The sequence below is a fragment of the Acidovorax sp. DW039 genome (assembly GCF_037101375.1).
Taxonomy (GTDB): domain Bacteria; phylum Pseudomonadota; class Gammaproteobacteria; order Burkholderiales; family Burkholderiaceae_C; genus Acidovorax.
In genome coordinates this window covers 2585478-2697335 of record NZ_AP029019.1, presented here as the reverse complement: position 1 = coordinate 2697335, position 111858 = coordinate 2585478, and the positions used below count along the sequence as shown (strand labels likewise).

The 111858-nt window shown below is 61.0% G+C and carries 113 protein-coding genes and 2 pseudogenes (2 of these 115 running past the window's edge); 55 read left to right on the top strand and 60 right to left on the bottom strand.

Going from position 1 to position 111858, the window contains the following annotated elements; all coding sequences use genetic code 11:
- The 3 genes from AACH87_RS12070 to AACH87_RS12060 form a co-directional block, all read left to right on the top strand.
- On the top strand, positions 1–611 hold the 3' portion of the coding sequence (locus AACH87_RS12070; RefSeq protein ID WP_338794692.1) for a tripartite tricarboxylate transporter substrate binding protein. It extends 403 nt beyond the left edge of the window; only the last 611 of its 1014 coding nucleotides appear in the window; its start codon lies beyond the left edge, outside the window; the stop codon is at positions 609–611.
- A gap of 34 nt (positions 612–645) precedes the next feature.
- Positions 646–2334, top strand: coding sequence for a DUF6351 family protein (locus AACH87_RS12065; RefSeq protein WP_338794691.1), 1689 nt, complete (start codon positions 646–648; stop codon positions 2332–2334).
- Between the two features lie 231 nt (positions 2335–2565).
- On the top strand, positions 2566–2952 hold the full coding sequence (locus AACH87_RS12060; protein ID WP_338794690.1) for a hypothetical protein: 387 nt from the start codon (positions 2566–2568) through the stop codon (positions 2950–2952).
- A gap of 32 nt (positions 2953–2984) precedes the next feature.
- Here the strand turns inward: AACH87_RS12060 and AACH87_RS12055 are convergent, their stop codons facing one another.
- Complete coding sequence (locus AACH87_RS12055) at positions 2985–3569, bottom strand: C40 family peptidase (RefSeq protein ID WP_338794689.1); 585 nt, start codon at positions 3567–3569, stop codon at positions 2985–2987.
- Between the two features lie 238 nt (positions 3570–3807).
- Here AACH87_RS12055 and AACH87_RS12050 point away from each other — a divergent pair, with 238 nt between their 5' ends.
- Entirely contained in the window at positions 3808–4413 is a 606-nt protein-coding gene (locus tag AACH87_RS12050; protein WP_338798937.1) for an isochorismatase family protein, read from the top strand.
- A gap of 121 nt (positions 4414–4534) precedes the next feature.
- Here the strand turns inward: AACH87_RS12050 and gloA are convergent, their stop codons facing one another.
- Together gloA and AACH87_RS12040 are read right to left on the bottom strand one after the other, a co-directional pair.
- Positions 4535–4948, bottom strand: a complete 414-nt coding sequence (gene gloA, locus AACH87_RS12045) for a lactoylglutathione lyase (protein ID WP_338794688.1) — start codon at positions 4946–4948, stop codon at positions 4535–4537.
- A complete protein-coding gene (locus tag AACH87_RS12040; protein ID WP_338794686.1) occupies positions 4945–5496 on the bottom strand; it encodes a PaaI family thioesterase in 552 nt (183 codons plus the stop codon). Before AACH87_RS12040 ends, gloA begins: the two co-directional genes overlap by 4 nt.
- Positions 5497–5575: 79 nt before the next feature.
- Here AACH87_RS12040 and AACH87_RS12035 point away from each other — a divergent pair, with 79 nt between their 5' ends.
- From AACH87_RS12035 to AACH87_RS12020, 4 genes are all read left to right on the top strand, one after another.
- Positions 5576–6061 carry a MarR family winged helix-turn-helix transcriptional regulator gene (locus tag AACH87_RS12035; protein WP_338794685.1) on the top strand — a complete coding sequence of 162 codons (486 nt, stop codon included), beginning with the start codon at positions 5576–5578 and terminating at the stop codon, positions 6059–6061.
- Positions 6058–7485, top strand: coding sequence for an MATE family efflux transporter (locus AACH87_RS12030; protein ID WP_338794684.1), 1428 nt, complete (start codon positions 6058–6060; stop codon positions 7483–7485). The genes AACH87_RS12035 and AACH87_RS12030 overlap by 4 nt, the downstream gene beginning before the upstream one ends.
- 272 nt (positions 7486–7757) lie before the next feature.
- Entirely contained in the window at positions 7758–9494 is a 1737-nt protein-coding gene (locus AACH87_RS12025; protein WP_338794682.1) for an ABC transporter permease subunit, read from the top strand.
- 26 nt (positions 9495–9520) lie between these two features.
- Entirely contained in the window at positions 9521–10846 is a 1326-nt protein-coding gene (locus tag AACH87_RS12020; protein ID WP_338794680.1) for a nitrate/sulfonate/bicarbonate ABC transporter ATP-binding protein, read from the top strand.
- 58 nt (positions 10847–10904) lie between these two features.
- Here the strand turns inward: AACH87_RS12020 and AACH87_RS12015 are convergent, their stop codons facing one another.
- Complete coding sequence (locus AACH87_RS12015; RefSeq protein WP_338798936.1) at positions 10905–11876, bottom strand: DNA-binding protein; 972 nt, start codon at positions 11874–11876, stop codon at positions 10905–10907.
- 186 nt (positions 11877–12062) lie between these two features.
- Between AACH87_RS12015 and AACH87_RS12010 the strand changes: the two genes are divergently transcribed.
- Positions 12063–13118, top strand: coding sequence for a tyrosine-type recombinase/integrase (locus AACH87_RS12010; protein ID WP_338794679.1), 1056 nt, complete (start codon positions 12063–12065; stop codon positions 13116–13118).
- 115 nt (positions 13119–13233) lie between these two features.
- Here AACH87_RS12010 and AACH87_RS12005 read toward each other — a convergent pair whose 3' ends face one another.
- The 4 genes from AACH87_RS12005 to AACH87_RS11990 are packed head-to-tail and all read right to left on the bottom strand — an operon-like array spanning position 13234 to position 14899.
- Positions 13234–13617 (bottom strand): TIGR01244 family sulfur transferase, encoded by a 384-nt coding sequence (locus AACH87_RS12005; protein WP_338794678.1) that lies wholly within the window; start codon positions 13615–13617, stop codon positions 13234–13236.
- Positions 13618–14070 (bottom strand): YeeE/YedE family protein, encoded by a 453-nt coding sequence (locus AACH87_RS12000; RefSeq protein WP_338794677.1) that lies wholly within the window; start codon positions 14068–14070, stop codon positions 13618–13620.
- A gap of 32 nt (positions 14071–14102) precedes the next feature.
- Positions 14103–14531, bottom strand: coding sequence for a YeeE/YedE family protein (locus AACH87_RS11995; protein WP_338794676.1), 429 nt, complete (start codon positions 14529–14531; stop codon positions 14103–14105).
- Positions 14528–14899: a metalloregulator ArsR/SmtB family transcription factor gene (locus AACH87_RS11990; protein ID WP_338794675.1), complete on the bottom strand. Its 372-nt coding sequence runs from the start codon at positions 14897–14899 to the stop codon at positions 14528–14530. Before AACH87_RS11990 ends, AACH87_RS11995 begins: the two co-directional genes overlap by 4 nt.
- Before the next feature lie 99 nt (positions 14900–14998).
- Here AACH87_RS11990 and AACH87_RS11985 point away from each other — a divergent pair, with 99 nt between their 5' ends.
- The 6 genes from AACH87_RS11985 (at position 14999) to AACH87_RS11960 (ending at position 21613) form a co-directional block, all read left to right on the top strand.
- Positions 14999–15859 (top strand): MBL fold metallo-hydrolase, encoded by an 861-nt coding sequence (locus AACH87_RS11985; RefSeq protein WP_338794674.1) that lies wholly within the window; start codon positions 14999–15001, stop codon positions 15857–15859.
- 65 nt (positions 15860–15924) lie between these two features.
- On the top strand, positions 15925–16110 hold the full coding sequence (locus tag AACH87_RS11980; protein WP_338794673.1) for a DUF2892 domain-containing protein: 186 nt from the start codon (positions 15925–15927) through the stop codon (positions 16108–16110).
- 26 nt (positions 16111–16136) lie between these two features.
- Positions 16137–16490, top strand: a complete 354-nt coding sequence (locus AACH87_RS11975) for a carboxymuconolactone decarboxylase family protein (protein ID WP_338794672.1) — start codon at positions 16137–16139, stop codon at positions 16488–16490.
- 263 nt (positions 16491–16753) lie between these two features.
- Positions 16754–17290, top strand: coding sequence for a molybdopterin-dependent oxidoreductase (locus AACH87_RS11970; protein WP_338794671.1), 537 nt, complete (start codon positions 16754–16756; stop codon positions 17288–17290).
- 19 nt (positions 17291–17309) lie between these two features.
- Complete coding sequence (locus AACH87_RS11965; RefSeq protein ID WP_338794670.1) at positions 17310–20348, top strand: response regulator; 3039 nt, start codon at positions 17310–17312, stop codon at positions 20346–20348.
- Positions 20349–20440: 92 nt separating this feature from the next.
- A complete protein-coding gene (locus tag AACH87_RS11960; protein WP_338794668.1) occupies positions 20441–21613 on the top strand; it encodes a two-component system response regulator in 1173 nt (390 codons plus the stop codon).
- Positions 21614–21621: 8 nt separating this feature from the next.
- On the opposite strand, the gene bioB is transcribed toward AACH87_RS11960, so the two are convergent.
- The 9 genes from bioB to scpA form a co-directional block, all read right to left on the bottom strand.
- Positions 21622–22689 carry a biotin synthase BioB gene (gene bioB, locus AACH87_RS11955; RefSeq protein ID WP_338794666.1) on the bottom strand — a complete coding sequence of 356 codons (1068 nt, stop codon included), beginning with the start codon at positions 22687–22689 and terminating at the stop codon, positions 21622–21624.
- 427 nt (positions 22690–23116) lie between these two features.
- Positions 23117–23509: a hypothetical protein gene (locus AACH87_RS11950; protein ID WP_338794665.1), complete on the bottom strand. Its 393-nt coding sequence runs from the start codon at positions 23507–23509 to the stop codon at positions 23117–23119.
- 23 nt (positions 23510–23532) lie between these two features.
- Positions 23533–24003, bottom strand: a complete 471-nt coding sequence (locus AACH87_RS11945; RefSeq protein ID WP_338794664.1) for a VOC family protein — start codon at positions 24001–24003, stop codon at positions 23533–23535.
- 84 nt (positions 24004–24087) lie between these two features.
- Positions 24088–24930: a YdcF family protein gene (locus AACH87_RS11940; protein ID WP_338794663.1), complete on the bottom strand. Its 843-nt coding sequence runs from the start codon at positions 24928–24930 to the stop codon at positions 24088–24090.
- Positions 24927–26975 carry an acetyl/propionyl/methylcrotonyl-CoA carboxylase subunit alpha gene (locus AACH87_RS11935; protein ID WP_338794662.1) on the bottom strand — a complete coding sequence of 683 codons (2049 nt, stop codon included), beginning with the start codon at positions 26973–26975 and terminating at the stop codon, positions 24927–24929. The genes AACH87_RS11940 and AACH87_RS11935 overlap by 4 nt, the downstream gene beginning before the upstream one ends.
- 22 nt (positions 26976–26997) lie before the next feature.
- Positions 26998–27450, bottom strand: a complete 453-nt coding sequence (locus AACH87_RS11930; RefSeq protein ID WP_338794660.1) for a PH domain-containing protein — start codon at positions 27448–27450, stop codon at positions 26998–27000.
- Between the two features lie 19 nt (positions 27451–27469).
- Positions 27470–29002, bottom strand: coding sequence for an acyl-CoA carboxylase subunit beta (locus AACH87_RS11925; RefSeq protein WP_338794659.1), 1533 nt, complete (start codon positions 29000–29002; stop codon positions 27470–27472).
- A 46-nt stretch (positions 29003–29048) separates the two neighbouring features.
- Complete coding sequence (gene meaB / locus AACH87_RS11920) at positions 29049–30077, bottom strand: methylmalonyl Co-A mutase-associated GTPase MeaB (protein ID WP_338794658.1); 1029 nt, start codon at positions 30075–30077, stop codon at positions 29049–29051.
- Positions 30074–32245: a methylmalonyl-CoA mutase gene (gene scpA / locus AACH87_RS11915; RefSeq protein WP_338794657.1), complete on the bottom strand. Its 2172-nt coding sequence runs from the start codon at positions 32243–32245 to the stop codon at positions 30074–30076. The genes meaB and scpA overlap by 4 nt, the downstream gene beginning before the upstream one ends.
- A gap of 131 nt (positions 32246–32376) precedes the next feature.
- On the opposite strand from scpA, the gene AACH87_RS11910 reads away from it, so the two are divergent.
- Entirely contained in the window at positions 32377–33012 is a 636-nt protein-coding gene (locus AACH87_RS11910; protein WP_338794656.1) for a GntR family transcriptional regulator, read from the top strand.
- Between the two features lie 144 nt (positions 33013–33156).
- Positions 33157–35022 (top strand): long-chain fatty acid--CoA ligase, encoded by a 1866-nt coding sequence (locus tag AACH87_RS11905; RefSeq protein WP_338794655.1) that lies wholly within the window; start codon positions 33157–33159, stop codon positions 35020–35022.
- 6 nt (positions 35023–35028) lie between these two features.
- Here the strand turns inward: AACH87_RS11905 and AACH87_RS11900 are convergent, their stop codons facing one another.
- Positions 35029–36195, bottom strand: coding sequence for a saccharopine dehydrogenase C-terminal domain-containing protein (locus tag AACH87_RS11900; protein ID WP_338798935.1), 1167 nt, complete (start codon positions 36193–36195; stop codon positions 35029–35031).
- Between the two features lie 220 nt (positions 36196–36415).
- Here AACH87_RS11900 and AACH87_RS11895 point away from each other — a divergent pair, with 220 nt between their 5' ends.
- Entirely contained in the window at positions 36416–36868 is a 453-nt protein-coding gene (locus AACH87_RS11895; protein ID WP_338794654.1) for an Lrp/AsnC family transcriptional regulator, read from the top strand.
- An 81-nt stretch (positions 36869–36949) separates the two neighbouring features.
- Here the strand turns inward: AACH87_RS11895 and AACH87_RS11890 are convergent, their stop codons facing one another.
- Entirely contained in the window at positions 36950–37537 is a 588-nt protein-coding gene (locus AACH87_RS11890; protein WP_338794653.1) for a lysophospholipid acyltransferase family protein, read from the bottom strand.
- A gap of 379 nt (positions 37538–37916) precedes the next feature.
- On the opposite strand from AACH87_RS11890, the gene dusA reads away from it, so the two are divergent.
- Positions 37917–38879 carry a tRNA dihydrouridine(20/20a) synthase DusA gene (gene dusA / locus AACH87_RS11885; protein WP_338798934.1) on the top strand — a complete coding sequence of 321 codons (963 nt, stop codon included), beginning with the start codon at positions 37917–37919 and terminating at the stop codon, positions 38877–38879.
- Between the two features lie 24 nt (positions 38880–38903).
- Here dusA and AACH87_RS11880 read toward each other — a convergent pair whose 3' ends face one another.
- Positions 38904–41663 carry an EAL domain-containing protein gene (locus AACH87_RS11880; protein ID WP_338794652.1) on the bottom strand — a complete coding sequence of 920 codons (2760 nt, stop codon included), beginning with the start codon at positions 41661–41663 and terminating at the stop codon, positions 38904–38906.
- A gap of 211 nt (positions 41664–41874) precedes the next feature.
- On the opposite strand from AACH87_RS11880, the gene AACH87_RS11875 reads away from it, so the two are divergent.
- The 3 genes from AACH87_RS11875 (at position 41875) to AACH87_RS11865 (ending at position 45300) form a co-directional block, all read left to right on the top strand.
- On the top strand, positions 41875–42951 hold the full coding sequence (locus AACH87_RS11875) for a (p)ppGpp synthetase (RefSeq protein ID WP_338794651.1): 1077 nt from the start codon (positions 41875–41877) through the stop codon (positions 42949–42951).
- 235 nt (positions 42952–43186) lie between these two features.
- Positions 43187–44599: a polyhydroxyalkanoate depolymerase gene (phaZ, locus tag AACH87_RS11870; RefSeq protein ID WP_338794650.1), complete on the top strand. Its 1413-nt coding sequence runs from the start codon at positions 43187–43189 to the stop codon at positions 44597–44599.
- A gap of 38 nt (positions 44600–44637) precedes the next feature.
- Positions 44638–45300, top strand: a complete 663-nt coding sequence (locus tag AACH87_RS11865) for an RnfABCDGE type electron transport complex subunit B (protein WP_338794649.1) — start codon at positions 44638–44640, stop codon at positions 45298–45300.
- Between the two features lie 114 nt (positions 45301–45414).
- Here AACH87_RS11865 and AACH87_RS11860 read toward each other — a convergent pair whose 3' ends face one another.
- Both AACH87_RS11860 and AACH87_RS11855 read right to left on the bottom strand, forming a co-directional pair.
- Positions 45415–47436, bottom strand: coding sequence for a propionate--CoA ligase (locus tag AACH87_RS11860; RefSeq protein ID WP_338794648.1), 2022 nt, complete (start codon positions 47434–47436; stop codon positions 45415–45417).
- 104 nt (positions 47437–47540) lie between these two features.
- Complete coding sequence (locus AACH87_RS11855; protein WP_338794647.1) at positions 47541–50684, bottom strand: EAL domain-containing protein; 3144 nt, start codon at positions 50682–50684, stop codon at positions 47541–47543.
- A 400-nt stretch (positions 50685–51084) separates the two neighbouring features.
- Here AACH87_RS11855 and AACH87_RS11850 point away from each other — a divergent pair, with 400 nt between their 5' ends.
- The 3 genes from AACH87_RS11850 (at position 51085) to AACH87_RS11840 (ending at position 54852) form a co-directional block, all read left to right on the top strand.
- Complete coding sequence (locus AACH87_RS11850) at positions 51085–52431, top strand: diguanylate cyclase (RefSeq protein WP_338794646.1); 1347 nt, start codon at positions 51085–51087, stop codon at positions 52429–52431.
- 70 nt (positions 52432–52501) lie between these two features.
- On the top strand, positions 52502–52897 hold the full coding sequence (locus tag AACH87_RS11845) for a VOC family protein (RefSeq protein WP_338794644.1): 396 nt from the start codon (positions 52502–52504) through the stop codon (positions 52895–52897).
- A 131-nt stretch (positions 52898–53028) separates the two neighbouring features.
- The gene (locus AACH87_RS11840; protein ID WP_338794643.1) at positions 53029–54852 is read left to right on the top strand and encodes an ATP-binding protein; all 1824 of its coding nucleotides are present in this window, start codon (positions 53029–53031) and stop codon (positions 54850–54852) included.
- Between the two features lie 184 nt (positions 54853–55036).
- On the opposite strand, the gene AACH87_RS11835 is transcribed toward AACH87_RS11840, so the two are convergent.
- The 4 genes and pseudogenes from AACH87_RS11835 to imuA form a co-directional block, all read right to left on the bottom strand.
- Positions 55037–55633 carry an OmpW family outer membrane protein gene (locus tag AACH87_RS11835; RefSeq protein ID WP_338794642.1) on the bottom strand — a complete coding sequence of 199 codons (597 nt, stop codon included), beginning with the start codon at positions 55631–55633 and terminating at the stop codon, positions 55037–55039.
- A gap of 223 nt (positions 55634–55856) precedes the next feature.
- A pseudogene (locus AACH87_RS11830) lies at positions 55857–57947 on the bottom strand (error-prone DNA polymerase); the annotation flags it as partial.
- A gap of 3 nt (positions 57948–57950) precedes the next feature.
- Positions 57951–59408 (bottom strand): DNA polymerase Y family protein, encoded by a 1458-nt coding sequence (locus tag AACH87_RS11825; RefSeq protein WP_338794641.1) that lies wholly within the window; start codon positions 59406–59408, stop codon positions 57951–57953.
- Between the two features lie 130 nt (positions 59409–59538).
- On the bottom strand, positions 59539–60438 hold the full coding sequence (gene imuA, locus AACH87_RS11820; RefSeq protein WP_338794640.1) for a translesion DNA synthesis-associated protein ImuA: 900 nt from the start codon (positions 60436–60438) through the stop codon (positions 59539–59541).
- 206 nt (positions 60439–60644) lie between these two features.
- Here imuA and AACH87_RS11815 point away from each other — a divergent pair, with 206 nt between their 5' ends.
- The 3 genes from AACH87_RS11815 (at position 60645) to AACH87_RS11805 (ending at position 62806) form a co-directional block, all read left to right on the top strand.
- On the top strand, positions 60645–61163 hold the full coding sequence (locus AACH87_RS11815) for a superoxide dismutase family protein (protein ID WP_338794639.1): 519 nt from the start codon (positions 60645–60647) through the stop codon (positions 61161–61163).
- A gap of 232 nt (positions 61164–61395) precedes the next feature.
- Positions 61396–62025 carry a DUF2268 domain-containing putative Zn-dependent protease gene (locus AACH87_RS11810; RefSeq protein ID WP_338794637.1) on the top strand — a complete coding sequence of 210 codons (630 nt, stop codon included), beginning with the start codon at positions 61396–61398 and terminating at the stop codon, positions 62023–62025.
- A 145-nt stretch (positions 62026–62170) separates the two neighbouring features.
- The gene (locus AACH87_RS11805) at positions 62171–62806 is read left to right on the top strand and encodes a DUF4124 domain-containing protein (protein ID WP_338794636.1); all 636 of its coding nucleotides are present in this window, start codon (positions 62171–62173) and stop codon (positions 62804–62806) included.
- Positions 62807–62928: 122 nt separating this feature from the next.
- Here the strand turns inward: AACH87_RS11805 and AACH87_RS11800 are convergent, their stop codons facing one another.
- Positions 62929–63501 carry a nucleotidyltransferase family protein gene (locus tag AACH87_RS11800; protein WP_338794634.1) on the bottom strand — a complete coding sequence of 191 codons (573 nt, stop codon included), beginning with the start codon at positions 63499–63501 and terminating at the stop codon, positions 62929–62931.
- Positions 63502–63967: 466 nt separating this feature from the next.
- Between AACH87_RS11800 and AACH87_RS11795 the strand changes: the two genes are divergently transcribed.
- Together AACH87_RS11795 and AACH87_RS11790 are read left to right on the top strand one after the other, a co-directional pair.
- The gene (locus tag AACH87_RS11795) at positions 63968–64387 is read left to right on the top strand and encodes a hypothetical protein (protein WP_338794633.1); all 420 of its coding nucleotides are present in this window, start codon (positions 63968–63970) and stop codon (positions 64385–64387) included.
- Complete coding sequence (locus tag AACH87_RS11790) at positions 64384–64623, top strand: hypothetical protein (protein WP_338794632.1); 240 nt, start codon at positions 64384–64386, stop codon at positions 64621–64623. The genes AACH87_RS11795 and AACH87_RS11790 overlap by 4 nt, the downstream gene beginning before the upstream one ends.
- 143 nt (positions 64624–64766) lie before the next feature.
- Here AACH87_RS11790 and AACH87_RS11785 read toward each other — a convergent pair.
- Positions 64767–65617: pseudogene (locus tag AACH87_RS11785) on the bottom strand (IS5 family transposase).
- Positions 65618–65906: 289 nt separating this feature from the next.
- On the opposite strand from AACH87_RS11785, the gene AACH87_RS11780 reads away from it, so the two are divergent.
- Together AACH87_RS11780 and AACH87_RS11775 are read left to right on the top strand one after the other, a co-directional pair.
- On the top strand, positions 65907–66893 hold the full coding sequence (locus AACH87_RS11780) for a hemolysin E (protein ID WP_338794631.1): 987 nt from the start codon (positions 65907–65909) through the stop codon (positions 66891–66893).
- A 107-nt stretch (positions 66894–67000) separates the two neighbouring features.
- A complete protein-coding gene (locus AACH87_RS11775) occupies positions 67001–67375 on the top strand; it encodes a hypothetical protein (protein WP_338794630.1) in 375 nt (124 codons plus the stop codon).
- 194 nt (positions 67376–67569) lie between these two features.
- On the opposite strand, the gene AACH87_RS11770 is transcribed toward AACH87_RS11775, so the two are convergent.
- The 3 genes from AACH87_RS11770 to AACH87_RS11760 form a co-directional block, all read right to left on the bottom strand.
- Positions 67570–69843, bottom strand: a complete 2274-nt coding sequence (locus AACH87_RS11770) for a xanthine dehydrogenase family protein molybdopterin-binding subunit (RefSeq protein ID WP_338794629.1) — start codon at positions 69841–69843, stop codon at positions 67570–67572.
- 22 nt (positions 69844–69865) lie between these two features.
- On the bottom strand, positions 69866–70327 hold the full coding sequence (locus AACH87_RS11765) for a (2Fe-2S)-binding protein (protein ID WP_338794628.1): 462 nt from the start codon (positions 70325–70327) through the stop codon (positions 69866–69868).
- A 174-nt stretch (positions 70328–70501) separates the two neighbouring features.
- Positions 70502–71074, bottom strand: coding sequence for a TetR/AcrR family transcriptional regulator (locus tag AACH87_RS11760; protein ID WP_338794627.1), 573 nt, complete (start codon positions 71072–71074; stop codon positions 70502–70504).
- A 108-nt stretch (positions 71075–71182) separates the two neighbouring features.
- Here AACH87_RS11760 and pdxH point away from each other — a divergent pair, with 108 nt between their 5' ends.
- The 3 genes from pdxH to AACH87_RS11745 all read left to right on the top strand — a co-directional run bounded on the left by pdxH (position 71183) and on the right by AACH87_RS11745 (position 73053).
- The gene (gene pdxH / locus AACH87_RS11755) at positions 71183–71821 is read left to right on the top strand and encodes a pyridoxamine 5'-phosphate oxidase (protein WP_338794626.1); all 639 of its coding nucleotides are present in this window, start codon (positions 71183–71185) and stop codon (positions 71819–71821) included.
- Positions 71822–71847: 26 nt separating this feature from the next.
- A complete protein-coding gene (locus tag AACH87_RS11750) occupies positions 71848–72516 on the top strand; it encodes a hypothetical protein (protein WP_338794625.1) in 669 nt (222 codons plus the stop codon).
- Positions 72517–72696: 180 nt separating this feature from the next.
- A complete protein-coding gene (locus AACH87_RS11745) occupies positions 72697–73053 on the top strand; it encodes a hypothetical protein (RefSeq protein ID WP_338794624.1) in 357 nt (118 codons plus the stop codon).
- Between the two features lie 87 nt (positions 73054–73140).
- Here the strand turns inward: AACH87_RS11745 and AACH87_RS11740 are convergent, their stop codons facing one another.
- The 11 genes from AACH87_RS11740 to AACH87_RS11690 all read right to left on the bottom strand — a co-directional run bounded on the left by AACH87_RS11740 (position 73141) and on the right by AACH87_RS11690 (position 82409).
- On the bottom strand, positions 73141–74334 hold the full coding sequence (locus AACH87_RS11740) for a glycoside hydrolase 100 family protein (RefSeq protein ID WP_338794622.1): 1194 nt from the start codon (positions 74332–74334) through the stop codon (positions 73141–73143).
- 312 nt (positions 74335–74646) lie between these two features.
- Positions 74647–74862 carry a molybdopterin-binding protein gene (locus tag AACH87_RS11735; protein ID WP_015013774.1) on the bottom strand — a complete coding sequence of 72 codons (216 nt, stop codon included), beginning with the start codon at positions 74860–74862 and terminating at the stop codon, positions 74647–74649.
- A 54-nt stretch (positions 74863–74916) separates the two neighbouring features.
- Positions 74917–75738 carry an ATP-binding cassette domain-containing protein gene (locus AACH87_RS11730; protein WP_338794619.1) on the bottom strand — a complete coding sequence of 274 codons (822 nt, stop codon included), beginning with the start codon at positions 75736–75738 and terminating at the stop codon, positions 74917–74919.
- A 3-nt stretch (positions 75739–75741) separates the two neighbouring features.
- Positions 75742–76773 carry an aliphatic sulfonate ABC transporter substrate-binding protein gene (locus tag AACH87_RS11725; RefSeq protein ID WP_338794618.1) on the bottom strand — a complete coding sequence of 344 codons (1032 nt, stop codon included), beginning with the start codon at positions 76771–76773 and terminating at the stop codon, positions 75742–75744.
- A gap of 16 nt (positions 76774–76789) precedes the next feature.
- Positions 76790–77662, bottom strand: a complete 873-nt coding sequence (gene ssuC / locus AACH87_RS11720) for an aliphatic sulfonate ABC transporter permease SsuC (protein WP_338794616.1) — start codon at positions 77660–77662, stop codon at positions 76790–76792.
- Complete coding sequence (locus AACH87_RS11715) at positions 77659–78024, bottom strand: VOC family protein (protein ID WP_338794615.1); 366 nt, start codon at positions 78022–78024, stop codon at positions 77659–77661. The genes ssuC and AACH87_RS11715 overlap by 4 nt, the downstream gene beginning before the upstream one ends.
- Positions 78025–78037: 13 nt before the next feature.
- A complete protein-coding gene (gene ssuD, locus AACH87_RS11710) occupies positions 78038–79201 on the bottom strand; it encodes an FMNH2-dependent alkanesulfonate monooxygenase (protein ID WP_338794614.1) in 1164 nt (387 codons plus the stop codon).
- A 76-nt stretch (positions 79202–79277) separates the two neighbouring features.
- The gene (locus tag AACH87_RS11705; RefSeq protein WP_338794613.1) at positions 79278–79430 is read right to left on the bottom strand and encodes a hypothetical protein; all 153 of its coding nucleotides are present in this window, start codon (positions 79428–79430) and stop codon (positions 79278–79280) included.
- Between the two features lie 43 nt (positions 79431–79473).
- Positions 79474–80448: a sulfonate ABC transporter substrate-binding protein gene (locus tag AACH87_RS11700; RefSeq protein ID WP_338794612.1), complete on the bottom strand. Its 975-nt coding sequence runs from the start codon at positions 80446–80448 to the stop codon at positions 79474–79476.
- 157 nt (positions 80449–80605) lie between these two features.
- A complete protein-coding gene (gene ssuE, locus AACH87_RS11695) occupies positions 80606–81196 on the bottom strand; it encodes an NADPH-dependent FMN reductase (RefSeq protein ID WP_338794611.1) in 591 nt (196 codons plus the stop codon).
- A gap of 190 nt (positions 81197–81386) precedes the next feature.
- Positions 81387–82409 carry a sulfate ABC transporter substrate-binding protein gene (locus AACH87_RS11690; protein WP_338794610.1) on the bottom strand — a complete coding sequence of 341 codons (1023 nt, stop codon included), beginning with the start codon at positions 82407–82409 and terminating at the stop codon, positions 81387–81389.
- A 195-nt stretch (positions 82410–82604) separates the two neighbouring features.
- Here AACH87_RS11690 and AACH87_RS11685 point away from each other — a divergent pair, with 195 nt between their 5' ends.
- The 10 genes from AACH87_RS11685 to AACH87_RS11640 all read left to right on the top strand — a co-directional run bounded on the left by AACH87_RS11685 (position 82605) and on the right by AACH87_RS11640 (position 92871).
- Complete coding sequence (locus tag AACH87_RS11685; protein ID WP_044400580.1) at positions 82605–82877, top strand: oxidative damage protection protein; 273 nt, start codon at positions 82605–82607, stop codon at positions 82875–82877.
- A gap of 110 nt (positions 82878–82987) precedes the next feature.
- A complete protein-coding gene (gene mnmD, locus AACH87_RS11680) occupies positions 82988–85012 on the top strand; it encodes a tRNA (5-methylaminomethyl-2-thiouridine)(34)-methyltransferase MnmD (RefSeq protein WP_338794608.1) in 2025 nt (674 codons plus the stop codon).
- A 130-nt stretch (positions 85013–85142) separates the two neighbouring features.
- Entirely contained in the window at positions 85143–85946 is an 804-nt protein-coding gene (locus tag AACH87_RS11675; protein WP_338794606.1) for a sulfite exporter TauE/SafE family protein, read from the top strand.
- 11 nt (positions 85947–85957) lie between these two features.
- Positions 85958–87742 (top strand): nitrite/sulfite reductase, encoded by a 1785-nt coding sequence (locus tag AACH87_RS11670; RefSeq protein ID WP_338794605.1) that lies wholly within the window; start codon positions 85958–85960, stop codon positions 87740–87742.
- Between the two features lie 49 nt (positions 87743–87791).
- Entirely contained in the window at positions 87792–88181 is a 390-nt protein-coding gene (locus AACH87_RS11665; RefSeq protein ID WP_338798933.1) for a DUF934 domain-containing protein, read from the top strand.
- Between the two features lie 48 nt (positions 88182–88229).
- Positions 88230–88853: a phosphoadenosine phosphosulfate reductase family protein gene (locus tag AACH87_RS11660; RefSeq protein WP_338794604.1), complete on the top strand. Its 624-nt coding sequence runs from the start codon at positions 88230–88232 to the stop codon at positions 88851–88853.
- A 26-nt stretch (positions 88854–88879) separates the two neighbouring features.
- Positions 88880–89842 (top strand): sulfate adenylyltransferase subunit CysD, encoded by a 963-nt coding sequence (cysD, locus tag AACH87_RS11655; RefSeq protein ID WP_338794603.1) that lies wholly within the window; start codon positions 88880–88882, stop codon positions 89840–89842.
- A 14-nt stretch (positions 89843–89856) separates the two neighbouring features.
- A complete protein-coding gene (locus AACH87_RS11650) occupies positions 89857–91227 on the top strand; it encodes a GTP-binding protein (RefSeq protein WP_338794602.1) in 1371 nt (456 codons plus the stop codon).
- Between the two features lie 131 nt (positions 91228–91358).
- Positions 91359–91688 (top strand): ferredoxin FdxA, encoded by a 330-nt coding sequence (gene fdxA / locus AACH87_RS11645; RefSeq protein WP_338794601.1) that lies wholly within the window; start codon positions 91359–91361, stop codon positions 91686–91688.
- Positions 91689–91815: 127 nt separating this feature from the next.
- A complete protein-coding gene (locus AACH87_RS11640) occupies positions 91816–92871 on the top strand; it encodes an NAD(P)/FAD-dependent oxidoreductase (RefSeq protein ID WP_338794600.1) in 1056 nt (351 codons plus the stop codon).
- Between the two features lie 127 nt (positions 92872–92998).
- On the opposite strand, the gene AACH87_RS11635 is transcribed toward AACH87_RS11640, so the two are convergent.
- The 17 genes from AACH87_RS11635 to AACH87_RS11555 all read right to left on the bottom strand — a co-directional run bounded on the left by AACH87_RS11635 (position 92999) and on the right by AACH87_RS11555 (position 105331).
- On the bottom strand, positions 92999–93397 hold the full coding sequence (locus tag AACH87_RS11635) for a hypothetical protein (protein ID WP_338794599.1): 399 nt from the start codon (positions 93395–93397) through the stop codon (positions 92999–93001).
- A gap of 38 nt (positions 93398–93435) precedes the next feature.
- Positions 93436–94107 carry a hypothetical protein gene (locus tag AACH87_RS11630; protein ID WP_338794598.1) on the bottom strand — a complete coding sequence of 224 codons (672 nt, stop codon included), beginning with the start codon at positions 94105–94107 and terminating at the stop codon, positions 93436–93438.
- 180 nt (positions 94108–94287) lie between these two features.
- On the bottom strand, positions 94288–95241 hold the full coding sequence (locus AACH87_RS11625; protein ID WP_338794597.1) for an AEC family transporter: 954 nt from the start codon (positions 95239–95241) through the stop codon (positions 94288–94290).
- 189 nt (positions 95242–95430) lie between these two features.
- Positions 95431–95919 (bottom strand): hypothetical protein, encoded by a 489-nt coding sequence (locus tag AACH87_RS11620; protein WP_338794596.1) that lies wholly within the window; start codon positions 95917–95919, stop codon positions 95431–95433.
- Positions 95920–95992: 73 nt separating this feature from the next.
- Positions 95993–96538 carry a phage virion morphogenesis protein gene (locus tag AACH87_RS11615; RefSeq protein WP_338794595.1) on the bottom strand — a complete coding sequence of 182 codons (546 nt, stop codon included), beginning with the start codon at positions 96536–96538 and terminating at the stop codon, positions 95993–95995.
- Positions 96539–96644: 106 nt separating this feature from the next.
- Positions 96645–97898: a phage minor head protein gene (locus AACH87_RS11610; RefSeq protein WP_338794594.1), complete on the bottom strand. Its 1254-nt coding sequence runs from the start codon at positions 97896–97898 to the stop codon at positions 96645–96647.
- Positions 97840–99339, bottom strand: a complete 1500-nt coding sequence (locus AACH87_RS11605; RefSeq protein ID WP_338794593.1) for a DUF935 family protein — start codon at positions 99337–99339, stop codon at positions 97840–97842. The genes AACH87_RS11610 and AACH87_RS11605 overlap by 59 nt, the downstream gene beginning before the upstream one ends.
- Positions 99340–99341: 2 nt before the next feature.
- On the bottom strand, positions 99342–100805 hold the full coding sequence (locus AACH87_RS11600; RefSeq protein WP_338794592.1) for a terminase family protein: 1464 nt from the start codon (positions 100803–100805) through the stop codon (positions 99342–99344).
- Positions 100805–101332 (bottom strand): phage protein Gp27 family protein, encoded by a 528-nt coding sequence (locus AACH87_RS11595; RefSeq protein WP_338794591.1) that lies wholly within the window; start codon positions 101330–101332, stop codon positions 100805–100807. The genes AACH87_RS11600 and AACH87_RS11595 overlap by 1 nt, the downstream gene beginning before the upstream one ends.
- 21 nt (positions 101333–101353) lie before the next feature.
- Complete coding sequence (locus AACH87_RS11590; RefSeq protein ID WP_338794590.1) at positions 101354–101680, bottom strand: hypothetical protein; 327 nt, start codon at positions 101678–101680, stop codon at positions 101354–101356.
- The gene (locus AACH87_RS11585; protein WP_338794589.1) at positions 101677–102024 is read right to left on the bottom strand and encodes a hypothetical protein; all 348 of its coding nucleotides are present in this window, start codon (positions 102022–102024) and stop codon (positions 101677–101679) included. Before AACH87_RS11585 ends, AACH87_RS11590 begins: the two co-directional genes overlap by 4 nt.
- The gene (locus AACH87_RS11580) at positions 102021–102533 is read right to left on the bottom strand and encodes a hypothetical protein (RefSeq protein ID WP_338794588.1); all 513 of its coding nucleotides are present in this window, start codon (positions 102531–102533) and stop codon (positions 102021–102023) included. Before AACH87_RS11580 ends, AACH87_RS11585 begins: the two co-directional genes overlap by 4 nt.
- Complete coding sequence (locus AACH87_RS11575) at positions 102530–103072, bottom strand: glycoside hydrolase family protein (protein ID WP_338794587.1); 543 nt, start codon at positions 103070–103072, stop codon at positions 102530–102532. The genes AACH87_RS11580 and AACH87_RS11575 overlap by 4 nt, the downstream gene beginning before the upstream one ends.
- Before the next feature lie 84 nt (positions 103073–103156).
- A complete protein-coding gene (locus tag AACH87_RS11570) occupies positions 103157–103687 on the bottom strand; it encodes a hypothetical protein (RefSeq protein WP_338794586.1) in 531 nt (176 codons plus the stop codon).
- A gap of 237 nt (positions 103688–103924) precedes the next feature.
- Entirely contained in the window at positions 103925–104449 is a 525-nt protein-coding gene (locus AACH87_RS11565) for a hypothetical protein (protein ID WP_338794585.1), read from the bottom strand.
- Positions 104450–104474: 25 nt separating this feature from the next.
- Positions 104475–104876, bottom strand: coding sequence for a hypothetical protein (locus tag AACH87_RS11560; RefSeq protein WP_338794584.1), 402 nt, complete (start codon positions 104874–104876; stop codon positions 104475–104477).
- A 32-nt stretch (positions 104877–104908) separates the two neighbouring features.
- Positions 104909–105331 carry a helix-turn-helix transcriptional regulator gene (locus AACH87_RS11555; RefSeq protein ID WP_338794583.1) on the bottom strand — a complete coding sequence of 141 codons (423 nt, stop codon included), beginning with the start codon at positions 105329–105331 and terminating at the stop codon, positions 104909–104911.
- Positions 105332–105447: 116 nt separating this feature from the next.
- On the opposite strand from AACH87_RS11555, the gene AACH87_RS11550 reads away from it, so the two are divergent.
- Complete coding sequence (locus tag AACH87_RS11550) at positions 105448–105684, top strand: DNA-binding protein (protein ID WP_338794581.1); 237 nt, start codon at positions 105448–105450, stop codon at positions 105682–105684.
- A 63-nt stretch (positions 105685–105747) separates the two neighbouring features.
- Here AACH87_RS11550 and AACH87_RS11545 read toward each other — a convergent pair whose 3' ends face one another.
- Positions 105748–105984, bottom strand: a complete 237-nt coding sequence (locus tag AACH87_RS11545; RefSeq protein ID WP_338794580.1) for a hypothetical protein — start codon at positions 105982–105984, stop codon at positions 105748–105750.
- A gap of 153 nt (positions 105985–106137) precedes the next feature.
- Between AACH87_RS11545 and AACH87_RS11540 the strand changes: the two genes are divergently transcribed.
- The 9 genes in view from AACH87_RS11540 to AACH87_RS11500 are tightly spaced (at most 21 nt apart) and all read left to right on the top strand, a layout consistent with a single transcriptional unit that may run on beyond the window.
- Positions 106138–106566, top strand: coding sequence for a hypothetical protein (locus tag AACH87_RS11540; protein ID WP_338794579.1), 429 nt, complete (start codon positions 106138–106140; stop codon positions 106564–106566).
- A 2-nt stretch (positions 106567–106568) separates the two neighbouring features.
- Positions 106569–106880, top strand: a complete 312-nt coding sequence (locus tag AACH87_RS11535) for a transcriptional regulator (RefSeq protein WP_338794578.1) — start codon at positions 106569–106571, stop codon at positions 106878–106880.
- 21 nt (positions 106881–106901) lie between these two features.
- Entirely contained in the window at positions 106902–107810 is a 909-nt protein-coding gene (locus AACH87_RS11530) for a hypothetical protein (RefSeq protein WP_338794577.1), read from the top strand.
- A gap of 20 nt (positions 107811–107830) precedes the next feature.
- Positions 107831–109609 carry an integrase gene (locus tag AACH87_RS11525; RefSeq protein ID WP_338794576.1) on the top strand — a complete coding sequence of 593 codons (1779 nt, stop codon included), beginning with the start codon at positions 107831–107833 and terminating at the stop codon, positions 109607–109609.
- Positions 109606–110799, top strand: coding sequence for an AAA family ATPase (locus tag AACH87_RS11520; protein ID WP_338794574.1), 1194 nt, complete (start codon positions 109606–109608; stop codon positions 110797–110799). Before AACH87_RS11525 ends, AACH87_RS11520 begins: the two co-directional genes overlap by 4 nt.
- 3 nt (positions 110800–110802) lie before the next feature.
- On the top strand, positions 110803–110958 hold the full coding sequence (locus AACH87_RS11515; protein WP_338794573.1) for a hypothetical protein: 156 nt from the start codon (positions 110803–110805) through the stop codon (positions 110956–110958).
- Positions 110955–111203 carry a hypothetical protein gene (locus AACH87_RS11510; protein WP_338794571.1) on the top strand — a complete coding sequence of 83 codons (249 nt, stop codon included), beginning with the start codon at positions 110955–110957 and terminating at the stop codon, positions 111201–111203. The genes AACH87_RS11515 and AACH87_RS11510 overlap by 4 nt, the downstream gene beginning before the upstream one ends.
- Complete coding sequence (locus AACH87_RS11505; protein ID WP_338794570.1) at positions 111200–111808, top strand: hypothetical protein; 609 nt, start codon at positions 111200–111202, stop codon at positions 111806–111808. Before AACH87_RS11510 ends, AACH87_RS11505 begins: the two co-directional genes overlap by 4 nt.
- A protein-coding gene (locus AACH87_RS11500; RefSeq protein ID WP_338794569.1) for a hypothetical protein crosses the window boundary here: on the top strand, positions 111805–111858 show its 5' end (the start). The gene runs 159 nt beyond the window's last position; 54 of the gene's 213 nt are visible here — the first part of the coding sequence; it begins with the start codon at positions 111805–111807; its stop codon lies off the right edge, out of view. Before AACH87_RS11505 ends, AACH87_RS11500 begins: the two co-directional genes overlap by 4 nt.

The following is a 111858-nucleotide window of genomic DNA, read 5'->3' as shown; positions in this document are numbered from 1 at the left end:
TCGTCACTGCAGATTTCGCTTTGCTGGTGAACCCGCAAAAGGTGCCAGCGCGCAATGTGAAGGATTTTGTGACCTGGACACAGCAGCAAAAAGGGCTGTTCCTTGCCACCTTTGGGGCAGGAACCCCAGGGCATTTCGGGGCCTTCATGTTTGGCGATGCCGTCAAGCTCAAACCCGAGCCGGTGCATTACAAAAACACTGCAGACGCGCTTGGGGGCTTGTTCAGTGGCGATGTGCAAGGTGTCTTTGCCAGCGTGGGGCTGGCTGCGCCGAACGTCAAGTCTGGCAAGCTGGTGGCATTGGGCACTACAGGCGGAACTCGTACCAACGTCTTGCCCGATGTGCCGACCATCAAGGAGCAAGGCTATCCCTCGCTGGAGTTCAACTCGTGGTTTGGCATTGTGGCTCCGGGCAAGACCCCGCCCGAGGTTCTGAGCCGCTTGCAGGCAGACATCATCAAGGCTGTGCAGTCGCCCGAAGGCAAGGCCAAGCTGGAGGACGCAGGGTTTCGCGTCACAGGCACCACCCGGGAAGAGTTCGCACGGATCATTGCCGCCGACACGGTGACTTGGGGCAAAGCGGTTGCGGCGACGGGATTCAAGGCTGACTGATCAGCCCAGCGCATAAAAAGGAGGAGACAGCACCATGAGAACACGCCGATTGACGCACCCCCACAGCTTGAAAGCCACAGTCATCAAGACGCTGCCAGTCGCACTGCTCCCGGTAGCCATCGCTGCCTGTGGTGGTGGCACTGCCGTGTTGGTGAATGACGCCACGGCGCCCGCCACGGCCTGCGCCGAGCTGCCCGCAAAGGCACTGCTGACCAACACCACGCTGAGCACCAGTTACGTGCCGCCTGACACGAAGCGCCCAGGCGGGGCCACTTCGGGGAACTATCTGCCGGGTCATTGCGTGATCACAGGCAGCATCAATCCACGGGTAGGGGTGGATGGGAAGAACTACGCCATTGGTTTCCAGTTGAGTCTGCCTGACCAATGGAACGGCCGCTTTCTGTTCATTGGCGGTGGGGGTAACGATGGGATCTTGCGCGACACATCGCTCAGCTCCAGCATATCGGGAGGCACTCCGTCGCCTTTGGGGCAAGGCTTCGCCGTGGTCTCAACGGACGCAGGACACTCGGGCACCACGGCCAGCTTTGGTGCCGACCCACAGGCGCGTATCGACCATGCTTACAACTCTTATGACAAGACGGTCGTCGCCGCAAAATCACTGATCAGCACCCGCTACGGTCGCAAGCCTGATTACTCCTATTTTTCGGGCTGCTCTGGCGGTGGGCGCCAGGGGATGATGTTCTCGCAACGTTTCCCGGACTACTTTGACGGAATCACTGCAGGTGCGCCTGCCATGCGTGTCTCCAGTGGGGCCACCATTGCGGCCATGTGGAACACCATTCAATTCAATGCCATCGCGCCCCAGGATCCCGCCGGCAACCGCATCCTGTCCCAGGCTTTCAGCAATGCTGATCTGAAACTGGTAGCCAATGCCGTCAACGCCACGTGTGATGCAGCCGATGGCGTGGTGGATGGGCTTGCGCAGAACATTAACGCTTGCAAGGCGTTTGATCCCAAGGTTCTGCAGTGTGCAGGATCGAAGTCGGAAAGCTGCCTGTCCTCAGGCCAGGTCAATGCGCTGAAGCAGGTTTTTGCTGGGCCCAAAAACTCTGCAGGCAAGGCGCTGTACACAGGGCAACCGTGGGATGCCGGGCTTGCAGCCCCTGGCTGGCGCAGCTGGACGCTGGGCAGCTCCACCACGGCAACGCCGGATGCTCGCTACATCACCTTGATGGTCGATGCGCTGATCAACGAGTTTTTCACGCCGCCTGACCTGGGCTTCAATCCGCTGAATTTCAACTTTGACTCAGACCCTGCCCGGATGGCGGCCTATTCGGCGATTTATGACACCTACGCAGACGACAAGCTGACTGCCTACAAGCAGCGCGGCGGCAAGCTGCTCTTCATCCATGGCATGTCAGACCCGATCTTTTCAGCATTTGACACCATCGACTATTACGAACGCCTCGCCGCCAACCATGGGGGCATGGACGCCGTGCAGAGCTTTGCCAGAACCTTCCTCGTGCCGGGCATGAACCATTGCTCTGGTGGCCCAGCCACTGACAACTTTGACTCGATCCAGACCATGGTGGATTGGGTGGAGAGGGGCGTTGCCCCACAAACTATTCCAGCAAAGGCTCTGCCAAGCAGCACCGACTTTCCCAACCGCACCCGGCCGCTGTGTCCCTATCCGCTCTTCGCCAAATACAAGGGAACAGGCAGTGTAGAAGACGCCGCTAACTTTGCCTGTACCGCACAGTGATGGAACGGGGGCATGCATGGAGACGCACAGACACGTGCATGCCCCCAATCACGAACAAAGCGCTTGATCCCTTTCTGCTTGATGAAACTGCGAAGGCGGAGTAGGGCATTTCTGGCAGCGCTGTAGGGTGCTCTCCTGCATTGAATGGATGGCGTGTGTGCCACCATAGCTCTACAGCAAGGCTTTCCTCCTTTCTTGAGGAAAGCTTCAGCTCATCAAGCAGGAGTGTTCATGTCTATGCGAACCCGAACCATTTTTTCTCGAGCTATTTCTGGCTCTGTAGTTGTGCCATTGCTGGCAAGCTTGTGCGTAATGGCGGCGCCCGCCTGGGCCGACGACGAGGCTTCTCTGGCAAGAGGGGCGCAGGAAGACACAACGCCCCAGCAGCGTTACCAGACCGCCATTCGTGAAGCAGGAGGAGGTCTCAAATTGAACCTGGCCGCCTGTAAGGAAATGCCCTCGAACGAGCGCTCTGCATGCAATCAGCAAGCCAGGGCGCGATATCAAGAAGAAATGGCTGCAGCCAAAGAGTTGCTGAAGAACCCACAGGCTCGACCACTCAATGTGACCGGCAGCCCTATCCGTTCGACAGTAACGGCCATTGAAAGCAAGCCATAAATAAAAACAGGCCCGGGGTTCCGGGCCTGTTTTTATTTGACGTCTTCGTTCTGCGCTGCAACGAGTGCCGCAGAGGGTGTGACCCGTCTGGCGCCGTCAAACCTGCGTTGCCAGTAGCTCTGGCGCATGTCTTCCACGCGCACTTCAGAGCCGCTACGGGGTGAATGGATAAATTTGTTGTCACCCACATAGATACCTACGTGGCTGAATGTGCGACGCATGGTGTTGAAGAACACCAGATCTCCAGGTTGCAGCTCTTTTTTGTCGATCACTTCGGTGGAAGCCGCCTGCTGGTCAGCACGGCGCGGGAGCATCAGGCCGACCGTTTGCTGGTAGATGGCGCGTACAAAACCGCTGCAATCGAACCCGGTTTCGGCGCTGTTTCCACCGCGCTTGTATGGAACCCCCAGGAAGCCCATGGCATTCACCACCAAGTCAGATGCCCGGTCAGCCACGGTATGGGCCTTGTCAGCCATGCTCAGGCGGACATGTTCCAGTTGGGTGAAGAAACCTTTGTCAGACAAAAGGCGGTCGATTTCGTCGGAGTTTGCATCTACCGGCGCCGCATGGGCGGATGCTGCAAAAGCGATGAGAAGGGAACAGAGCCATTTGGACATGGGGGCGAAGGGTACCACGGTTGTGTGAAAAAATTCCTTGCTTGCAACACGTTACATGACGTGTATCAGGAGCCGCTCTGTAAGAGCGCTGTCCCGGCTGAGACAGTTGTGAGGTACAAGCAATATTCAGGCCTGATGTGCTTGCGAGGCGCTGGAGCTGCCTGTAATAGCTGCATTTGTGCTCACTGCTGCGACAATCCCTTTTTTGCTTTTGATGCCCTTCTTGGGGCTTATTGCCATGTTGCTTGATGCAGAAGAATCTCAGTTGGTGCTGGTGGATTACCAGGAGCGCCTGATGCCCGCCATTTTTGAAGGGCAAGCTGTCCTGACCAATGCACGGCTGCTTGCCAAGGCCGCCAAGCTGATGGAGTTGCCGCTCTGGGGCACGGAGCAGAATCCCTCACGGCTGGGGGCTAACGATGCCGAATTGCGGTCCTTGTGTCATCGCACTTTGGCCAAAATGCATTTCAGTGCCGCAGAGGAGGGCTTGGGCGAATGGCTTCGTCCGCCTGCCAAGCCGCAGCAGGGCGGTAATGCTCGCAGTCTGCCGAAGCATCTCCAAAAACCACCGCAGCAGGCGCCTGAGCGCGGCAGCATCGTGATTGCGGGTTGCGAGGCGCATATCTGCCTCTTGCAGACGGCTCTGGACCTGATTGAAGATGAATTTGACGTATGGGTGGTGACAGACGCCTGCAGCTCCCGTACCGAGCGCAACCGGGATGCCGCCTTCGACCGACTGGCCGGGGCGGGCGCGGAGTTGGTGACTACAGAAATGGTGGTCTATGAATGGTTGAGAACCTGTGAGCACCCTGATTTCAAGGAAGTGCTTGCGCTGGTGAAATAGCCTGCTATTTCCAAGTCTGCCAATTTGGAATCTGCCCGATGCAAGCGCAGGTGCTATAAAAAAATATAGCTGCCTGCGCTTGTTCCTGTTGCGTTGCAGGCCTATAGTCTGCATATCCAGATCAGCGCAGACCAGCACCTTCCGCGCCATAGGCGCGTTGAATGAGTTCAATCTTGTAGCCATCAGGATCGGTCACAAAGGCAATCACCGTCGTGCCGCCCTTGACGGGGCCGGGTTCGCGGGTCACGTTGCCGCCTGCGGCTTTGATCTTTTCGCAAGCAGCGTATGCGTCTGGCACGCCCAGCGCGATGTGGCCATAGGCTGTACCCAGCTCGTAGCTTTCCACGCCCCAGTTGTAGGTCAGCTCAATTTCCGCCTGACCAGGGTTGCCACCGTCAAAACCCAAAAACGCCAGGGAGTACTTGTACTCGGGGTTTTCGGACTGACGCAGCAGTTGCATGCCCAGCACGTTGGTGTAGAAGTCAATCGAGCGTTGAAGGTTGCCAACGCGAAGCATCGTGTGGAGGAATCTCATGGCCTCGATTGTGCCGGCAAGTCAAAAACCAGGCATGTGGTGGTGGCGTGGGCATACAGCGTGCCATCAGGGCCTGTCAGGCGTGCCTCTGCGGTGGCCAGTTGCCGCCCGCAGTGGATTACACGGCCTACCGCACGCACCCGCTGCACCTTGGGTGTGATGGCTTTGACCAGATTGATTCCTAACTCTGCAGTGGTGTAGCCCCGGCCTGGGAGCATGCAGGTGTGAACAGCGCAGCCCAGCGCGGAGTCGAGCAGGGTGGCGAACCAGCCTCCGTGGACTGTGCCCATGGGGTTCATGTGGTGCGCTCCAGGGGTCCCCTGAAACGTGGCTTCGCCTTCAGCCACTTCCACGATCAGGAAGTCCAGCGTTTTTGCCATGGGTGCATAGGGCAGTTCACCTCGGAGCATGGCTTGCATCTGTTGCAAACCTGTCATGGTGGCAATTTGCTCTCTGCTGGCGACGCCGGGTCCGGGTCCTTTTTCAAGGCGCGCCAAAACTTCTTGCTCCTGTGCAAGCCATTGCTCAAGTTGGTGATGTCGGGTCATGGTTTTCCTTGGGTGAGTGAGAGCGCGAGGTTGAAAATTTAATATTGCATATGCAATTATTGCAGATACAATAATTTGCATGCAAGAAGACGCTCCCGCTCCCCGTTCCGTCATGCCGCAAGGTTGCACCAACCTCAAATTGCGTCAGTTGATGCGCCGCGTGGCCAGCCACTACGACGCCCAAATGGCTTTGTGTGGATTGAAGACGACGCAGTACTCATTGCTGTCGCACGTGCTCAAGCTGGGGCCATTGCGTCCTGGCGAGTTGGCTCAGGCCATGAAGATGGACGCCTCGACATTGACCCGCAATTTGCGACCGCTCATCGATGCAGGTTGGGTGGAGCTGAGGGCGGGGGCAGACGCCCGCAGCCGACTGGTGCACATCACCGACGCTGGCCGCAGCAAGCGGACCGAGGCGCAGCGTCACTGGAAAGCGGCACAGCTCGCACTCAACGACGCCCTGGGTGCAGAAAGGGTGGTGGCGCTGCATGCGTTGATTGATGCGTCACTGGATTTGCTGGCGGAATTGCCCTCCCAAGATGACCACCGTGAGACCGCGTCATGAGTGCCGCGACTTTAGCACTGAACCCGAGAACCCGCCTGCTGCTGGAGGCACCGATCGCGCCCACATTGCTGGGACTCGCATTGCCGAATGTGCTGGTCATGCTGGCCCAGGCAGGCGTGGGGCTGATAGAAACCTACTTTGTCGGCCAGCTGGGTACGGATGCTCTGGCGGGCATGGCTCTGGTCTTCCCGGTGGTCATGCTGATGCAGATGACATCGGCTGGGGCCATGGGAGGAGGCATCGCTTCCGCCATTGCCCGTGCACTTGGCGGCCAGCGGCGTCAAGACGCCGATGCCCTGGTGCTGCATGCGCTGGTGATTGCCGCCGTGTTCTCGCTCATGTTTTCGATAGCTGTGGTGGGAGGAGGGCGCTGGCTCTACTCTCGCATGGGGGGAACCGGTGCAGCGCTGGAGTCTGCGCTGATCTATTCCAACTGGGTGTTTGCGGGTGCCTTTCTGGTCTGGCTGTTCAACACCTTGTCGGCCGTGATACGTGGCACCGGCAATATGGCGATACCCGCTTACGTGACTGTGGTAGGAGCCCTGCTGCTGTTGCCGCTATCACCCATGCTGATCTTCGGCTGGGGGCCGTTGCCTCGCCTTGGCATTGCGGGCGGTGCACTGGCGCTGATGACCTATTACCTGATCGGCAGCGTGGTGCTTGCGGCGTACCTCTGGTCGCCCCGCAGCCTGCTGCGCCCTTCGTTGGCCCACATCCGGTTTCGCTGGCTTTTGTTCTGGGACATTCTTCGGGTTGGATTGGTGGGCACGGTGTCCACGGTGGCGACCAATCTGGCCATTGGCGTCACTACAGGGTTGGTGGGTGGCTTCGGTACGGCTGCGATTGCGGGCTATGGAACCGCGTCCCGCCTGGAGTACCTGCTGGTGCCTCTTGTGTTTGGATTGGGTGCCCCCTTGCTTGCCATGGTGGGTACATGCATTGGTGCGGGTCAGCGTGAACGCGCTCTGCAGGCTACCTGGATCGGCGCCGCCATGGCGTTCACGCTGACGGAAGCCATCGGTCTTTGGGCTGCATTTTTCCCGCACACCTGGTTGTCCTTCTTCAATAACGATCCAGCCATGCTGGCAGCAGGAGCGACGTATCTGCGTGCCGTAGGCCCGGTATACGGCTTTTTCGGTCTTGGCCTGGTTTTGTACTTTGCCTCTCAGGGGGCGGGCCGCTTGCTCTGGCCTGTGCTGGGTAACCTGTTGCGGCTGCTGGTGGCCGTGGCTGGTGGATGGATTGCGTTGCACTGGGGCGGTACTCTGGTCGAGGTTTTCATCGCCCAGGGTGTGGCGCTGGTTTTGTATGGCGTCGTTAACGCATGGGCGATTGCTGGCGGCGCATGGTTTGGCCCGGTTGGCTGGCCCCGCAGCATTGCAACGCTGTCGCAGCGCATACAAGCCTCAGCAGGTAAGGCCTAATGTGCTGCCAGCGCTTTTGATGAAAGCGCTGGCAGCTATCGAATCTGTAGCGAAGGAATGCGAACGCAGGCTTCGCGAAGCGAGACATATCGCTACTCTGCAAAACTAGTATAACTAGATACGATGTATATTATGTTAAGTAAAAACTGAAGTTGCTCTCCACAAATCTGGCAATTGGTCTTCACAAGTGCTTCACCAAAAGCGCGTATTCTTTGCCAATTACCAATGGGTGGCGACATCCGCCTCACCTGCCCAGAGCTGTTGGCTTTCCGATGACCCAGACCCAGCGCCGCGAGTTTTTGCCTCGTCAGATTGTTGACGCATCGATGAACCGCTGGGACTGGGCGCTGCTGCCTTTGGTGCTCGCCGCGCTGGTTCTCGTCGCTTACGGTGCGGCGCAGATGGCAAAGCCGTTTCATGTGGGAGACGCGCTTGCGTTGTCTCTCGACCCCTGGCAACTCCCGTATTACCTGCTGCGAACCACTTTGCGCATGTTCGCAGCCATGGTGGCCGCCTTGTTGTTCAGCGCAGGGTTTGCCGTCTTGGCAGCCAAATACCGCTTGGCCGAGCGCATTCTCATTCCCTTGCTCGACATCCTCCAGTCCATTCCGATCCTGGGGTTCTTGTCGATCACGGTCACTGGCTTTATTGCTCTGTTTCCGGGGAGCCTGCTGGGCGTTGAGTGCGCTGCCATCTTTGCGATATTCACCTCTCAGGCCTGGAACATGGCCTTCAGCCTGTACCAGTCTCTGCGAACGGTGCCTGCCGAACTGCAAGAGGCCGCGCGCGTGTTTCAGCTGTCGGGCTGGCAGCGGTTTTGGCGGCTAGAGTTGCCTTTTGCCATGCCCGGGCTACTCTGGAACATGATGATGTCCATGTCCGGTGGCTGGTTCTTTGTGGTGGCATCTGAGGCGATTTCCGTCTCGCACCAAGACATCAAGCTGCCCGGTGTGGGGTCCTACATCGCAATGGCCATCGAAGCGCGCGACTTGGCCGCCATAGGCTGGGCCATTGCGTGCATGCTGATTGCCATATTGTTGTACGACCAGTTGCTGTTCCGGCCGTTGGTGGCGTGGGCGGACAAGTTCAGATTTGAGGAAAGCGGATCGGATGCAGCACCCCAGTCGTGGCTTCTGGATTGGCTGCGTCGCGCGCGTGGCGTTCAGGGGGCTGCAAGCTGGTGCCAACGGCAGCTGGCGCGTACCCTGACACTGTTTCGCCGCACATACGACGGCACCTCCGTACGGTCGCGGCCTGCTGCGCGTTCAGCCATCACCGAAAGGATCTGGGACGCGGTGCTGGCGGCTGCGGTCCTGTTTGCGGTGGCTCGTCTGGTGCAATTTGTGCACAGCGAAGTCGGCTGGGGCGAGGTGGCACATGTGTTTGTATTGGGCGGGTACACCCTGATCAGAGTGTTGGTGCTGATTGCTCTGGCAGCCCTGGTCTGGGTGCCTGTGGGGGTGTGGATTGGCATGAACCCGCGCTGGTCGGGGCGGCTGCAGGCCGTGGCCCAGTTTTTGGCGGCATTCCCGGCCAACCTGTTTTTCCCGGTGGCCGTGGTTTTGATCGTGCACTGGAAGCTCGATCCGAACGTGTGGCTTTCACCCCTCATGATTCTGGGCACCCAGTGGTACATCCTGTTCAACGTGATTGCTGGAGCCTCCAGCATTCCCAATGAACTGCGGCTTGCCTCGCAGAACCTCGGTCTTACGGGCTGGCTGCGCTGGAAGCGATACCTTTTGCCTGCTGTGTTTCCCAGCTTTGTGACCGGTGCCATCACTGCAAGCGGCGGCTCCTGGAATGCAAGCATCGTGGCCGAGTATGTGACCTGGGGCGACACCACGTTGCAGGCCCAAGGCCTGGGTAGCTACATCGCCCAGATGACGGCTGCAGGTGACTTTCCGCGCATTGCGCTGGGTATTGGAGCCATGGTGGTGTTTGTCATGGGGCTGAACCATTTTGTTTGGCGCCGCCTTTACCAGTTGGCTGAAGAGCGTATGCATTTCTGAATGCCAGGCTCTGAGAAAGATTCCGCATGACCCAGTCCATCATTGAGCTGCACGGCGTTGGCAAGACTTTCAAGTCTTCGGATGGCCGCGAGCGCCCTGTCCTTCAGCAGGTTGATTTCACTTTGCGTGAGGGGGAAATCGTTGCCCTTCTCGGTCAGTCGGGTTCTGGCAAGAGCACCTTGCTGCGCATCATGGCGGGCCTGGTGCAGGCCGACCATGGGGAGGTCCGCTACCGCGGACAGCCTTTGCATGGCCCTGCCCGAGCTATCAGCATGGTGTTCCAGTCCTTCGCCCTGTTTCCGTGGCTGACCGTACAGCAGAACGTTGAACTGGGGCTGGAGGCGCGGGGCGTCCCGCAGGCTGAGCGCGCGGCGCGCGCCAGTGCCGCCATCGACTTGATTGGCTTGGCGGGTTTTGAAGGTGCCCTGCCCCGCGAGCTTTCTGGGGGGATGCGTCAGCGCGTGGGTATTGCGCGTGCGCTGGTCACGCAACCGGATGTGCTGTTGATGGACGAGGCGTTTTCGGCATTGGATGTACTGACTGGAGAGAGGCTGCGCGAAGACATCCTCCAGCTCTGGCAGTCGGGTTCCATGCCGACGAAGGCCATGCTCGTGGTCTCCCACAATATTGAAGAGGCCGTGATGATGGCTGACAGGGTGCTTATTTTTGCCAGTGACCCAGGGCGCATCCGCAGCCAGTTGGCCATCCAGCTGCCCCGTCCCCGGGATGCCGATAGCGCACAGGTGCGCACCCTGATTGATGAGGTGTACGCCTTGATGACTGCCGGAGCGGGCCGCCATTCGAGCGCCGCAGGTGGGTTGTCTGCAGAGGAGTCCCCTGCCCCTGCAGCGCTGACGGATCGCTTGCCTGCTGCAGACGTCGCCCGCATGGATGGGCTGCTGGACTTGCTGGTGGAGGCGCCCTTCAATGGACGCGCCGATTTGCCTCAGTTGGCTGAAGAAACCAGCCTCACCGATGCGGAGTTGCTGCCTGCTGCCCATGCCGTGGCTCAACTGGGACTTGCCGCTTTGGCTGGTGGTGATTTGCAGATTACCCCCTTAGGGCGGAGCTATGTGGAAGGCGCCCATGCTTTGCGGCAGGACATCTTCGGACAGCAACTGCTTGCCCATGTACCGCTGGTTGCGCACATTCGGCACAGCCTGGAGCAGGAGCCCTCAGGGGCGTTGCCCGAAGAGCCGTTTCTTCAGCTGTTAAGTGAGCAGCTGGGTGACTATGAAGCCAAAAGTGTGCTGCGCACCGCCATCACATGGGCCCGTCATGGAGAGGTGTTTGAGTACGATTTCCGCACGGGTGTGATGCGCCTGCCGACTGGCGCGGAAAGCGCTGACTGAGCCACCGGTGAATTGCCTCGAATCTGGGCTGCATAGCTGCGTGCCCTTGAACAGGTTCTTAGCCAGTCCTGCGCTTGCGCCTTCTGCTCAGGCGTGCGTTAGGTGCCGCCAAAGCCTGGTCCTGCTCCAGCTTGTGTCTGAGCTCCTGCATCAGCGTGGTCAAGCTGGCGTTCAGTTGCAGAGCTTGGTTTTTTGACGCGACAGCTTCATCTTTCGCTGCACTCATTTCGACTCGCAGCACCTGATTTTCAGCCTGTACTCCGAGCAGTTGGTGTTCCAGTGATTGCGCCCTCTCCTGCTCTTTGGCCAATGCGGCGGCTGTTTTTGCAGCTTCTTCTGCATGCAGGGCTGTAATGCGCTTGAGGTCTTGACGAGCACGGTCTGCCTCTTCCAGCCAACGCCGTTCCTGGGCTACGGCGCGCTGCTCCATGCGTTCGCGCTCTTTGCGACTTTCTTCCTCGTGGGCATGCACGCGTTGTCTCTCCTGATCGATCGCTGCAGCCTGTCTGATGCATTGCTCGCGCAGGGACTCCATCTCAGAGGCTTGAGTGCTGATTCTTTGGTGCTGGGATTCCAGTTGTTGGCCCAGTGCTGCGATCTGCTCATCTTTTGCCCGCATGGCCGCGGTCAGCGCCTCTGCACGCTCATCAAGTCTTGCCCGCTCTGCTGCCAAGGCTTCTTGTGCCTTTGACAGCACCTGTGCCTGCATTTCAAGTTCATGGCGCTCAGACCGAAGCTCCTGCCCTGCCAGTTCGCGGGATTGCTGAAGCGCCCTGCCCCACAGCACCTGTGCAGCACGCGTCACGGGGGCGGGAACGGGTGATTCGCCCGTCTTGCCTGGCACTGGGGCGTCTGCTGCCGCATCTGCAGAGATCAGCCGCTTGGCGAGCGAGGCATACCAGCCGTCCAGCATCGGCCCCACGGTATTGGGTGATCCGCGCCCCAAAAACTGACGTACTCGCTCAATCGTCGGTCTTTCGCCTTTGGTCAGCACTGCATCAGCCGCCGCCCAAACCTCCTCTTGCTGCACTCCCCGATGACCTCGCACGATGCCGGATTCCGTAGCCCTCTCCCGTTTAAAATTACCCACGATAAGTGATTGTTATCGTAGCTAAAAATAAGAAAAATAAATAAACACTACATAGTATGTAATATTTAATACGATATGACATCTAATAGTCAAGTTGTGCTCTCTCAAATCGGCCCCTTGGATCCAATGGGCTTGTCCACGGTGACCGTCCGCGCCGTGGATGAGCTGCTGCGGGAAGGCGACTCGGCCAACACGCTCGCAAGCTACCGATCGGCCCTACGCTACTGGGCTGCATGGTTCAGGCTCAGATATGGGCAGGACTTGAGGCTGCCTGTAGCGCCGGGCGTTGTCCTGCAATTTGTGGTGGACCACGCGCAGCGCAGCTCGGCTTCTGGCTTGGCGCATGAATTGCCCCCGGCCATGGATGAGGCGCTGGTGAAAGCCCGATTCAAAGGGAAGCCGGGGCCCATGGCTCTGAACACGTTGGTTCACCGGATAGCTGTGCTGTCCAAGGCACACCGGCTCAAAGGTGTAGAAAACCCGTGCGAGTCTCCGCAAGTGCGTGAATTGCTCAGCAAGACCCGTCGGGCCTATGGAAAGCGTGGTGCTCTGACCCAAAAGAAAGATGCGCTGACCCGCGAGCCCCTGCTCGCCATGCTTCAGACCTGCGATGACAGCCTGAAAGGCTTGCGTGACCGGGCACTGCTCCTGTTTGCCTGGTCCACAGGGGGGCGTCGTCGCTCAGAAGTCGCTTCGGCGCAGATGCATCAACTGCGGCGCAATGGTCCCGGTTCATACACCTTTGTTCTGGCTTACTCCAAAACCAATCAGGCGGGCCTGGACAGGCCGGAAAACTACAAACCCGTGGAAGGCTCGGCGGGTGCGGCGCTTCAGGCTTGGCTGGCCGCAGCGGCTATTGAGGCGGGGCCCATCTTCCGCCAGGTCAAAAAAGGTGGCAGCGTGGGGGGAGGGCTGTCCCCTTCTGCCGTTCGCGATATCGTGCGCGCCAGGGCTCGCCTGGCTGGATTGCCAGATGTGTTCTCGGCCCACTCGCTGCGTTCAGGCTTTGTGACAGAGGCTGCACAGCAAAAAATTCCTTTGCCCGAAACCATGGCGATGACCGGGCATCGCAGCGTGGCCAGTGTGCTGGGCTATTTCCGGGCGTCAGGCTCCAGCAGGGCTGCGACCCTGCTCGATGGCGCGGAAGCGGAGCAGCCGCTGCAGCCTCCTAAGAGCGGCTAACACAGCCCCTGGCGTCGTTGTTCCGTCTTGTCGTACCACCTGTACTGCCTGCAACGGAACGCCTGGCCAGGGCCGCTTCGCTGGGTCGTGTTGGCCGCTCTAAAGCTCAGCCCCCTCATTCTTCTTGAGCGTTTTCGCGCGCCAGTCCAAAGAGCTGTGCTGAACGTGCACCTGATCGGCAGAAGGCCAGCACGGGGCTGGGCAGTTTGTTGAGCAACTCTCTCATTTCTGCCGCCTGTGCGGAAGTGATGGCACCGCCCACCACTGGCAGATGGGCGTATGCCAATCCGGCAGCTCGCGCGGCGTTTTCCATTTGCTGACTGGTCGGCTGGGTGTTGCCTCCCTCTCCGTCCGGGCGGTTATTGACGACAGCCTTGAAACCATGCGCAGCCACAGTCCCCATGTCCTCGGGGCGGAGCTGAGGCGAGACGGAGAAATAAGGTGTCACTGCAATCCATGGGTTGGAAGTGACCAAATTCGCGGGGGCATGTGCAGGCATTCAATGTGCTCCTGTCTTGGGTTGCAGCCCAGTGTTGTTGCGCATGCGCTCCAGCACTTCAAATACAGCCATCCCTGCAAGCATTGCCAGCACGAACAGCACTGCTTTGGGCTGCCCCGTAGCAGCAGACACCAGTGCGGGGCCTGGGCAGAAGCCCGCCATGCCCCAGCCCACTCCAAAGACCAGACTGCCCAGCACCAGGCGGCGATCCAGCGCGCGCGATGTGGGTAACTGCATGGCAGCACCCAACAAGCTGCGAGAACGCCTTTTGGCAACGGCAAAGGCCAGCAACCCCACGAGCACGGCACCGCCCATCACAAAGGCAAGCGACGGATCCCACACGCCTGCCACATCCAGAAACCCCAGCACCTTGGAGGGATCGGTCATGCCTGACAACAACAAGCCCATACCAAAAAGCAGGCCTGCCACAAATTCAAAAATGCGTTGTTTCATTTCGGATGGCTCCAATTTCTGCGTGCAGGTTTTCACAGGATGTGCCGCAACACCCATACGCTGACAAATCCAGCGCCCATGAATGCTGCTGTTGCGGTCAGTGATCGCGGAGACAGGCGCGACAAACCGCAAACACCGTGCCCACTGGTGCATCCCGAGCCATACCGTGTGCCGATGCCAACGAGCAGCCCGGCCAGCACCACCATGACGCCGCTCGCGTCCACCTGCGTGGTGATGTGCCCCCCCAGCAGTGAATAGGCCAGAGGTGCCGTCCACATGCCTGCAATGAAGGCGAGCCGCCAGCCAATATCGGATCGTTGGGGGCGCAAAAGTCCGCCCACGATTCCGCTGACACCCAGGATGCGCCCGTTGAACAGCACCAGCAAGGCCGCAGCCAAGCCAAGCACCAGCCCACCCGCCAGTGACATCCAGGGAGTGAAGTGCTCCCAATCAATGGTCATGCTGTCTCTCCTTGGTCATTCGTTTCCTGATGGCCGGCGCCGGTTGCGCCAGGAGCACAGAACTGCTCAAACAGCACACCCATCACAGCAAGGGCCTGTGGACTGGCGATCTGGTAGTAGATGTTCTTGCCTTCGCGACGGGTGTTGACCAAACCCTCTTCCCGCAGCACGCCCAGCTGCTGCGACAACGTGGGCTGGCCAATCCCTACCAGCTCCTCCAGCTCTCCCACCCTCTTCTCCCCTTCAGTCAGTTGGCACAGCAGCAAGAGGCGGTCGGGGTTGGAGAGGACTTTCATCAGCCTGCAGGCGGCATCTGCCGATTGGCGAAGGCGTTCAAGGTCCAGCAGTGCGTGGTTTTGTGAGTCCATGAAGTTGCGTCCATCACTTTAATTTCATTGACGATAGTCTATTGACAAACAATATATATGTCAACATACTATAAGTAACTTAATTGTTTGAGGCCTGCCATGACTGCCAGCATCCGCGCTTTTTTTGACGAAGCCACCTGGACGGTGAGCTACGTGGTTTATGACCAGCCAGGCGGTCATTGCGCGCTGGTTGACCCTGTGCTCAATTACGACGCCAAGTCGGGGCGCACCAGCACGCGGTCGGCCGATGAGATGCTTGCTTTCGTCGCCTCTGAACGGCTGACGGTGCAGTGGATTCTGGAAACCCATGCTCACGCTGACCATCTCTCTGCGGCGCACTATTTGCGCTCCAAAGTTGGTGGGCTCATTGCTGTTGGCGGGGCTATCACCCAAGTGCAGGGGGTTTTCAAAGCGCTGTTCCACCTGGAGGCCGAATTCGCTACCGATGGCAGCCAGTTTGATCACCTCTTCCGCGATGAGGAAACCTTTGCCATCGGCACCCTGCAGGCCAAGGCATTGGCTGTGCCTGGGCACACCCCGGCCTGCATGGCCTATCAGGTGGCCGATGCCGTGTTTGTGGGAGACACGCTTTTCATGCCCGATGTGGGAACCGCTCGCTGCGACTTTCCCGGCGGCAATGCCCACACCCTGTACCAATCCGTGCGCAAGCTGCTGTCACTGCCCGAGGAAACTCGCCTTTACATGTGCCATGACTATCCCCCTGCTGGGCGGCAACCCCAATGGCGGAGCACGGTGGCCGAGCAGCGTGCACACAACATCCACATCCATGACGGCGTGAGCGAGGCCGACTTTGTGGCGCTGCGCACGCGGCGGGATGCATCGCTGGAGATGCCTGCGCTCATCCTGCCTTCGGTGCAAGTCAACATCCGCGCCGGACAGCTTCCGCCACCCGATGCCAATGGGGTGAGCTATCTCAAGATTCCGCTCAACGCCTTGTAGGCCAAGGCTTTCATCACCGCTTTCGTTTCCCGCCCCTCGGGGCTGTTGCACTACAGGAGGACATCATGAAACTCAATATTGGTTCGGTAGATCGTGCTTTGCGCATCGTTGCGGGCCTTGTACTGATCGCTCTGGCGGCCACAGGCACGGTGGGCTTGTGGGGCTGGCTGGGGGTGGTGCCTTTGCTCACAGGGGTTTTCCGGTTCTGCCCGCTTTACACCCTGCTGGGTATCAACACCTGCCCGCGTTAATTGAATATCTTGTTCAGGAGAACCCCATGAGCACTTTTGACCATGCCGGTCTGATGCAAAGCATCAACGAAAACCTCTCTTCCTTCCGCAAGGCGCAGCCCGATGCGATGCGCGGCTTCTCCCAGCTTGCGCAGGCCTCGATGGCTGAGGGCGTGCTGTCCACCAAGCAAAAGGAACTGATCGCCCTGGCCATCGGGGTCACGCAGAGATGCTCCGGCTGCATCGGTTTTCACACAAAAGCCTTGCACAAGCTGGGTGCCACGCGGGCTGAGCTGGAAGAAATGCTGAGCGTGTGCGTGTACATGGGCGGTGGCCCAGCGCTCATGTATGCCTCTGAGGTGCTTGCGGCTTGGGACCAGTTGGCGCCCGCTACAGCCTAGGCAAAAAATGCATGCTTGCGCTCGTGGATAAAGCGCAGGCAGCTATCAATTTAGTAGCTGGATGATGCTGAATGGATGACGGAGGCTGGCTCAGCCTTTGGCCGCGACAAACCCCGTTTTCAATCAGCACAGGCCTTGCAATCCGCTGACGCTCCTTGTGCGCAAATTCCCCTTACATAGTTAACAATTGGCTGATATAACTTACATATCGCCAAGACCTCTGCGTTTCCACCGTTCTTGGCATGCGATTACAAGGGGGAAGCATGGCGGTTATCAGGGCATCGCGCGTCGTGGGGCAGAGAGCCAACCTGCAGGCAGTTCTTCTTGCCGCGTGCCTTCTTGCGCTCAGCCCTGCGGGCCATGCACTGGACAAACCCTCCGGCCCCGTGGTGCTCACCATCGAAGGCAACATCTCCCAGCCCAACCAGGGAGCCAAGGCCCAGTTCGACATGCGCATGCTGGAGCAGTTGCCCCAGCACACCTTCACCACCCGAACCCCCTGGTACCCCGATGCAGTAACGTTCACCGGCCCCCTGTTGCGTGATGTGGTGGCGGCTGCGGGCGGCAAGGGCAGCACCATGACGGCTGTTGCCCTGAACGACTACAAGACGGAAATCCCTCTGGACGACATCCACCGCCATGATGTGATCGTGGCGCGGCTCATGAACAACCGGCCCATGCCCGTGCGGGAGAAGGGGCCCCTGTTCATCGTCTACCCCTTTGATAGCAAGGCAGAGTTGCGCACCGAGCTGTACTACAACCGTGCAGCCTGGCAGCTGAACGCGTTGCGCATTCGCTGACTGCCAAGGAGGTGCCTTCATGCTGCGCAGCAAGCACTTCCTGAAACTCATCATTGCCGGGCTGGTGCTGGCCTACGTCGCGATTGCCGCGGTGCAGTACCAGCAATACCGCAGCGTAGAGGCCGTGATGAGGCGCGGCGATGTGAATTCGCTCTGGTCTTTTTTGCAGCTCAACGTCGAGTACGAGCGTTTTGACCACGCGCTCAACCAGTACCTGATGGCCCCGGACAGCACCACGCTGGACGCGGTAGCGCTGCGCTATGACCTGTTTCTGAGCCGCTTCAGCGCACTCGAAAGCGGCAGCGCCCGCACGTTGATGCAGTCCGAGCCCATCTACGCCCAGGCTCTGCGTGCCTTGCAGCAGTTTGTGGCCGCCGGGGACAGTTATTTTGGCCAGAGCGTGGACCGCCCCACCAGCCTGCAAAACATGCAGTTGCTGCGAACTCAATTGGCAGACCTGCGTGAAACGGTGCAGGACGTGGCGCTGAATGCGGCCCGTCTCTCGGCCTTGCTGGGCGACCAGCGCAACGAAGAAGTGCAGCACCAAACCCTGCTCACCACCGCTTTGACGGGCTTCCAGGCCCTGCTCACCTTTCTTTTGGCGGCTGCCATGGCGCGCCAGTTTGTGGCGCGGGAGCGCGCCAAGTCCCAGGCCATGCAGGCACAGGCAGAGCTGGTGGAAACCTTGCGACGCAATGAAGAGGTGCTGGAAGCCCGCGTGGCCCAGCGCACCGCAGAGTTGCAGCAAGCCAATGTGGCCCTGCGCGAGCACGAGGAAGAGCTGGTGGTGGCGCGGGCCAAGGCAGAAGACGCCTCGCAGATGAAGTCAGACTTTCTGGCCAACATGAGCCATGAAATCCGCACACCCATGAACGCAGTCATCGGCATGAGCCACCTGGTGCTTGGCACAGAGCTGACGCACCGCCAGCGTGACTATGTTCAGAAGATCCAGCGCTCGGGCCAGCACTTGCTGGGCTTGATCAACGACATCCTGGACTTCAGCAAGATCGAAGCGGGCAAGCTGGAGGTCGAGACGCTGGATTTTGACCTGCGCGGCGTGCTGGACAACGTGGCCAACCTCATCAGCGACAAGTGCACAGCCAAAGGGCTGGAGTTGATGTTTGATGTGGACCCTGACCTGCCCGATGACCTGCGGGGCGACCCCCTGCGCCTGGGGCAGATACTGGTCAACTACGCCAACAACGCCGTGAAGTTCACAGACCAGGGCGAGATTGTGGTGCGCGTGCGGCAAGACCGGCGTGACGGCAGCACCCTGCTGCTGCGCTTTGAAGTGCAGGACACGGGCATTGGCCTGAGCGAGGAGCAGCAATCCCGCCTGTTCCGTTCTTTTGAGCAGGCTGATTCCTCCACCACCCGCAAATATGGCGGCACGGGGTTGGGGCTGGCCATCTCCAAAAGCCTGGCACAGCTCATGGGGGGCGAGGTGGGCGTGATCAGCGCCCCCGGCCAGGGCAGCACCTTCTGGTTCACCGCCAAGCTGGGGCTGGGCGAGCCGCGCCAGCGGGCCCTGCTGCCGTCACCGGACCTGCGGGGCCGCCGCGTGCTGGTGGTGGACGACAGTGACCAGGCGCGGTACATCATTTCCGTGCTGCTGGGGCGCATGAGCTTTGTGGTGACCACAGCCCGCAGTGGCGAAGAGGCCATTGCCCTGGCCCGCAGCGCGGCGGCCGCGCAGACCCCGTTCGAAATCGCTTTTCTCGACTGGAAAATGCCGGGCCTGGACGGCTTTGCCACGCACGAGCAACTGGCGCAGCTCCCCTCCCCTCCCGTTCCGGTCATCGTGACGGCCCATGGCCGTGAAGAGGTGCGCCCCGAACTGCAGCGGCATGGCGTGGCCCTCATGCTGACCAAGCCAGTCAGCCCCTCGCAGTTGCTGGACATCGCCATGCAAGCCCTGTGCGGTGTGCAGGAAGAGGTGCGGCAGGCACCTGCTCCTTCCGGCACCACCATGGCCTTGCATGCCATTCGTGGTGCCCGGGTGCTGCTGGTGGACGACAACGACCTGAACCAGCAGGTGGGCGCAGACCTGCTGACCGAAGCCGGGCTGGTGGTGGATATTGCCGAGCACGGGCAAATGGCTTTGGACATGCTGGGCAAAGCGGCTTACGACGCCGTGCTTATGGACATGCAGATGCCCGTGATGGATGGACTCACCGCCACGCGCCTGCTGCGCCAGAACCCAGCCTGGGCCCAACTGCCGGTGCTGGCCATGACGGCCAACGCCATGAGCACCGACCGGGACAAATGCATGCAGGCAGGCATGAATGGGCACATTGCCAAACCCATCGACCCCGAGGAGCTGTTTGCTACGCTGCTGCGCTGGATTCCCCACCGCAGCGGCCCTGTCCCTGCGGGCGTGGTACCCGATGCGAGGCAGGCAGGCACCACGCCAGAGGGTGAGCCGCCCATCCCCATCGAAGAAGACCTGTTGCTTCACATCGATGGGCTGGACTGTGCCGCAGGCCTGCGCAGGGTATTGAACAAGCGCACCGCCTACGAGGGCTTGCTGCGCAAGTTTGCAGCGGGCCAGGCCACAGCCGTGGCCTCCGCCCGCATGCACCTGCAGGCAGAACACCGGCGCGATGCCCAAAGGGCGATGCACACCTTGAAAGGCACGGCCGCCACCATTGGTGCCGCGGCACTGGCTGAGGCTGCCGCCGCGGCAGAGCAGGCACTGGCCCAGGGACTGCCAGCAGATGCCGTGGAAGCCACGCTGCAAAAGGTCGATGCCTTGTGCCAGCCTCTCATCGCCAGTCTGCGCAAGGCCCTGCCGTCAGAAACGGGCGAGTCACAAGCCGGGCAAGGCACGGCCTCCGCAGCGTTGCCTGCAGACGCTGCCCGCGAGCTGCTGGAAAGACTGGATGCGCTGCTGGCGGATGACGATTCGGACGCTGTGGAGCTTTTCAGGGAATCTGCCCCGCAACTGCGCGCTGCGCTGGGCCCCGTGTATGCCGACATGCAGAGGGCACTGGAGGGCTACGACCTGGTGGGCGCGCTGGCGGCCCTGCGTTCGTCACAGACCGAAACCGCAGGCTGAGGGCGGGCAGTACAGGTGGTACGACCAGACGGGACAACGACGTCAGGGGGTGGTGTTAGCCGCTTTAAATCAACGATGAGGAGGAACCAGCCATGAGCAGCCCTTTGGACCTGAGCGGTAAATGCACCGTGCTGGTGGTGGATGACACCCCGGACAATCTTTCCCTGATGAGCGGGCTGCTGCGTGCGGACTACAAGGTCAAGCTTGCGCCCAGTGGCGAGCGGGCTTTGCAGATTGTGGCGGGCGAGAGCAAGCCGGACCTCATCCTGCTGGACATCATGATGCCCGACATGGATGGCTACGAGGTGCTGCGCCGCCTGCAGTTCAACCCTGAGACGGAGGACATTCCCGTCATCTTCCTCACGGCCATGAGCGCCTCTGAGGATGAAACCGTGGGCCTGGAGCTCGGGGCGGTGGACTACATCACCAAGCCCATCAACCCGGCCATTACCCTGGCGCGGGTGCGCAACCACCTGCTCCTCAAGCGGGCGCGGGATGTGCTGGCGCACCACAACCACTTTCTGGAGCAGGAAGTGGCACGCCGCACCCGCGAGGTGGCCGAGTTGCAGGATGTGACTATCCGCGCCATGGCCTCGCTGGCCGAAACGCGGGACAACGAAACGGGCAACCACATCCGCCGCACCCAGCACTATGTGGAAGCCCTCGCCCGCAAGCTGCAGACGCACCCCCGCTTTCGCGATGAGCTGACGGAAGCCGCCATCGAGATGATTTTCAAATCGGCCCCGCTGCATGACATCGGCAAGGTGGGCATTCCGGACCGCATCCTGCTCAAGCCCGGCAAGCTCACGCCGGAAGAGTTCGAGATCATGAAAACCCACACCAATCTGGGTCTGGAGGCCATTCTGGCGGCAGAGAAGGACACATCGCACAGCAACCCCTTCTTCCGCTACGCCAAGGAAATCACCTACAGCCACCAGGAGAAGTGGGATGGCTCGGGCTACCCCGAGGGGTTGGTGGGCAACACCATTCCCCTGTCGGCGCGGCTGATGGCGGTGGCCGATGTGTACGACGCACTCATTTCAGAGCGCGTGTACAAGCCCGCCTATTCGCACGAGGCAGCCGTACAGATCATTCTGGACGGCCGCGGCAGCCACTTTGACCCTGACATGGTGGACGCGTTCATGGCCCTGTCCGAGGACTTTCGGGCCATTGCCCTGCGCTTTGCCGACGGGCAGCCTGCGCTGAACCATGAAATGGACCGCATGTCGGCAGACCTGCCTGCCGAAAAGATCCAGCTTGGATAACCAGCGACTCAGCAGCAAGCGCTGGATGTCGCCATATCCGCCGCTGCCTCATGTGGGCTCGCAGTGGCCGTGGTGCGGTGGCCTTGCAGCCCCAGCTTGGCCAGCAGCTGCACATCGGCTTCCACATCGGGGTTACCCGTCACCAGCAGCTTGTCGCCGTAAAAGATGGAGTTGGCCCCGGCCATGAAGCACAGCGCCTGCACCGCATCGCCCAGTTGCTGGCGCCCCGCCGACAGGCGCACCCGGGCCTTGGGCATGGTGATGCGGGCCACGGCAATCACACGCACAAAGTCAAAGGGGTCGATGGGGTCGCTGTCTGCCAGCGGCGTGCCCGGTACCCGCACCAGGCTGTTGATGGGCACCGACTCCGGATAGGGGTTGAGGTTGGCCAGCTGCGCAATCAGCCCGGCGCGGTGCACCGGCGCTTCTCCCATGCCCACAATGCCACCGCAGCACACGCTGATGCCTGCAGCGCGCACGGCCTGCAAGGTGTCCAGCCGGTCCTGGTACTGCCGGGTGCTGACCACATCGGTGTAGTACTCGGGGGCGGTGTCCAGGTTGTGGTTGTAGTAGTCCAGTCCCGCTCCGCGCAGGGCCTGTGCCTGGTGCGGCTCCAGCATGCCCAGCGTGGCGCAGGTCTGCATGCCCAGGCCTTTCACGGCAGCAATCAGCTCGCTCACTTTCTCAATGTCGCGGTCCTTGGGGGCACGCCAGGCGGCACCCATGCAAAAGCGGGTCGCCCCTGCATCCTTGGCCGCCTGCGCGGCAGTCGTCACTTCCTCCACGGACATCAGCTTCTGGGCTTTGACGCCGGTGTCGAACTCCGCCGACTGGGGGCAGTAGCCACAGTTCTCCGGGCAACCCCCTGTTTTGACCGACAGCAGCGTCGCCAGTTCGATATCGCCCGCAGGCCAGTGCTGGCGGTGCACCGTCTGTGCTTCGTACAGCAAGTCCATCAAAGGCTTGTCGAGCAAGGCCTGGATGCCTTCTACCGACCATGGGCCTTGCGCCAGCGGCGCAGCAGCGGGACGGTGGAGCTGGATGGGTTGCTCGGCAGTGGAGGCACTGTTCGCCATGGGATGGGTCCTTTCAATGGATCGGTGTGGGTAACACCGTGTGGGGGCCGGGGGTACACAAAACGCCAGGCCATGGGTTTCAGCAAGACGCTGCGTTTCATCTATCGCCATGATTTTGAAGGACTTTTTGGTACGTTGGGCCTCCAAAGGGTCACAAAAACTGCCACTCAATAGGTGCCTTTAACTGCTTGGATTCAGCGCGGCAAGAAGGCGAAAGAAGCCTGCAGTTGGGTGCTTTAGCGTGCACGTTCATGCCGCGCAAAAATCGGTGGGCAGATTGAGCGGCAACACTCCTGCTTTTGCTGTCATCTCGCCGGGTTGGTGGCGGAAAGCAATCTGGAGTTCGTGCGAGTTAGCGAGTCGAAAGGACGCGTGTGGAGTCTTTTGCTGCGCAAAAAGGCCCGGTAGCCGCTTGTGCCACCGGCTTTCAACGCCCCAGCAGTTGCTCCAGTGCCTCGCGGATCGCTCGCGGCTTGTTGTCGGATTCATTCACGGCTGCGCAGCTAGGGGCCTGCTCTGCTTCGGGCGTGCTGGGCCCTACCCCTTGGCCTGGCCGCGCTGGGACCCGTGCCAGCAGCCGGGTGCAGTCGCAACGCAAGATGGCCAGGGTTTGGTGGGTGCGCTGGTTTTTCACTTCAGCCACCCAGCAGCTGTCTGCGCAGCCGCACGATCGGTACTGCAAGGTTTCGCCCTTGCGGTGCCAATCCAGCGCGTAGGTACCCGTGCCGCCAGCAGCCTGGGCGGGTGCCCCGGCCAGCGCCATGACCGACACCGCCCCAGCGCAGGCAATGCGGATGAACGTGCGCCAGCGCAGGCGCATGGCCGATGGGATGTGCAAGCGCTTCAGCCCAGCGCAGCGATCACATCCGCCGGGGCTTGCACCAGTTCAATCAGCACGCCCTCGCCTGCAATAGGAAACTCATCGTTGCTCTTGGGGTGCAAAAACGTGATGTCGTAGCCCGCAGCGCCTTTGCGGATACCGCCAGGGGCAAAGCGCACGCCTTGGGCCGTGAGCCACTCCACCGCCTTGGGCAGGTCGTCAATCCACAGGCCGATATGGTTGAGCGGCGTGGTGTGCACGGCGGGTTTTTTGTCGATGTCCAGCGGTTGCATGATGTCGACCTCCACCTTGAAGGCACCTTTGCCCATGGCCAGGATGTCCTCGTCCACGTTCTCGCGCTCGCTCTGGAAGGTGCCCGTCTGTTCCAGGCCCAGCATGTCCACCCACAGGGTTTTCATGCGCTGCTTGTCGGTGCCTCCGATGGCAACTTGCTGGATGCCGAGGACTTTGAAGGGACGGGGGCTGGTACTCATGGTTTGCTCCTGAATTAGTAGCTGCCTGCGCTTTATGAATAAGCGCTAGAGGCTAATTTGGCTCTCAAATTTTTTAACTGAAAATCACAACTCCCGCAGCAACCAGCTGCTCGCCATGGCGAAATACTCGCGCAGCCAGGCGTTGTAGCGGATGTAAAGCGGTGTGGGGGCTGCCACCGGCAGCGTGCGGGTGTAGCCCACCTTGCGGGCAATGCGTTGCGCGCGCACGGTGTGGAAGTCGCTGGTAACCACTGCCACGGCAGCTTCTGGCCCCAGCCCTTGGGCTTGCAGCAGGGGCAGGCTGTAGCGCAGGTTCAGCTCGGTGCTGGTGCTGCGCTCTTCCTGCAAGATACGACGCGCATCCAGGCCCTGTGCCCGCAGGTAGTTGCCCATCACCTGGCCTTCGCTCAAGGTCTCCCCAAAGTCCACCCCGCCAGACACCACCACCCACGTTTCGGGGTGCGCCTGGGCCAGCTCATGGGCCTTGTCCAGCCGGGCACGCAGTGCGGGTGAAGGCTGCCCTTGCGGCGTGCCGCTGCCCAGCACCAAGATGACCTGGGGCACCATGCCTATGGTGGCGTTGTCAGCTTGATCGATCTGGCGGGTCAGCACCCACCAGAAGGCCGCCACGCTGAGGGCCCAGAGCAACAACAACGCCCAGCCCATGCGCCACAACCCGCGCCGCAGCGCCGTGCGCCCGCGCCACGCTTGCACGCGGTGCCAGCGCCACGCCAGCCAGGTGCCCGCGGCACCCAGCGCAGCAGGCACCGTCACGCCCATGGAGAAGTAGCCCAGGGCCATCAAGACCAAGCCATCCGCCAGCAGCACCGCACCAGCGATGGCGCACACCCACCGCAGCGCAGGCCACTGCGCACCGGGCGTGGGCGAGCTGCCAGCCAGCGGCGCAGTGCCCAAACCAGAGGTCACTGGAATTCCAGAATCACCTGGTCTACCGCCAGCGATTCGCCCTTGCCAGCCACGATCTTGCCCACCACGCCGTCTTGCGCGGCAAAGAGGATGTTCTCCATCTTCATGGCTTCAATCACCGCCAGCTTCTCACCCGCCTGCACCTTCTGGCCGGGCTGTACGGCCACATCCACCAGCAGGCCGGGCATGGGCGAGAGCAGGAACTTGGACAGATCTGGCGGTGCCTTGTAAGGCATCAGCTGGTGCAGCCGTGCACCCAGCGGCGAGAGCACCATGGCTTCGATCTGCGTGCCGTTGTGCGCAATGCGCAGCGCCAGCGGGTTCTTGCCCGCGCCGCGCTCCACCTGGGCCGTGAAGCCCTGGCCGTTGCAAGCGCCCTGCACGCGGATCTGGCCCAGTGTGGCATTGCTACTGATTTGATAGCTTTTACCGCCCACCAATACTGCGCTGGAGCCCGATTTGTCTTCAAAGTCGGACACCGTCACCTCGTGGTGCTGGTTCTGCCCTTCGGCGCCCAGCGTGACCACCACAAACTGCTCGCCCACCTTCACCTCATGCCCGGCCAGTTGCCCGCTGATGCCCGAGGCGCGGGCGCGGTAACGGCGGTTCATGAATGCGGCCAGAGCCACCAGGAAGAGCGGGTCGTCGTGCGGCACGTCTTCGGCATGGAAACCCTTGCCGTAGTGCTCGGCAATGAAGCCGGTGTTGAACTGGCACGACACAAACTTGGGATGCGCCAGCAGTGCCGCCTGGAACGGGATGTTGCTGCTGATGCCGCGAATCACAAACCCGTTGAGCGCCGCACGCATTTTGGCAATCGCATCATTGCGGTCCGAGCCGTGCACGATGAGCTTGGCGATCATCGAGTCGTAGTACATGGGGATCTCGCCGCCCTCGTACACGCCCGTGTCCACCCGCACGCCCAGCTTCTTGCTGGTGTCGGACTGGAACATGGATTCCTCTGGTGGCTGAAAGCGCACCAGGCGGCCCGTGGACGGCAGGAAGTTGCGGAACGGGTCTTCGGCGTTGATGCGGCACTCGATCGCCCAGCCGTCGCGCTTCACATCGGCTTGCGTGAGCGGCAGCTTTTCGCCCGCCGCCACGCGGATCATCAACTCCACCAGGTCCAGGCCAGTGATGCATTCCGTCACCGGGTGCTCCACTTGCAGGCGGGTGTTCATCTCCAGGAAGTAGAAGTCCTGGTCCTTGCCCACGACAAACTCCACCGTGCCCGCGCTTTGGTACTTCACTGCCTTGGCCAGCGCCACGGCCTGCTCGCCCATGGCCTTGCGGGTGGCGTCGCTGATGAAGGGCGATGGTGCCTCTTCAATCACCTTCTGGTGGCGGCGCTGGATGGAGCATTCGCGCTCGTTCAGGTAGATCACGTTGCCGTGGCTGTCGCCCAGGATCTGGATCTCGATGTGGCGCGGCTCCTGCACAAACTTCTCGATGAAGATGCGGTCGTCGCCGAAGCTATTGCGGGCCTCGTTCTGGCAACTGGCAAAGCCTTCGAACGCTTCCTTGTCGTTGTAGGCCACGCGCAGGCCCTTGCCGCCGCCGCCCGCGCTGGCCTTGATCATCACGGGGTAGCCGATGCCCTTGGCAATTTCCACCGCCTGCTCGGGGCCTGCAATCGCGTCGTTGTAGCCAGGAATGGTGTTGACCTTGGCTTCGTTGGCCAGCTTCTTCGAGGCGATCTTGTCGCCCATGGCAGCAATCGAGTGCGCCTTGGGGCCGATGAAGGCAATGCCTTCGTCTTCGCAGCGCTGGGCAAAAGCTTCGTTTTCAGAGAGGAAGCCGTAGCCGGGGTGGATGGCCTGTGCGCCCGTCTGCTTGCAGGCGGCAATGATTTTCTCGGCCTGCAGGTAGCTTTCGCGGCTGGGTGCGGGGCCGATGTTGACGGCCTCGTCGGCCAGCTTGACGTGGCGGGCTTCCTTGTCGGCGTCGGAGTAGACGGCGACGGTGGCGATACCCATTTTCTTGGCCGTTGCAATCACTCGGCAGGCGATTTCGCCACGGTTGGCGATCAGGATTTTGGTGAACATGACAAGTTCCTCAAACGAAATTTCAAAAACCGGTAACCAGAACAGAGGGGCAGCGCTGGCGTAGGCAGTCCACAAACTGCTGCTTCTCACGCGGCGACACGAGCACACTGCGCGCGGCACCAAACTGCACCCGCACGCGGTCCAGCGACAGTGCGGGTGATGACAACCAGCTGCGGGAGGGCGATATCTGCCGCACCTCGCTCAGCTTGATTTGCCAGCGAAGCGGGCCGCTTCGAATCTGCAATTCATCAGCGGTGACCGTGTAACGGGTATCAAGCAGCAGCCAGACGGGCAGTCCGAGCGTCAACAGAACCACACTGCCCAGCACAGCAGCCTCTGCCGCAGATGCTGAGGACCAGGCCATAGGGCCTGCAGTGGCCAAGCAAGCACCGCCCGCACCCAAGGCAGTGGCTGCAATCCAGCCGTCCACCTTGGATGAAAAAGTGACGTCGGGCGAGCGTGCAGTGGCAGTCATGGCGCTTTGTGCTGTGCGATCAGAGCGGAATATTCCCGTGCTTGCGCCAGGGGTTCTCGATCTTCTTGTTTTGCAGCATCACCAGACTCCGGCAAATGCGCTTGCGCGTCTCGTGCGGCAGGATCACATCGTCGATAAAGCCGCGCGCGCCCGCCACAAACGGGTTGGCAAAGCGCTGCTTGTATTCGGCCTCGCGGGCAGCGAGCTTGGCGGGGTCGTTCTTGTCTTCGCGGAAGATGATTTCCACCGCGCCCTTGGCACCCATCACCGCAATCTCGGCGTTGGGCCAGGCCAGGTTCACGTCGCCGCGCAGGTGCTTGGAAGCCATCACGTCGTACGCGCCGCCGTAGGCCTTGCGGGTGATGACGGTGATCTTGGGCACGGTGCACTCGGCATAGGCGTACAGCAGCTTGGCGCCGTGCTTGATGATGCCGCCGTACTCCTGGCTGGTGCCGGGCATGAAACCGGGCACGTCCACAAACGTGACCACGGGGATGTTGAACGCATCGCAGAACCGCACAAAGCGCGCGGCCTTGATGCTCGACTTGATGTCCAGACAACCGGCCAGCACCAGCGGCTGGTTGGCCACGATGCCGACCACCTGCCCTTCCATGCGGGCAAAGCCGATCAGGATGTTCTTGGCGTATTCGGGCTGCAGCTCAAAGAAGTCCCCGTCGTCGACGGTCTTGAGGATCAGCTCCTTCATGTCGTACGGCTTGTTGGGGTTCTCGGGCACCAGCGTGTCCAGGCTCAGGTCCATGCGGTCGGCCGGGTCGTTGCTCTTGCGCACGGGGGCCTTCTCGCGGTTGTTGAGCGGCAGGTAGTTGTACAGCCGCCGCAGCATCATGATGGCTTCGACATCGTTCTCGAACGCCATGTCGGCCACGCCGCTCTTGGTGGTGTGGGTGATGGCGCCGCCCAGCTCTTCGGCCGTCACTTCTTCGTGCGTCACGGTCTTCACCACTTCGGGGCCGGTCACGAACATGTAGCTGCTGTCCTTGACCATGAAGATGAAGTCCGTCATGGCCGGGCTGTACACCGCGCCGCCCGCGCAGGGGCCCATGATCATGCTGATCTGCGGCACCACCCCGGATGCCAGCACGTTCTTCTGGAAGACGTCGGCATAGCCGCCGAGGGACGCCACGCCTTCCTGGATGCGGGCGCCGCCCGAGTCGTTGAGGCCAATGACAGGCGCGCCGACCTTCATGGCCTGGTCCATCACCTTGCAGATCTTCTCGGCATGGGTTTCGGAGAGCGCACCGCCGAACACGGTGAAGTCCTGGCTGAAGACGAACACCAGGCGGCCGTTGATCATGCCGTAGCCGGTGACCACGCCGTCGCCCGGCACCTTGTTGTCCTGCATGCCGAAGTCCGTGCAGCGGTGCTCCACGAACATGTCCCATTCTTCAAAAGTGCCGTCGTCCAGCAGCAGCTCGATACGCTCGCGTGCCGTGAGCTTGCCCTTCTTGTGCTGGGCGTCGATGCGCTTCTGGCCCCCGCCCAGGCGGGCAAGTTCGCGCTTTTTCTCCAGTTGGTCCAGGATGTCTTGCATGGTCGTCCTTCGGTGAAATGCTGTCTCGTTGGAATGGGGTTGCTATTTATTCAATAGCTGCTTGCGCTTGTCCTGATTGCGCTAGCAGCAGATTTCTTGCTGCAGTGGACGCTGCGATGCGCCCCGCCACCACGTCCTGCTGCAACTGCGGCAGCAGCGCGCGCACCTGCGGGTGCTGACGGAAGGCGAGCTTGAGGCCAGCCTCAATGCGTTCCCACATCCAGGCCAGGGCTTGTTTTTCGCGGCGCTGGGCGAGGCGGCCGTTGGCGGTTTGCAGTCGGCGGAATTCGCTGACGGCGGCCCAGAAGCCATCAACCCCCTGCCCCAGCAGCGCACTGATCTGCACCACCTTGGGGTGCCACAGCGCAGCGTCATGGTGGGCGGTTTCGGGGTTGCCATGCTGGCCGAGCAGGCGCAGGCTGGATGTGATCTGCGCCTCGGCTCGCGTGGCGGCGTTCTTGTCGATATCGGCCTTGTTGATCACCACCAGGTCGGCAATCTCCATCACCCCCTTCTTGATGGCCTGCAGGTCATCGCCCGCGTTGGGCAGCTGCATGAGCACGAACATGTCCGTCATGCCCGCCACGGCGGTCTCTGACTGGCCCACGCCCACGGTCTCGATGATGACCACGTCATAGCCCGCGGCTTCGCACACCAGCAATGCCTCGCGCGTTTTCTCGGCCACACCGCCCAGCGTGCCGCTGCTGGGGCTGGGGCGGATGTAGGCTTTCTCATGCACGGAGAGGTGCTCCATGCGTGTCTTGTCGCCCAGGATGGAGCCGCCCGAGACTGTGCTGGAAGGGTCCACCGCCAGCACCGCCACGCGATGACCTTGGCCGATCAGGTACAGGCCCAGCGCTTCAATGAAAGTGGACTTGCCCACGCCCGGCACGCCGCTGATGCCCAGGCGGAACGACTTGCCGGTGTGGGGCAGCAGCGCCGTGAGCAGCTCGTCCGCCTGCGCGCGGTGGTCGGCGCGGGTGGATTCGAGCAGGGTGATGGCTTTGGCCATGGCGCGGCGCTGCAGGGGGCCATCGCCCCCGACAATGCCGCGCTGAATCGCTTCAGGGGTCACGCTGCCACAGCCTTGCGAATCTGCTCCAGCACATCCTTGGCGCTGGCCGGGATGGGGGTGCCGGGGCCGTAGACGCCCTTCACGCCCGCTTCGTACAAGAAGTCGTAGTCCTGCGCCGGGATCACGCCGCCGACGAAAACGATGATGTCGTCCGCGCCCTGCTTCTTCAGCTCGGCAATGATCGCGGGCACCAGCGTCTTGTGGCCAGCGGCCAGGGTGCTCACGCCCACGGCGTGCACGTCGTTTTCAATCGCCTGGCGGGCGCATTCCTCGGGGGTCTGGAACAGCGGGCCCATGTCCACGTCAAAGCCCAGGTCGGCAAAGGCGGTGGCCACCACTTTGGCGCCGCGGTCGTGGCCGTCCTGGCCCAGCTTGGCGATCATGACGCGGGGACGGCGGCCCTGGTCTTCCGCAAAGGCGTTGATTTCGGTCTTGAGTTTTTCCCAGCCTTCGGCCGAGTCATAGGCAGCTGCGTACACACCGGTCACCTTTTGCGTGTCGGCGCGGTGGCGCCCAAAAACCTTTTCCAGCGCATCGCTGACCTCGCCTACTGTGGCGCGCAGGCGGATGGCCTGAATGGACAGATCCAGCAGGTTGCCCTCGCCCGACTCTGCTGCAGAAGTGAGAGCATCCAGCGCTTGCTGCACCTTGGCTGCGTCGCGTTTTGCCTTGATTTCCTGCAGGCGGGCAATCTGGCCGTCGCGCACCTTCATGTTGTCGATCTCAAGGATGTCGACTTTGTCTTCCTTAGGCAATCTGTACTTGTTGACGCCGACGATCACGTCACGGCCAGAGTCGATGCGCGCCTGCTTCTCGGCGGCGGCGGCTTCGATCTTGAGCTTGGCCCAGCCGCTGTCCACGGCCTGGGTCATGCCGCCCATGGCTTCGACCTCTTCGATGATCTTCCAGGCAGCGTCCATCATGTCCTGCGTCAGCTTTTCCATCATGTAGCTGCCAGCCCAGGGGTCGATCACGTTGGTGATGTGGGTTTCTTCCTGGATGATGAGCTGCGTGTTGCGCGCAATGCGGGCGCTGAACTCGGTTGGCAGGGCAATGGCTTCATCGAGCGCATTGGTGTGCAGCGATTGCGTGCCGCCAAACACGGCCGCCATGGCTTCGATGGTGGTGCGCACCACGTTGTTGTAGGGGTCTTGCTCGGTCAAGCTCCAGCCCGAGGTCTGGCAGTGCGTGCGCAGCATCAGGCTCTTGGGGTTCTTGGCGTTGAAGCCCTTCATGATGCGGCACCACAAGAGGCGTGCGGCGCGCATCTTGGCGACTTCCAGGTAGAAGTTCATGCCGATAGCCCAGAAGAAGCTGAGGCGGCCGGCAAAGTCGTCCACGTCCATGCCCTTGGCAATGGCGGTCTTCACATATTCCTTGCCGTCGGCCAGGGTAAAGGCCAGTTCCAGCGCCTGGTTGGCCCCGGCTTCCTGCATGTGGTAGCCCGAGATCGAGATCGAGTTGAACTTGGGCATGTTCTTGCTCGTGTACTCGATGATGTCGCCGATGATGCGCATGCTCGGCTTGGGCGGGTAGATGTAGGTGTTGCGCACCATGAACTCTTTCAGAATGTCGTTCTGAATGGTTCCGCTGAGCTTGTCTTGCGACACGCCCTGCTCTTCCGCCGCCACCACGTAGCCTGCCAGCACGGGCAGCACCGCGCCGTTCATGGTCATGGATACGCTCACCTTGTCGAGCGGGATCTCGTTGAAGAGGATCTTCATGTCCTCCACGCTGTCAATCGCCACACCGGCCTTGCCCACATCACCTGTCACGCGGGGGTGGTCGCTGTCGTAGCCGCGGTGCGTGGCCAGGTCAAACGCCACACTCACGCCCTGCCCGCCTGCGGCCAGGGCCTTACGGTAGAAGGCGTTGGATTCTTCGGCGGTGGAGAAGCCTGCATATTGGCGAATGGTCCAGGGGCGCACTGCATACATGGTGGCCTGGGGGCCACGCAGGAAGGGCTCGAAGCCGGGCAGCGTATCGGCGTAAGGCAGGTCTTGGGTGTCTGCTGCGGTGTAAAGCGGCTTGACGGTGATGCCATCGGGAGTGACCCAGTTCAGCGCATTGACATCGCCACCGGGGGCCGATTTGGCCGCTGCCTTGGCCCAGGCCTCTAGCGAGGCAGGTGCGAACTCGGGGGCGTTGTTCTGGGGGGTGTCACTCATGGCGAAAGCTTCTCCGAAGATGGCGTTGGGGGTCGTCGCACGCGACGCTCGGTGGGCACCGATGTGGCGGGCAGTTTACATCATTCATAATTATTCATTCAAAATATTCCGCCCAGCTTACAATCCGGCCCATGTCAGCCATCACCCTCACGCCCAAAGCCTTGTACGAAGAAGTTGCCGAGCAATTGCGCCAGCGCATCTTCCGGCGCGAGCTGGAGCCCGGCAGCTGGATTGACGAGCTGAAGATTGCAGAAGAATTTGGCATCAGTCGCACCCCGCTGCGCGAAGCGCTGAAGGTGCTGGCGGCAGAAGGCCTCGTCACGATGAAGGTGCGTCGTGGCGCCTATGTGACGGAGATGAGCGAAAAGGACCTGCGCGACGTGTACCACCTGCTCAGCCTGCTGGAGAGCGACGCCGCAGGCGTAGTGGCCGAGCGCGCTACCGACGCACAGATCGAGAGCCTGCAGGACCTGCATGCCGAGCTGGAGGCCGCGATGGCCGACCGTGAAAAGTTCTTTGCCGTGAACGAGCGGTTTCACATGCAGGTGCTGGAGATGGCCGACAACCGCTGGCGCAGCCAGATGGTGGCTGACCTGCGCAAGGTGATGAAGCTGAACCGGCACAACTCTCTGTTCAAGCAGGGCCGGATTGCGGATTCGCTTGCAGAGCACCGCGCCATCCTCGCAGCCCTGACAGCACGCGACCCAGAGGGCACACGCAAAGCCATGCAGGAGCACTTTGCGCAGGGTCTGCAAGCGGCCACCTGATCGGGCTGTTGCGCCGCAAGGCGAGGCCTGATGCATCGCAAGGCCTGGGGCAGTTGCTACAGCTTCTTACAAAACCCGAGCGGGTCAGTGGCTATGATCCAGCGGCTTTGATAAAGACTAGGGTTAGTACCTAGCCTGCCGCACATGACCACCCCACCACCCGACCTCGCCAGCGTACAAACGCTTCCCCAACTTCTTGCGTACCGGGTGGCCAGCACCCCGGAGGGCGAGGCTTACCGGGCTTTCGATCCCGCCACCCACGCCTGGCAAAGCCTGAGCTGGCGCGATGCAGCCCAGCGCATCGGCCGCTGGGCCCAGGCCCTGGCCGCCATGCAGTTGCCGCACGGCGCGCGCATTGCCATCTTGCTGCCCAACGGGCTCAATGCCCTGTGCGCCGACCAAGCCACCCTGGCCACGGGCTGCGTGCCCGTGCCGCTGCACGCCATCGACAACCCCGGCAGCATTGCCTACATCCTGGCGGACTGCGAGGCTTCGATGCTGATCCTGGGACAGCGCGAGCAGTGGGAGAAGGTGCGGGCCACGGGGGTGGAGTTTCCAGCGCTGCGCGCTGTGGTGTTTACAGACCCGGACGAGAGCGAATCCCTGGATGTGGGCGAGCTGCCCGCCGATGGCCCTGCACTGGGCTCGCTGCAACAGTGGCTGGAGGGGGCAGATCACGCAGGCACTACAACGCCTGCGCAGGCACCCCGCGGCCCGGCGGCAGATGATCTGGCCGCCATCGTCTACACCTCGGGCACCACCGGCAAGCCCAAGGGGGTGATGCTGACCCACCACAACGTGCTCAGCGATGTGAAGGCCGTGATGCAGCGCATCTCGCCCACCACGGCAGACGTTTTCCTCTCGTTCCTGCCCCTGTCGCACACGTTTGAGCGCACGGGGGGGTATTACCTGCCGATTGCTGCAGGCAGTTGCGTGGTGTATGCCCGCTCGGTGCCCCTGCTGGCCGAAGACCTCAAATCGGTTCGCCCCACGGTGCTGGTGTCGGTGCCACGCATTTACGAGCGTATCCATGCCAAGTTGCTGGAAAAGCTGGCCCGCTCGCCCTGGAAGATGCGGCTGCTGGAAGCGGCGCAGGCCAAAGGCTGGGCGCTGTTTTGCAGACACCAAAAGCTGCTGCCCGACACCGTGCAGACGGGCAATGACTGGCTGCACGCCCTGCCCTGGCCCTTGCTGCAGTGGCTGGTGGCCAAACCGCTGCTGGCGCAGTTTGGGGGGCGGGTGCGGGTGGCGGTGAGTGGCGGCGCACCGCTGTCGCCCACCATCGCCCGTTGCTTCCTGGGCCTGGGGTTACCGCTGATTCAGGGCTACGGCATGACGGAAACATCGCCCGTGGTGTCCGTCAACTCGCTGGAAGACAACGACCCCGCCTGCGTGGGCCGCGCCCTGCCCGGCGTGGAAGTGCGCATTGGCGACAACCGCGAGCTGCAGGTGCGTGGCCCCATTGTGATGAAAGGCTACTGGAAGCGGCCTGAGGACACGGCCCGCATCCTGTCTGCCGACGGGTGGCTGGGCACGGGGGACCAGGCAGACATCGTGAACGGGCGCATCTACATCCGGGGGCGCATCAAGGAGATCATCGTCACCTCCACTGGCGAGAAAGTGCCGCCCGGTGACCTGGAACTGGCCATGCTGGCAGACCCGCTGCTGGAGCAGGCGTTTGTCGTGGGCGAGAATCGTCCCTTCATCGCCTGCGTGGCTGTGCTGCGCCGCCAGGAGTGGTTGCGCCTGGCGGCAGACCTGGGGCTGAACCCGCAGGAGGCGGCCAGCCTGAACCAGCCTGCGGTGCACCGCGCTGTGCTGGCGCGCATTGAACGCTGTACTGCCAGCTTTGCACGCTACGCCGTGCCCCGTGCAGTGCATTTGACGCTGGAGCCGTGGACGATTGAAAACACCTTCATGACCCCGACGCTCAAGCTCAAGCGCACCAACCTGATGGCCCACTTTGAGCAGGCGATTGAGGACATGTACCAGCGGCCGCAGGGGCGTTGAGGCCCATCACACCATTGCTGCATTAAGCAACGGCACCTCATCCACTGCATACACCGCGCCAAAGCGGTTGCCCAGAAAGTCCGGCAGGCTCACCGCCTCTTGCCCGACAAAGCCCTGCGCAGGCAAACGTCCCTGGGCTACCAGATCAAGCGCGGTGCAAATCCCGGCCGCCGTGGTGCGCTGGATGGCGCTCAGGCGGTGTCCCCCTACTTCCGCCCCCAGGATGCGAGCGGAGTACGAGTGCTGCACCAGCTTGCCGCCCTGCAGGCCCGTGGCCGTGGCAAAGATGACGATCACGTCCTGATCGGTGGTGGGCACCGCGTTTTCCAGAATGTCCTTGAGCAGATCGCGCCGTTCGCGCAGGCGCAAGTCGTTGAGCAGCAGCTTGAGGATGGCGCAGTGGCCGGGATAGCGAATGGACTGGTAATCCACCTGCCGCGCGCGGCCCATGAGCGTGTGGGTGAGCATGCCCAGCCCGCCCGAGGTGTTGAACGCCTCGTACTCCACACCGTCGAGTGAAAAGGTCTCCAGCCCTTCCAGTGCAGGCACAGTGGTGCGCACGCCATCCACAATCGCTTCGCAAGGGTTGCAGTATTCGTTGATGAGGCCTTCGGTGCTCCAGGTCAGGTTGTAGCGCAGAGCTCCCTGGGGGTAGCGCGGCAGCGCCCCCACCCGCATGCGCAGCGTATGCAGCTGCTCAAACCGCCGGGCCAGATCGTGCCCCACGATGCCAATGAAGCCCGGGGCCAGCCCGCATTGCGGCATGAGCACGCTGGTGGCGGCCGCCCCACCCTGCCCCGTGGCGGCCAGCGCCTGAATCGCGTGGGTGCTCTGCACATCCTCCGTCAGGTCAAAGTAATGCACATCCTCCGCTGCACACAGCGTGGCCACCGTCACGGCCTGGTGGTAGGGCAAGGCATTGAGCACGGCGTACTGACCCGCCACGGCAGCTTTCAGGTCGTCGGCATGCTGAATATGCCGGGTTGCAATGCCCAGGGCCGTCACGGCGCGGAGCCTGTCGGCATCACGATCAGCCACGGTGAGCTGGTAGCCGCCGCCCTGCTGCAGCATCAAGGCCATGGCAAAGCCAATGTGGCCTGCGCCCAGAATGCAAACGCTGCGCAAGCCGGGGGCGGGATTCAGATTAGCCACAGAAACAGGCAGGGTGGGCATGGTGGTCATGGCTGTGCTCCTCGGTCAAAGGGATGGGCTGCAGGCCCTGCTGGGTAGCGCCTGCAGGCATGAGGAGATGCTAGGCTGGGTGGGTGTCAATGTGTAGCTTCAAAATCACCGCTATGCGCCATTACTTACGTCAGTCCGACGAAAATTGGAGGCAAAGCGTCAAAATGCGCTTCACCTTGGGTTTGAATACGTGTTTGTGTGGAGCGACTTGATGACCCCTTCTCTGGACGACACCGACCGGCAATTGCTGAGCCTGCTGCAGGCCAATGCCCGTGAGGGCACCGCGCAACTGGCCCGCCGCCTGGGGCTGGCGCGCACCACAGTGGTGGCGCGCATAGCCCGGCTGGAGCGTGCGGGCGTGGTGGCGGGTTACGGCGTACGCCTGGGCCCGGCGATGGATGCAGGCAGTGTGCGTGCCTGGTGCAGCATCAGCGTGCTGCCGCGCACTGCACCTGCCGTGCTGCAGGCGCTGGAGCGCATGCCCGAGGTGGAGGAAGTCTCGGCCGTGAGCGGGCCGTTTGATTACCTGGTGTTTCTGCGTTGCCCCAGCCATGAGCGGCTGGATGCCTTGCTGGACACGCTGGGCCAGCTCGACGGCGTGCGCCAGACCCAGACCAGCATTGTGCTGAGCCGCAAGCTGGACCGGCGCAGCGCGGGCGCATGACCGTCGCCCGGCTCAGAATGCTATCTAAAGCATAGCTGCCTGCGCTTGACTGACGTGCGCTAGCAGCGATTTTGATGCCTTTCAAGCTTCAAACTGAGTGGGGTTTTTGCCGCGAATGGGGGCATAGAACGCCTTGATGGCCGCCATGTCGCGGTCAATGTCTCCCGTGGGCTCGAACACGGGGCCCAGTCCCCCCACCTTGCGCCCATAGTCCACAAAGGCCAGAACAATCGGCACGCCCGCCTGCTGGGCAATGTAGTAGAAGCCGGTTTTCCAGTGCCGCGTCTTGCCCCGGGTGCCCTCGGGCGGCACGATGAGCTGCATGGGGCCCTTGGCGTCGCGCATGGCCTGGGCGGACGATGCCACGAGGTTATTGGCCTGCTGCCGGTTCACCGGCACCCCGCCAAGCCAGCGCATGACGGGGCCGAAGGGCCCTTTGAACAGGCTGTGCTTGCCCATCCAGTACACCCGCAGCCGCAGCGAAAAAGCCAGCATCAGCGTGTAGGGCAGATCCCAGTTGCTGGTGTGCGGGGCGGCAATCAGCACGCTTTTGTGGGCGTTGGCAGGCAGGCTGCCCTCGACCTTCCACCCCGTCAGGCGCAGTGTGGCCATGGAAAAGGCGCGCAGCAAAGTGTTGACCACCGGCGTGTCAAAAATGGTGTGATGCATGGGAAAAGGCAGACCAGACAGTGTGCAGACGCCGCAGGCGCGGCGACGCCGAGTATCGCCGAAACGTTTGGCAACACCTTGCGTTATTGCAAGTTCGCCGTCCTGGCTTGTGCAGCGGGGAGCCAGTTCAACGAAGGTGGAGAAGGTCTTATGACTATCAAAATGCTAGCTGCCTGCGCTCAATTCATGGGCGCAAAAGCCACTTTTTATCCATTGCTCAATAAACGCCGCCCAATGCACTTTCACAGCACGATGGGATAATCCCGCCCTTTCGCTGCGCGCCATGCCCATGTGCATGCCTTGTCGCCGCCCCACCTCCCCCTTCTGACCGTATCCCGTGCAAACCGCCTACAGCCCCTGGCGCATGTCCGTCGCCCCCATGATGGACTGGACTGACCGCCACTGCCGCTACTTTCATCGCCTGCTGACACGCCACACCCTGCTCTACACCGAGATGGTGAACGCGGGCGGCATCCTGTTTGGGGGGACCGAGCGGCACCTGCGCCACAACGCGGAAGAGCACCCCGTGGCCCTGCAGTTGGGGGGCAACGAGCCCGACAAGCTGGCGCAGGCCGCCAAGCTGGGTGAGCAATGGGGCTATGACGAAATCAACCTCAACTGCGGCTGCCCCAGCGACCGCGTGCAGCGTGGTGCCTTTGGTGCCAGTCTGATGAAAGCCCCGCAGGTGGTGGCCGACTGCGTGAAAGCCATGAAGGACGTGGTGCAGGTGCCTGTCACCGTCAAACACCGCATTGGTATCGACAAGGACGAGAGCTATAGCTTTGTGCGCGACTTCATCGGCACGGTGGCGGATGCTGGTTGCACGGTATTCATCGTGCATGCCCGCAATGCCTGGCTGCAGGGCCTGAGCCCGAAGGAAAACCGCGACATTCCGCCCCTGCGCTACGAGGTGGTGCACCAGCTCAAAGCGGACTTTCCGCAGTTCACCATCGCCATCAATGGCGGCATCACCACCGATGCGGTGGTGCAAGAGCAATTGCAGCACCTGGATGGCGTGATGATTGGGCGCGAGGCCTACCACAACCCCTGGTGGCTGGCGCAGTGGGATGCGCTGTACTACGGCGGGCAGCCCTGCGCCCTGAGCCGGGAGGACGTGGAACTGGCCATGGTGGAGTACATGGAGCGCGAGGCTGCCCAGCACGGCACGCCGTGGGCGCACATCGCCCGCCACATGCTGGGCCTGCGCCATGGTTTGCCGGGTGCCCGCATCTGGCGGCAGGTGTGGAGCAACCACCTGCTCAAGGATCGCCCCGCGCGGGAGGTGTACCAGCACGCCCAGCAGGCGGTGGCCGAATCGCTGGCGCACCACCGCGAACACTGACCACGGAAGGCCGTTAGCGCCTGTTTACCCGCCAGCCACCTGGCTTTCGATCCAGGTATCCAAGGGCTGCGGGCGGCCGAACAGGTAGCCTTGCAGGCACTCGCACTGGTTCTCGATCAGGAAGTCGGCCTGGGCCCGGGTTTCCACACCTTCTGCCACCACCCGCAGCTGCAGGTGTCCGGCCACCGCCAGAATTGACTGCACGATGGCTGTATCACTCGGATCATCGGGGGCGTCCTGCACAAAGCTCTTGTCGATCTTCAGCTCAAAGAGCGGCAGGCGTTTGAGGTAGGCAAGGCTGGAGTAGCCCGTGCCGAAGTCATCGATGGAAAAGCGCAGACCCAGCCGCACCAGCTCTGTCATGCGGGCAATCGTGTCGTCCAGGTTTTCGATCAGCAGGCTCTCGGTAACTTCCAGGATCAGCAGCTCTGGCCTGGCTCCCGTCGATGCCAGCACATTGCGGATGCGGTCCACAAAATCCTCTTGCCGGAACTGCCGCTCACTCACGTTGACCGAAATGGTGATGAACTGGCCTTTGGCTTGCAGTTTGGCCAGCGCTTCGCACGCCTTGCCAATCATCCAGTCGCCCATTCGGAGGATGAGGCCTGAGGATTCTGCTACCGGAATGAACCGGCTGGGCGGCACGTTGCCCCGCTCAGGGTGTTGCCAGCGCATCAGCAACTCCCCGCCCACGACCTTGCCTGCCGAATCCACCTGCGACTGCACGAACACCGCCAGCTGCCCTTCGGTGGTGGCTTTCTTGAGGTCTTGCTCCAGTGCCAATCGCTCCTGCACATCTGCCTGCATGGCCGCTTCGTAGAAGCGGATGCGATTGCGGCCCATGTCTTTGGCCCGGTACATGGCCGTATCCGCTTCGCGCAGTAGGTCTTCTGCCCCTTCCGCCTGTTTGGGGAACAGTGTGATGCCGATGCTGCTGGTGCTGCTGTAGAGATGGGTGTGGATGTTGTAGGGCACTTCCAGCGCTGCTCGCACGGTCTCTGCCACCAGCAATGCGGCACGCCCGGCGCTTTCAATATCCACCCCCAACTGCCCCACCAGCATCACAAATTCATCACCGCTGAGCCGGGCCACGGTGTCTCCGGGGCGTAGCAGGCCGTGCAGGCGCTGGGCCACCTGCTTGAGCAGGACATCCCCCACGGTGTGCCCGCGTGCATCATTGATCTGCTTGAAGTTGTCGAGGTCTACAAAGATCACCGCCCCGATGTGGCCAGACTTTTGTGCCGCCGCCAGGGCCTGCTCCATCCGGTCCAGCAGCATGCGGCGGTTGGGCAGCTCGGTCAGCGCATCAAAATAGGCCAGCTGGTGAGACCTTGCCTCCGCCTTCTTGCGCTCGGTGATGTCTCGCGACAGCGCAATGAAACTGGGTGGTTGACCTGGCTCATCGCCTGGCTTGCGCGCTATGGATAGTTCAAACCAGTAGGTGTGCCCCTGCACATCCAAATAGAACTGCTGCCCTGCCGAATACCCGTTGCTCGTTGCGGCCTGGATGGCTGCGCGGCAACCTGCAGCAGCCTCGGGCTGGACGATATCTTCCAGCCGCAAGCCCACGAAGCTGTGCGCTGCGCTGGCCAATGGCGCAAGGTGACCGCTGCGGCAGTAGGAAATGCGCCCATCAGGCCCAATTTCCATCAACAGGTCTGGAATGGCGTGCAGGGTGCTTGCCAGTTCATCCCGTGCAGTGCGCAACTCTGAGGTCATGGCATAAGCCAGCGCCTCAGCCCGCGCGCGCGCCGTGGCAAGCAGCCAGGCAAACCAGCCAAGCACGATGCTGAGTGCGGCGCCAATCAATGCGGAGAGGTGGTGCGTTTCGTATTCGTACCGCTCCTCAAAGGCAGGCAGGGGCACCATGCGGAGATTCCAGGTGCGACCACCCAACTGCAAAGGGCGCACCAACTGGCGTTTGGCCTGACCATGCTCCAGTCTGGCGTCGGTGTACAGGGGCTGCCCCCCTTCCATAGCATCCCCGTCAAACACATCCAGACCGATGTCGGCATCCCATTCGCGCGAGAGTCCGGCAATCACATCGGCCAGATGGAACGGAGCCGACACCCAGCCCCGCAAGGCTGCGCGGCGCTGTTGCACGGTTTCGAGCGGTGCTCCAGGGGCGTAGATGGGGAGGTACATCACCAGCCCCTTGGGACCGCCCGCAGGGCCATCCTGCGCCAGTGTGAGCACGCCCGTGAGTGCCAGTTGCCCGGAGTCCGTCGCGCGCTCCAGGGCCTCTTTCGCAGGCGTGAGGGTCAGGATGTCCAGACCCAACACCCGCTGGTTTTCAGCATCCAGCGGTTCGATATGGGTAACGGTGGCATAGGTGGCCCGATCCCCTGCTGGGCGCACCGTGTAGTCTGGAAATCCGCGTTGTCGCATGTCCTGAACATGCGCTGGCAAAGCGGCGGCCGACAGCTTCAGGATGAGTGAAATCCCTTTGAGGCCAGGCCTCGTCTCGCGCAGCTGAAGGGATTCGACATAAGCCCGAAACTCATCCCGGTCGATGCGCTCGGAGCCTTCAAAGTAACCCCGCGTGCCGCGCAATACCAGCTCGTAGGTGGCCATGCGATCGGCAAGGTTGTACGCCATGCGCTCGGCGGCTACCTGAAAGTTGAGATCACGCCTTTCCCGACTGTTGCGCTCTTCACTGCTCCAGTGTGCGTAGGTCAACCCCAGCATGACCAACGACAGGACCGGCGCCAGCACCCAACTCCAGCGTCGCTGGAAAACGGCTGGCGAACTGGCAGACGGATTTTTTTCCTGGGCAGGTGGCATCGGTGAGGAAGGGGCGCGCCATCTCCGGGTGGCATGGCGCGCGGCCCATTATCAACAACAGTGCGGTGGCGGGAAATGATTTTTTACAAACAATGGAGCAGAACACCACAGTGTCTTCAGAGGGGGCACTGTGTTTGTGTACCCTACTTGCCTCCCCCAGGCTCTTGGAACAGATTCTCAGAGTCACTTCTCAGTCCCCTTCACTGATCACATGGCCCAGATTCCTGTCGAGTTGGAAGAGAACCAGTTTCGCGTCTTCTATGCGCAAAGGCACGATCAGCTGAAGGCTGCGTGCGAGCAGGTCATGCGTGCGCTGGAGTTGTTGCTGAAGGCAGCGCCGGGGCTGGACATCTCCAAGGTGGAAGGCCGCGTCAAGGACGTAGACGAGTGCATTCGCAAGTTCCGCCGCAAGTACCGGGCGGCGCTGGAAGAGCGCAATACGCCGTACGAGATCCAGCACTGGATCACCGACCTGATTGGCGTGCGCGTGGTGTGTCTGTATGAAGATGAGCTGGAAAAAGTCGCCCAGCTGGTGCGTTCACACTTTGACGTGATTGAGGTGACAGACAAGGTGGCTGCCGTAGAAAGCACCGAAACGGAGTTTGGCTACAAGGGGCTGCACATGGACCTGCGCTTCAATGCGACGCAGGCTGCCCTTTCAGAGAATCAAGCAGCCGCCCTGTGGCCGTTTGAGTTGCAGATTCGCACCATCATCCAGGACTCATGGAGCGTTCTGGACCACAAGATCAAGTACAAAAAATCCATTCCCAGCCAGCTCAAGCGCCGTATCAATGTGCTGTCAGCCCTGTTTGAGCTGGCCGATCGTGAGTTTCTGCAGATCCGCGATGCCACAGCGGCCGAACTGCTGCAGGCGCCAGACGAAACCGCCACCTCTTCAGCAGACCCGGGCGAACCGGAGGTTCCGCGGCCCAGCAGACAACCCCAGGCTGGCAGCGAACTCAACGCGTTCACTTTCCTCAAGATCGCCAACCACTTCTTCAAGGATTTCGACTTTGAACCCGGCAAGGTAGACAGCTTTGTTGCCGATATTCAGACGTGGCAGCCTGGAATGACGCGATCGCAGTTCAACGAGCTGCTGCGTCACACGATCGGCACCGTCAAGCGCTACAAGCAGCACTTTGAGGAGCAGAACCCCCAGGGCTCCTTCAACCCGTTCACGGTGATCCGCCATTGCCTTTATCTAGGGCAGAAGACCCAGTTCCGCCCCGCTCTGCGCAATGCGGCTCGTGAGGCTTTTGAAGCGTGGCTACAGGAAAATCCGGTTTGAAGCTTGTGAAAAGTAGAAAAAAACCAAGGCTTGCGCCCTTCCATCAAGCGTAGGCAGCTATATATTTGATAGCAATCTCCGGCTTTGGGGTGGACGGGTGATGCTGGCACCTTGCACGCAAAAGCCGACCGCTCCATCCGTTGTCGCATAGGCGACTGGCGATTGGTGGTTTTACTCCATTGCGATGCCTCACTCTGCTGCTATATTGCACTGCAACATAACGGAGTTTGGCCCCATGCTCTACCAGATCTACGAAACCCAGCGCTCTTTGATGGAGCCTTTTGCTGACTTTGCGCAAGCAGCGTCCAAGTTGTTCAGCAATCCCCTGTCGCCCTTCAATCAGGTGCCCATGGCCCAGCGTCTGTCTGCGGGCTACGATCTGCTTTACCGCCTGGGCAAAGACTACGAAAAGCCCACTTTCGACATCCCCAGTGTGGATGTGGACGGCGTGGGTGTAGCCATCCACGAACGCGTGGAGGTGAACAAACCGTTTTGCGAATTGCGCCGGTTCAAGCGCTTCTCCGATGACCCAGCCACCCTGACCAAGATCAAGGGCCAGCCCGTAGTGCTGATCGTGGCGCCCTTGTCGGGCCACTACGCCACGCTGTTGCGGGACACGGTGCGCACCATGCTCAAGGACCACAAGGTCTACATCACCGACTGGAAAAATGCCCGCCTCGTCCCCCTGGAAGATGGTGAATTCCATCTGGACGACTATGTGAACTACGTGCAGGAATTCATTCGCTACCTGCAAGGCATCTATGGCAACTGCCATGTCATCAGCGTGTGTCAGCCCACCGTGCCGGTGCTGGCAGCCGTTTCGTTGATGGCCAGCCGTGGCGAGACGACGCCCCTGACCATGACCATGATGGGTGGACCTATCGATGCCCGCAAGTCCCCCACGGCCGTGAACAACCTGGCCATGAATCGCAGCTTTGAGTGGTTCGAGAACAACGTCATTTACCGTGTTCCGGACAACTTCCCCGGCGCTGGCCGACGTGTATACCCCGGCTTCTTGCAGCACACAGGCTTTGTGGCCATGAATCCCGACCGCCACGCCAACAGCCACTACGACTACTTCAAGAACCTCATCAAGGGTGATGACGCCAGCGCTGAGGCCCACCGCAAGTTCTACGACGAGTACAACGCGGTGCTGGACATGGATGCGGATTACTACCTGGAAACGATCAAGACCGTATTCCAGGATTTCCAACTGGTTCACGGCACCTGGGATGTTCGCTCGCCCGAGGGCAAGGTAGAACGTGTTCGCCCGCAGGACATCAAGACCACTGCCCTTTTCACGGTAGAGGGCGAACTGGATGACATCTCCGGCTCGGGGCAGACCGAGGCGGCTCATGACCTTTGCACAGGGATCGTGCGCAAGGAGCAACGCCATCTGGAAGCCAAGGGCGCCGGCCACTACGGCATTTTCAGCGGCCGTCGCTGGCGCGAGATTGTCTATCCCCAGGTCAAGGCATTCATCCTGGAGCACCAGCCTGCGCAGCCAGCGGCTCACAAACCCGCTGCCAGCAAGGCCGCAGCTACGCGTTCAGGGGCTGCGGCTCCTGCAGCTGTCGAGCCCTCTGCGGCAACGACGGTCACTGCTGCCCCCACCGCCCGCACCCGCCGTGCGGCGCGTAAGGCTTGATCGCTGAAAAGCCCGCCGTGGCGGGCTTCCTCAGTGACTTGGCTCGCCGCATTGATGCCGCATTGCCCCAGACCCAATGTACCCGCTGCGGCTACCCCGACTGCGCCAGCTACGCGCAAGCGGTGGCCATCTCAGAGGCTGAGATCAACCAGTGCCCTCCCGGCGGCGCGGAAGGTGTGCAGCGTTTGGCAGCCATCACCGGGCGCTCCGCCCTGCCGCTCAACGAAGCTGTTCATGGGCCTGAGTCATTTCGAACCGTGGCTTTCATTGATGAACAATGGTGCATAGGATGCACGCTTTGTTTGAAGGCCTGCCCCACGGATGCCATTGTGGGTGCCAACAAGCTCATGCATACGGTGATTGAAACCTATTGCACCGGCTGCGAACTGTGCGTCCCGGTCTGCCCGGTGGATTGCATTCAATTGGAAAACGCCAGCGGCCAACAGACGGGGTGGAATGTCTGGAGCGTTGAGCTTGCCCAGCAGGCGCGCGAAAGGTACCAGACACATAAGCTGCGCCAGCGAAACGGCTCTGAGGACGAAGAGGGAGCCCCGTCCACGGAAAGCACTGAACCCGCGGCTATTCACACCGAGGCAGCAAACCCTCTGCCAGCCGGTTCTGTGGATGATGGGGGAGCGGCAGCACGCAAAGCAGCGATTGCTGCGGCCTTGGCTAAGGCTCGTCAAAAGCTCTCTAGCTGATAGTGCCTCAAGTCCCTGCCGCGCTGCTGTGAGCTGAGAGCAGCAGACGCTTAAGGCAAGACTCGGTTATCGCATTTCCTGAATACGATGACCGAGAGCCTGCTGAACTTGCGCTTACCTTGCCACCAGCTCCCGAACCTGTTGCAGTGCAGCGGGATCGTCCATGGTGGTCAGATCCCCAGGGTCCCGCCCCTCTGCCACCGCCTGCAATGCGCGGCGCAACAGTTTGCCGCTGCGGGTTTTGGGTAGCACGTTCACGAAGTACACGCGCGATGGCCGCGCAACAGCGCCCAGTTGGTGATCGACCTGCTTCATCACCTCGCCTTCCAGCTTGAGTCGTGCGGCATCCGAATCGAGGGCGGAAGCATCCTTGGCGACCGCAAACGCCATGGCCACTTGGCCCTTCAGCGAATCTGCTACGCCCACGACTGCGACTTCGGCAATATTGGGATGGGACGCGATGCTTTCCTCAATCTCACGGGTGCCCAGTCGGTGGCCCGCCACGTTGATCACATCATCGGTACGCCCCAGGATGAAGTGGTAGCCGTCGGCATCGCGGATACCCCAGTCAAACGTGCTGTAGACCAGACGGCCAGGAATACTCTTCCAATAGGTATTCACAAACCGGGCGTCATCGCGCCACACGGTTTGCATGCAGCCGGGTGGCAAGGGCCCTTCAATGGCGACGACTCCCTTCTGGTTGGGCGCAGTGAGTTCTTCGCCTGTGCCTTCGTCGATGATTTTGACGTTGTAGCCATACATGGCTTTGCCTGGACTGCCAAAACGCGTGACCTGTGATTGCACACCATTGGCCAGCGTAAGGATGGGCCAGCCTGTCTCGGTTTGCCAGTAGTTGTCGATGATGGGAACAGCCAAGGCATCGCTGATCCACTGGGCTGTGGGTTCGTCCAGAGGCTCTCCCGCCAGCCACAGGGCTTTGAGACTGGAAACGTCGTATTTCTTGAGCCAGCTCGGGTCTTGTTTCTTGAGTACGCGCACTGCGGTAGGCGCAGAGAACATGTGCGTGACCTTGTATTTTTCGACGATGCTCCACCACACCCCCGCGTCGGGGCGGATGGGCAATCCCTCGTACATGATGGTGGTCATGCCTGCAATGAGAGGGCCGTAGATGATGTAGCTGTGGCCGACCACCCAGCCAATGTCGCTGGTCGCAAAGTAGGTCTGCCCTGCCTGCGCGTCAAAGATATGCTTCATGCTCGCAGCCAGTGCCACGGTATACCCGCCAGTGTCGCGTTGTACGCCTTTGGGTTTGCCGGTGGTGCCGCTGGTGTAAAGCGTGTAGCTGGGGTGGGTGGATTCCACCCATTCGCAGTCCACCCGAGCGTCAAGGTGCTTTTCGCGCAATGCAGACCAGTCGTGGTCCCGTCCGGGTTGCAGGGTCATGGCGGCGAGCCCGCGGTTCACCATCAACACCGCTGAAGGTTTGTGCTTGGACAAGGCAATGGCTTCATCCAGCAAGGGCTTGTAGGGCACTACCTTGCCACCGCGCGAACCACCATCTGCGCTGACCACAGCCACCGGCTCTGCATCTTCTATGCGCGAGGCCAGGGAGCCCGAGGCAAATCCCCCAAACACCACGGAATGCAGTGCCCCAATACGCACGCAGGCCAGCATGGCAAACGCAGCCTCCGCAATCATGGGCATGTAGATCAGAACGCGGTCACCCTTCTTCACCCCCAAACTTTGCAGGGTCGCCGCCATGCGTTGCACTTCCGCATGCAATTCAGCGTAGCTGTAGCTGCGTTCAGTGTCTGTTTCCGTAGAGATTGCGACCAAGGCAGCTTGGTCCGCGCGGGCACTCAAGTGGCGATCCACCGCGTTGTGGCAGAGATTGGTGGTGCCCCCCACAAACCACTTGGCAAAAGGCGGATTGCTGTAATCACATACCTGCCGAGGCGGAGCTTGCCAATCAATCAACGCCGCCTGTTCTGCCCAGAACGCGTCACGCTCCTCCAGGGAGCGGCGGTGGAAGTCGGCATAGCTCGTCATGGTTTGTCTCCTTGCATCTCTCTGTTGGGTGTCTTGCCTGTACCCACTGTGCGGCTGCCAGCGTCTTATTTCGACGGGTTGAACGTCGCACCAGTCTGCCTGAGCACCAGCAAGTTCTGAATTCATAATTATTCATAACGTGCTTTCTGCAAGCTGACTATTCCCAGAGTTGACCCAGCATTTAGGCAGCGGACTTTGTGGCGTAGAAAGCGCAGGCAGTCCAGCCCAGTTCAGCCGTTGTGGCTGCGGACCAAACTCTCAAAATCAGCCACGGGCACCGGCTTGCTGAGCAGATAGCCTTGCCAGCTGTAGCAATGGTTGCGAGCCAGAAAAGCTCGCTGCTCTTCGGTTTCCACGCCTTCCGCAATGACGCCCAAGCCAAGGCTGTTGGCCAGTGCCACAACCGTTCGGGCAATGGCAGCGTCGTTCGGGTCGGTGAGAACGTCACGCACAAAGCTCTGGTCAATCTTGAGCTGGTTCAAAGGCAGGCGCTTGAGATAGGCCAGGGATGAGTAGCCGGTACCAAAGTCATCCAGCGAGAAGCCAACGCCGTAGCTCTTGAGCTTGGCCATCTTGGCAATCGTGTCTTCCACGTCAGCCAGCAACAAGCCCTCGGTCATCTCCAGCTTCAGACGTGTGCCCTCTGCCCCCGAGCGCGCCAACGCCGCAAGAACCTGCGGAACAAAGCCGCCTTGGTGGAACTGGCGTGGACTGACGTTGACCGCCAAAGTCAGCCCAGACAATGCCGGCTGTTGCGCCCATTGCGCCAGGCGCTCACAGGCCTGCTGAAGCACCCATTCACCCAAGGGCAGGATCAGCCCGGATTCCTCGGCCAGGGGAATGAAGTGCGATGGCGATACAAAACCATCGCGGGGATGACGCCAGCGCAGCAGAGCCTCAGCCCCTGTGATACGACCGTGCTCCACCTGTGGCTGGTAATACAGTTCAAACTGCCCTTGAGCCAAGCCCGCTCGCATGTCCGCCTCCAGCACGGCACGGGCAGTCACGGCCGCCTGCATTTGAGGATCGTAGAACCGCAACGTGTCACGGCCAGCAGACTTGGCCTGGTACATCGCCAAATCCGCCCGTTTGAGGAGTTCATCGACCGTTTCTCGCATGCCGCTGAATACGGTAATTCCCATGCTCATGGAGCTGTGATGCGACTCACCTTCCAGGGTGTAGGGCTCACGCAGGGCCTCCAGAATTTTTTGGCCCGCGTCCTCGGCCCTGGCTGCAGCTTCCTCTGGGGTGTCGCCCAGATCTTCCAGCACCACGACGAATTCATCGCCCCCTTGGCGGGCCAAGGTGTCGTCTTCATGCAGGCATGAGCGAAGTCGGTGTGAGACCTGGAGTAGCAAGGTGTCGCCCTTGTCGTGTCCCTGGGTTTCGTTCAAGGTTTTGAAGTTGTCCAAGTCCAGCAAGAGCAGCGCACCGCTACGTCCATGACGCGTGCTGGTGGCCAAAGCTTGCTGGAGGCGATCCATTAACAGACGTCGATTGGGCAATCGGGTCAACGGGTCATAAAAGGCGAGATACCTGATCTCTTCCTCGGCAGCCTTGCGCTGGCTGAGGTCCACCATGGTGATCAGGTAGCCTGCGCCCACCATCACCCCAGCAATCTCTACAGTGCGTTGCTGGCCGTCTCTGCAATGGATGGCGTATTCCCCAGCCTCTATTGCCCCATCCGTTGCTCTGGCGTTATCTAGATTTTTTTGCCACGCAGCTCTGTACTTTGCACGTATTTCTGCATCGGGGTAGACCTGCTCCCACCAGATTTCTGCCGCTGGGATCTCTGCCTCGCTGTATCCGCAGATTTGTACAAACCGCTCATTGCGAAAGCTCATGCGCCCATCGCTTTCAACCAGGCAAACGCCCACAGGCAAGCGCTGGAGAATGCTTCTCAGGCGTTGTTCACTGGTGCGCAGACTCTCTTCCATGCGCTTGCGCGAAGTGATGTCCTGCACCATGGAGATATGGAAATCGGGCTCAGCCCCTACTGCCCACATGGGGGCAACTGTCAGGTCTACCCAGACTTCTTCTCCGTCTTTGCGGAAATAGCGCTTTTCAATACGGAATTCCGGAATTTCACCCTTTTTCAATCGTGCCATGGCGGCAAACACTGCAGGCTGATCTTCCGGATGGCTGATTTCGCGCAAGGTCCGCCCCTGCAGCTCCTCGGGTGTGTACCCAACAATGTCGCAGTAGCGCTGGTTGATGCGCATGACGATGCCCGTCTCAGAATTGACCTGGGCAACGCCTACTGCCGCTTGATTGAAAAGCGCCCTGAACCGCTCCTCACTTTGCCTTCGGGCTTCGTCCGACACCAGCGCGCGTGCCAAAGCATGGGTGCGCTGCCGCACCAGCAACGCGATCAAGGCACCCACCAAGAGTGCGACGAGCGCTCCGCCCCCTCCTACGACCCAGGGCAAACGCTGCTCATAAGGTGAGAGCAAAGACCGTGTGGGCTGAAAACTCAAACGCCACCGGCGGTCATGTACTGCTAGCTCTTTGACAAGAATGGGAGTGCCAGCCAACGGTTGTGCAGTCCGCTCCAGAAGCGGACTGAATGCTTCACCACCCAAAGGTTGGCGCATGGAGCCGGCATCTTCAATAGCAACAGACAAGCCGTTGAGGTAGCCCTGAGATTCAAGCGCACGCACAACGTCGTATACACGGATGGTCGCGGCCACGGCTCCCAAAAAGGGTTTGGATGGGGAGTGCGCTGTGTCCGGCTTTCCAAACACGGGAATGCGTATCACAAACGCATTTCGATGGTCGGCTTCCTGAATCAACTCGAAGGGAGCCGACGCTACCGGCTTGCCACTGTCCCTGCTGAAATGCATGGATGCCAAATTGGCCGGTTGGGCACTGATGTCCAACCCCAGCAACTCCGCATTGCCCTGCATAGGCCAGATGTAATGCACAACAAAGTACTCGCTGCGCTCACCCGCTGGGTAGATTGCGTAATCGGTGCGCCCGCTGGGTAATGTCGACATCTCTGCCCGAATGGATGCCTCGTAGGCGGCACGTTCGTTCCGGTCCACACGTTTGGTGAATGCGAGATTGCGCACTCCCGGATACCGGCGAACCGCATCCAGCTCGCTGACGACCCTTTCAAACTCGGCGCGCCCCAGATTAGGGTTGAGCGAAAAAAGATTGTGCAGGCCGTAAACAATTTCCGTGTTGGCTGCAATCCTCTGCTCCAGGGCATCGGTAAAGGCGCGGGCTTCTTGCGTGAAACGCGTTTGCTCAACCATGCCTACCGAACGCAATTGCTGCTCTACGAGGCCGTAAGTGGCAGCCCATCCCGTCAATGCCACAGCCAGGCCGACAAGCCAGTGGCGGTAACGTCCGTAGGGAATGAGAGACAGCATGGAATGGGGTTGGTCTGATGGCCGTTCACCGTCACTCAAGTCGAGGCATGAAGGACGGCTTTTCACGTCTTGAAGATCGATGAAAAAGCGCATTTTGCGCTACTTTTGGCAACATCCAGTTACCTGGAAGCATTTGAGAGAAAAGTGCTTTTTATGCAACACCAGACAGCGCAAGCAGCTATGAAATGAGGAGCATATGTAACAGCGTTGCAGGGCCACTAAGCAACTGCTTTTCTTACCGGCCCGCTTCTATATCTAGAGCACCCGGTCCGCCTGACGGAGGTGTGATGCGAAACAAAGATGGCAACACCCAAAGGGTCGGGGGATGGTTTTCACCAAGATACATCCCCACGCGAGGTTGCAATCGGTTCAAATAGCATGCATGCAAAGCATCTCTTCCTTGAACGTCGTAGATCTCTTGCTCGACGCGGTCTGCATCGTGGATGTAGACAGCCGGATTGTTTTTGTCAGCCCTGCGTTTGAGCGTATCTTCGGCTACGCACCTGAAGAGGCGGTGGGTTTGCGCATGTTGGATCTGGTGCATCCGGATGATCGGGAAGTCACTTCCGAGCAGGCGCACCGGATCATGCAGGGAACCCTGCAGTTGCAGTTTGAGAACCGGTATATCCGCAAAGACGGATCAGTGGCTCACATCTTGTGGACTGCGCGTTGGCTGCCCGAGCGGCAATTGCGCATCGCTGTTGCGCATGACATCACCGAACGCAAACGGACGGAGTCCATGCACTCGGCAACTTACGCAATCTCCGAGGCAGCCCACAACGCAATCGATCTCCCCAGTCTTCTTGGGCATGTGCACTGTATTCTTGAGCAGTTGATCAGTGTGCGCAGCTTCAGGGTCGCCTTGTATGAGCAGGATGGCCCCTCGGTGCGCTTTGCATATTCGTCTCCCCCGGCGGTTACCAGCTGCCAAAGAGCCAAAGCCGATGAAACCTGGCACGAAAGCCTTTGCCTCCGGGCCATTCAACAGGGAACCGCCCTCTTTGCCTCATCGCAGGACGGCGAGGTCGCAGAGGCCACTGGTGTGCATCAAGGCGGTCTGACTTGGCTGTGCATGCCTCTGCCCTCCTCGGGTGGCCCCAAAGGTGCTCTGCTGCTGGAAAGCGGGAGCAACCAAGTCGCCTACAGTCTGGCGGACAAGGATTTGCTGCAGTTTGTATCCACACAGATTTCCTTGGCCATTGAACGAACGCAAATGCATGAGCGACTGAAGCAAATGGCGCAGTTTGACCAGCTTACCCAGCTTCCCAACCGCGCCCTGTTCAACGACCGGCTCCAAATGGCTCTGTCTCGCGCGCGCCGGGATGGATTGCCGCTCTCCCTTCTGTTCATTGATCTCGACCGCTTCAAGGAAGTGAACGACACCCTGGGTCATGCAGCAGGTGACGTATTGCTGCAAAGCGTAGCCCGCCGATTGGCTGGCTGCGTACGCAGCTCCGACACGGTAGCCAGACTGGGAGGGGATGAGTTTGTTGTATTGCTGGAGGGCGCTCATGCGGGCGAACTTCCCCACCATACAGCTCACAAGATACTGTCTGCGTTCTCCCACCCTTTCTCTGTACACGACAAGTCCCTGTCCATACAGCCGAGCATTGGAGTTGCCGTCTTTCCCGACCATGGCGCAACGGAAAGCACGCTGCTCAGTCATGCCGATGAGGCCATGTACCACGCAAAACGCCAGGGAGGGAATCAGTTCATGTTCCATCCCAAACGCCAGCGACAGGCCTGAGTGATGCCTGCCATGTCGCTCCCATGGGGCAAAATGCCCCAGATGCGGCATCCTTTGGAGAGTGACTACCATGCAATTCGGCTACACCATTCTCTACGTGCCTGACGTGCCTGCGTCCCTGGCATTTTTTGAGAAAGCATTTGGTTTGCAACAACGCTTTCTGCATGAATCCGGCACCTACGGCGAGCTAGAAACAGGCAGCACAACCCTGGCCTTTGCAAGTCATGCCCTAGGAGACGAAAATTTTCCCGGCGGCCATATTCAGGCCCACGCATCTGCTCAACCCTTGGGGGTGGAAATTGCGTTGGTCACGCCGGACGTTCCTTCGGCCCACGCCCATGCTTTGGCCTGCGGAGCCCGTGAACTGGCGAGCCCCGCGCACAGACCTTGGGGTCAAACTGTGTCTTACCTGCGCTGTCCCGATGGCACATTGGTCGAGCTTTGTACGCCCATACTGGCGGGGTGACAGGCTGAGCGAACACTCAACGCTCAACGAACGCGCCGTGCTCCAGGTCTGGCTGTTGTGCAAAAGCGCCGGATGTGGGGCCCATGACCGAACTATGGTGAGCCCTCTGCGCAAACACCTTGTAACGTGGCATGCTTGCCGACATGGGAAAAGCCTTGGAATCCACCCACACCGTGCGCGCGAGTAACCAGTCACAGCCAATACCGCCAAGTCCAGGGCCAGGTCATCAGCCTGCACGGGTAAAGCATGCCAAGGGCCTGCAGGCCACGGTGATTGGATTCATTGTGGTGGCACTGATCATCACCGCTTCTCTGCTTTCTCTTGCTCTGTATACCAAGTGGCAGGATGCACTGGCTGCTCAGGAGACGCAAAGCGCGAACCTTGCCCGCGTACTGGAAGAGCAAACACTGCGCGCATTGGCTCCCATCGATCAAGCCACGATCAGAATGCGGGATGCCGTTGCAAAAGGAAGCTTCCAGCCTGCTGATTTCACCCGGTTGGCTAACGAAACCGGTTTGGTCCCCGACATACTCACCCAGTTGTCTTTGGTGGGGGCGGACGGCCGATTTGTCGCCAGCAATCTGGACCCTGAAGGACAAAAGACCGGTGCCATTGATCTCTCTGAGCGTGAGCATATCCAGGTACACCTGGAGCCGGAGCGCCAACGGGATGCACACCGGCAGTTGACACGCAATGGCCTGTTTGTAGGCAAGCCTGTTCTGGGTAAGGTGTCTGGCAAGTGGACGCTGCAACTGTCCCGCCCCATCGTTTCCCCCAGTGGGTATATGCACGGCGTAGTCGTCGCTTCCGTCAATCCGGATTATTTCGAAACGGTATACAGCGATGTTCAGCTTGGCGAAGGGGGAGCCGTCACGCTGCTCGGTGACGATCAAACCATTCGCGCGCGGGTGGAAGCAGGTAAGCCGGTTGGCATGGGTAAGACCGTCACGCTCCCCTCTGACCATCCCCTGTTAGACCTGACTAAAGCAGAGGGTGCCTACATCAGGGTGAGTGAAGTAGACAAAACGGAACGCATTGCAGCATTCAGGCGCATTCCTGGCTATCCGCTGAATGTCGTGGTTTCCAACACCACTGAAGCCGCTTTGGAAGAGTGGCGTGACATGCGCAATGTCACCGTCGCGGTGGCAATTCTTCTGGGTGCCGCAATCATTGCTAGCGGCGTGGGTTTTTTGCGTGGGGTACGCCGCCTGGAAGAGTCTCATGCCGCGCTTGCGATCAGTGAGGCGCAAGCGCAGTCTGCAAGCCAAGCCAAGAGCGAATTCATGGCCGCTGTGTCACACGAACTGCGCACGCCGCTCACCAGTATTCGCGGCTTTGCGGAATTGATGGAATTGCGTCTTCAGCAACCCTCCTTTAGAGAGGCGGCAACTCTGATCCGGCAAGCTGCCGACCACCTGAACACCCTTTTGACTGAGATCCTCGACTTGGCCAAGGTAGAAGCTGGGGCCATGCCCATAGTGCTGGCTCCCCACCCTGTGCGAGAGCTGTTGCAGAACACGGCTGATTTCTTTGCAATTTCTGCTGCACAAAAAGGGTTGTCGCTCGACATCGCTATTTCAGACGACACACCGGAGATATTGGTGTGCGACGGACTGCGGCTCAAACAGATATTGAACAACCTGCTGTCGAATGCTCTCAAGTTCACCGCTACGGGCGGTGTGAGGCTAGAGGTGCAAGCTGACGGGGACCGGTTGCTTTTTCATGTAGTGGACTCGGGTCCGGGCATCCCGGAGCATTTGCATGAAATCATTTTTGAGAAGTTCAGACAAGGGAGTGCCCAGGTGAGTAGTCAGCACGGAGGCACCGGCTTGGGCCTTGCGCTGTCGCGTGCGCTGGCAGAACTGATGCACGGGCAGCTCACCGTGATCTCATCACCCGGCCAAGGCTCGCGCTTCACGCTGTCTTTGCCGCGTGAAGTGGGCTCTGTCGCGTAAGTCATTGCACTGGACTGCGTTGAAGCGCAGGGGGTTGAAGGCGATGGCCGTGTGGTTTACCCACTCTCGTGTAATTGCCATCTTGCTTCTGACTGAGTGATATCCAGAAACAAAAAAAAGCCAGTGCAGTTGCACTGGCTTTCCCCACCGGAGAGTTCGCGCAGCTGAGGCTGCGCGGGGCACATCAGAAGCGCCAGCCCAGACCCACGCCCACCAGAACGGGGTCCACCTTGAAGGTTCCAACCTGAGCGCCACCGACGCTCACATCGGTTTTGATGAAAACCTTCTTCACGTCGAAGTTCAGGTACAGGTTCTTTTGCAGAGGAATGTCCACGCCAACTTGCAGAGCCGCACCGAAGCTGTTGCGGTCAATGTCTACGCCTGCCGGCAGCTTCACGCTGGAGAAGCGGGTGTAGTTCAGGCCAGCGCCCACGTATGGCTTGAAGCCGTTGGCGTTGAAGTGGTATTGAACCAGCAGCGAAGGAGGCAGGTGCTTGAGCGTACCAATCTTCCCGCCTAGCTTTGTAGAGCTCAGATCGTGCTTTTGTGGAACGGTCAGCACCAGTTCGGCAGCGATGTTGGGTGTGAAGAAGTACGACACGTCGACTTCAGGAATGACCTTGTCGTTGACCGACAGGCCCAGGCCCGTGCTGTCCTTGTTGGCGCTGTCCAGGTTGACGGCGCGTGCGCGCACCAGCCAGGGGCCTTCGGCTTGCTGCGCAAACGCAGCACCAGAAGTCAGGGCGCAAAGAAGGGCCACGGTCAGCAGATTTTTCTTCATACAGAACTCAGTGCAGTTGAACGGGGACGGCCCCCGTGAACGTATTGGGCCTCCAAGCGGTAGGGGCAACCTTGCCGCAGGTCAAACAACTCGGTGTTTACCCCTGCGGGTTGGGTTACGTCTCGCGCTGAATTTGCTTTTTTGCAACAAGGCTATTTTTTTACTCAAAGCTAGGCGGTTTTCTGGCTTGTGTGTGAAGCGTTTTCAGTCAATCGTCCCTGCTTCTGGGCCTCCATGCGGCAATGGCTCGCCGCAGTTGATCGGCTTCCTCATGAGAAAAATCTGCTGCAACCATGGCAATCTGCATCACCTGTTCCTGAAAAATCGGCACGCCCAGCGTACGCTCAAGCGCATCGGCCAACTCGGGCTTTTCCAACACCAGAGGTTGGTCCCGTCTGCGCCTCTCACGCGCCTGCAAATACGGATGCACCATGCCGCCCTGAATGGGGCCGGGCCGCACGATGGCGACTTCGACCACCAGGTCGTAAAACTCGCGCGGTTGAAGTCGGGGGAGCATGCTCATCTGGGCGCGGCTTTCAATCTGGAAGACGCCTACGGTGTCGGCCGCGCAGATCATGTCGTAGGTGTCGGGGTCTTCCGCAGGGATGTCTGTCAAGTCCCAGCGCTCGCCGCGCAGGACTGCGCGCAAGTCCATGCAGCGGCGCAGTGCGCTGAGCATGCCCAGCGCCAGTACATCCACCTTCATCAGCCCCATCTCGTCCAGGTCGTCTTTGTCCCACTGGATGATGGAGCGGTCTGCCATGGCTGCGTTTTCGATGGGCACCAGCCGTGTGAGAGGCCCTTGGGTGAGCACAAAGCCGCCCACATGCTGGCTCAGGTGCCGTGGAAAACCGTGCAGCTCGTCTGCAATCTCCAGCCACAGCGCAGCAGTATGCGCAGCCAAGGGCTGGCCCAGCGATGCGGCCAAGGCCTGGAGTTTGTGGCTGGCCAGTTCTTCATCAAACCAGTGGTGCTCCTTGGCAAAGGCATCGACCACCGCCGGGTGTACACCCAGTGCCTTGCCCACGTCGCGCAGCACGCTGCGGGTGCGATAGGTGGTGACTACGGCAGCAATGGCGGCGCGATCACGGCCATATTTGCTGTAGATGTACTGGATGACTTCCTCGCGCCGGTCGTGCTCAAAGTCCACATCAATGTCGGGCGGCTCCTTGCGTGCCCGGCTGATAAAGCGCTCAAACAGCAAGGTGGAACGGGTCGGGTCTACCGCCGTGATGCCCAGGCAAAAGCACACCGCCGAATTGGCAGCCGAGCCACGCCCCTGGCACAGGATGCCCACGCTGCGCGCATACCGCACGATGTCATGCACGGTCAGGAAATACATCTCGTACTTGCAGTCGGCAATCAGCGCTAGCTCGCGCTGCAGCTGGGTATGCACCGCAGGTGGCACGCCCTCCGGGTAACGGCTTGCAGCGCCTTCGTAGGTGAGCCATGCCAGCCCCTGGGTGGGAGTCATGCCTGCAGGCACTGTCTCTTGCGGATATTGGTATTTGATTTCGTCCAGGCTGAAGGTGCAGCGCTGGGCAATCTGCACCGTGGCGGCCAGCAGCTCGGGCGGGTAGATGCCCGCCAGCCGCACGCGCTGGCGCAGGTGGCGCTCGGCGTGGGGTTGCAAGGCAAAGCCGCATTGCGCCACGGGCAGCCCCAGGCGCACGGCGGTGATCACGTCCTGCAGCGGCTTGCGTGAGCGCACATGCATGTGCACATCGCCTGCGGCCACCAGGGGCACACCTGCGGCAGCGCCAGCCTGTTGCAGCGTGGCCAGCCACAGGTCGTCGTCGGGCTCCAACAGCAGTTCTGCCACCAGCCAGAAGTTTTGAAGAAATTGGGCTCTAGCGCCCATCAATAAAGCGGCAATAGCTGCAAAATCAGTAGCGTTTTGTAGCGTGCGCTCAGGCACCAGCAGCAACTCGCAGTCTTGCAGCTGCTGCGCATCGGACAGCGGCCCCATCTGATAGCTGCCTTTGACTGCATTGCGCCTTGCCGCTGTGATGAACTGGCACAGGTTGCCCCACCCCTGTGCGTTGCGCGCCAGAGCCACCAGCCGGAAGCCGGGGTAGGCAAACTCGCTGCCCAGAATCAGGTGCAGCCCCAGCGCCTTGGCCCGCCGGTGAGCCCGCACCACACCGGCGACCGAGCATTCGTCCGTCAGCGCCAGTGCGCGGTAGCCCAGTGCTGCGGCGCGCTCCACCAGCTCATGCGGGTGCGATGCGCCCCGCTGGAAGCTGAAGTTGGAGACGCAGTGCAGCTCGGCATAGTCCGGCAGCACCAGAGCTGGTGGGCGATGCGGGTGCATGGTTCAGCCGTAGATGCCGTGCAGAAACCAGCGGTCTTGCCGGGCTGCCGTTGTGGCAGATCTCCCCCATGTGCCCCGCCCTGCCTCACCATGGCTTGCTGCTGATGTGCCTGATGGGACTGAGTTTGATGGGGCTGAAAGAGCTGAGCGTGGCAAACGCTCGCGAAACACCCACACATGCCCGACCCGGTCGTTATGGGCCACAAAGTAGTCGCGCACCACAAGGCCAGAGGTCACGCCCCCGCTCTCGTCCTGCAGCGGCTGTGCATCAGCCGATGGCTCAGGGGCGGCCTCCCACCAGGCAGCCTCCAGCCGATGAGGGCCTGCCACCAGTCGCAAAGGCCCCAGATAGCACGGGCGGCTGCCCTGCACGGCAAGCCGTTGGGGTGGACGCAGCAGCCAGGTGGGCCACAGGCTGGCGTCAGGCAACGCGGTGCGCGACGTGGTTTGCCCAGCCGTGGGCGCAATCGCCCCACCCTGAAGCGCCTGTGTGGCAGGTTGCCAGTGCTGCATGCGTTCGGGGCGGTGATCAGCCGCCAAGGCCACGCCTTGCACCTGGTCTGCTCCCAGCCGGGCAGACAGGCGCTCGACCAGTTGATGCCAGCTTTCACTGTTGGCTTCACTTTCTGCACTGCGGCCCATACCGCCTGCAGCTCCCGCAGGCGGTAGCAGGCTGGCACTGGCTTGAGGCATGGGTACCGTTTCCAGGGCGCGCAGCGCAATCTGGTTGGCCGGTGCGGCCAGGGGCGTGCGGGCCAGGTTTTCTGCCAGCAGGAGGCGCAGATGCCCCAGCGCCTGGGTAGGCTGCGCCGTGCGCACTGGCAAGGCCTGCCAGGGGGGCACCGGCATGCCATCGACCTTGCGCAGGTCGTGGTGCCAGGCCAGCTCCAGCGCCAGCACGCCCTGCTGGCGGGCCTGCAGCCATGCCTGCAGCGCTTGCAGCAAGCCGTGGGCGGACCACAGCAAGGTGTCGGCAGATGTTGCCAGCATGGGCAGCTCTGCCGACAGCGCAAACACCTCTGGCAGTTCCAGCCAGGTGTGGGTGTGGGGCGCATCGCCAAAAGCGCAGTCCAGTGCCCGCAAGGCAGGCGCGCCCAGCCGCCGTGCCACCCCATCACGCGGCAAGGCACGCAGCTGGCCCCAGGTGTTGCACCCCATGCGCGCCAGGCTGGCTACATGGGGGCGCAGTGCTGTCAGGGTGTGTAGGGGTAAGTCATGTGGCACCCGCCTGGGCATGGGTTGCCCGGCCAGTTGCAGCCGCAGCAGAGCCAGTGCCTGGAATGAGGTGGGGCCTTGCCCCAGCAGCGGTGAGATCGAAATTTTTGTGCTTTTTGTACTGGCTGGGGCACTGGCCAGCAATTGATCCAGCAGCGCAGCGCGGCCACCCCACAGCCGCTCGGTGGTCGATACCTCCAGCAGCAAGGCCTCGTCCACCCGGGCTACGCGGGGGGTAAAACGCAAGGCCCACCAGGCATCGGCATCTGGTAGCGTGACGTTTGCGATGAGCGACGCACCCTCTGTACGCTTGCCCGCAGCATCGTTTGTATGGGCCGAGCACCCAGACGCTGAGACTGCAGAAGCCGACGATGGCTCACAAGGCGGCAGGCTCGGCCAGGCGATCCAGTGCATGTGTCATCCCTTTCTGCCCTGCCCTGACGATGGCTCCCGCTACCGCATTGGCCACCGTATCAGTCACCGCACCTGCGGCTGGCAAAGGCACCCCAGTGCTGATGCTGCGCCGTTGCTGCGCTCGTACAGCCGCCGCAGCCAGCACCTGCGCCAGCCGATCTGAGCACCCGGGCAGCACCACAGCTTGTGCCAATGGGGGGCCACGCCGCTTGATGACCTGCACCTGCATGGCCTGGGGCGTGACCGCATCTGGCCGCACCGCCAGGCGCAGCGGTGCGGGTGAGGCCTGTTGGCGTGTGCTGGCCGGGCGCAGCACCCACAACAGTTGCCCCATCTGCGCAGCTGCCAGGTGCAGTCGCCGCAGCTGCTCTGGCAAGGCCTGCGGCAACCACGCCACGACGGCCAGCACATCGCGGCAGCGCAGGGCTTGCTCGGCCGCCCACAGGGCAGCGGTAGCCGCAGCTTTGCCGCCAGCTGCGCCCAGCAGCGCGTTGCCAGCGTGCACCCGGAACAAGCGCTCAGGCGGAAGGCCTGCAGCCCGCAACGCTGGGGCAAAGGGTTCGCAAGGTGGGGCTACCAGCACCACGGTACCGGGCCGGGCAGCAGTGGCCTGTGCCAATGCGGGCAGCAACAGTTGCCAGGTGTGGCGTGCGGGGTCTGCATGCAGCAACTCAGTCAACGCGCCCACAGGCCAGCCGCCGCCGGGCAGTTCAGCATCCAGCGCGGCATAGCCCGTGGGCTGGGTGACGGTGGATACATGCGCATCACACAGCTGGTGCCCAAGCCACACGCCTGGCACATGCACAGACTGCGCCGCAGAGGATGCGCGGCGCTGAGAGCTGGACGACATTGCTGCAGACATGGTGAACAAGGGGCGGTAAGCCGGTTGAAGCGATAGTGCTCAATAACTGTATATTTATACAGTATATGAGGATTTCAGGCCATGCCAGCCCTTCACGGTACTGAGTTTTGTGGGGCACTCTCAATCCGCAGCCATGGCAGCGACCTTTTGGTTACCATGCCTGCGCAAGCGCGTTTTATGGCCTTTTCCCATTCAAGGAGCACTTCATGAATCTTCGTTTTTTTCTGGCATCAGCGGCTGTTGCTGCTGTGGCTGGCTGCGCCTCTTACAGCACAGGCCCCAGTGCCACAGCGCAACTGCAAGCCACCAAGGGCAACACCACCACAGGCACCGTGCAGTTTGTGCAGATGGGTGATGTGGTGAAGGTGTCGGGAACGATTACCGGCCTCAAGCCCGGTGCCGAGCACGGCTTTCACATCCATGAAAAAGGCGACTGCAGCAGCGGCGACGGCATGAGCGCTGGCGGCCATTTCAACCCCGGCGGCAAGCCCCACGGCCACCATGGCATGGGCGACCACCACACCGGCGACCTTCCCAGCCTGAAGGCCGATGCCAATGGTGTCGCTACCTTCAATTTTGAATCGCGCATCATCCGCGTGGGCAGCACGGATAACAACATCATTGGCCGCGGCCTCATCGTGCACCGCGACCCCGATGACTACACCACCCAGCCCACCGGTAACGCCGGGCCTCGTCTGGCCTGTGCTGTGATTGCCGCCAAGTAACACTCTCTGTCCCCTCAGAGCGGCTAACAAAACTCAGCGCAGCGGTTCTGGCCAGGCGCTGCGTCGCAGGCAGTACGCGTAGTACGACAAGACGCGGCAACGACGCCAAAAGAGTTTTGTTAGCCGCTCTAAGCCATCGCAGATGGCTGGGGGATAGCAACAAATCCTCTGGTGACCCGATCCGATTGGTGATTCAGCAGGCCGCATTTTTCAGGATAGGCAGGACCCATACTTGAGCCTTCATTTCCACTTTCCTGACGCAGGCGGACGGCTGGCCCCCTGGCTGCCGCAACTGCGCAGGCTGCTGGTCACCGCCGCCGACCGTGTAGCCACCCTGCTCCCAATCACCCCACTGGATGTAGTGACCTACGCGACCGAAGCCGTAATTCCTGAGCTGGGTGTCAATGGTTTTGCCGAGGGGCAGCATTTGCTACATATGAAGGTAGACCCCGGCAATCCTTATCTTGCACAACACATCCAGACCGCCGTCCCCGCCCTATTTGCCCATGAAGTGCACCACTGCATGCGAGAGCGTTCAGTAGGTTACGGACGCACGCTGCGCACAGCCCTGGTCTCAGAAGGGCTGGCCTGCCACTTTGAAGTGGAGGCCATGGGGCATACACCCTTCTACGCCCAAGCACTCTCCACCGAGCAGATCAGCTCCATGACGCAGCGGATGCAGCCTGAGCTGGATGCGCCTTGGTACAACCACCCCGCATGGTTCTTTGGTAGCCCTGCAGAGTCGATTCCTCGGCACTGCGGATATTCAGTGGGGTTTGCACTGGTGGGGCAATACCTTGCACGCCATCAGCTCAGCGCCAGCGCAGCAGTCAACGTACCTGCCGAGGCTTTCTTCGGCTGAGACACGTTCAAGACCCAGCGTCACTCTGTAACCACTGCCGCATTTACGGCCCCACGCCTTTGTCGATGTAACAGTTTGAGGACAATTTGCATATGCGGTCAGCGCACACATGAGCTCAAACGTTGCACTCTGTACAGGAGGAGCCATGAGAAAAAGCCAACTGATTGCAATCGTTATCGGCACTGTCGTGACCGCAACGGCACAAGCCCAAGTACATCGCTGCACCAACGCAGCAGGTCAGAGCGTCTACACCGATGCGCCTTGCCCCGAAGGGCAAACTAGCAAGCTGATCGAGCGCCAAAAAAGTGCGGCAGAAATTGCCCAGGAGCGTGCCAACGCAGAGGCAGCCACTGAAAGGAAATACCGCGCCCAATCGGCCGAACGTGCGCAGCATGACGCCTCAACTTCATCCCCAAGCCCAGCGCCAACCTCTACAAACACCCCTACCTCCCTGGTCAATTCACCAGCCTGCAAAAACGCGCAGAAAGAGATGGAGTTTGTCTCCAGCATTCGCACGCTGTCGCCGGATGAAAAGCGCATGCGCACCAATGCCGCCATCACCAATGTGAACGCTGCCTGCGGCACCAACACACCGCTCATGCAAGAGCCACCCAAGGTGATCGTGAGAAACCCGGTCATTACCCATTGCGACAGCGGCTTTTGTTACGACGATGCCAGAGGCGTCTATAAAAAGAACAACGCCGACTCCATCACCGCAGCCGATGGCCGCATTTGCACCAAGTCTGCTGGTAAGTCCACGGCAGACTGGCGCTGCTCCTGAGCCTGTTGTGCGGTTTGTGGAGGCTGCCTCATTGCCCTTTAAGGGGACTAAAGAACGCGCATCAAGCTAGGGCCACGTTGGTTGGCCTCCGTATTACCCCTGCCCCAGATCAGCGCCCGCCACTATCTCCTTGCAGCGTTTGGTTCTTCCGCCAGCAAAGCTTCGGCTCGCGCCAGCGCCTGCACGGTGTCAATGTCTGTCACCACGCCCTCATCCACCACCGGCACGGCCAGCCCGTGCCCCTGATCTGCCCATTTACGCACCACGGGCGCAGCGCCCTTTTCGCCCTGCAGGGCCAGCAAGTCGAGCAAACAGTCGCGCCCAAATGCCACCGGGTGCCCGCGCTCGCCCGCAAACTCCGGCCATGCCACCACGGCCCGTTTCTCCTGCAGCACCTTCGCCATGGCCTGCAGCGTGGCGGGCTGCACCAGAGGCAAATCGCCCGGCAGCACCAGCCAGCCTGCAGCGCTCACTGTTTGCCGCACAGCGGCTGCAATCGAATCACCCATGCCTGGGTGCCCGGCATCCTCCACATGCCATGGCAAGCCACTGGCGCGCACTGCGTCCAGCGTGTGCTGCAGCACCGGCTTGCCCGCTAGCAGGGCCTGCAATTTGTGCACTGTGCCGCCGGATGCCTTGAAGCGTTCGCCACGGCCTGAGGCGAGGATGAGGACGGTAGGTAGGTTGAGGGGCATGGAAGTGGATGAGGAAAAGCTTGGTTGGGGCAAGTCAGATCATGGCATCGCTGCGCGGCAGCGGCTGGGCCATGACCGGCAAACTGCGCTGCGACCAGCCGGACATCTTTGCGCCTGAGGCGGCTGACGATAGGGAGCAAAGTGCAATCAGCGCAGTGTGAAATGACGTGATTGCGGCGGATATACCCCGTTAGAGCACTTCAAAATTGATAGCTGCTTGCGCTTATCCAGAAAGCGCTAGACGCCATTTTTATGCAACAGGATGATTTGCAGAACAAGGGGAGCCTCAGGTTGATTTCAGACTTGTGCTCGGCCGCCATAGATAGACAGTTTCGGTCCGCAGCGATTTTGTTGCCGCGCCACAGGGATCGGTCACTGTCGGCCCTTCAGTTACAGTCCTCGCCCTTCGGGTGGTACATCGGCTGCTGTGGCCGTGCAAACTGCAACTCGCGGAGATGAAAAAAATATGCTGCTAACCGATATAGCCGTCGAGCACACTTTGGTGTCCAAAAAGGATGGCGTTCGCCAGACCTTCCTGCTGCATCCTTTTACCGATACCCAGCGCGATTCGCTGGGCAAATTCGAACTCGTTCGCGGCGTCAGCCAGCCTGGACTCAAAGACGTGAAAAAGTCCACCTTCGTATCGTTTCACCAATTGGCGGAGTTGTATGCGAAAGGCCTGCTCGACGAATTCGGGTTTTCCGTTCGCATGTGTCCGGGCAAAGGCACCTACCCTGCCAAGCTGCCCGCCAAAAAGATACTGCCCACCAGCATCAAGCCCGGCTCTTCGTTCGACCTGGCGGTGCAAAAGGTGGACATTGCCAAACCGGCGACTCGCGAATTGAGAACAGCCTTGCTCCGCGCCAACGTCAAAATTGAAGCGTGACGGCGCTGATGGATAAAGGAGCCACTGTGAACCCACACATTGCGCATGCTGAACTGATTGCTACATTCAAGCGGGCCGAGGCAGATGCCGCTCACAAGTTTGGGCTGATCAAAGCGGCTGCGAATAAAGGGCCCAAGGCCATCCAAGCCGCTACCGAAACAGCGGCAAAGGCCGCCAAGCGCAGGGACTCGTTTGCGAAAAAACTGGAAATTCTGGGGGTGATCCTCAAGGATTGAGGGCCGCCAAACCTACGGCGCATCTCCACTGCTTTGTGCACAAACCCAATACCCCCCAACCCCAACCCCAGACGCAGACGCAGACGCAGACGCAGACGCAGACGCAGACGCAGACGCAGACGCAGACGCAGACGCAGACGCAGCTATGCCACGGTCGCCACAGGCACCGTTGTCGGGCACCCAAGTTGCGTGAAGCGGTTGAGCAATGCCACCCGCACATGCAACTCTGTGACCTGGCGCTCAAACGTGCGCGCCCTCACCCGCCCCAGCCTTTGGCAGGCTCGCAGCGCTGCATTGCGCACTGCTGCTCCATCCCCGGTTTCCTTCCACGGCTTGCCGTTCTTGCGCGGGGGGGATTACCGCCTGCACGTCTCTTTGGGCTATCGCCGCATGGCAGCCTTTGGTGTCATAGGCACCGTCGGTGCTCACACTGGCTATCGGCTCATCCGGGAGTATCTGCGCTAGAAGTCCGGGCAGCATGGGCGAGTCGCCCACGCTGTTGTCTGTGACTTCAATGGCCTGTCGCTCCAGCGTGCTGGCATCCATGCCCAAATGCACCTTGCGCCATTGTTGCCGGTATTCAGCCCCATGCTTCGTTCGCTTCCACTCCCCTTCGCCCAAGAACCTGATGCCTGTGCTGTCCACTAGCAACACCAGCGCTGTGCTGCTGCGCTGGTAGGGCAGTTGTACTTGCAGAGTTTTTTGGCGGCGACTCACGGTGCTGAAGTCGGGAACCCGCCAGATGCAGCCGGCTTTGAATCAGCCCCAGGCTTTGGCGCAAGGCCAACCCAAACAGGCTCTTGATACTCAGGCAAAACTGGATGGCGGCATCTGTGAACGTGCGATGGCGACCCCGCTTGCCACTGGCAGGTGCGTACCACTGTATGTCTTTGTCCAGCCAGATTGTGAGCGACCCTCGGGCTTTGAGTACTGCGTTGTACTCCGTCCAGTTGGTGGTTTTGTAGCGGGTCTTTGGCTACCGGGGTTCACTCATGCACTGAGACTACCAGTGCAATGGGACCGATTTGTGCAACAAAGCCTATCAGTACCCCAAAGCTGCCGCTGATTCAAAACAGATGGATCAGCACATATGCATAACGCAAAGGCTTGCAGCAAGAATATAAAAAAATCAACAAAAAAATGCGCAGAAAATTTAATAAAAAATTCCCAAAAAAAACTTGCACACGAAAAAAAATTGTTAAAAAATTGTCTTGCAATCTAGAAATGGGTTGTGATTCTTCAGCCCTAAGTAGGGTGATTTTTATTTATTGGGAGTTTTGGAAATGCAAGCTACATCATTGACAACCATAACGCCAGATGAAGTTGTTGATTTGATTGATAAATCGATTGACGCCGCAGACAAGGCACTTGATTTGTTTAACAAAGCTGTCGATCAAATTATTCCATGGGGAACATTTGAAGAAACTTTGGCAGAACTCGATAAATACAGAGCCGACTACTCCAAGGAAGCCGCCGAGTTAGTTGGCGAAGTACAAACTCAGCTTCTGGATGCCCAGGATCATTACAAAAAAGCAGTCACCTCCGTATATGGCTGGTGCAGCATTGCGATAGATCTCATCGCCATTTATGAAGACTCGCTTTACAATCCAAAAACAGTCGATCTGCAGAAACATATTTTGCTGGCGATCTTAGAAAAGGGTGAATTGCTAATAGGAGAAGGCCTAGACAGTCTGAACAAGTGCTCTATGTCGTTTAATAGCGCCTGTGGCAAACTCACTGAACTTGACACAAGACTGGTTTTTGATTTCGATGAAAAAAGTGAATATTTTCAATTTCAAGTCTCAAAGATTCGCAAAGAAGCATATGCTGGCGCCGCTGCAGGAGCAGTAGCTGGGCCGTTCGGACTCATCATTGCCTACGCGGTGGCTGCTGGCGTTGTGGAGGGAAAACTCATCCCCGAATTGACGAAAAAGTTTTTATCTATCAAACAGTTCTTTATTACTATGAAGGGCCTGATAGTAGGCACTCAAGACAACATTGCAAGGACTAAGAATCAGCTTGAAGAAGAAATGTTTGTGCTGACTGGTCTTCGCGCTGAGGTTGCAAAAACAAAGATCATTCTTGAGATTGATCAGAACAATATGCTCAAGGATCAAATTCTTATCAGAACGCAGGCCTTGAGCGAAAAGTGCATGAATTATATTGAGCGGCACACCAAGAAACCGATAGCACCTTCCTCAATCAAGTGGGTGAATGCGCATGACTATCTCGCCGAACTTTCAAAACGCTCTTTGACTTTGATAGATTGACTGCGGCAAAAATTGATCTATAAGATAGAGAGGTGTGCAATGATTTTATTACACGACCTCTCTATATTTGAAATTTTCCTAAAATTATCAAATCAAAGAGCATCAAAATGAATAATTTTGCCAAATTCGCTATTGGTATTTTATTTGCAGCAGTGCTTTCAATTCAGGCAAATGCGGCATGCACGTGCATTCAGGGCATTTCCAAAGACGCTTGCGAAAAAATAAACGACCCCTGGATAAAACAAACAGAAAGTTCATCTCTGAAAAATCAGTATGATTTAGGGACCTGTTTGGTGAAAAAGGGCTTTCATCGAGGAGGACTCCCCCCCGCAAATTGTGTAATCAAAAGCGCCAAACACGCAACCGTTGAAAGTTATATAAACGGGGAGAAGCAAGGCACATTCCATGTATTTAATACAACTTATGAAGTTAATGGAATCAAGAAAACCTGCACCTCCTTTGAACCTCTAAAAAACGATTAATGCAATTTATACCTAAATTAATAATCATTGCATTCTGATAGGGAAGGTCAACCCTGCCTGAGGATCGAAATGGGCCGAAAGTTGCTCGCCTGAGCAAGGCCCGATGCACCAGAACCAGACGCATGCAACTGAACAAGCCATAAAAAAAGCGCCGGGCTTTTCCAAACCCGGCGCTTTCATTCCATCCAACCCGATCAAGCCAACTTGAACGGCAGCTCCCTCGGCGTCTTGCCCGTCAAACGCGCCACCGCATTCGCAAATGCAGGCGCCAGCGGTGGCAACCCAGGCTCGCCCATCCCGGTAGGCGGCTCGGCGCTTGGCACGATGTGCACGGCCACCTGGGGCATGTCGGTGATGCGGGGCACGGCGAAGTCGCCGAAGTTGCTTTGCTCCACCACACCATCCTTCAAGGTGATGGCTGCGCCGGGCAGGCACATCGACAGGCCCATCAGCGCCCCGCCCTGCACTTGGGCTTCCACGCTCTTGGGGTTGACGGCCAGGTTGCAGTGCACGCCAGCGGTCACGCTGTGCAGCTTGGGGGTGCCGTCTTTGCTGACGGAGGCTTCCACCACGTATGCCACCACCGAGCTGAACGACTCGTGCACCGCCACACCCCAGGCGCGGCCTGCGGCGAGCTTCTTTTTGCCGTAGCCGGACTGGTCCACCGCCAGTTGCAGAGCAGCCTTGTGGCGGGGGTGCTTGTCACCCATCAGACGCAAACGGTAGGCCACGGGGTCTTGCTTCGTCGCACGCGCCACTTCATCGAGCAGGGTTTCCATGGCGTAGGCAGTGTGGGTGGAACCCACGCTGCGCCACCACAGCACGGGCACGTTGACCTGCGGGTGGTGTACCGAGAGGCGCATGGGGATGTTGTAGGGCTCTTTCATGCCCTCCACCGCCGTGGTGTCCACGCCGTTCTTGACCATGAAGGCCTCGAATGGCGAGCCCTTGAGGATGGATTGGCCGACGATGACGTGGTCCCACGCCAGGATGTTGCCCTGGGCATCAAAACCGATCTCGGCACGGTGCACGTGCATGGGGCGGTAGTAGCCGCCTTTGATGTCATCCTCGCGGCTCCACAGGGTGCGCACCGGGGCGTTGATGCCTGCAGTGCGGGCGGCCTTGGCCACGCCACAGGCCTCCACCACGTAGTCGCTGGTGGGAATGGCGCGGCGGCCAAACCCGCCACCGGCCATCTGGGTGTGCACCTTCACGTTTTGCGGCTGCACGCCCAGCACCTTGGCGGCGGCCATGGCGTCCAGGCCGGGCATCTGGGTGCCCATCCACAGCTCGGCCTTATCGCCATCGAGCTTCACGGTGCAGTTCAGCGGCTCCATGGGCGCGTGGGCCAGGTAGGGAAAGGTGAACTCGGCACTGATCTTTTGCGGCGCGTTGGCCAGCGGGGCCACATCGGCGGGGATGGCGATGGTGCCCGTCTGCTTTGCTAGGGTGCGGTATTGGGTCAGCAGCTGGGCGGTATCGGGCTTTTCGACGCTGGCGGTGTTCCATTCCACCTTGAGGGCATCGCGCCCTTGCTTGGCGGGCCAGTAGCCATCGGCAATGATGGCCACGCCTTCGCCGCCCCGGTCGGTGGGCACGCGCAGCACGGCTTTTACGCCCTTGATGGCCTTGGCAGCGCTGTCGTCCAGCGACTTGAGCTTGGCACCAAACACGGGTGGGCGGGCCACCACGGCGGTGAGCATGCCGGGCAGGCGCACGTCAATGCCGTAGTCCTGCTGGCCGCTGGATTTGGCCTTGGCATCGAGTCGGCCCGTGGGCTTGCCGATGATGCGGAACTGCTGGGGGTCTTTGAGGGCGACTTTCGCTGGCACGGGCTGCTGCATGGCGGCCTCGGCCAACGCACCGTAGGCCAGCTTTTTGCCACCGGGGCCCACCACAAAGCCTGCGTTGGTGCGCAGGGTGGATGGGTCCACACCCCACTGCGCAGCGGCGGCAGACACCAGCATGGCGCGGGTGCGGGCACCCAGCTCGCGGTACTGCGCGTACGAGTTTTTCATGGAGTTGGAGCCGCCCGTCAGGTGCATGCCGAAAGCGGGGTCGGCATAAGCGGGATTGGCGTCGCCGTGCACGCTGCGCACCTTGGCCCAGTCGGCGTCCAGCTCTTCGGCCAGGATCATGGGCAGGCCGGTTTGCACGCCCTGGCCAAAGTCCAGGCGGTTGATGGTGACGGTGACGGTGCCGTCGGTGTCAATGCGCACAAAGGCCGAGGGTTGCTCAAAAGGCTTGAGCCCGGCGGGTGCCACGCCTGCACCTTGCGCAGCGGCCACCAGCGGATAGGCCCCCAGCGCAAAGCCGGATGCAGCAGCAGCCTTGAGGAAGGTGCGGCGCGCCACGCCGTCAGCGGTAGCAGCACTTGCTTCGGTATTGATAGCGCCTTGCGCTTGATCCATAAGCGCTACCAGGCCTTTTGGCATGTGGGCGCGGGCGGTTTGAGCGTCGAAATGCATGGTGTTCTCCTGCTCTGTGTGCTTAAGCCAAGGACTTGGCGGCGTCGTGGATGGCGGCGCGAATGCGCACATAGGTACCGCAGCGGCACACGTTACCCGCCATGGCGGCGTCGATGTCAGCGTCGGTGGGTTTCTTCTTGCCCTTGAGCAGCGCGGTGGCGCTCATGATCTGGCCGCTTTGGCAGTAGCCGCACTGGGCCACGTCGTGCTTGACCCAGGCGGCGTGCACAGCCTTGCCCACCTTGTCATCGGCGGCAATGGCTTCGATGGTGGTGATCTTCTGGCCCACTGCGGCCGAGATGGGCGTGATGCACGAGCGCACGGGCGAGCCGTTCAGGTGCACGGTGCAGGCCCCGCACAGCGCCTGGCCGCAGCCAAACTTGGTGCCGGTCATGCCCAGCGTGTCGCGCAGGGCCCAGAGGATGGGGGTGGAGTCGTCGGCGTTGACGGCGGTGTCTTTGCCGTTGATGTTCAGGGTAGGCATCGTGAGGGCTCCTGGTGGGGCGGTTGGGGGATGGGATGAATTTTTGGCTGAATTATTATTCGACTAAAAATTTTCTGCACAGCGTGCCCCATTTTTTTTGGTTCTTGGCACTGCCTCCACCACAGCCAGCCATGCTGCGGACACTGCAGACGAAAGCCTCAACAGAGGCGAAATCTACGCCTTGAGGGCGTCCCAGCACAAGCTGAATGCGACCTGGTGTACAGAGTCTTCGTCGGGCAGCACGCGGCTGCGGATGAGGTTGGCGGTTTCGCGCACCGAGCCCAGCAGGCTGGCAATGAGCAATGGGCCGTGCACGGGTTTGAGGATTTCGTTGCGCTGACCCTCTTCCATCACCGCGAAAAAGCCTGCCATGAGGCGGGTGGAAAACTCGCGGTCGCCTTGGGTGAACCAGGGGGAGTTGTAGTACTGCTCCTGGAAAACCACCTCGGCGTACTGGTCGAGCCGGTGGCGCAGCAGGTTGAACCACATGCGCCGCACGCGGGCCTTCAGGGGCATGCCGGGCTCCACGCCTTGCATGATGCGCTCGGCTGTCACGGTCTTGGCGTCCTGGTAGAGCTGGCTGATCAGCTCGTCTTTGGAGGGGTAGTAGACGTACAGCGTGCTGGTGGCAATGCCTGCAGCGCGCGCAATTTCGGCCATGGTCAGCCCGCTCAGGCCCGTCTGGGCCACGATGTCAAACGTGGCCTGGGCAATGGCGCGCTGTTTTTCGTCGTCCTTGAGCTTCATGGCGATTCCAGTATAGGCGAACATTCATTCGGGCAAGAAGCCCCTGCCTTGACGACCCGACGCCCTTGCGGGGGCGAGCAGCCTGGGGGCGGGTGCACAATGGCGGGCATGAGCATATCCATCGCAGACCTCCGCAAGAGTTACGAGCGTGCCGAACTCAACGAAGACGCTTCGCACGCAGACCCGCTGCAGCAGTTTGACCAGTGGCTCAAGGAAGCCATCAGCGCCGAAGTGCCCGAGCCAAACGCCATGACGCTGGCCACCGTGGGCGGCGATATGCGCCCCAGCTCGCGCATTGTGCTGATCAAGGGCTACGACGAGCGCGGCATTGTCTGGTTCACCAATTACGACAGCCGCAAGGGCCGCCAGTTGGCGGGCAATCCGTTTGCAGCGCTGCAGTTTCACTGGGTGGAGCTGGAGCGCGTGGTGCGCATTGAGGGCGTGGTGGAGAAGGTGAGCGACGAGGAAAGCGACGCGTACTTTCACAGTCGCCCGCTCGATTCGCGCATTGGCGCATGGGCCAGCCCCCAAAGCCAGGTGATTGCCGGGCGCAGCGTGCTGGTGACCAATGCGGCCAAGTATGGGGCGCAGTTCATGCTCAAGCCCCCGCGCCCGCCGCACTGGGGCGGCTACCGCTTGAAGCCCGACCAGTGGGAGTTCTGGCAGGGCCGCAAGAGCCGCCTGCACGACCGCCTGAGCTATCGGCTGGACGGCGGCCACTGGGTGCGCGAACGGCTGGCCCCGTGAACGTGCCCGCTTCAAACACATTGCCCGTGCTCACCCCAATCGGGCCCCGGCCAGCCTTGGCCGTGGCACGTGGGGCGCGGCCTTGGGGCGGCCTTGCCGCCCTGTTGGCCTGCACGTTGCTGGCCGCCTGCAACAAGACAGCGGCACCGCAGCAACCGGCGGCCGTCACGCAAAAAGCCAACGAAACCTTTGCTGCCATTGCGGCAGCATGCACTGAATTTTTGGCCGCCCGGCAGCCCGAGGTGGCACCCGTGACATCCGCAACCCCAGTTCCCCCCGCCTCTGCCAACATGGAAGACGGCGCGGCAAAAGATGGGATAAACGGTGGGATAAACGGCGCGAGCACCGCAACCTGGGCCAAGACCGGCTTTAGCGCTGCGCAGGTGGTGGCCGAGATCACGCCCACTGAATCTGCCGTTACGCCCTTTGTGGGCAAGCTGGTGGTGAAGGACAACGAGGCCCGGGCCACTGCGCCCACGCAGGCCGAGGTGCAAGCCATCATCCTTGCGCCTGCGCACCTGCTGGCCAACCGCACCCACACCTTCATCTACAGCTTTGATGGGCAACAGTGGCGCTGGCAAAACGGCCAGCGCCTGAACAAAACCCCTGGCCAGAACGACGCCATGGCGGCCCTGACACAGGCAGAGGTATCTGCCTCCGGGCCGAAGGGATTTGCAGGGTGTCTTCCTCGGTAGGTCAGTCTCGCCATTTGCTATGAAATAAATAGCTGCCAGCGCTCATTAGATAAGCGCTGGTGGCTTTTTTATTGAAGAAAATAGGCGTGATAAACGCAAAGCTGACCCCACCTGTCGCGCCCCGGCGCGGGCTCACGGGGCCGGGGGGTTACCATGGGGCGGAAACACCCTCTGCCCCCTATGCTCACGTTCCTCTACTACGCACTCATGCTTTTGGTTGGCTACGTCTTCTACCGGCATGGTCAAAAGCTGCTCAAACAAGGGTATCGCGACAGCAAAGGCGAGCCCACCCGTGGCTTGGTGGGGCCGGTAGGTTTCTTGGTGCTGGGCGCTGCAGGCTGCTATTTGTTATTTGCCCTGCTGCGCGCGCTGGTGCGGGGTGAGGTGCCTTGCGTGGGCAAGGGCTGCGCGGGGCAAATTTATACGTTGGCGGAGCAGGCGGGGCCGTACTGGGCCAACGTGTTTTTTCTGGCGTGGTTTGTGCTGGCGCTCGGGTATGCGCTGTACGTCACAGTCAAGATCTGGCTGCGGCCGTAGGCTTGTCTCCAGCTTTGATGGGCGACAACTGCGCAGGCAAACCGCCCGGCCGTAACCAAGATGGGCGAGCTGGGCTGCCCCTCCTGCTCACCAGGCACTGCCCTGCCCTTGCAATGCCCTCTGCGCCAAGAGGAAGGTGGCCGCGTTCCAGCTCTGGCCTGCCATGCCCATGGGGGCCAGATGGCCGCCGTGGAACCACTCGGTAAAGCGCCAGTTGTCTTGCGCGTTGGTGGCAGCAAGCTTGGCCAGTTCGGCCCAGGCTTCGTTGCGCAGGCCCAGGCGGCCCAGCACCATTACCCAGAAGCCACCCACAAAGGGCCAGATGCCGCCGTTGTGGTACTGGTGCATCAGGTTCTGCCGGTGCCGCCCCATGTAGCTGCGCCACAGGTCGTGCTCGGGCGACAGGGGGCGCAGCACCACACGCAGCGGATAGGGATCGCTGGCGCGCGATGCGAGGATGGCGTTGGCAATGCCGTGGGCCATGCCTTCATCGGCCAGCCCGCACTGAATGGCCAGCAGGTTGCCCAGCACATCGCCCTCATCCCCCACGAAGCCCAGGTTCACAAAGCTCAGGTACAGCGCCTGGTCGCTGCGGCCACGCCGGGCATAGTGCTGCAGCAGGCGTGCGCGGTGGTACTCGTGCAGGTCGCGCCGGAAGGGGTTGAACAGGTGGTTGAAGTGGTGGTGCGTTTCGTGCGCGTGGCACAGGTCGAAACGGCGCTTCACGTCAAACCACAAGGCGTTGGTGTAGAGCACGTAGCCCGAGCGGGGCATGATGTCGGCCCAGTCGCTGGCTTCGTTTTGCTGCAGCAGGCGAAAGTGCTGGTGCTCCTGCGCCAGCAGCCATTGCAGGGCGCGCTGCACGGGTTCGGCCCAGCGGTTTGCGCCCACGCGGCCATGCTTGCGCACATGGTCCACCGCAATCAGCCACCACAGGGTGGCGTCAATACAGCCCAGGTACCAGAAGTCGGCGTCCCGGCCTTCGGGGTCTACGTACTTAGGGATTTGCCCATTGCTGGCCTGCTGGGCGGCCAGGGCATCCAGGCTGGCCACGGCCCCCTCTTCCAGCGCAGGCGCGCCACTGCCGCACATGGCCATGACGCAAATGGCGGCGTCGCGCCCAAAGATGCGGGTGTAGCGCCGGGCCACGGCCTCTTTGGTGCGGCTGGCCGCCAGAATGCCATGGGGGGTGAGGTTGCTTTGCAGCAACGCAAGCGACGCCTGGGCACAGGCATCGATCAGCACGAGCGAGGAGCTTGGAAGTGAGGCAAGGTGGTTCATGGGGCAATCCACGCACAGGGCAGGCGAAAAGTGTGCGCGGAGCGTGCTGCGGGCCGAACGGCCTCAGCCACACGCCCGCGCCGCAAGCCTGCAGGCCAGACATTGCTTTTCAGGTTACTGCCCTGAGCGTTGCCTGACCACCCTGGCGGGTGAATACCCCTTTGGATTACCTCTTGTGACGGCTGGATACGTCACGCCGGGCGATGCTGGTGTAGCCGTCCACCGCTCGCCCGCATGCGTTTGCTATGACTTTGGTAGCTGCATGCGCTTGATATTCAAGCGCTGGAGCCACTTTTCATCAAGAAGGCCGTGTTACAGCTTGGCAATGGACACTTCGGTGGACTTGACCAGCGCCACCACGTCGGAGCCGACGACCAGGCCCAGGTCGTCCACCGAGCGGGTGGTGATGACGGAGGTGACGATGCCCCAAGGGGTTTCGACATCGACCTCAGAGACGACATCGCCGCGGATGATCTCGCGCACTTTGCCCTTGAACTGGTTGCGCACGTTGATGGCTTGAATGGACATGGGGTTCTCCTTGAAAAGTCCGTTGATAAAAAGAAAGTGGATGAAGAAAGCGGATCAGATGGCCCAGCGCAGGCCGTGGGCGGGCACACCGGGCCAGTGGGCGCCGTTTGCGGCAGATTCGGGGTCGGGCTTTTGCAGCACGCGGTCGAGAATGCGTTTTTCCAGCGCGGCAAAGGCAGCGTCGCCGTGGGATCGGGGGCGTGGCAGGTCAATGCGCTGGTCCAGTGCAATCTGGCCGTCCTCGATCAGGATCACGCGGTCGGCCAAGGCCACGGCCTCTTGCACGTCGTGGGTGACGAGCAGCGCGGTAAAGCCACTGCTGCGCCAGAGGCCCTCGATCAGGCGGTGCATCTCGATGCGGGTGAGCGCATCGAGCGCGCCCAGGGGTTCATCGAGCAGCAGCAGGCGCGGGTTGTGCACCAGGGCGCGGGCCAGGGCCACACGCTGGCGCTGGCCGCCGGACAGGCGCGCAGGCCACTCACCCAGCCGGTCGCCCAGGCCCACGCGGGCCAGCACATCGGCGGCAGCGCCCCGCTGCGCAGGTGGCAGGCCCAGGGCCACGTTGTCTTGCACCCGCTTCCAGGGCAGCAAGCGCGAGTCCTGGAACATGATGCGGGTGCTGTCGCTCAGTCCGCTCACACTCTCGCCGTCAATGCGGATGGCACCGCCCGAGACGGATTCCAGCCCCGCCACCAGGCGCAGCAGCGTGCTTTTGCCGCAGCCGCTGCGGCCCACAATCGCGACAAACTCGCCAGGCTCGATCACCAGGTCGGCCTTTTTGAGCACGGTGCGCGTGCCATAGCGCTTGTCCACGCCACGCACTTCCAGGCGCACGCCACTGCCTGCGGGCTTTGCGGTGGATAGGGTTTCGGTCATGGCTCAGGCTCCGGGTTTGAAAAGGGCCACGTCCAGCGCGTTCACGCGCCGTGGCAAGAGTTTTTCGGATAGAAAGGCGTCGGCAATGCGCTGCTGCTCGGCCAGCAGGCCGGGTTGCACGGCGCGCACGTCGTAGCTACGGCGGCTGTTGGCCTGCTCTACCGTGGCCACGTCCAGCCCCCACACGGGTGCCAGCAGGGCTGCGGCGTCTTGTGGGCTTTGCTTGACCCACTGGCCCGCCTTTTTCAGCTCGGCAAACAGCACCTGCAGCACATCGGGCCGGGCCTGGGCAAACGGGGTGGATGCGAGGTAGTAACGCTGGTACGAGGCGATGTCGCCCTGCCCCCGTACTTCTCCACGCCCCTCCCCTCGCCCATCCGCAATCACGCGCACGGCCGACTGGCGCTGCACGGCGGCCAGGAAAGGGTCCCACACCACCCAGGCGTCGATGGCACCGCGTTCAAACGCGGCCCGGCCATCGGCGGGGGTGAGGTAGGCGGGGTCAATGTCCTTGAACGCAAGGCCCGCTTTCTCCAGCGCCGCAATCAGCAGGTAGTGCGCGCCTGCGGCCTTGGCAAAGCCTACTTTTTTGCCCTTGAGGTCGGCCACCGTCTTGATGGGCGAATCCGCCCGCACCACGATGGCCTGGGCCGAGGGCGACGGGGCCTCTTGCGCCACAAACGTGAGCTGCGCGCCCGCTGCCTGGGCAAACACGGGCACGGTGTCGGCCACATCGGCGCTCACGTCCACATTGCCCAGGTTCAGTGCTTCGAGCAGTGGCAGGCCGCTGGTGAACTCGTGCCAGCTCACCTTGACTTGCAGGGGGGCCAGCAGTTGCTCCAGCGTGCCACGGGTCTTGAGCACCACGGCCAGGGTGGATGACTTCTGGTAGCCCAGGCGCAGCACCTGGGGCTTGGCGGCGGTGCCCTGGGCGTGTGCCAGCGCGGTCCAGCCGGTGGCGGCGCTCAGTGCAGCCAGCGTGCGCAGGGTCTGGCGGCGGGTGGTCATGGCAGCAATGGTGTGCAGTCGGGTCATTTCATGTCCTCCTGCATCAAGCGGCCTGGTAGCCGGGGTGCCAGCGCAGCCAGTAGCTTTCCAGCGCCTTGGCAAACACGTCCGCCAGCTTGCCCAGCAAGGCGTAGAGCAAGATGCCCACCAGCACGATGTCGGTCTGCAGAAACTCCCGCGCATTCATCGTCAGGTAGCCGATGCCCGCCTGGGCCGAGATGGTTTCGGCCACGATGAGGATCACCCACATTAGCCCCAGCGAGAAGCGCAGCCCCACCAGAATGCTGGACAGCGCCCCGGGCAGGATGATCTGCTTGTAGAGCTGCCAGCGGCTCAGGCCATAGGTGCGGCCCATTTCGATGAGGCCGGGGTCCACATTGCGGATGCCGTGAAAGGTGTTGAGGTAGATGGGAAAGAACACCGACACGCTGATGAGGAACAGCTTGGCAGACTCATCAATGCCAAACCACAGGATGACCAGCGGAATCAGCGCCAGCGCGGGGATGTTGCGCACCATCTGGATGGTGGAGTCGAGCAGCGTCTCAAACAGCTTGACCGAGCCGGTGAGCAGCCCCAGCAGCAGCCCCAGGCCGCCGCCAATGGCCAGCCCGGTCAAGGCCCTGCCTGCACTCACGCGCACATGGGTCCACAGCTCGCCCGATGCGGCCAGCGTCCATGCGGCCTTGATCACTTCCAGCGGCGCGGGCAGCACGCGGGTAGAGAGCCAGCCCAGCGACGAGGCAATCTGCCACGCCACGATCAGGCCCACGGGCACGGCCCAGGGCAGCAGGCGCTGGCCTACGTTGCGCGCCAGCAGGCTCCACTGGCTGGGCAGCAGGCTGCGGCCGGGCTCGTCGGGGGTGTCAGAGAGATGACCCACAGGCGTGGCCTGCAGTTCGCGGGTGGTTGTGCTCATGTGTGGTCCTTGTCGGGTTCCAGAAACTCCAGCTGGTTGCCCGCTGGGTCTTTGACGTAAAAGCGCAGGTAGCCAGGCAGCGCACGGTTCTCTACCAGCGGCAGCTGGGCCTGCAGCAGGCGCCCGCGCAGGGCGGGCAGGTCTTCGACCTCAAAGGCCAGGTGCGACACCGCAGGCGCGGGCTGCCACTGCTCGGTGGGTACCAGGTCAATGCGCTGGGTACCCGCCACAAAACGCAGCGCATTGCCCGCCTGCAAGCGCACTTCAGGCAAGCCCAGCAGGCTGCTGTAGAAGTTGCGGATCTGCCCCTCAGCCCCTGCGGGGAACGGCAGCTGCACGTGGTTGATGGAGTGGACGACCATGCAAGGTTCCTGCTCAGCTTTGCGATGCCTTGGGCACGTACTGGTTGCCCACGGTTTCGCCAAAGGGGCCCAGGGGGTTGCCGCCTGCGAGCTTTTCCTGCGTTTTGACGGGCAGCAGCGGGAACACCAGCTCGGCAAAGCGGTAGGCCTCTTCCAGGTGCGGGTAGCCGGAGAGCACAAAGGTGTCCAGCCCCAGCTCGGCGTATTCCTGGATGCGGGCGGCCACGGTTTCGGGGCTGCCCACCAGGGCGGTGCCCGCGCCGCCGCGCACCAGGCCCACGCCCGCCCACAGGTTGGGGCTGATCTCCAAGTCTTTGCGGGTGCGCTTCACACCCTGACTATGCAGTGCGGCCATGCGGCGCTGGCCTTCTGAATCCATGCGGGCAAATACGGCCTGGGCGCGCACCACGGTGTCGTCGTCTACGTGGCTGATCAGCTCTTCAGCGGCTGCCCAAGCTTGTTCTTCCGTCTCACGCACGATGACGTGCAGGCGGATGCCGAACTTCACGGTGCGGCCATGCTTGGCGGCGCGTTCGCGCACGTCGGCCACCTTCTTGGCCACTTCGGCCGGGGGTTCGCCCCAGGTGAGGTAGGTCTCGACCTGCTCGGCCGCCAAGTCGTGCGCAGCGGCCGACGAGCCGCCGAAATACACCGGTGGGTGCGGCTTTTGCAGCGGTGGGAACAGCAGCTTGGCGCCCTTCACCGTGAGGTGCTTGCCCTCGTAGTCATAGGTTTCGCCAGCGTGGCTGCGCGCCAGAATTTCACGCCAGATGCGGATGAACTCTGCCGATTGCTCGTAGCGCGCTGCGTGGTCGAGGAACACGCCATCGCCCTCCAGCTCGGTCTGGTCGCCGCCAGTGACCAGGTTGATGAGCAGCCGCCCGCCCGAGAGCCGGTCAAACGTGGCGGCCATACGGGCGGCCAGCGCGGGCTGGTGCAGGCCGGGGCGCACCGCCACCAAAAACTTGAGGTTGCGCGTGACGGGCAGCAGGGTCGATGCGATGACCCAGGGGTCTTCGCACGAACGCCCGGTGGGGATGAGCACGCCTTCATAGCCCAGGCTGTCGGCCGCCACGGCCACTTGCTTGAGGTAGTCGTGGCTGAGCTGGCGGCCGCCCTTGGCGGTGCCCAGGTAGCGGCTGTCGCCGTGGGTGGGGATGAACCAGAAAATTTGCATGGGGGTCACCTGTGTGCGGGATGCGTTTGGATAGGGCCCCGGCCTTGGGGCCGGAGTCTGTTGTTGGGGAGTGAGGTCAATACGAGATCGCGAAACCGAAGGTGGGCGCACGCCGCATGCCCCCGCACGGCCGCGCATTCAGCCCCCAGGCCTGGGCCGTGACGCACAGCATCTGCTGCAGGCGTTGGTGCAGTGCAAATGTCATGGGGGCGGGCGTACGGATGGGCATGGTGGGCTCCTGGGTCAGTGGGTTGATGGCCGTGGTGTCTGGGTTACTTGAGATCGACGGGCGCTGCGTGCAGCAGGTTCAGCTTTTTGGGAATGAGCTTCAGGTCGAAGAACGTGTCGGCAATGGCCTGCTGCTCGGCCAGAATTTCGCGGGTGACCACGGTGGTGCCGTAGCCCACTCGGCCAATGAACAGCTCGGTGATGGAGCGGTCCAGCCCCAGCACCTGGGCCAGTTCTGTCGCGGCCTCGGCCTTGTTTTTGGAGATCCAGGTCTCGATGGCGTTGATTTCGTCCACAGCAATGCGCAGCACCTCGGGATGGCGGGTGGCAAAGTCTCGCGAGGTGAAGTAGTACGCACGGTTGTTGACCACGCCCTGGGCGTTGGCCAGGATGCGGGTGCCCAGCGTTTTTTCGGCCGAAGCCAGGAACGGGTCCCAGATCACCCAGGCGTCTACTGCGCCTCTTTCAAAGGCGGCGCGTGCATCGGGCGGGGGCAGAAAGACGGACTGCACATCGCTGTACTTCAGGCCGTGCTTTTCCAGCAGCTTGACCAAAAAGTAATGCACGTTGGAGCCCTTGTTGTAGGCCACGCGCTTGCCCTTGAGGTCGGCCACGCTGCGAATGAGCGAATCTTTTGGTACCACCACGGCCTCCACCGCCGGGCGGGGCACGGAAGAGCCCGCATACACCAGCGGCGCGCCTGCGGCCTGCGCAAAGATGGGAGGCGCTTCGCCCACATCGCCAAAGTCGATGGAGCCGACGTTGAGCGCCTCCAGCTGCACGGGGCCCGCGTTGAACTCGGTCCAGGTCACTTTGACGCCCAGGGGGGCCAGGCGCTTTTCCAGCGTGCCACGGGCTTTGATGAGCGAGAGCCAGCCCTTTTGGTGGCCCACCCGAAGCACAGGCGCGGCAGGCGATTGCGCCCATGCGGGTTGGGTGAGGCCTGCAGCCGCCAGCCCAGCGGCCAAGCCGGATGCGAGCACGCGGCGGCGGGAGGTTTCAAAAAGATGATGTGTCATGCAATGTTCTCGAAAATGTCTTCAGGTCTGGTGCGCCGGGCGCGTTCAGGTGCTGAGGGAGCGGTGCCGTTTCTGCAGGCAAAGCCGCGCCCTGCCCTGCGCGCAAGGCATGTGTTCATGGGGGACGGGGAAGCGGGTTGGATCACCCGCGGGCGCTTTACACGCTACATCGCACCTGCGAGAAGGCCACGGGCTCAAAGCGCCCAGCGGGCACCGGTGTGGGGCGCAAGGTCTCGGTGATGATCAGGTTCACGGCATCGTCCAGCCGGGTGGCAATGTCGCTGTGCACGTCGTAGCTACCCTCGGGGGTCAGGGTCACCTGCGAATCGGTGGCGTAAATGCCGGGCAGGATGTGTTTGGCCCCCAGCGACTGCAGCACGGGGCGCAGGGCGTAGTCCAGCGCCAGCATGTGGTGCGGACTGCCGCCCGTGGCCAGGGGCAGCACGGTTTTGCCCTTGAGGGCGGTTTGCGGCAGCAAGTCCAGAAACACCTTGAGCACGCCGCTGTAGGCCGCCTTGTACACAGGGGTAGCGACCACCAGCACGCGGGCCTTGGCCACCTGGTCGGTAGCGGCCACCACGGTGGGGTGGCCAAAATCGGCCAGCAGCAGCGCCTGGGGAGACAGGTCGCGGATGTGGATGCGGTCTACCAGCGCGCCACGGGCATGCAGGCGCTGCGATACAGCGTCCAGCAAGGCGGCGGAGCGGGAGCGCTCTGAGGGGCTGCCAGCAATCAACAAGGCGGACATGTCTTTTCCTTACTACTGTTTTGATAGCTGCTTGCGCTTTATGGATGGGCGCTAGCGGCTGATTTCATTCAAAGGCTGCGTTCAGGCAGTGCTCCGCCCTGCCCGCGCTGCACGGTCTGGCAGGCGGGACCCGAATGACCCCGACAGAGCCGGGGTGCTGGGGTGTGGAGGGCGGCGGCGGGAGAGCCGTTTACTTCTTGGTGTAGATCTGGTCGAAGCTGGCCCCGTCGGCAAAGTGTTCCTTGGCCGCCTTGGTCCAGCCGCCAAAGGCGTCGTCAATGGTGAACAGGTTCAGCTTGGGGAACTGCTTGGCGTACTTGGCCTTGGCCTTGTCAGACACCGCGGGGCGGTAGAAGTGCTTGCCCGCAATGTCCTGGCCCTCTTCGGTGTAGAGGTACTTGAGGTATTCCTCGGCCACGGCGCGGGTGCCCTTCTTGTCCACGTTCTTGTCCACGACCGACACAGCGGGCTCAGCCACGATGGAGAGAGAAGGCGCAATCACGTCAAACTTGGTGCCAAATTCCTTTTCCAGCAGGTAGGCCTCGTTTTCCCAGGCGATCAGCACATCGCCCTGGTTGCGCTGGGCAAAGGTGATGGTGGAGCCGCGCGCACCGGTGTCCAGCACAGGCACGTTGCCGTACAGCTTGGCCACAAAGTCCTTGGCCTTGGCATCACCGCCGTACTTGCGCTTGGCAAATTCCCAGGCAGCCAGATAGTTCCAGCGGGCACCGCCCGAGGTCTTGGGGTTGGGCGTGATCACGCTGATGCCAGGCTTGACGAGGTCATCCCAGTCCTTGATGCCCTTGGGGTTGCCCTGGCGCACCACCAGCACGATGGTGGAGGTGTAGGGCGAACTGTTGTGCGGCAGGCGCTTTTGCCAGTCTTTGGGAATCCAGCCGCCGTTGGTGTGCAGCGCGTCGGTGTCACCTGCCAGCGCCAGGGTGGCCACGTCAGCCTCCAGCCCGTCGATGATGGAGCGGGCCTGCTTGCCCGAGCCGCCATGGCTTTGCTTGATGGTCACGTCCTGCCCGGTCTTGGCCTTCCAGTATTTGGCAAACGCCTGGTTGAACTCGACGTACAGCTCACGCGTCGGGTCGTAGGACACATTGAGCAGCGTCACAGACTGCGCAAAGGACGGCAGCGCCGTCAGCGCCAATGCGCCTGCAAAGGCTGCGGCCAATGGAAACTTGATAAAGTCGCGGCGAAAGTTCATGGAGGGCCTCGTTTATTGGAATGCGGGACGGTGCAAATCACCGATGAAACGCATTCTGAAAGGCCCTCTTAAAAACTGGAACTACTGAGATTTCAGTTCTTTATATCCAAATCATCTGAGGCGCACTCGGCGTCTGCCCGCTGCAGGCACCCGAGGCCCGCCTTGCTTTGACATAAACCACGACAAGGAATCACCATGGCACGCACCGTCCAATGCATCAAACTCGGCCAGGAAGCAGAAGGTCTGGACTTTCCGCCCTACCCTGGCGAACTGGGCAAACGCATCTGGGAAAACGTGAGCAAGCAGGCCTGGGCCGACTGGCTCAAGCACCAGACCATGCTGGTCAACGAAAACCGCCTGAACCTGGCCGACGCCCGCGCCCGCCAGTATCTGGCGAGACAGATGGAAAACCACTTCTTCGGTGGCGGCGCAGACGCCGCAGCGGGCTACGTCCCGCCCAGCGCTTGAGTGATCTAACGCAACAGCGGTAAAGCCCGCTTCGGGTACAAACCCACCCCTGCACGGCGCCCTTGTGGCGCCCTTTGTTTTTCCAGGTTGTAGACATTCATCGTCTTTCCATGTCCGAGCCCATTGACTGGTTGCCCGACGGCACCCCTTACAGCCCGCGCTTTGGCGACCGCTACCACAGCGAAAACGGTGGCCTGGCGCAGGCGCAGAACACGTTTTTGCACGGCTGCGGCCTGCCTGAGGCGTGGGCGGGGCAGAGTCAGTGGCGGGTGCTGGAGACAGGATTTGGCTTTGGGCTGAACTTTCTGGTCACTTGGGCGGCTTGGCGGGCTGATCCTGCGCGGCCACGCATGCTGCATTTCATCTCGGTCGAAGCCTGGCCTGTGGCTGCGGCAGACCTGTTGCGCGCCACCGCGCACCACACCGAGCTGGCCCCGCTGGCGCAGCAACTGCATGACCAATGGTGGGGCCTGCTGCCCGGTGTGCACCGCCTGAGCTTTGAAGAAGGCCGCGTGCTGCTCACGCTGTATGTGGGCGATGCGCAGGAGATGCTGCGCCAGCAGGCTCCCACGGCCGATTCGGTGTACCTGGACGGTTTCAGCCCCAAGGTCAATCCAGACATCTGGAGCGTGCACACCCTCAAAGCCGTGGCCCGCTGCTGCCACCGCGGCACACGGCTTGCCACCTGGTCGGTAGCGCACAGCGTGCGCGATGCCCTCACGCAGTGCGGCTTTGTGGTGAACAAGGTGCCCGGTGTGCCCCCCAAGCGGCACAACCTGCAGGCCCGCTACGACCCGCACTGGGAGCCACGCCCGCGCAGCGCAGCGTTAGAGCAATCCGCCGCTGTACCCGTGGGCAACACCGGCAAGCACTGCATCGTGCTGGGCGCAGGGCTGGCGGGCGCCGCCACCGCCGCCAGCCTGGCACGGCGCGGCTGGCGGGTGCAGGTGCTGGACCAGGGGGCAGAGCCCGCCGCTGGCGCATCGGGCCTGCCCGCGGGTGTTTTTGCGCCCCATGTTTCGCCGGACGACAGCGTGCTCTCGCGCCTGTCGCGCAGCGGCGTGCGCACAACCCTGCTGCAGGCCAGGCAGCGGTTGCAGCAAGGGCTGGACTGGGCCCCCGAAGGGGTGCTGGAGCACCGGGTAGACGGCACCCCAGGCCTGCCCAAGAACTGGGCCCAAAGCCCCGGTGCCGACTGGAGCGTGCCCGCACCTGCCGAACGGCTGGCACAAGCGGGCTTGCCCGCCGATGCTGCCGCCTGCTGGCACCTGCAGGGTGGGTGGATTCGGCCCGGCCAGCTGGTGCGCGCCCTGCTGCGGGAGCCGGGCATTGAATGGCTGGGCCAGCGCCGCGCCGCATCCCTGCGCAAGGCGGCCCCCGAAGGGGGGGCACAACCCTGCTGGCAAGTGCTGGACGCGCAAGACCAGGTGCTGGCAGAAGCGCCTTTGGTGGTGGTGGCCGCTGGCTTTGCCAGCCATGCCTTGCTGGAGCAGCGCTACGACCTGCGGGCGGTGCGCGGGCAGGTATCGCTGGGGCTGAACGACCACCTGCACCCAGCCCCGGCTCCCTTCCCGGTGAACGGCCATGGCAACCTGGTGCCTGCGTTTGCCTGGGCTGCACCTACCTTGGGGGCAACCGACGCGCCCCAGCGCGGCTGGGTGATGGGATCGACCTTTGAGCGCGGCATGACCGCCCTGCCCCCCGCTTACCGCGAGCAGACCGCCGCGCACCATACCCACTGGGACAAGCTGCAAACCCTGCTGCCCACAGCCGCAAAACAGCTGGCCCCGCTGTTTGAAGCCCGGCTGCAGAAAAAAACCAAAGCCGCAGAAGCCTGTGCCGACATGGCAGAGCCTGAGCCGGGCGAGGCGCTGTGCGAATCTGCCGAGGACATTCGCCAGGCTGGTGGGCTGGGCACCTGGGGGGCCGTGCGCTGCACCACCACCGACCGGCTGCCCCTGGTGGGCCCGGTGAACGCCAAGGTGCTGCCCGGCCTGTGGGTGTGTACCGCCATGGGAGCCCGGGGCCTCACCCTGGCACTGCTGTGTGGCGAACTGGCCGCTGCACGCCTGAACGATGAGCCCTTGCCGCTGGACACCAAACTGGCCCGTGCCCTGGACAGTGAGCGCATGTAAGTCGCGCAGCAGTAACCCGCCCCAAGAACGTGTTCAAAGCCCTGCCAATACTTGCTTATATGAATATTTGCATATTGGCAGGACAAAACAATAGTTTGCATCCATAAGAAGCCCCTCTACATTCGCGGCCATGCAAGAAATGGCGTTTGTCTTTGCGGGGTTTGCAGTGGGGCTGATTGTTGGCCTCACCGGCGTGGGCGGTGGCTCGCTGATGACGCCTATCCTGATCTTCTTCTTCGGTATCAAGCCCCATATGGCTGTGGGTACCGACCTGCTGTTTGCAGCCTTCACCAAAATGGGGGGCACCGTCAGCATGGCCCGCCAGCGGCTGGTGCCCTGGAAGGTGGTGGGGCAACTGTGCGCAGGCAGCATTCCTGCCGCGCTGCTGTCTTTGTGGGCCTTGCATGTGCTGGGGCCTGCCAGCGGCATCGTTCACAGCATCATGACGACCACGCTGGGGTTTGCCTTGCTGCTCACCTCTGCCGCCACGCTCTACAAGGCGATTGTTTTCTCGGCCCAGCGCCAGGCGGCCGAAGCCAATGCACGCAAGAACCACACGGGCGATCCGACCCGGCCACGCCATTGGAGCCTGCCCATCCTGCTGGGTGCTGTGATTGGCACGCTGGTCACATTCACCTCCGTCGGCGCTGGGGCGATTGGCGTCACAGTCCTGCTGCTGGTCTACCCCATGCTCCCGCTGCCCCGCATCATTGGCGCAGACATCGCCTACGCCGTGCCGCTCACCCTGGTGGCCGGGCTGGGGCATGCCTCTCTCGGCACGGTGGATTGGCCTTTGCTTGCACAATTGCTGGCTGGCTCGCTGCCCGGCATCTGGCTGGGCTCCCGGCTGGTGTCGCGCACACCTGAGCGTTTCATCCGCTCCGTCCTGTCTCTGCTGCTCGCCTGGGCGGGCTTCAAACTGATTTTGATCTGAGTTGCACCACGATGTACCAATACACAGAATTCGACCAACAATTTGTGCAACAGCGGGCGCGGCAGTTCCGCGACCAGCTGAGCCGCTGGCAAAGCGGCAAGCTGTCTGAAGACGCTTTCCGCCCCCTGCGCCTGCAAAACGGCTGGTACGTGCAGCGCTACGCTCCCATGCTGCGCGTGGCTGTGCCTTATGGCGAGATCGCCAGCCGCCAAATCCGCGTGCTGGCCCAGATTGCCCGCGAGTACGACGAGCCCGAAGCCGCTGTCTTCAAAGCCGCCATGGAAGGCCAGGGCAAGCTTGGCACCACCTTCCTGCCCAAGAACTGTGCCCACTTCACCACCCGCACCAATGTGCAGTTCAACTGGATTCCGCTGTCCAAAAGCGCGGACGTGATGGACCTGCTGGCCAGCGTGGGCATGCACGGCATCCAGACCAGCGGCAACTGCATTCGCAACACCACCACCGATGCGCTGGCAGGCATTGCCGTGGACGAGATCGTGGACCCCCGCCCCTATGCAGAAATCCTGCGCCAGTGGACCACGCTGCACCCCGAGTTCGCCTTCCTGCCCCGCAAGTTCAAGATCGCCATCAGCGGTGCCAAGGACGACCGCGCTGCCACCGGCTGGCACGACGTGGGCCTGCATCTGGTCAAGAACGCCCAGGGCGAGATCGGCTTCAAGGTGTTTGTGGGCGGCGGCATGGGCCGCACCCCGGTGGTGGGCACGGTGATCCGCGAGTTCCTGCCCTGGAACCAGATCATGAACTACATCGAGGCCATCGTGCGCGTGTACAACGAGCACGGCCGCCGCGACAACAAGTACAAGGCCCGCATCAAGATTCTGGTCAAGTCCGAAGGCCAGAAATACATCGACGATGTGGAAGAGGAATACCGCCAGATTCTGGAAGTGGACGGTGGCCCGCACACCATTCCGCAAGCCGAGTTTGACCGCGTGGCTGCCTGCTTTGTAGACCCCCAGCTTGCCGATATTCCGGATGTGGACCCTGCAGCGCTGGAAGCATCGCTCAAGGCCCAGGCGGCGGAGCATGTGGCGTTTGGCCGCTGGCTGCAGCGCAATGTGCACCCCCACCGCAACCCGCAACTGCGCGCCGTAACCCTGTCGTTCAAGCGCCCCGGCCAATCGCCCGGTGACGCCACCAGCGACCAGCTCATCGCCCTGGCAGACCTGGTGGACAAATATTCCGCCGGTGAAGCCCGCGTGACCCATGACCAGAACGTGCTGCTGCCCTGGGTGCATGGCAGCCAGCTGTTTGCCCTGTGGCAGGAAGCCAAGTCCCTGGGCCTGGCCAGCGCCAACGTGCAGCTGCTTACCGACATGATCGCCTGCCCCGGCGGCGACTTCTGCGCGCTGGCCAATGCCCGCTCGCTGCCCATCGCTGAAGCTATCACCCAGCGTTATCAAGACCTGGACGAGCTGGACGACCTGGGCCCGATTGACCTGCACATCAGCGGTTGCATCAACAGCTGCGGCCACCACCACAGCGGCCACATCGGCATTCTGGGCGTTGATAAGGACGGCAAGGAGTGGTACCAGGTCACGCTGGGTGGCGCAGATGGCTCCGACCTGTCTGGCCCCGCAGTGGCAGGCAAGGTGATTGGCCCCTCGTTCTCAGCGGCCGAAGTGCCCGACGTGATCGAAGCGGTGCTCGGCACCTACCGTGACCTGCGCGAAAGCGGTGAGTCCTTCCAGGCCGCTGTACGCCGTGTGGGCCTGGACCCCTTCAAGGAAGCCGCCAAGCAGGCCCGCCACAAAGACGAAACCCTGGCCGCCGCCTGAAGCCGCCCGCCAGAAGACGCACCGCTACGAGTCCCCGACGATGATGAACCTGACACTGATCGCAGCCCACGAACACCAGCCCCCCGCAGAGGGCGACGCCCGCGTGGTGGCGCTGGCCAACGACGCAGACGCGCTGGCCCTGCCGCTTGATGGCGTGGAACGTGTGGACCTGCACTTTCCCAACTTCACCGATGGCCGCGCTTTCAGCCAGGCCTTTTTGCTGCGCCGCCGCCGTGGCTTTGCGGGTGACATCCGCGCCACCGGCGATGTGCTGATTGACCAGCTGGTGCAAATGCAGCGCACGGGCTTCAGCAGCGCGGTGCTCGCCGAGGGCGTGGACGCTGCCGATGCGCAGCGCCAGTTTGAGCTGTTCCCTGGCTTCTACCAGGGCGATGCCATCAACCCCCTGCCCCAGTTTGCAGGCTCTGCTGCAGCCTGAGCTGCGCGCCCGCCCCGTTTGATCCAGGCCACCCACCCGCCCCACACCATGAGCCACATTGATCTTGCTTCCATCAACGCCGAACTCGGCCGCAACGCCCAAGGCCTGGTGGCCTGGGCATTGGGGCTGAACCAGCCAGCCATCGTCACCACCAATTTCCGCCCGTTCGAAGCCGTGATCCTGCACCTGGTTACCCAGGTAAAGCGCGATGTGCCCGTGGTGTGGATGGACAACGGCTACAACACCGAGGCCACCTACCGCTTTGCCGACGAGGTGACCAAGCAACTGGGCCTGAACCTGCAGATCTACCTGCCCCGCCGCTCCCGCGCCCATCGCGAGGCGGTGGAAGGCGCGACGCCTGCGCTGGATAACCCGCGCCACGCCGCGTTCACCGAAGAAGTGAAGCTCGAACCCTTTGCCCGCGCCCTGCGCGAGACGGCTCCCAAGGTCTGGTTCACGGCCCTGCGCGCTACAGACACTGCTGTGCGCGCCCAGATGGACCCCGTCAGCATCAACCCCGATGGCCTCATCAAGGTGGCCCCGCTGCTGCACTGGTCGTCCAAAGACCTGCACGAGTACTGCGTGAAACACGGCCTGCCCAACAACTTTGACTATGTGGACCCCACCAAGGGCGAGGACAACCGCGAGTGCGGCTTGCACCTTGCGCACTGAGACCTGAGTCAACACAAAAAATCACCATGAACGCACGCACCGACTCCGCGACGCTGCAGAACCCGCCTATGAGCTACCACCTCAACAACTCGCACCTCGACGCCCTGGAAGAAGAAACCATCTTCATCCTGCGCGAGGTGGCCGCCGCCTTTGAACGCCCTGCGCTGCTGTTTTCGGGCGGCAAGGATTCGCTGGTCATGCTCAAGTGTGCGGAAAAAGCCTTTGGCACCAAGGCCAGCGGCGGTGGCATTCCGTACCCGCTGCTCATGATCGACACTGGCCACAACTTTCCAGAAGTGACGGATTTCCGCGACTTCCGGGCCAAGGAACTGGGGGCTGAGCTGATCGTGCGCAGCGTGGAGGATTCGATGGCCCGCGGTACCGTGCGCCTGGCCCACCCTGGCGAGTCGCGCAACGTGCACCAGTCCGTCACGCTGCTCGAAGCCATCGAAGAGTTCCGCTTTGACGCGCTGATCGGCGGTGCCCGCCGCGATGAAGAAAAAGCCCGCGCAAAAGAGCGCATCTTCAGCCACCGCGACAGCTTTGGCCAATGGCAGCCCAAGGCCCAGCGCCCCGAGCTTTGGACGCTGTTCAACACCCGCCTTCAGCCCGGCGAGCACTTCCGCGTGTTCCCCATCAGCAACTGGACCGAGCTGGACGTGTGGCAATACATCGACCGCGAGCAGATCGGCCTGCCCAGCATTTACTACACCCACAAGCGCCAGGTGGTGGACCGCAAGGGCCTGCTGATGCCCGTGACCGAGCTGACGCCCCCCCGCGAGGGCGAAGTGGTGGAAACCCGCGATGTGCGCTTCCGCACCGTGGGCGACATCACCTGCACGGCCCCCGTGGAGAGCACCGCAGCCACCCCGGCCGAGATCGTCATCGAGACACTGGCCGCCGATGTAAGCGAGCGCGGTGCCACGCGCATGGACGACAAGACCAGCGATGCTTCGATGGAGAAGCGCAAAAAAGACGGCTATTTCTGAAGCAGGTATTCCCAATGAGCACTACTAATTCGATAGCTGCCAGCGCACAACCAGCAAGCGCTGGGGGCACTAATAACCACATCTCTGCCCTCAAGTTCATCACCTGCGGCAGCGTGGACGATGGCAAAAGCACGCTGATTGGCCGCCTGCTGGTGGACAGCAAAGCCGTGCTGCAAGACCACCTGGCAGGCGTGCAGCGCGGTGGCGAAACCGACCTGGCCCTGCTGACCGACGGCCTCAGCGCCGAGCGCGAGCAAGGCATCACCATTGACGTGGCCTACCGCTACTTCGCTACCGAGGCGCGCAAGTTCATCATTGGCGATGCCCCCGGCCATGAGCAGTACACCCGCAACATGGTCACCGCCGCCAGCAGCGCCGACGCCGCCGTGGTGCTGGTCGATGCCACCAAGCTCGACTGGAAAAACCCCGAGCTGGCCCTGCTGCCCCAAACCCGCCGCCACAGCCTGCTGGTGCACCTGCTGCGCGTGCATTCGCTGGTGTTCGCAGTGAACAAGCTCGACGCGGTGGAAGACCCGCAACTGGCCTGGAAGCACATCAGCGCCGCGCTGCAGCGCTTTGCTCAGGCCGCAGGCATTGCCGTGCATGCCACGGTGCCTGTGTCTGCTTTGAAGGGCTGGAACGTGGTGGATGCCAACGCAGGCTGGTGCGGCTACCAGGGCCCCACCCTGCTGCAGGTGCTGGAAAAGCTGCCCAACACTCCGGCAGACACGGGGCTGGCGCTGGCCTTCCCGGTGCAGTGGGTGGAAAAGTTCTCGTCCTCGTCAGACACCTCCCAGGGTCGCCGCGTGTTCTGGGGCCGTGTGGCTGCGGGCAATGTGGCACCCGGCACGCCCGTGCAAATTTTCCCTAGCGGCCAGCTTGCCACCGTGGCCCAGGTGCTGGACCATGCCCGCCGCCCCAAGGACGTGCCCGCAGGCACCAGCGCGGGCATCATCCTCGACCGCGAGGTGGACGTATCGCGTGGCGACTGGATCGTAGCCGCCCCCACGCCTGCTGCCGTGGCGGCTGACGACGACTTTGGCGACACCCCAGCGGCCACACCCGCCTGGCCCGCCAGCCGCGAACTGCGCACCACCATCGCCTGGATGGACGACGAGCCGCTGGTGGCTGGCCGCGTGTACTGGGCGCTGCACGGCCACCGCTGGATCAAGGCCAAGGTCAAGGCTGTAGTGCACAAGCTCAACATCAACACCCTGGCCGAAGAACCCGCCACGCAGCTCGACCCCAACGCCATCGGCCATGTGGAGCTGCTGCTGCAGGAGGCCATTCCGGCCGCGCCGTTCAAGCATGCCCGCGTGCTGGGCTCGCTGATCCTGGTGGATACGGCCAGCCACAAAACCGCGGGTGCGGTGCTGGTGAACTGATCCAGCGCAAGAGAACCCCTTTGAAAATTCCCTGAGTCCCCCTTGCGGGCTCAGGGGCCCTGTCCCTTCGTCGCGGTGAAAGCCTTAAAATCACGGGTTTTCACCGACCGACCCCACACAATTTTCCTGCCATGACCCACGTCGTTTCCGAAAACTGCATCAAGTGCAAGTACACCGATTGTGTGGACGTGTGCCCCGTGGACTGCTTCCGCGAAGGCCCGAACATGCTCGTCATCGACCCCGACGAGTGCATTGACTGCGCCGTGTGCATCCCCGAGTGCCCCGCCAACGCCATCTTTGCCGAAGAAGACGTGCCCTCCGATCAGGTCGCCTTCATCAAGCTCAACGCCGAACTGGCCTTTGCCGACGGCTGGAAGAGCATCACCAAGCGCAAGCCTGCCCTGCCCGACGCCGACGAGTGGAACGGCAAGCCCGGCAAGATCGCTGACCTGATCAAGTGATCCCTCCCCAACCGTTCACGTTGAGCCGGTTGAAGCGCTGCACAGGGCTTCGACACACTCAGCCTGAACGGTACTTGTGCACTGAACGCAGCTTGTGGCTACACGCCGTGCGCAGGGCATGACAGCCATGATTCAAGAAACCGATGCCGTCGTCATCGGTGCAGGCCCCGTGGGCCTGTTCCAGGTGTTTCAGCTGGGCCTGCAAGGCCTGTCCGCCCACATCATCGACGCCCTGCCCTACGCGGGCGGCCAGTGCGTTGAGCTGTACGGCGACAAACCCATCTACGACATCCCCGGCGTGCCCGTGTGCACCGGCCATGAGCTGGCCGCACGGCTCACCCAGCAAATCGCGCCGTTCAAGCCCCAATGGCACCTGGGCACCCAGGTGGCATCCATCCAGCCGCAGGCCGATGGGCGCTTTGCCGTCACAACCAGCCAAGGCGTAGAGCTGATCGCCCGTGCGGTCTTTATCGCCGCAGGCGTGGGGGCCTTTGTGCCCAAGGCGCTCAAGGTAGAAGGTATCGAGGCCTTTGCGGGCACACAGCTTTATTACCAGCACCTGCCCCCCGCTGCCCGCCTGCAAGGCCAGCGCGTGGTGGTGCATGGTGGGGACGACGCGGCGGTGGCCTGCGCCATCCAGGCCGCCACGGCTGCCGATGCCCCACCCGCCAGCGTGGTGCTGCTGCACCGCCGCGATGTATTCAACGCCCCGCCCGAGCAACTAGCCCAGCTACAAGCCCTGCGCGATGCCGGGCGCGTTGAAGTGATGGTGGGCCAAATCACGGGCATCGCCCGCGAAGGCGAGCGGCTGGCCGCCCTGCAAACCCTGACGCCCGAAGGCACCGAACGGGCCGTGTCTGTGGATGTGCTGGTCGTCGCCCTGGGCGTCTCCCCCCGCCTCGGCCCCATAGCCGACTGGGGCCTGGCCATGGAACGCAAGCAACTGGTGGTAGACACCGCCACCTTCCGCACCAGCGTTCCCGGTATCTACGCCGTGGGCGACATCATCACCTACCCCGGCAAGCGCAAGCTCATCCTGTGCGGCTTTCACGAAGCGACCCTGGCCGCGTTTGCCGCCGCCGAAGCCCTGAGCGGCAAGCCTGTGGTGCTGCAGTACACGACGAGTAGTACGCATCTGCATCAGTTGTTGGGGGTGAATTCAGCCGAGACCGTCAACGGCTGAACGCGGCCTCTGATAGGCTGATCGCCGCAAGCGCAAACGGGCGCGCAACGTTTGACATGAGAGAACTTGGCCCGACTTGCCTGGACAAATCCGCTCGATGAACTGGTCAGGCAGATGGCCACTCGTTTTAGAGATTCTTGCCCTCATCGATTCTCCCGCCATCCATTACGTATTTTGCCCATGCAATGATGTGTGCCATGGCGCTCCGTCCGGACGTATTTTGATCACAGACTTCATCGAGTCGAGCTGCGCAGACTTCCAGATGCTCGCGGAAGCCATTGCGCCCTCCGAAGTACTTATAGAACTCTGCTGTGTCGATACCTAGGCCAGATATTCCATACCTCCCTGCGATTCCTGGAGCGATGTCGTAAACCTCGGAAATATCATTACCCTCAAGTCTCGCTACATCAACAACGACTTCACAAAATAGGTCTTTCGCTCCATTGGAAACCCAAAGGTCAAAGCTGTCGTCGATGATTATTGGGGCGCCCATTTCTTGCTGCCGAACGTTTGATATGAGAGGCATGACCCGGCTTGCCGGGGCATGTCCTCTCGATGGAAGGGTTAGAGCTCATTTTGCAGACTTCGCCTCGCAGCCGGTAGGCACCAGGGCTCGGTGCCGCCGTGACGTACTTTCTTGCCATGCTTGCGAACCCATTTGGCTATGGACGTAAACCAAGCATCAAAGGCAGCAAGGTCGTATGCGGCCTCACTTGGCTGTGAGACGAATAGCTTGGCCCAGTACAGCCTTCCACCTACCTGTGGTTCCGGTGCATGGATGGGATGGCGCGAATACTCTAGGAGCGGTGCGCCGCGGGTTTGCAGGCGAAAGTAGGATCCTGGCACGCCAGTAGCCTTTTCATAGTAGTCAACGCGCTCAAACGACGCTTGCCATGGGAACGCTAGGTTATGGACCCAGAAGGGCGAGGCCAAATCTTCTTGAATGAAGCTCGTCACAGGCTCTGGCCTTGGCGACCAAGAGCGGTACAAGACGACATCTGCCGTACCAGAAAGGAAGCTGAGGAATGCAGCTTCATCTTCCTGCTGCATTGAAACTGCGATTTGGCGACCCATGAGCTCTAACTCAATGTAGACGGCAAAACCCGGTTGATACATCCGGGGCGTGACGATACATCTTTTGAAAAAAGATCCTGCAACCCGCATGCCTGTTGGCTTGCAAACGACGGAACTGTGCAAATAAACAGGTATAGTTTTTTCATGAAACCCGGCAAGCATTACGTCGCCAAACTATAGCGGGACAGTAAGCCCACAGAACTTGCCTACTGCGTGCTCTGAGCGGAGCCATCCATCAGTTTGGAATCCACAGCAGCTTCGGAGTCCTGCTATCCAAGTTGGCTCAAGACAAACGCTCAATTCGCGCTGCCCCCATGCACACCGACAAGCAGCGCCCGCCCCTCACACCACAAACCGCGTAGTCAACAAAATCACCACCGGCATCGTCACCAGCGCCAGCACGGTCGATACCGCCACGCTGGCCGTGACTTCATCCTGCGCCACCTCATAGCGCTGCGCAAACAAAAACACATTGGCCCCCACGGGCAGTGAGGCCGCGACAATCATCACGGCCAGGGGCAGGCCTGACAGGCCCAGTGCCCAGCCCATGGCTGCTAGCAGCAGGGGGTGAACGATGCACTTGGCCACGGCAATGCGCAGCGCGGCCTTGAAGTGGTGCCCCACGGGGGTGAAGACCAGGGTGACGCCCACCAGCAGCAAGGCCAGCGGGCCCAGGGCCTGGCCCAGCAGTTGCAGGGGTTTGTCTACCACGCTGGGCAGCACCAGCCCGGTCTGGGCAAACAACAGCCCGGCGATGATGGGCAGCGGCACCGGGTGCAATACGCCGTTGCGCACCGCCTGCAGCACGGTGCGCCACATGGGTGGGGGCGTGGCGTCGGACTGGCCTGCGTGTTCTTTGGCGGCAGCCAGCTCAAACACTACGGTGGCGGCGGTGAGCAGGATGAGGGAGTGGACGGAGATCAGCGTGAACAGCGTGACCAGCCCCGCATCGCCAAACACCAGGCCCACCAGCGGCACACCAATCATCAGCGTGTTGCTGAAGGTGTTGGCCAGGGCGCGTGCAGCCCCCAGGCGGGTGAAGCCTTGCCACACCATCGTTGCGCAATACAGGGCGATGAAGGCGGCAAAGTAGATGGCTACCGGGCCAAAGTTGAGGTCTTCGAGGTGCACGGTGCTCATGGTGCGAAACAGCAGCGCGGGCGACAGCACCATGAACACGAGGTTGGACAAATCTTTGACCGAAGCAGCCCGAATCCAGCCCTGTCGGCCCGTGACAAACCCGATGGCGATGAACAGCACCACGGGCACCAGAGAGGAAATGACGGGAGAGTTCAAGGCGGGGTCAATGAGGTGGGATAGGGATTTGCAACGGCTGCATGAGGGGAGTTGAGATAAAGAAAGAGATAGAGGCGCGATAAATGGGAAGAAACGGGAAAAGGCGGGACGAAGTGGGATTGCTTCCTTGAAAGACTCTTTCGCGAGAGGAAAAAGGCGACTTCGGAGGCTCTTCTCCGTTTGGCGCGATCAATCTGTTTGATTTCCTTGAGGCCAGTTCATCGTTGCGAACAACAGGCCGGTTACCAGCAAGTAAACCGTTCGTCCATCCTTTTCAGTAAACACCGGTTTACCGTCTGGATCAGGAGGTAGCGCCTCAGCGAGACACCGCACCCAGTCCTTAACAGGGCTTTTAGAAAAGCTCGCTTCTTTGGGATGATGTGCAAAGTGGTTTCTGATGGCGCGCACACAATCCAAATGATCACAGGCATGCGAATTCAGTATGCCAAACGCTCGCGCAAAGTCGATGCGTTGCGAAAACGTCGAGAGCGCTCCGTTGCTGCCAAAAATCTTATCTTTGAGCTTTTTGTCTTTGACCACCATCTTGGACTCTAGGAAAGTGCCCAAGTAGTTTTCTACATAGCTTCCGGCCAAGACTGCCGCGCCGCGATCGCTCTCATCGTGGAAAATTCGAACCATTTCCTGATAGTCGTCGACAGTTAGAACTTCTGGTTTCATGGGTGATACGCAATAGCGAAAGGTGAGGACAACGCATTTTGGCAGCGGCAGGTAACACCACCCCCAGGAGATATCACTCCCCCATCAAGTAGCTACGCACCTGGCGCACGATGTTCGCCGTGTCATCGGCGGATGCACCCAAGAATGGGCGTGCCGGGATATCGCCCCATGGCAGCGGAAAGCTCCCCTGTCTTGTCCTGTAGAGGCCAAAGCCATATTCACCCGACTTTGCGCCGTATTGAAAGGTACCGGCGTTAACCATCGGGCTGCCTATAGAAACGGCATCCTCACCCTGGAGCTGGTAATTGATCGTGGTACTCAGCGCCCTGGTTTCGCCCGTTCCGGGCTTCTTGCTCGCCAGTTTGGCTGCGCTTCGTTTTGTCAGATCCCCGTCTTTCTTGCGCGCAAAGCGGGCGCTGTAGCGCGCCAATGTCACAGCGCTGTTCGGTGCCCATGCAGTACCGTCTGGCGCTGTAGCAGAGGCAAAACGCTGTTTCGTTGACTCTGCCAGGTCCTCGCCAATCTCTCTGCGAAGAGCACGCAGGTCTGCCGCGCGCTCGACTAAACCGTGAAGGTAGTCCAAGCCGCTGCGGCTGGTCAGTTCGATAATTTGCGGCATACAGCGACTCCTCGTAAAATTGAGTCCTGCCTTGTGCATTGACCCCCGGTAGTTTTCGCCGGTCTCGTTTTGAACGTTTTGGTCAGAGCACGAGGCTTTTGTATTTCTAGGTGCTGGTTTTGATGACCAGGCTGGTGAGCTGCAGGGATCGGTTTCGCTTCCCTGACAGGATTTCCCACACTGAGCGGAACGTTTCGCCCTCAATCTTCTTGGTAGCAACCACCGTAGGGTTGCCTTTTCTGGACTTTTCCCCTGCACGCAGGGCGTCGGGGTCGTTCAAGACCTCCTCCAGCTTTGAGAAATCATCAGGTGTTGCCGATCTCTGCCCCTTGCCATCGAACCCATGCGAAGCATGTACGTGTCGAGGTGCCTCGGCAGGCAGAAGAGCGGTGTAGCCACGCGTATCGACCCCTGTAGCGTCCATGATCCAGTCAGGGCGCTCAATGAAGCCCAGGAAAAGCGGGTCTTTGCGTTGGCGATCCTCAAGTACCGAGCGCACGAAGTCGGGCACCAGTTCATCAGCTTTGATGGTGCGATTGACGTCTGCAGACAGCGCTTTGCTGATGGCGGGGGGGTATTCGATCAACTTGTCCTGCACGAACGTGCGCAGCTCGTCATTTGAGCGCGTCCCAGGCGCATAGTCCCAGCCCTCGTCTATCCCCACAGGTGCACCGGTGGCTGGATCTATGTCAGCCCATCCTGCAGGAGGCTCGGTCGCATCCTCATCGCCGGGCTCGGCCACAGCAACAACTCTGCATTTGCAGCCCCACCCATTCGGAGGAAAGTGAGTCTCCCAAAAGGGGTGGTCGTGGCGTAGGGTGAGCTTCATATCGCCCCATTGCTTATGCTGGGGCCGGGGATGCGTCACGCTGTCGTTGTGAACGTACCGCCAAAAGGGCCGCTTTTGCAGCAGTTCAGGCTCCAGCAGCTGGGCTCTACGCCCTGCCGCGTAGGACGTCATGATGTTGGTCTGGTAGATCACTCGGGTGCGCCAAGCTTCGCCAGCCTGAGTGCCCTGACCAGTCCAGCCTGACCAACCATGCTTTGCAACGATCGCATCGAAGTCCTTTCGGAAATCGGCGATGCTTCCACCTTGGACCGCCTTGTCGACCGCCTGACGAAGGTCGTGCAGCAAGTCCGCCTTTGCTGCTCCAGCAACAACGAAGGCCCGGTCATGGGCTGCTTTCTGAACGTCCCTCCAGCTCTCTGTCGGAAGATTGAGCTTTCGGCGCATGAAGTCAATCTGCGCCTGGAACTGCTGGCGTGCTCCATCGACAACTGAGCGCGCGGCATTGCCCATCTCAGCCACGGCTACCCCCTTGAGCAGCCTGGTCTCGCCCTTGCAGATCTGCCAACTCAAAGGCCAAAGCCATAACTTCGGTCAGCTCGTCTGTCGGGAGATCGCCGTAAGCCTCTAGCAGGGCGTCCTGCAAAGATTGTGGATCTTCATGGCGCTGCACGAGCGCTTTGATATCCCGCAGCCAGGATGAAAAGATGGGAGCGGCAGCAGCCCCCAGCTCATTTGCGGTTCTCTGAACCAAGTCCTGAACAGCAGCAGTCTCGGCGAACTCAGCAGGAGCCGCATCAGCACCGATCGCTGCAGTAGCGACTGGCGCTGCCTCAATATCGCTGTCTTCCAGCTTGTACACACGCTTCCAATAACTTGGAGTGAAACGCAAACCTGCCTTTGTAAGGGTCGCGTCGCGTTCGGCCTGGCTGACATTGACGTCGTCTTCCTCAAACAGCACGAACGTGGGGGCCGGGGCCTGCTCCCCGTCATGCAGATCCGTGATCCAGCGCAGAAGCTGATTCATGGTGGCCATCGTCAAGGAGGCGTCCCCGTCCCGAATGGTTTTTGCGACCTCAAGCCCAGCAGCTGCGCTGGCCCGGTTGCTGTTGGACTCAGTGCTCTGGTTCTGGCCGAGCAGAGCGATGTTGATCTCCGAGCGGCAGTACATCAGCAGCCGCTCGTATAGCTCGGCACTGGCCCCCTTATCGCCGGACTCAATGATGTCGATGCTGCTGTCGTCTGGAATAGCGGCAACTGCGTCCTGGATCATGGACTCTAGCTTGTCTAGGAGCGCGCTCACCTCATTGCCTGGTGTACCGCGCGGCTGTTTGCCGACGAGCCAAGGGGTGCCGTACTTCTCGGTAAAGGTCACCCAGAATTTCAGCCCTCCACGCATGAACGTATCAGCCCAGAAGCACATCGACAGGTCGGGAAAACCGTAGGGGTTCACATAGCTGGCATCCTGACGTGCGAGAAGGAACTTGCGGGGCTCCAGCTCTTCGCCCACCAGAGGCTGATGACGGCTGCGAAAGCGCAGCTGCGCGTTGTTATCGAAAAAGAACCACTCCTGCGGCTTGCCGATGACCTTCAACGGGGCAACTGCACCATTGAAAGGCCCCCAGGTCAACTCCAGCGGTTGATATCCGAAGAGCACAGCATCGGTGATTTCATTGATCAGGCTATCCATGTCGTAGGTGGACAGCACGTCGTTGATTAGGCGCGTCACTCTGGCGCTGGCCTTGCCTCTCTCAATGCGCCACTCCAGGGCTTTAACCGCTGCTTTCCTTCGGCGAATGGGACCGCCGACCGAAGCGCGGCTGCGCATATCTCGGTAGATCGAAATGTCCTTGCCCTGGCGCTTGAGGATAGGGTCCGGGTTCGGCAGCACATAGCCGAACGACAGATCCATGCTGCGATCGCGACTGGCAATGTCTTGCGACAAGCTTTGTCCCGCCCTCGGCTCTGCGAAGGCGACGAATTCAGTGGGGGTAACGTAAATGCCTCGGGACATGCTCAATAGCCTTCAAGTGATACTTCACTGCGGCGGGGGCGACTCTCAACGTGCACCGGGCCGTAGTCCATTCGGGATGCCGCATGGGCGTAGACGCAAGCCATCGCGTTGTCTCCGTGGCCCCCGTCCGCCGTCTTGCCCTCTGGCATGCGCGGCACGCCACGGATCAGCCGAATCGCTCGGTGCGACTGGAGTAGCCCATCGTGCTGGGGAATCTCGATCGTGTCGTCTTCAAACGCCGCCTTGTAGGGCGGCATGTTGTCGCGGTACCAGCCCTCGGTAGGCATGAGGCGCTGCACCATGGCCCCGTACTTATCAAAGGCCGCCTCACCGATATAGCTGCCATTGCCTCGGCTATCAATCACGATGCCGCTCAATCTGGGCAAAGCTTCCGTAATCGTGAAGAGCACCAGCAGCTGCTCGTTATAGGGGACGTTCTTCAGTTCGACCAGGAACGGAATACGCACCCGCAGATTGCTCGCAATTGCAGCCGGTGCGATACAGGACAGGTCGCCACTGCGCCCAAAGTCCATGCCGAGCGCGTGGCGCTCGTCTGGCTTGAAAAGGGAAAGCAACGGCTTCAAGTGCTCATCAATCCAGTCCTGCATTTCCCGCTGACGCAGGTCAGGCCGTGCATTGTTGAAGTCGATGCTGCCTGTGAAGCGGATCACAGGCGCTTTTCGCATACGGGCCTCGATCAACGTCCTGGAGAGCCATGCTCCCCCACCCTTGGATGGAATGCAGAAAAGCTCCTCATCTTCGTTGGGTTTGTAGCGGTTGATCATGGTCTGCCGCCACTCAATCTCACGCTCTCTCGACCACTCCTGCCCGGTTACCGTGCAAATCTTCTTGTACAGCCCGTCGCGCAGAGCATCGTCCAGATCGACCCGGTGCACGCTGTATGGATACTTCCCGGCCCGAACGTCGGTGATCAGCTCGTTGAACGGGTTTTCCTCCCCGTCGTGGGTGCTGATGATGCGAATCTGCCCGCCCCACATGGTCATGGCCATGGCAGCCTTCAGGACTTCCTTGATGTCATCCAGGAAGGCTCCTTCGTCAACCACCAACCGCTCACCTGGTCGTCCCTTAGACCGCAGGTTCCGTGGGCTGCTGGTGAACGCCTGGATGACGTTGCCGCTGTCAAACCTGATCGTGTAAGTGAGGATCTGTTTGTCCTCCTCTTCAAGCACGGACTCTTCGATCTGGCTGGCTGCAGCATTGAAGGCACGAGCCCAGGTCGCACAGTCTTGGATGAACCCAGACGTCATCTCCTTGTTGTAGGAGATGTAGTAGACGTTCGCGCCCTCCGCGCTGGCCGCGTACAGCACATCGTCGGCAGCCTCCGCGTAGCTGATACCGATACGGCGGGACTTCTCCATGATCTTGACCTGCGCAGGATCGGCGATCCAGTCCACCTGGTACTGCATCAGGATGCGCGCAGCCTGGGCCACCTGTGTTTGCTGCATCACAACTGCCCCATGATCGCCAGCCGCAACGCGTCAACACCAGCTGCAGAAAGGCCATGTTGCCTGCCAGTCTCGCTGGCCTGCTGTGCCGCGTCTTCCAGGGCCTTCTTGCGGGCGGCCTCTTCGATCTCCTTGCGCACGGCCAAACTGAATTTCTTCTGTGTGACCGAGGCCTTGCCGATCTCGGCGGCATTTTTGAACAGCTTGTTGACGTCGACGTCTTTGGCGTCGATATCCATGTCCATCAGAAGCGTGAAAATTTTCTCCTGGGTCATCCGCACCACGGCAGAGCCCAGTTTGTCCTCGTCGTCAGGCGCTGCGTCCACCAGGGCACGGGCTTGCTCGCTTGCCATCTTGAGTTGCGCCATTCGCTGCTCAAAGGGCGAGCCGTAACGCTGCAGCGCCGACTTGGAAACCTCGGCACCACGGGCTTTCAGATCGGCGGCGAGCTGCACATAGTCGCCAAAGCCGCGTTTGACCAGCTCGGCATCAAGCCACTCTTTAAGCTCAGGCGGCAGCGAGTGCACTTTGCTACGTGGTGCCATGGTTCAGCCCTGCGTAATCCGGGGACGTGCAATGCCTGGCTGCGCGTCGATGGTGTATTCGACAAACTCAATCCCTGTGCGGGTCAAATTTACAAACCAGCGGTCCATGGGGTCGCGGTCAATTCGGACGGTTTCGCGCTCTTCCAGATAGTCCAGCTCGCGCCGGATTTCCTGATGAGTGGCGTCGGGATATACAGAGTTGATGATTGGCAGCAAGGCCTCTGTGTAGATGCCCACAGGACGAGACAGATCGATGGCTGACAGTAAATGCCAGCGGATGGCCTCACGGCGAGCTTTCAGAGCCGTGGCGCTGTAGTTCAGCATATTCATTGCACATTCCCCAGTCTGTTATCAATCACGCGCTCCACACGCAGTGCAAAGTTGTCGAGTCGGGTGTTGATAGTCCCGAGCACATGGACGAAGTCATCGCGCCGAACGTAGTCACGCGGCAATTCGGCTTGAAACTTGAGAAAGGACGTCTCCAATTGCCGAGCTGCGTCAGCTTCACGCCGCATGTCCACACTCAGGTTTGTGAGCGATGCCTGCAACGCCGCAAACTGCTCATTCGCCCTTCGTTCTGCCTGGCCTCCAATCACTTTGAGAAGCGCCCAGAGAGCACCAAAAAACAGACCCGCCAGTGAGATCAGGTTGGTCATCGTCAATTCGAAAATCATTGGGCTCTCTCAAGAGTTGGAAAGGGGGCGCGGCAGACCGAGCGTGCAAAGTCCTGTAGGCCGATTACCTGGTCTCGGAGCTGGTCAGCCTCTGATGCCAGCTCTTGATACGCGCTGCTGCTTTCTCCGAAAAGCTCACGGGCGACGGTTGCTTCGCGAGTGCAGGCGGCAATGCCGGTGTCTCCTGCTGGGTAGGGATGGGAGCGCTGGTTGAGGCGGGCGATCTCGTCGCGCAGCCCGCGAACAACACTGGCAGCAGCAGCATCCCGAGCAAGGCGCGCAGCCTCGCGTTTCGCGTCTTCATAAGCGGTCCTTTCTGCGTTGCGGAATTTGGTGGCGTTGTCACGCGCAGTGGCTGCGCTGCGGGCGTTCTCCTGCGCGTTCCAATCGGCTTGGACGCGGGCAGCGCCTCGTGCGTCACCTTTGGAAATCAGGTGCGCTTCCCAGGCCTTCACGCCCACGATGGCGGCGCATACAGCCAAGGCGATGGCGATGAGACGGGTGCTCATGGTGTCACCGCCTCTCCCAGGCACATCTTCTGAAGCGCCTGGCGGTCCTTCCAGATGCCAGGGCAGGTGCGGTTGTCGGGGTGGCTGCAGCGGTCTTGGGGCTTATTCACAGGCCCCGCACGGTCATACAGCAGGATGGCGTTGCATGCGCCTTTGTAGTTGCCCGCAGCCAGCTCACGGGCGATGGTGCTGGGGCCTGTGCGGTCGTTGTTCTTGCAGACCGACGTGACACCCACGTTGTAGCCCAGCCCGACGAAGGCATCCCACTCGTGCTGATACATCGGGTACGGAAGGCAGCGCTTCAGGCCGAGTTCGTATTCAGCTGCATCGGCACGCAGGCGAATCAATGCGCGCACGGGCGGCAAAGTGTCGCCCATCTTCACGCCTTGGGTCGTGCCGAAGCCTACGGTGGGCACCTTGGTGCCATGAACGGGGTCAGGGTATGCCGTTTCCTGATAGCCCTCGCGCTGGGCTATGTACACCAGCCCAGATGCAGAAAGCGCCAGGGCGGCAATGGCAATGCGGGATTTATCTTCCATGCACGGCAGGATGCCGCGCGCGCGCGAAAGCGGAAATTAAAGCGTTTGAAAAACGGTGCCGCGCGTCTCTTATCGCAAGCTAAATCAGAAAAAATTAGCAAACATGCGAGCAAGTAGACCAGGTTGGTTGAGGGCTGGTTCACTTCCTTGGGAAATCGACTGCTCTTGTTCGCAAATGATCGTCAAGGTCTTCAATGCGGGCGGGCACTTCGCGACGACCTTTGCATATTCTGACGCCCATTTCGCAACATCTTGGGGAGACTCTGTGCCTTCGGGCGTTTGTTCAATCGCCGCGATGACCCCAGCGAATTGTTCCGCTAGTTCTTTATGTGTTTGCTTTCTGTCTGAGTAAACGTACACGAGGGAAAGCAGACTGAGCAAAGCAATGGCGGGACCAACAAGCGGTTCGATTTCTTTCAAACGCGCACCGATGATAGATGCGCCACCAAGCATCGCTGTCAGTGCTTTGGATGATTTGTCAACCGTGTCAAAGAAGCGTTGTCGCCTGCGGTGATAGCGCACTTGTACCCAAGCGCGATACAAGGTGGCTGAGCGCTTCTCCCAGTCTGGATCAGGCACTTCATGCGCTTTTGCAGTGATGGTGGTCTCGTCCACTATCGCGCTCTTTGGATCAGTCATCGCTTTGGTTTTGGCGGTGCTGCGGGTGGTGGGGAGAACGATACTGTTCCCCCGTTTACTGCGCGGTCGTTGTATTTCTCATTGGCGACAGATGTTCGGCCCCCAGATGGAGCTGGGCTTGGCCTTGGCGAAGGTTGGGGCGAGGGTGTCGGTTTTGATGCTGGCGGTTTAGATGCCATTTTGGGACTCAGGCAGTTGAAAAAATGGGACGGCTTATCGCTGAATGGCGCTAACAACACCATTGCGTGTATAGACAAATCTGATGCCGGCGTTGAGATCGGCGGAGTACACGTATTGCTTCAAGACTCCGGCGGCTGTCTCTGTGGTGTTGACGCTTGTTGGTGGAAATAACACACCAAACTGTGTACAGCCTCTGAAATCAGCTTCGGACATGCCGACCACAGGGTTCTCAGGGACACCATTTTTGCAGCGCTTTTTTGCCAGTTCCAAACCGGCATCGCTATTCATAGCGGTTTGTTCAGCACGACGGCGCGCTTGCTCTTGCGCTTGCTCTTGCGCTTGATCTTCTTCCTTGTTCCGTGTCCCAGAAGAGACATTATTTGCAGGTTGCTGAGACTTTCTTCTCTCCAAATCCTCAGCAACTGTAATCCCACTACCAGGGCAAGGAGCGTCCTGGTACACAGTCTTTCCGTCTGGTGCAGTGCATTTGTTTACGGCCCAACTCTGCGTTGAAAAAAGCAACGCTGAGGCGAGTAACACGGGCTTTATTGAAATCATTGACTGGGCCTCCTTCACATTGTGTTTATTTGACTTCCCTATTCGTGATTGTTTTTTCTAGGTACAGCTGAATCCGGTGCAATTCTCCGTGGGGAATTACCTTCACATACCTGGTTTTAAACTGTTCCTCCATCCAGCGGTCAAACCCCGCTCGCTCCCTTGGAAGTAATTGATCTCGCTTCTTGAGAATCTTGGAAATAGCCTGCTTGTGCTCATCGGGCGAAAGCACAACTGGGGGCCGTTCTTTTGGCCGAGATATCTCGCTTGGATCAAAACGCGGCTGCTCTGGGGTACTGAGTGCGCCTGGATAGAAATGCTGGTGCACAACCTGTGTGACGGCTTTTACATCCCCCGAAACCCTGCCAAGCTGAATTGCGCCGTCACCCTGAATTTTTTGTTTTGGTAGCAGTCTGGCAAGCAATGCCATGAACTGCTTCGGAAGCTCGCCCAAGATTCACCTCACCTGTTTTTGATACGCGCCTTGCCTGTCACGCTGCCGATCTGGATAGCGTTGTCGCCAACCACATGCTGACCGCCGCCCTTGTGCACGAGATCAGCCACTCCAATGCCCGCAGACAACAGCGCTGCGTTTTGGATGAGGTTTACCTTTGCCTCAGGCGTACAGCGCCGATAGCTGTCGAGAAGCGCTAGCTCAGCTGGATCTGGTGCCGAAGAAGTCGCAGCGCCATCCCCCGTCAGTAGGTAAAGCACGTCGACACCCAGGCCGACGAGCGCTGCCAAATATTCAGCGTCTGGACTGCGATCGCCGGACTCGTAGTTGCGCTGAGAACGCACAGCCACGCCTACCCGATCAGCCAATGCCTGCTGGCTCAGGCCGAGTGCTTTTCGGCATTCGACTAAGCGTTCGGAAATGCTAGGCACAAATATTCCTAAAAACTATTGCAAAGAGGCACGTTTGTGCCTCATAATTTGCACAACAACTAACAAACAAGCGCAACAACTCCAACTGTTGCACAGCAAATAGGACGCACACCGCCATGCCAAAAAGTCGCGCACAGGTCCGCGAAGAGTTCGCCAAGAACGGCTGGTCAATCTCCGGTTGGGCGAAGCAAAGACGCTATAGCCCGAACATGGTGATTGCCATTCTTGCAGATGACGAAACCAACCCACGCATCAAGTGCTTGAGAGGCGAAGCCCACAACATCGCTGTCGAACTGAAGCTGAAGGACGGTGTTCTTTCGCCTCAATCTGGACGGTCGCTCGCTGCAGCCTAAGGCCGACATCATGCGTCCTGCCATCAATGTATCAAATTGTCGTTCTCAGTTTGCAGTCTGGCATCAATGTGTGTGTGCTTGCCTGTGCATACGTGCGTCATCCAAAGCCCAGGCGAGCTGCTCCAGTGTTTGTCCTGCGACGAATAAGCGCTGCACTGGTGGTACTGCCGAGCGCCATGCAGCCGATAAGGCCACACCATCAATCAAGCCCTTGTCCTCAAGTGCGGCGGCAATGTGCAGTACAGCGCGGCTCATTCCTTCGATGCGACCTGCCAGCTTTTCGATTGCAGCGGTGTCCATTTCGACTTCCTTTCGTGTTCGTTTGTTGGCTCAACTTTGCCTGCAGAAGGTCCTGTTGAGCGCATTCCAGCGGACCATTTGTTTGGAAGCGTCTCTGGTTGGGGGCTTCCAATGATCCGGTCGAATTCGAAACGACAGCGCGCGATCAGCTTCGTGCATGCCCTCAGGCTGTGCAAGGAAGAAGCCCAGAGCAAACGGCACCTCAGTGTCGAGCGCATCGCAGACCGCATGGGCGTGACACACGACAGCCTCTACAAGTGGTTGGCCACGGGTCGCATGCCTGGGATTTTGCTGCCCGCTTACGAGTTGGCATGCGGATGCCATTACGCCAGCGAATGGCTGGCTGCGAGTAGCGGTCGGCTTGTGGTGCCCATGCCCACGGGCCGCAAAGCCGAGGGCTCAGAGCTACTCGACATGAATAGCAGCTGTGCAGCAGCACTGCAACTGCTCACCACTTTCTACGCGACACCTCAGAAAGCTGACGCGGAGGCCACTCTCGCCGCTCTTCGTCAGCACCTTGAGCAAGTCGCCTTTCACCACCACAACGTGGCGCAGTACGCCACACCAGAGTTGGAGTTCTAAAGATGAGCCAAAAAAACTATTCGCTCGCATCACCCATTGGTCGAGTTTGCGCGCTGTTCCGGCTGCTGGCTGGGCACGAAATTCTCGGCCTTTCGCCCACCGAAATTGCAAAGGGTATTGACGTCTCGCCGAGCTGGGTAAGCCAGAACTTGCCCGCACTCGCAACCACTGGCTATGTCGAGATGGTTGCCGGTACCAACCGCTGGCGATTGGGTGTTCAGTTCGTTCGCATTGCCACAACGGTCGCCACCAACATGAGTAAAGCCAAGCAGCAGCTGGAAGACGTCAGCGCCCGTTACGCCGTATCTCTTTAATCCTGGACCCAAGAGTCGCAAATGCCTCGTAAACCCACACCTGCACCCATTTCCAAAGAGCCAATGATCCTGGAAAGCGCCATCACTGAAGACGTGAGTGCTGCGAACCAGCTTGCCTTAGTTCAGCGTGAGACCGAGACCCGAGTTCGTGCTGTTGCTCAACAACTGGGCTATCAATTACCTGCAGACGTCACTGACCCCGACCTGATCCAACGTGATATCGCAGCCAACATGCGTCGTAGCGTTGAAGCCTGCCTTGAAGTCGGTAGAGGGTTGGCGGTTTTGAAGGCGGCTTGCCCTCACGGCCAGTTCACGGCCCGCCTGGAAGTGCTAGGCATTGAGGTGCGGGTAGCTCAGAAGTTCATGGCATCAGCCGCCAAGTTTGCAAACGCGGCGTCAACGCCGCTTTTGAAAGCGGTGGGGAACCAAACAAAGCTCTTCGAAATGCTCGTCCTGGACGACGAACAGATCGAGGAACTGGAACTCACTGGGCAGACCGGTGAGCTTTCTCTGGACGACGTAGCCACCATGTCCGTGAAGGAGTTGAGATCAGCCTTGCGCGAGGTGCGGGCTGAGAAGACAGCCGTAGACAAGGTGCTGGCGGACAAGAACGCTGCGATGGACAAGCTGCGAGCGCAGGTCAAACGCATCGCCACAGTGACTCCCGATGAGGCTCTTGCGGATCTGCAGAAGGAAGCCACGGAAAAGATGAATGACGCCCTGGGGTCAGTCACGGGTGGGCTGCGCGCCGCGCTGGTAGCACTCAACGATGTCCCTGAGGGTGCGCCCAATCAATCAGTTTTCATGGCGGGCCTCGTCGGCCAGGTCACTGCCGCGTTGGCAGCACTGCGCGAAGAGTTCAACCTGCCGGACGTCGCGACTGCTGCAGATAACGCACTGGCGGCTGAAGTGAGCCAGTGGTCCAAATAAGCCAGACGACTGCGTAACCCATGCCACTCAACCCCGTCATCGTCAGCCGCCTGGTCCAGGTGCACCAGGCAGCACAGGCGGCACCTCATGGAGCCAAGCAGGCAGTTTATGACGCCGCTTGCGCCGAGCTGGGAATGAGTCATGCCACTTTGCACCGCCACCTAGGAACGATCACAGTGAAGCAAGAGAGAAAGAAGCGCAGCGATTCAGGCAGTGTCTCGTTGACTCGCGCTGAAGCGGTCGCTATCTCGGCGGTGCTCATGACGAGTCACCGCAAGACCAATAAGCGTCTCATGTCCATCGGCCAAGCTGTCGAGGTACTGCGTGCCAATGGCGAGGTGCGTGCCGAGCGTGTCGATACCGCGACCGGTGAGGTCGTGCCTCTGAGCGATAGCGCCATTGCACGCGCCCTGCGCCATTACAACCTCCACCCTGACCAACTCAACCGACCTGCGCCTGCGGTAGAGCTTCGAAGCCTGCACCCTAACCACGTCTGGCAGGTAGATGCTTCCCTCTGCGTTCTTTATTACCTGAACGCTCGCACTGAGTCGGAAAGCGGATTGCAGGTCATGGAGTACGACAAGTTCTACAAGAACAAGCCCGCCAATCTCAAGCGCATCGAATCTGACCGGGTTTGGTCTTACGAGATCTCTGATCACTTTTCCGCTTCGGTCTACTTGCAGTACGTGCTGGGCGCAGAAAGCGGTGCGAATCTTTCCGACGTCTTCATCAACGCCATCCAAAAGCGTGAGGACGATCCGTTTCACGGCGTGCCGTTCATTCTGATGATGGACATGGGCAGCGCCAACACCAGCGGTCTGTTTGCCAACCTCGCGCGCCGTCTGCAAGTAAAGACCATCCCGCACGCGCCAGGCAATGCCCGCGCAACGGGCCAGATTGAAAAAACTCGTGACCTGATCGAGCGCAGCTTTGAAGCTGGCCTGCGCCTGCGCCCAGTGAGAAACCTGGGCGAACTGAACGGCCAGGCTCGTCGCTGGTCGCGTTGGTTCAACGCCAACAAGATCCACAGCCGCCATGGCAAGGCTCGGGTCGATGCATGGCTCAGCATCAATGCAGAGCAACTCCGCGTGGCCCCGCCCGAGGAAGTCTGTCGTGCGTTGCTCACAGAGACACCCGTCAGCCGCAAGGTCACCGACTTTCTCACGGTGTCTTTCAATGGACGTGAGTTCGATGTCCGCGATGTACCCAACGTCATGGTCGGGGAGAAACTCAACATTGCGACCAACCCATGGGTGCTGGATGCAGCCATGGTGGTGGATACCGATGCTGACGGCAATGAAGTACTCCACAGCGTTCCAGTTGTTGCCCGCGACGATGCAGGCTTCCGCCTGGATGGCAACGTGATCGGAGAAGACTGGAAGCGTCCTTCAGACACCCGACTTGAGGCCAACCGCAAGGAAGTCGACCGCTTCGCATACGACGCCACTACTGACGCAGAAGTCGAGGCAAAGCGCAAGGCAAAGGCGGTGCCGTTTGGTGGCCGAATCGACCCCGGAAAGGTCATCGAGCAGGCTCCGGAGCGCACTTTCCTGCCGCGCCGTGGCACGGATCTCAATCCATCCGTCACTACGCCAGTTACCACCCCACCAGAGCGCGTCCTTACGGGCTTTGAGGCTGCTTCGGCCCTACGCCAGAAGGGGCTGGAGATGACCCGCGAGGTCACCGCCAACCTCCGTGCTTGGTATCCAGATGGTGTCCCTGAGGGCGAGCTCGATGCCCTGTATGCCCGTCTGACTGTCCGTAGCGGTCTGCGTGTAGTGGCCGGGGGGGCGTCATGACTTTGGCAGCAGTACTCGAAGAACTGCGCTTGAGCCAGTCGCAGCTTCGTCGCGAAAGCGGGCTGAGCCGCTCGGCCCTGAGTCGTCTGGTCACCCATGGCGTGTGGCCTGCCCGTGGCGAGACAACTGTCCGTAAATCCCTGGAGAAGTGCCTGCGCAAGCACGGGGCGACACCAGCCCAGCTACTGGCACTTTTCACGACGCCCAAGAAGTTGGCCCCGGCGAGTTCGCACCTCGACGGGGCCGCCCCTGAAGTTCAGAAACCAACCGAAACCTCAAAGGAAGAAACCATGCTACTGCAAAACGAATCTCTGAGCCCTCTGGCTCGCAAGCACTTCAATCTGCCACGCAATCCCTTCCTGGACGATGTGCAGAGCCCTGATGACGTACATCAGACCAACAGCGTGCGCTACGTGCGCGCCACACTGATGGACTGCGCCCAACACCATGGCTTTGTCGCGGTCGTGGGCGAAAGCGGTGCAGGCAAGACAACCCTTGCCGAGGATCTGGAGGAGCGCATCAAGGCAGACAAGCGCGACATCGTCATTATTCGCCCATACGTCCTGGCCATGGAAGCCAACGACCAGAAGGGTAAGACGCTCAAGTCCAGCCATATTGCAGAGGCCATTGCTTCAGCCCTCGACCCTCAACTCAAGGTCAAAAGCAGCCCAGAGGCTCGCTTCCGCCAGGTACATGACCTCCTCAAGGCAAGCCGCCGCGCCGGTCGCCGCCACCTGCTGGTGATTGAGGAGGCTCACTGCCTGCCCAGCGCCACGCTCAAGCACCTCAAGCGCTTTATCGAACTCAAAGACGGGATGCAGCGCCTGGTAGGCGTAGCCCTGATCGGCCAACCCGAGTTGCGTGATCGCCTCTCAAGCCAAAACGCAGACGTGCGCGAGGTGGCCCAGCGCTGCGAGATCGTCGAGCTGGAGCCGCTGGACGCCGAGCTGGAGAGCTATCTGCGGCACAAGTTTGCTCGGTTCGAACTGAAATACGAGCAGGTTTTCGCCCCAGATGCCGCAGACGCAATCCGTGCGCGCTTGGTGCACATCCCACGCGGGGGGAAACCAAGCGATGCCCGCAGCGAGTGCTATCCCTTGGTTGTGAACAACCTGGTCTGCCGCGCCATGAATGCCGCCGCCAAAGCTGGCTGGCCACAGGTTGACGCGCAGGTAATCGAAGGCTGCTGAGCTATGGCGCTGTACCGAATCACCGTCATTACAGCCACAGGTCGCCTCAGCTTCCCCGGCCTGTTTGCCACGAGCTGCGAGGCCGTGGAGCAAACCATGGCCGACTGGCCTGAGGCCAAGAGCATCAAAGCAAAACTCATCAAGAAGGCTTCCCAATGAAGACACGTACCTGCCAAGAACTGGGCGTCTGCCAAGGCCGCGCTGGATGCTCTTGCACCCGGCATGACACAGAGCGCCTGCCCCCAGGGGGCTACTACTTCGCACCGGGCGCAATTGAGCACGGCAAACGCCGGGTCAGTCGTCGCCTCACGCGCCAAATGATTGACTGGATCTCGCTGCTGGCCGTAGCGGTTGTGATCGGCAGCGCTGCTGGTTATGTGCAGGTGCGGGGGTGGCCTCTGTGAAGGAAGCTTCCGTAAAGCTTGCCTGCCCGGTGTGCAGTGCCGAACTCACGTTCGAGCAGATCCTGGGACACCAGGAAGCGAACAGGACGTTTGACCGGCTGGTTCAGTTGAGCGTGCCCCTGGCTAACCTGGTGCTCCAGTATCTGACGTTGTTCACGCCGCCCACTCAGCGGCTGACCAATGCCAAAAAGCTGAAGCTGATTTCTCAGCTGCTGCCAGGCCTGGAAGCCCGATCCATCAGCTTCAAGGGGCGCGACTGGGATGCGCCTTTGACCAACTGGGCTGCAGCCATCGAGCAAATGCTGAGCATGCGTGCCAACGAACGGATCACCCTGCCGCTCAGTGGCCATGGCTATCTGTTCTCCATTCTCAGCGGCATGACCAACAAGCAGGAGGCTGCTGCTGAGGCTCAGCGTGAGCAGGAGCTGCGCACCGGCCCGCGTGCCGCCACCGTGAATGGTCCCGCCAGCGTGGCCGACCTGGTGCAGGCCCCGACGCCCGTACCCCGGCCTGCAGCGCCCGCCCCCGCCCGTGGTGGCATGAGTCCCACAGTGCGCGCTATGCGTGAACAGATCGCCCAGAGAAAAGGAGGTGAAAACAAATGAGCAAGCACCTAGACACAAACCAACGCGGAGGCCGTCCTGTTGGCTCGCCC

Coding starts and splice junctions, on each gene's coding strand:
- AACH87_RS12065 (WP_338794691.1), top strand. CDS start 646: ATGAGAACACGCCGATTGACGCACCCCCACAGCTTGAAAGCCACAGTC.
- AACH87_RS12060 (WP_338794690.1), top strand. CDS start 2,566: ATGTCTATGCGAACCCGAACCATTTTTTCTCGAGCTATTTCTGGCTCT.
- AACH87_RS12055 (WP_338794689.1), bottom strand. CDS start 3,569: ATGTCCAAATGGCTCTGTTCCCTTCTCATCGCTTTTGCAGCATCCGCC.
- AACH87_RS12050 (WP_338798937.1), top strand. CDS start 3,808: ATGTTGCTTGATGCAGAAGAATCTCAGTTGGTGCTGGTGGATTACCAG.
- gloA (WP_338794688.1), bottom strand. CDS start 4,948: ATGAGATTCCTCCACACGATGCTTCGCGTTGGCAACCTTCAACGCTCG.
- AACH87_RS12040 (WP_338794686.1), bottom strand. CDS start 5,496: ATGACCCGACATCACCAACTTGAGCAATGGCTTGCACAGGAGCAAGAA.
- AACH87_RS12035 (WP_338794685.1), top strand. CDS start 5,576: ATGCAAGAAGACGCTCCCGCTCCCCGTTCCGTCATGCCGCAAGGTTGC.
- AACH87_RS12030 (WP_338794684.1), top strand. CDS start 6,058: ATGAGTGCCGCGACTTTAGCACTGAACCCGAGAACCCGCCTGCTGCTG.
- AACH87_RS12025 (WP_338794682.1), top strand. CDS start 7,758: ATGACCCAGACCCAGCGCCGCGAGTTTTTGCCTCGTCAGATTGTTGAC.
- AACH87_RS12020 (WP_338794680.1), top strand. CDS start 9,521: ATGACCCAGTCCATCATTGAGCTGCACGGCGTTGGCAAGACTTTCAAG.
- AACH87_RS12010 (WP_338794679.1), top strand. CDS start 12,063: ATGGGCTTGTCCACGGTGACCGTCCGCGCCGTGGATGAGCTGCTGCGG.
- AACH87_RS12005 (WP_338794678.1), bottom strand. CDS start 13,617: ATGCCTGCACATGCCCCCGCGAATTTGGTCACTTCCAACCCATGGATT.
- AACH87_RS12000 (WP_338794677.1), bottom strand. CDS start 14,070: ATGAAACAACGCATTTTTGAATTTGTGGCAGGCCTGCTTTTTGGTATG.
- AACH87_RS11995 (WP_338794676.1), bottom strand. CDS start 14,531: ATGACCATTGATTGGGAGCACTTCACTCCCTGGATGTCACTGGCGGGT.
- AACH87_RS11990 (WP_338794675.1), bottom strand. CDS start 14,899: ATGGACTCACAAAACCACGCACTGCTGGACCTTGAACGCCTTCGCCAA.
- AACH87_RS11985 (WP_338794674.1), top strand. CDS start 14,999: ATGACTGCCAGCATCCGCGCTTTTTTTGACGAAGCCACCTGGACGGTG.
- AACH87_RS11980 (WP_338794673.1), top strand. CDS start 15,925: ATGAAACTCAATATTGGTTCGGTAGATCGTGCTTTGCGCATCGTTGCG.
- AACH87_RS11975 (WP_338794672.1), top strand. CDS start 16,137: ATGAGCACTTTTGACCATGCCGGTCTGATGCAAAGCATCAACGAAAAC.
- AACH87_RS11970 (WP_338794671.1), top strand. CDS start 16,754: ATGGCGGTTATCAGGGCATCGCGCGTCGTGGGGCAGAGAGCCAACCTG.
- AACH87_RS11965 (WP_338794670.1), top strand. CDS start 17,310: ATGCTGCGCAGCAAGCACTTCCTGAAACTCATCATTGCCGGGCTGGTG.
- AACH87_RS11960 (WP_338794668.1), top strand. CDS start 20,441: ATGAGCAGCCCTTTGGACCTGAGCGGTAAATGCACCGTGCTGGTGGTG.
- bioB (WP_338794666.1), bottom strand. CDS start 22,689: ATGGCGAACAGTGCCTCCACTGCCGAGCAACCCATCCAGCTCCACCGT.
- AACH87_RS11950 (WP_338794665.1), bottom strand. CDS start 23,509: ATGCGCCTGCGCTGGCGCACGTTCATCCGCATTGCCTGCGCTGGGGCG.
- AACH87_RS11945 (WP_338794664.1), bottom strand. CDS start 24,003: ATGAGTACCAGCCCCCGTCCCTTCAAAGTCCTCGGCATCCAGCAAGTT.
- AACH87_RS11935 (WP_338794662.1), bottom strand. CDS start 26,975: ATGTTCACCAAAATCCTGATCGCCAACCGTGGCGAAATCGCCTGCCGA.
- AACH87_RS11930 (WP_338794660.1), bottom strand. CDS start 27,450: ATGACTGCCACTGCACGCTCGCCCGACGTCACTTTTTCATCCAAGGTG.
- AACH87_RS11925 (WP_338794659.1), bottom strand. CDS start 29,002: ATGCAAGACATCCTGGACCAACTGGAGAAAAAGCGCGAACTTGCCCGC.
- scpA (WP_338794657.1), bottom strand. CDS start 32,245: ATGAGTGACACCCCCCAGAACAACGCCCCCGAGTTCGCACCTGCCTCG.
- AACH87_RS11910 (WP_338794656.1), top strand. CDS start 32,377: ATGTCAGCCATCACCCTCACGCCCAAAGCCTTGTACGAAGAAGTTGCC.
- AACH87_RS11905 (WP_338794655.1), top strand. CDS start 33,157: ATGACCACCCCACCACCCGACCTCGCCAGCGTACAAACGCTTCCCCAA.
- AACH87_RS11900 (WP_338798935.1), bottom strand. CDS start 36,195: ATGCCCACCCTGCCTGTTTCTGTGGCTAATCTGAATCCCGCCCCCGGC.
- AACH87_RS11895 (WP_338794654.1), top strand. CDS start 36,416: ATGACCCCTTCTCTGGACGACACCGACCGGCAATTGCTGAGCCTGCTG.
- AACH87_RS11890 (WP_338794653.1), bottom strand. CDS start 37,537: ATGCATCACACCATTTTTGACACGCCGGTGGTCAACACTTTGCTGCGC.
- dusA (WP_338798934.1), top strand. CDS start 37,917: ATGATGGACTGGACTGACCGCCACTGCCGCTACTTTCATCGCCTGCTG.
- AACH87_RS11880 (WP_338794652.1), bottom strand. CDS start 41,663: ATGCCACCTGCCCAGGAAAAAAATCCGTCTGCCAGTTCGCCAGCCGTT.
- AACH87_RS11875 (WP_338794651.1), top strand. CDS start 41,875: ATGGCCCAGATTCCTGTCGAGTTGGAAGAGAACCAGTTTCGCGTCTTC.
- phaZ (WP_338794650.1), top strand. CDS start 43,187: ATGCTCTACCAGATCTACGAAACCCAGCGCTCTTTGATGGAGCCTTTT.
- AACH87_RS11860 (WP_338794648.1), bottom strand. CDS start 47,436: ATGAATTCAGAACTTGCTGGTGCTCAGGCAGACTGGTGCGACGTTCAA.
- AACH87_RS11855 (WP_338794647.1), bottom strand. CDS start 50,684: ATGCTGTCTCTCATTCCCTACGGACGTTACCGCCACTGGCTTGTCGGC.
- AACH87_RS11845 (WP_338794644.1), top strand. CDS start 52,502: ATGCAATTCGGCTACACCATTCTCTACGTGCCTGACGTGCCTGCGTCC.
- AACH87_RS11840 (WP_338794643.1), top strand. CDS start 53,029: ATGCTTGCCGACATGGGAAAAGCCTTGGAATCCACCCACACCGTGCGC.
- AACH87_RS11835 (WP_338794642.1), bottom strand. CDS start 55,633: ATGAAGAAAAATCTGCTGACCGTGGCCCTTCTTTGCGCCCTGACTTCT.
- imuA (WP_338794640.1), bottom strand. CDS start 60,438: ATGTCTGCAGCAATGTCGTCCAGCTCTCAGCGCCGCGCATCCTCTGCG.
- AACH87_RS11815 (WP_338794639.1), top strand. CDS start 60,645: ATGAATCTTCGTTTTTTTCTGGCATCAGCGGCTGTTGCTGCTGTGGCT.
- AACH87_RS11805 (WP_338794636.1), top strand. CDS start 62,171: ATGAGAAAAAGCCAACTGATTGCAATCGTTATCGGCACTGTCGTGACC.
- AACH87_RS11800 (WP_338794634.1), bottom strand. CDS start 63,501: ATGCCCCTCAACCTACCTACCGTCCTCATCCTCGCCTCAGGCCGTGGC.
- AACH87_RS11795 (WP_338794633.1), top strand. CDS start 63,968: ATGCTGCTAACCGATATAGCCGTCGAGCACACTTTGGTGTCCAAAAAG.
- AACH87_RS11780 (WP_338794631.1), top strand. CDS start 65,907: ATGCAAGCTACATCATTGACAACCATAACGCCAGATGAAGTTGTTGAT.
- AACH87_RS11775 (WP_338794630.1), top strand. CDS start 67,001: ATGAATAATTTTGCCAAATTCGCTATTGGTATTTTATTTGCAGCAGTG.
- AACH87_RS11770 (WP_338794629.1), bottom strand. CDS start 69,843: ATGCATTTCGACGCTCAAACCGCCCGCGCCCACATGCCAAAAGGCCTG.
- AACH87_RS11765 (WP_338794628.1), bottom strand. CDS start 70,327: ATGCCTACCCTGAACATCAACGGCAAAGACACCGCCGTCAACGCCGAC.
- AACH87_RS11760 (WP_338794627.1), bottom strand. CDS start 71,074: ATGAAGCTCAAGGACGACGAAAAACAGCGCGCCATTGCCCAGGCCACG.
- pdxH (WP_338794626.1), top strand. CDS start 71,183: ATGAGCATATCCATCGCAGACCTCCGCAAGAGTTACGAGCGTGCCGAA.
- AACH87_RS11745 (WP_338794624.1), top strand. CDS start 72,697: ATGCTCACGTTCCTCTACTACGCACTCATGCTTTTGGTTGGCTACGTC.
- AACH87_RS11740 (WP_338794622.1), bottom strand. CDS start 74,334: ATGAACCACCTTGCCTCACTTCCAAGCTCCTCGCTCGTGCTGATCGAT.
- AACH87_RS11735 (WP_015013774.1), bottom strand. CDS start 74,862: ATGTCCATTCAAGCCATCAACGTGCGCAACCAGTTCAAGGGCAAAGTG.
- AACH87_RS11730 (WP_338794619.1), bottom strand. CDS start 75,738: ATGACCGAAACCCTATCCACCGCAAAGCCCGCAGGCAGTGGCGTGCGC.
- AACH87_RS11725 (WP_338794618.1), bottom strand. CDS start 76,773: ATGACCCGACTGCACACCATTGCTGCCATGACCACCCGCCGCCAGACC.
- ssuC (WP_338794616.1), bottom strand. CDS start 77,662: ATGAGCACAACCACCCGCGAACTGCAGGCCACGCCTGTGGGTCATCTC.
- AACH87_RS11715 (WP_338794615.1), bottom strand. CDS start 78,024: ATGGTCGTCCACTCCATCAACCACGTGCAGCTGCCGTTCCCCGCAGGG.
- ssuD (WP_338794614.1), bottom strand. CDS start 79,201: ATGCAAATTTTCTGGTTCATCCCCACCCACGGCGACAGCCGCTACCTG.
- AACH87_RS11705 (WP_338794613.1), bottom strand. CDS start 79,430: ATGCCCATCCGTACGCCCGCCCCCATGACATTTGCACTGCACCAACGC.
- AACH87_RS11700 (WP_338794612.1), bottom strand. CDS start 80,448: ATGACACATCATCTTTTTGAAACCTCCCGCCGCCGCGTGCTCGCATCC.
- ssuE (WP_338794611.1), bottom strand. CDS start 81,196: ATGTCCGCCTTGTTGATTGCTGGCAGCCCCTCAGAGCGCTCCCGCTCC.
- AACH87_RS11690 (WP_338794610.1), bottom strand. CDS start 82,409: ATGAACTTTCGCCGCGACTTTATCAAGTTTCCATTGGCCGCAGCCTTT.
- AACH87_RS11685 (WP_044400580.1), top strand. CDS start 82,605: ATGGCACGCACCGTCCAATGCATCAAACTCGGCCAGGAAGCAGAAGGT.
- mnmD (WP_338794608.1), top strand. CDS start 82,988: ATGTCCGAGCCCATTGACTGGTTGCCCGACGGCACCCCTTACAGCCCG.
- AACH87_RS11675 (WP_338794606.1), top strand. CDS start 85,143: ATGCAAGAAATGGCGTTTGTCTTTGCGGGGTTTGCAGTGGGGCTGATT.
- AACH87_RS11670 (WP_338794605.1), top strand. CDS start 85,958: ATGTACCAATACACAGAATTCGACCAACAATTTGTGCAACAGCGGGCG.
- AACH87_RS11660 (WP_338794604.1), top strand. CDS start 88,230: ATGAGCCACATTGATCTTGCTTCCATCAACGCCGAACTCGGCCGCAAC.
- cysD (WP_338794603.1), top strand. CDS start 88,880: ATGAACGCACGCACCGACTCCGCGACGCTGCAGAACCCGCCTATGAGC.
- AACH87_RS11650 (WP_338794602.1), top strand. CDS start 89,857: ATGAGCACTACTAATTCGATAGCTGCCAGCGCACAACCAGCAAGCGCT.
- fdxA (WP_338794601.1), top strand. CDS start 91,359: ATGACCCACGTCGTTTCCGAAAACTGCATCAAGTGCAAGTACACCGAT.
- AACH87_RS11640 (WP_338794600.1), top strand. CDS start 91,816: ATGATTCAAGAAACCGATGCCGTCGTCATCGGTGCAGGCCCCGTGGGC.
- AACH87_RS11635 (WP_338794599.1), bottom strand. CDS start 93,397: ATGCCTCTCATATCAAACGTTCGGCAGCAAGAAATGGGCGCCCCAATA.
- AACH87_RS11630 (WP_338794598.1), bottom strand. CDS start 94,107: ATGCTTGCCGGGTTTCATGAAAAAACTATACCTGTTTATTTGCACAGT.
- AACH87_RS11620 (WP_338794596.1), bottom strand. CDS start 95,919: ATGAAACCAGAAGTTCTAACTGTCGACGACTATCAGGAAATGGTTCGA.
- AACH87_RS11615 (WP_338794595.1), bottom strand. CDS start 96,538: ATGCCGCAAATTATCGAACTGACCAGCCGCAGCGGCTTGGACTACCTT.
- AACH87_RS11605 (WP_338794593.1), bottom strand. CDS start 99,339: ATGTCCCGAGGCATTTACGTTACCCCCACTGAATTCGTCGCCTTCGCA.
- AACH87_RS11600 (WP_338794592.1), bottom strand. CDS start 100,805: ATGCAGCAAACACAGGTGGCCCAGGCTGCGCGCATCCTGATGCAGTAC.
- AACH87_RS11590 (WP_338794590.1), bottom strand. CDS start 101,680: ATGAATATGCTGAACTACAGCGCCACGGCTCTGAAAGCTCGCCGTGAG.
- AACH87_RS11585 (WP_338794589.1), bottom strand. CDS start 102,024: ATGATTTTCGAATTGACGATGACCAACCTGATCTCACTGGCGGGTCTG.
- AACH87_RS11580 (WP_338794588.1), bottom strand. CDS start 102,533: ATGAGCACCCGTCTCATCGCCATCGCCTTGGCTGTATGCGCCGCCATC.
- AACH87_RS11575 (WP_338794587.1), bottom strand. CDS start 103,072: ATGGAAGATAAATCCCGCATTGCCATTGCCGCCCTGGCGCTTTCTGCA.
- AACH87_RS11565 (WP_338794585.1), bottom strand. CDS start 104,449: ATGATTTCAATAAAGCCCGTGTTACTCGCCTCAGCGTTGCTTTTTTCA.
- AACH87_RS11560 (WP_338794584.1), bottom strand. CDS start 104,876: ATGGCATTGCTTGCCAGACTGCTACCAAAACAAAAAATTCAGGGTGAC.
- AACH87_RS11550 (WP_338794581.1), top strand. CDS start 105,448: ATGCCAAAAAGTCGCGCACAGGTCCGCGAAGAGTTCGCCAAGAACGGC.
- AACH87_RS11545 (WP_338794580.1), bottom strand. CDS start 105,984: ATGGACACCGCTGCAATCGAAAAGCTGGCAGGTCGCATCGAAGGAATG.
- AACH87_RS11535 (WP_338794578.1), top strand. CDS start 106,569: ATGAGCCAAAAAAACTATTCGCTCGCATCACCCATTGGTCGAGTTTGC.
- AACH87_RS11530 (WP_338794577.1), top strand. CDS start 106,902: ATGCCTCGTAAACCCACACCTGCACCCATTTCCAAAGAGCCAATGATC.
- AACH87_RS11525 (WP_338794576.1), top strand. CDS start 107,831: ATGCCACTCAACCCCGTCATCGTCAGCCGCCTGGTCCAGGTGCACCAG.
- AACH87_RS11520 (WP_338794574.1), top strand. CDS start 109,606: ATGACTTTGGCAGCAGTACTCGAAGAACTGCGCTTGAGCCAGTCGCAG.
- AACH87_RS11515 (WP_338794573.1), top strand. CDS start 110,803: ATGGCGCTGTACCGAATCACCGTCATTACAGCCACAGGTCGCCTCAGC.
- AACH87_RS11510 (WP_338794571.1), top strand. CDS start 110,955: ATGAAGACACGTACCTGCCAAGAACTGGGCGTCTGCCAAGGCCGCGCT.